Origin of the sequence: uncultured Exiguobacterium sp. (assembly GCF_964277885.1) — a bacterium.
Classification (GTDB): domain Bacteria; phylum Bacillota; class Bacilli; order Exiguobacteriales; family Exiguobacteriaceae; genus Exiguobacterium_A.
In genome coordinates this window covers 57,672-173,014 of the sequence record NZ_CAXYJR010000002.1, presented here as the reverse complement: position 1 = coordinate 173,014, position 115,343 = coordinate 57,672, and the positions used below count along the sequence as shown (strand labels likewise).

Annotated in this window: 115 protein-coding genes, 3 tRNA genes, 1 riboswitch and 1 other annotated feature (2 of these 120 cut by a window edge); of the genes, 45 read left to right on the top strand and 73 right to left on the bottom strand. The window is 44.9% G+C overall.

All coding sequences use genetic code 11. The features are described from left to right. Positions 1-557, top strand: partial view of a GGDEF domain-containing protein gene (locus tag ACHWTJ_RS01080; RefSeq protein WP_294743752.1) — the end only. 1,276 nt of this gene lie to the left of the window's left edge; only the last 557 of its 1,833 coding nucleotides appear in the window; its start codon lies off the left edge, out of view; the stop codon is at positions 555-557. A gap of 10 nt (positions 558-567) precedes the next feature. Continuing rightward, the gene (locus ACHWTJ_RS01075; RefSeq protein WP_294743674.1) at positions 568-2,355 is read left to right on the top strand and encodes a GGDEF domain-containing protein; all 1,788 of its coding nucleotides are present in this window, start codon (positions 568-570) and stop codon (positions 2,353-2,355) included. A gap of 55 nt (positions 2,356-2,410) precedes the next feature. On the opposite strand, the gene ACHWTJ_RS01070 is transcribed toward ACHWTJ_RS01075, so the two are convergent. Genes ACHWTJ_RS01070 through ACHWTJ_RS01060 form a run of 3 tightly spaced genes read right to left on the bottom strand, consistent with a single transcriptional unit; the run spans position 2,411 to position 4,681 of the window. Then, positions 2,411-3,055 (bottom strand): hypothetical protein, encoded by a 645-nt coding sequence (locus ACHWTJ_RS01070; protein WP_394678965.1) that lies wholly within the window; start codon positions 3,053-3,055, stop codon positions 2,411-2,413. Beyond that, positions 3,052-4,224: a DEAD/DEAH box helicase gene (locus tag ACHWTJ_RS01065; protein ID WP_023467266.1), complete on the bottom strand. Its 1,173-nt coding sequence runs from the start codon at positions 4,222-4,224 to the stop codon at positions 3,052-3,054. Before ACHWTJ_RS01065 ends, ACHWTJ_RS01070 begins: the two co-directional genes overlap by 4 nt. 28 nt (positions 4,225-4,252) lie before the next feature. Then, a complete protein-coding gene (locus ACHWTJ_RS01060; RefSeq protein WP_394678964.1) occupies positions 4,253-4,681 on the bottom strand; it encodes a hypothetical protein in 429 nt (142 codons plus the stop codon). Positions 4,682-5,020: 339 nt separating this feature from the next. Between ACHWTJ_RS01060 and pflB the strand changes: the two genes are divergently transcribed. The 3 genes from pflB to abc-f all read left to right on the top strand — a co-directional run bounded on the left by pflB (position 5,021) and on the right by abc-f (position 9,999). Further along, positions 5,021-7,270 (top strand): formate C-acetyltransferase, encoded by a 2,250-nt coding sequence (gene pflB, locus ACHWTJ_RS01055; RefSeq protein ID WP_394678963.1) that lies wholly within the window; start codon positions 5,021-5,023, stop codon positions 7,268-7,270. Positions 7,271-7,304: 34 nt separating this feature from the next. Next, positions 7,305-8,024, top strand: coding sequence for a pyruvate formate-lyase-activating protein (gene pflA, locus ACHWTJ_RS01050; protein WP_023467263.1), 720 nt, complete (start codon positions 7,305-7,307; stop codon positions 8,022-8,024). A gap of 274 nt (positions 8,025-8,298) precedes the next feature. Then, on the top strand, positions 8,299-9,999 hold the full coding sequence (gene abc-f, locus ACHWTJ_RS01045) for a ribosomal protection-like ABC-F family protein (RefSeq protein WP_394678962.1): 1,701 nt from the start codon (positions 8,299-8,301) through the stop codon (positions 9,997-9,999). Between the two features lie 71 nt (positions 10,000-10,070). Here the strand turns inward: abc-f and rsgA are convergent, their stop codons facing one another. Continuing rightward, positions 10,071-11,120, bottom strand: a complete 1,050-nt coding sequence (gene rsgA, locus ACHWTJ_RS01040; RefSeq protein ID WP_294743662.1) for a ribosome small subunit-dependent GTPase A — start codon at positions 11,118-11,120, stop codon at positions 10,071-10,073. A gap of 273 nt (positions 11,121-11,393) precedes the next feature. On the opposite strand from rsgA, the gene ACHWTJ_RS01035 reads away from it, so the two are divergent. From ACHWTJ_RS01035 to ACHWTJ_RS01015, 5 genes are read left to right on the top strand one after another with little or no spacing between them, the layout of a single operon-like run. After that, positions 11,394-11,771, top strand: coding sequence for a hypothetical protein (locus tag ACHWTJ_RS01035; RefSeq protein WP_023467260.1), 378 nt, complete (start codon positions 11,394-11,396; stop codon positions 11,769-11,771). Positions 11,772-11,822: 51 nt separating this feature from the next. Next, on the top strand, positions 11,823-12,440 hold the full coding sequence (locus tag ACHWTJ_RS01030) for a hypothetical protein (protein WP_294743659.1): 618 nt from the start codon (positions 11,823-11,825) through the stop codon (positions 12,438-12,440). 59 nt (positions 12,441-12,499) lie between these two features. After that, positions 12,500-13,219, top strand: a complete 720-nt coding sequence (gene liaF / locus ACHWTJ_RS01025) for a cell wall-active antibiotics response protein LiaF (protein ID WP_029340864.1) — start codon at positions 12,500-12,502, stop codon at positions 13,217-13,219. Further along, the gene (locus tag ACHWTJ_RS01020) at positions 13,216-14,241 is read left to right on the top strand and encodes a sensor histidine kinase (RefSeq protein ID WP_238238916.1); all 1,026 of its coding nucleotides are present in this window, start codon (positions 13,216-13,218) and stop codon (positions 14,239-14,241) included. The genes liaF and ACHWTJ_RS01020 overlap by 4 nt, the downstream gene beginning before the upstream one ends. Beyond that, positions 14,238-14,867 (top strand): response regulator, encoded by a 630-nt coding sequence (locus ACHWTJ_RS01015; RefSeq protein WP_394678961.1) that lies wholly within the window; start codon positions 14,238-14,240, stop codon positions 14,865-14,867. The genes ACHWTJ_RS01020 and ACHWTJ_RS01015 overlap by 4 nt, the downstream gene beginning before the upstream one ends. A 100-nt stretch (positions 14,868-14,967) precedes the next feature. On the opposite strand, the gene ACHWTJ_RS01010 is transcribed toward ACHWTJ_RS01015, so the two are convergent. The 11 genes from ACHWTJ_RS01010 to ACHWTJ_RS00960 form a co-directional block, all read right to left on the bottom strand. Then, positions 14,968-16,659, bottom strand: a complete 1,692-nt coding sequence (locus ACHWTJ_RS01010) for a b(o/a)3-type cytochrome-c oxidase subunit 1 (protein ID WP_394678960.1) — start codon at positions 16,657-16,659, stop codon at positions 14,968-14,970. A 1-nt stretch (position 16,660) separates the two neighbouring features. Then, the gene (locus tag ACHWTJ_RS01005; RefSeq protein ID WP_294744447.1) at positions 16,661-17,131 is read right to left on the bottom strand and encodes a cytochrome c oxidase subunit II; all 471 of its coding nucleotides are present in this window, start codon (positions 17,129-17,131) and stop codon (positions 16,661-16,663) included. A 12-nt stretch (positions 17,132-17,143) separates the two neighbouring features. Next, the gene (locus tag ACHWTJ_RS01000) at positions 17,144-17,257 is read right to left on the bottom strand and encodes a cytochrome C oxidase subunit II (RefSeq protein WP_294743651.1); all 114 of its coding nucleotides are present in this window, start codon (positions 17,255-17,257) and stop codon (positions 17,144-17,146) included. A gap of 232 nt (positions 17,258-17,489) precedes the next feature. Then, positions 17,490-18,203, bottom strand: a complete 714-nt coding sequence (locus ACHWTJ_RS00995; RefSeq protein ID WP_294743649.1) for a Crp/Fnr family transcriptional regulator — start codon at positions 18,201-18,203, stop codon at positions 17,490-17,492. A 157-nt stretch (positions 18,204-18,360) separates the two neighbouring features. Continuing rightward, entirely contained in the window at positions 18,361-19,485 is a 1,125-nt protein-coding gene (locus tag ACHWTJ_RS00990) for a CDP-glycerol glycerophosphotransferase family protein (RefSeq protein ID WP_394678976.1), read from the bottom strand. A gap of 75 nt (positions 19,486-19,560) precedes the next feature. Beyond that, positions 19,561-19,950 carry a glycerol-3-phosphate cytidylyltransferase gene (gene tagD / locus ACHWTJ_RS00985; protein ID WP_023467250.1) on the bottom strand — a complete coding sequence of 130 codons (390 nt, stop codon included), beginning with the start codon at positions 19,948-19,950 and terminating at the stop codon, positions 19,561-19,563. A gap of 17 nt (positions 19,951-19,967) precedes the next feature. Beyond that, the gene (locus ACHWTJ_RS00980) at positions 19,968-21,161 is read right to left on the bottom strand and encodes a CDP-glycerol glycerophosphotransferase family protein (protein WP_394678959.1); all 1,194 of its coding nucleotides are present in this window, start codon (positions 21,159-21,161) and stop codon (positions 19,968-19,970) included. A 40-nt stretch (positions 21,162-21,201) separates the two neighbouring features. Further along, positions 21,202-22,584, bottom strand: coding sequence for an aldehyde dehydrogenase (locus ACHWTJ_RS00975; protein ID WP_394678958.1), 1,383 nt, complete (start codon positions 22,582-22,584; stop codon positions 21,202-21,204). Between the two features lie 100 nt (positions 22,585-22,684). Then, on the bottom strand, positions 22,685-23,392 hold the full coding sequence (deoD, locus tag ACHWTJ_RS00970) for a purine-nucleoside phosphorylase (RefSeq protein WP_023467244.1): 708 nt from the start codon (positions 23,390-23,392) through the stop codon (positions 22,685-22,687). 24 nt (positions 23,393-23,416) lie between these two features. Next, positions 23,417-24,121, bottom strand: coding sequence for a helix-turn-helix domain-containing protein (locus ACHWTJ_RS00965; RefSeq protein WP_294743642.1), 705 nt, complete (start codon positions 24,119-24,121; stop codon positions 23,417-23,419). Next, positions 24,118-25,881: a histidine kinase gene (locus ACHWTJ_RS00960; RefSeq protein ID WP_394678957.1), complete on the bottom strand. Its 1,764-nt coding sequence runs from the start codon at positions 25,879-25,881 to the stop codon at positions 24,118-24,120. Before ACHWTJ_RS00960 ends, ACHWTJ_RS00965 begins: the two co-directional genes overlap by 4 nt. A gap of 197 nt (positions 25,882-26,078) precedes the next feature. Here ACHWTJ_RS00960 and ACHWTJ_RS00955 point away from each other — a divergent pair, with 197 nt between their 5' ends. After that, positions 26,079-27,368, top strand: a complete 1,290-nt coding sequence (locus ACHWTJ_RS00955) for an NCS2 family permease (RefSeq protein WP_294743638.1) — start codon at positions 26,079-26,081, stop codon at positions 27,366-27,368. A gap of 58 nt (positions 27,369-27,426) precedes the next feature. Here ACHWTJ_RS00955 and ACHWTJ_RS00950 read toward each other — a convergent pair whose 3' ends face one another. Next, a complete protein-coding gene (locus tag ACHWTJ_RS00950) occupies positions 27,427-28,707 on the bottom strand; it encodes an ABC transporter substrate-binding protein (protein WP_294743636.1) in 1,281 nt (426 codons plus the stop codon). Between the two features lie 190 nt (positions 28,708-28,897). Between ACHWTJ_RS00950 and ACHWTJ_RS00945 the strand changes: the two genes are divergently transcribed. Further along, positions 28,898-30,358: a potassium/proton antiporter gene (locus tag ACHWTJ_RS00945; protein WP_294743634.1), complete on the top strand. Its 1,461-nt coding sequence runs from the start codon at positions 28,898-28,900 to the stop codon at positions 30,356-30,358. A gap of 55 nt (positions 30,359-30,413) precedes the next feature. Here the strand turns inward: ACHWTJ_RS00945 and ACHWTJ_RS00940 are convergent, their stop codons facing one another. The 5 genes from ACHWTJ_RS00940 to ACHWTJ_RS00920 all read right to left on the bottom strand — a co-directional run bounded on the left by ACHWTJ_RS00940 (position 30,414) and on the right by ACHWTJ_RS00920 (position 34,661). Continuing rightward, on the bottom strand, positions 30,414-31,049 hold the full coding sequence (locus ACHWTJ_RS00940; RefSeq protein ID WP_294743632.1) for a DedA family protein: 636 nt from the start codon (positions 31,047-31,049) through the stop codon (positions 30,414-30,416). A 16-nt stretch (positions 31,050-31,065) separates the two neighbouring features. Beyond that, the gene (locus ACHWTJ_RS00935) at positions 31,066-31,287 is read right to left on the bottom strand and encodes a hypothetical protein (protein ID WP_294743630.1); all 222 of its coding nucleotides are present in this window, start codon (positions 31,285-31,287) and stop codon (positions 31,066-31,068) included. Between the two features lie 169 nt (positions 31,288-31,456). Next, entirely contained in the window at positions 31,457-32,431 is a 975-nt protein-coding gene (gene asnA / locus ACHWTJ_RS00930) for an aspartate--ammonia ligase (protein WP_394678956.1), read from the bottom strand. 66 nt (positions 32,432-32,497) lie between these two features. Continuing rightward, positions 32,498-32,745 (bottom strand) — a binding site (T-box leader). Between the two features lie 144 nt (positions 32,746-32,889). After that, a complete protein-coding gene (locus ACHWTJ_RS00925) occupies positions 32,890-33,777 on the bottom strand; it encodes a carbohydrate ABC transporter permease (RefSeq protein WP_294743627.1) in 888 nt (295 codons plus the stop codon). Continuing rightward, a complete protein-coding gene (locus tag ACHWTJ_RS00920; protein ID WP_294743625.1) occupies positions 33,774-34,661 on the bottom strand; it encodes a carbohydrate ABC transporter permease in 888 nt (295 codons plus the stop codon). Before ACHWTJ_RS00920 ends, ACHWTJ_RS00925 begins: the two co-directional genes overlap by 4 nt. A gap of 166 nt (positions 34,662-34,827) precedes the next feature. Between ACHWTJ_RS00920 and ACHWTJ_RS00915 the strand changes: the two genes are divergently transcribed. Continuing rightward, positions 34,828-36,507 (top strand): formate--tetrahydrofolate ligase, encoded by a 1,680-nt coding sequence (locus ACHWTJ_RS00915; protein ID WP_394678955.1) that lies wholly within the window; start codon positions 34,828-34,830, stop codon positions 36,505-36,507. A gap of 16 nt (positions 36,508-36,523) precedes the next feature. Beyond that, positions 36,524-37,480 carry an alpha/beta fold hydrolase gene (locus ACHWTJ_RS00910; protein ID WP_294743621.1) on the top strand — a complete coding sequence of 319 codons (957 nt, stop codon included), beginning with the start codon at positions 36,524-36,526 and terminating at the stop codon, positions 37,478-37,480. Positions 37,481-37,552: 72 nt separating this feature from the next. Here ACHWTJ_RS00910 and ACHWTJ_RS00905 read toward each other — a convergent pair whose 3' ends face one another. Continuing rightward, entirely contained in the window at positions 37,553-37,972 is a 420-nt protein-coding gene (locus ACHWTJ_RS00905) for a hypothetical protein (RefSeq protein WP_023467229.1), read from the bottom strand. After that, a complete protein-coding gene (locus tag ACHWTJ_RS00900; protein WP_394678954.1) occupies positions 37,969-38,514 on the bottom strand; it encodes a hypothetical protein in 546 nt (181 codons plus the stop codon). The genes ACHWTJ_RS00905 and ACHWTJ_RS00900 overlap by 4 nt, the downstream gene beginning before the upstream one ends. Positions 38,515-38,683: 169 nt before the next feature. On the opposite strand from ACHWTJ_RS00900, the gene ACHWTJ_RS00895 reads away from it, so the two are divergent. Together ACHWTJ_RS00895 and ACHWTJ_RS00890 are read left to right on the top strand one after the other, a co-directional pair. Beyond that, positions 38,684-38,757, top strand: a tRNA-Gly gene (locus ACHWTJ_RS00895). A gap of 153 nt (positions 38,758-38,910) precedes the next feature. After that, a complete protein-coding gene (locus tag ACHWTJ_RS00890; RefSeq protein ID WP_394678953.1) occupies positions 38,911-39,720 on the top strand; it encodes an MBL fold metallo-hydrolase in 810 nt (269 codons plus the stop codon). A gap of 53 nt (positions 39,721-39,773) precedes the next feature. Here the strand turns inward: ACHWTJ_RS00890 and argF are convergent, their stop codons facing one another. From argF to argC, 7 genes are read right to left on the bottom strand one after another with little or no spacing between them, the layout of a single operon-like run. Then, positions 39,774-40,703 carry an ornithine carbamoyltransferase gene (gene argF, locus ACHWTJ_RS00885; RefSeq protein ID WP_394678952.1) on the bottom strand — a complete coding sequence of 310 codons (930 nt, stop codon included), beginning with the start codon at positions 40,701-40,703 and terminating at the stop codon, positions 39,774-39,776. Continuing rightward, positions 40,700-43,732, bottom strand: a complete 3,033-nt coding sequence (gene carB / locus ACHWTJ_RS00880) for a carbamoyl-phosphate synthase (glutamine-hydrolyzing) large subunit (RefSeq protein ID WP_394678951.1) — start codon at positions 43,730-43,732, stop codon at positions 40,700-40,702. The genes argF and carB overlap by 4 nt, the downstream gene beginning before the upstream one ends. Continuing rightward, positions 43,722-44,780, bottom strand: coding sequence for a carbamoyl phosphate synthase small subunit (locus tag ACHWTJ_RS00875; RefSeq protein WP_394678950.1), 1,059 nt, complete (start codon positions 44,778-44,780; stop codon positions 43,722-43,724). Before ACHWTJ_RS00875 ends, carB begins: the two co-directional genes overlap by 11 nt. Continuing rightward, complete coding sequence (locus tag ACHWTJ_RS00870) at positions 44,777-45,922, bottom strand: acetylornithine transaminase (RefSeq protein ID WP_294743609.1); 1,146 nt, start codon at positions 45,920-45,922, stop codon at positions 44,777-44,779. The genes ACHWTJ_RS00875 and ACHWTJ_RS00870 overlap by 4 nt, the downstream gene beginning before the upstream one ends. Further along, positions 45,888-46,661: an acetylglutamate kinase gene (argB, locus tag ACHWTJ_RS00865; protein ID WP_394678949.1), complete on the bottom strand. Its 774-nt coding sequence runs from the start codon at positions 46,659-46,661 to the stop codon at positions 45,888-45,890. Before argB ends, ACHWTJ_RS00870 begins: the two co-directional genes overlap by 35 nt. Next, on the bottom strand, positions 46,658-47,875 hold the full coding sequence (gene argJ, locus ACHWTJ_RS00860; protein ID WP_394678948.1) for a bifunctional glutamate N-acetyltransferase/amino-acid acetyltransferase ArgJ: 1,218 nt from the start codon (positions 47,873-47,875) through the stop codon (positions 46,658-46,660). Before argJ ends, argB begins: the two co-directional genes overlap by 4 nt. 30 nt (positions 47,876-47,905) lie before the next feature. Further along, the gene (gene argC, locus ACHWTJ_RS00855) at positions 47,906-48,937 is read right to left on the bottom strand and encodes an N-acetyl-gamma-glutamyl-phosphate reductase (RefSeq protein ID WP_294744424.1); all 1,032 of its coding nucleotides are present in this window, start codon (positions 48,935-48,937) and stop codon (positions 47,906-47,908) included. A 508-nt stretch (positions 48,938-49,445) separates the two neighbouring features. On the opposite strand from argC, the gene nhaC reads away from it, so the two are divergent. Then, complete coding sequence (gene nhaC / locus ACHWTJ_RS00850; protein WP_294744422.1) at positions 49,446-50,822, top strand: Na+/H+ antiporter NhaC; 1,377 nt, start codon at positions 49,446-49,448, stop codon at positions 50,820-50,822. Positions 50,823-51,080: 258 nt separating this feature from the next. Then, complete coding sequence (locus tag ACHWTJ_RS00845; protein ID WP_023467214.1) at positions 51,081-51,290, top strand: DUF3006 domain-containing protein; 210 nt, start codon at positions 51,081-51,083, stop codon at positions 51,288-51,290. A gap of 90 nt (positions 51,291-51,380) precedes the next feature. On the opposite strand, the gene ACHWTJ_RS00840 is transcribed toward ACHWTJ_RS00845, so the two are convergent. The 5 genes from ACHWTJ_RS00840 to nfsA all read right to left on the bottom strand — a co-directional run bounded on the left by ACHWTJ_RS00840 (position 51,381) and on the right by nfsA (position 55,373). After that, positions 51,381-51,833 carry a hypothetical protein gene (locus ACHWTJ_RS00840; protein ID WP_294749565.1) on the bottom strand — a complete coding sequence of 151 codons (453 nt, stop codon included), beginning with the start codon at positions 51,831-51,833 and terminating at the stop codon, positions 51,381-51,383. 2 nt (positions 51,834-51,835) lie between these two features. Continuing rightward, positions 51,836-52,372: a TlpA disulfide reductase family protein gene (locus ACHWTJ_RS00835; protein ID WP_294749571.1), complete on the bottom strand. Its 537-nt coding sequence runs from the start codon at positions 52,370-52,372 to the stop codon at positions 51,836-51,838. A gap of 150 nt (positions 52,373-52,522) precedes the next feature. Next, entirely contained in the window at positions 52,523-53,233 is a 711-nt protein-coding gene (locus ACHWTJ_RS00830; RefSeq protein WP_294743596.1) for an NAD(P)H-binding protein, read from the bottom strand. 157 nt (positions 53,234-53,390) lie between these two features. Then, positions 53,391-54,611: an LCP family protein gene (locus ACHWTJ_RS00825; protein WP_294749564.1), complete on the bottom strand. Its 1,221-nt coding sequence runs from the start codon at positions 54,609-54,611 to the stop codon at positions 53,391-53,393. Between the two features lie 15 nt (positions 54,612-54,626). Continuing rightward, positions 54,627-55,373, bottom strand: a complete 747-nt coding sequence (nfsA, locus tag ACHWTJ_RS00820; protein ID WP_294749563.1) for an oxygen-insensitive NADPH nitroreductase — start codon at positions 55,371-55,373, stop codon at positions 54,627-54,629. 144 nt (positions 55,374-55,517) lie between these two features. On the opposite strand from nfsA, the gene ACHWTJ_RS00815 reads away from it, so the two are divergent. Next, entirely contained in the window at positions 55,518-56,429 is a 912-nt protein-coding gene (locus ACHWTJ_RS00815; RefSeq protein WP_029340830.1) for a hypothetical protein, read from the top strand. An 88-nt stretch (positions 56,430-56,517) separates the two neighbouring features. Here the strand turns inward: ACHWTJ_RS00815 and ACHWTJ_RS00810 are convergent, their stop codons facing one another. Beyond that, complete coding sequence (locus ACHWTJ_RS00810; RefSeq protein WP_294744416.1) at positions 56,518-56,781, bottom strand: hypothetical protein; 264 nt, start codon at positions 56,779-56,781, stop codon at positions 56,518-56,520. A 160-nt stretch (positions 56,782-56,941) separates the two neighbouring features. On the opposite strand from ACHWTJ_RS00810, the gene ACHWTJ_RS00805 reads away from it, so the two are divergent. Further along, positions 56,942-57,781: a GNAT family N-acetyltransferase gene (locus ACHWTJ_RS00805; protein WP_294743588.1), complete on the top strand. Its 840-nt coding sequence runs from the start codon at positions 56,942-56,944 to the stop codon at positions 57,779-57,781. Here ACHWTJ_RS00805 and ACHWTJ_RS00800 read toward each other — a convergent pair. The 4 genes from ACHWTJ_RS00800 to ACHWTJ_RS00785 all read right to left on the bottom strand — a co-directional run bounded on the left by ACHWTJ_RS00800 (position 57,770) and on the right by ACHWTJ_RS00785 (position 60,223). Beyond that, positions 57,770-58,705 carry a hypothetical protein gene (locus ACHWTJ_RS00800; RefSeq protein ID WP_394678947.1) on the bottom strand — a complete coding sequence of 312 codons (936 nt, stop codon included), beginning with the start codon at positions 58,703-58,705 and terminating at the stop codon, positions 57,770-57,772. The two genes, ACHWTJ_RS00805 and ACHWTJ_RS00800, sit on opposite strands and share 12 nt — an antisense overlap. 112 nt (positions 58,706-58,817) lie before the next feature. Continuing rightward, positions 58,818-59,177, bottom strand: a complete 360-nt coding sequence (locus tag ACHWTJ_RS00795) for a hypothetical protein (protein WP_294743584.1) — start codon at positions 59,175-59,177, stop codon at positions 58,818-58,820. 29 nt (positions 59,178-59,206) lie between these two features. After that, on the bottom strand, positions 59,207-59,692 hold the full coding sequence (locus ACHWTJ_RS00790) for a GNAT family N-acetyltransferase (RefSeq protein WP_051656213.1): 486 nt from the start codon (positions 59,690-59,692) through the stop codon (positions 59,207-59,209). 15 nt (positions 59,693-59,707) lie between these two features. Further along, complete coding sequence (locus ACHWTJ_RS00785) at positions 59,708-60,223, bottom strand: GNAT family N-acetyltransferase (RefSeq protein WP_087682137.1); 516 nt, start codon at positions 60,221-60,223, stop codon at positions 59,708-59,710. Positions 60,224-60,467: 244 nt separating this feature from the next. Here ACHWTJ_RS00785 and murB point away from each other — a divergent pair, with 244 nt between their 5' ends. Continuing rightward, complete coding sequence (gene murB, locus ACHWTJ_RS00780) at positions 60,468-61,382, top strand: UDP-N-acetylmuramate dehydrogenase (protein ID WP_081637435.1); 915 nt, start codon at positions 60,468-60,470, stop codon at positions 61,380-61,382. Positions 61,383-61,437: 55 nt separating this feature from the next. Here the strand turns inward: murB and ACHWTJ_RS00775 are convergent, their stop codons facing one another. Beyond that, positions 61,438-62,661 (bottom strand): aminopeptidase, encoded by a 1,224-nt coding sequence (locus tag ACHWTJ_RS00775; RefSeq protein WP_294743580.1) that lies wholly within the window; start codon positions 62,659-62,661, stop codon positions 61,438-61,440. Positions 62,662-62,759: 98 nt separating this feature from the next. Here ACHWTJ_RS00775 and ACHWTJ_RS00770 point away from each other — a divergent pair, with 98 nt between their 5' ends. Continuing rightward, positions 62,760-63,179, top strand: a complete 420-nt coding sequence (locus ACHWTJ_RS00770; protein WP_023467198.1) for a YkvA family protein — start codon at positions 62,760-62,762, stop codon at positions 63,177-63,179. 36 nt (positions 63,180-63,215) lie between these two features. On the opposite strand, the gene ACHWTJ_RS00765 is transcribed toward ACHWTJ_RS00770, so the two are convergent. Both ACHWTJ_RS00765 and ACHWTJ_RS00760 read right to left on the bottom strand, forming a co-directional pair. Then, entirely contained in the window at positions 63,216-64,052 is an 837-nt protein-coding gene (locus ACHWTJ_RS00765; RefSeq protein WP_394678946.1) for a formate/nitrite transporter family protein, read from the bottom strand. Between the two features lie 183 nt (positions 64,053-64,235). Continuing rightward, positions 64,236-64,838, bottom strand: a complete 603-nt coding sequence (locus ACHWTJ_RS00760) for a hypothetical protein (RefSeq protein WP_294744410.1) — start codon at positions 64,836-64,838, stop codon at positions 64,236-64,238. A gap of 137 nt (positions 64,839-64,975) precedes the next feature. Between ACHWTJ_RS00760 and ACHWTJ_RS00755 the strand changes: the two genes are divergently transcribed. Then, entirely contained in the window at positions 64,976-65,845 is an 870-nt protein-coding gene (locus tag ACHWTJ_RS00755; protein ID WP_294743573.1) for a YitT family protein, read from the top strand. Between the two features lie 201 nt (positions 65,846-66,046). Next, positions 66,047-66,685, top strand: a complete 639-nt coding sequence (locus ACHWTJ_RS00750) for a hypothetical protein (RefSeq protein ID WP_294744408.1) — start codon at positions 66,047-66,049, stop codon at positions 66,683-66,685. A gap of 32 nt (positions 66,686-66,717) precedes the next feature. On the opposite strand, the gene ACHWTJ_RS00745 is transcribed toward ACHWTJ_RS00750, so the two are convergent. The 7 genes from ACHWTJ_RS00745 to ACHWTJ_RS00715 form a co-directional block, all read right to left on the bottom strand. After that, the gene (locus tag ACHWTJ_RS00745) at positions 66,718-67,095 is read right to left on the bottom strand and encodes a metalloregulator ArsR/SmtB family transcription factor (protein WP_294743569.1); all 378 of its coding nucleotides are present in this window, start codon (positions 67,093-67,095) and stop codon (positions 66,718-66,720) included. 55 nt (positions 67,096-67,150) lie between these two features. Beyond that, entirely contained in the window at positions 67,151-67,435 is a 285-nt protein-coding gene (locus ACHWTJ_RS00740; RefSeq protein WP_294744407.1) for a hypothetical protein, read from the bottom strand. Positions 67,436-67,605: 170 nt separating this feature from the next. Further along, entirely contained in the window at positions 67,606-68,244 is a 639-nt protein-coding gene (gene thiE / locus ACHWTJ_RS00735) for a thiamine phosphate synthase (protein ID WP_294744405.1), read from the bottom strand. Then, positions 68,234-69,001: a hydroxyethylthiazole kinase gene (gene thiM / locus ACHWTJ_RS00730; RefSeq protein ID WP_394678945.1), complete on the bottom strand. Its 768-nt coding sequence runs from the start codon at positions 68,999-69,001 to the stop codon at positions 68,234-68,236. Before thiM ends, thiE begins: the two co-directional genes overlap by 11 nt. Beyond that, positions 68,982-69,785, bottom strand: a complete 804-nt coding sequence (thiD, locus tag ACHWTJ_RS00725; protein ID WP_294743561.1) for a bifunctional hydroxymethylpyrimidine kinase/phosphomethylpyrimidine kinase — start codon at positions 69,783-69,785, stop codon at positions 68,982-68,984. Before thiD ends, thiM begins: the two co-directional genes overlap by 20 nt. 114 nt (positions 69,786-69,899) lie before the next feature. Then, a riboswitch (TPP riboswitch) is annotated at positions 69,900-70,010 on the bottom strand. A gap of 65 nt (positions 70,011-70,075) precedes the next feature. Next, on the bottom strand, positions 70,076-71,341 hold the full coding sequence (locus ACHWTJ_RS00720; protein ID WP_294743559.1) for a murein hydrolase activator EnvC: 1,266 nt from the start codon (positions 71,339-71,341) through the stop codon (positions 70,076-70,078). A gap of 200 nt (positions 71,342-71,541) precedes the next feature. Next, a complete protein-coding gene (locus ACHWTJ_RS00715; RefSeq protein ID WP_394678944.1) occupies positions 71,542-72,975 on the bottom strand; it encodes a murein hydrolase activator EnvC family protein in 1,434 nt (477 codons plus the stop codon). Positions 72,976-73,237: 262 nt separating this feature from the next. Here ACHWTJ_RS00715 and ACHWTJ_RS00710 point away from each other — a divergent pair, with 262 nt between their 5' ends. Continuing rightward, positions 73,238-73,648 (top strand): VOC family protein, encoded by a 411-nt coding sequence (locus tag ACHWTJ_RS00710; RefSeq protein WP_294743554.1) that lies wholly within the window; start codon positions 73,238-73,240, stop codon positions 73,646-73,648. 48 nt (positions 73,649-73,696) lie between these two features. Here ACHWTJ_RS00710 and ACHWTJ_RS00705 read toward each other — a convergent pair whose 3' ends face one another. From ACHWTJ_RS00705 to ACHWTJ_RS00680, 6 genes are all read right to left on the bottom strand, one after another. Further along, a complete protein-coding gene (locus ACHWTJ_RS00705; protein WP_029340809.1) occupies positions 73,697-74,209 on the bottom strand; it encodes a type 1 glutamine amidotransferase domain-containing protein in 513 nt (170 codons plus the stop codon). A 26-nt stretch (positions 74,210-74,235) separates the two neighbouring features. Next, on the bottom strand, positions 74,236-74,409 hold the full coding sequence (locus ACHWTJ_RS00700; RefSeq protein WP_294743551.1) for a hypothetical protein: 174 nt from the start codon (positions 74,407-74,409) through the stop codon (positions 74,236-74,238). A 32-nt stretch (positions 74,410-74,441) separates the two neighbouring features. After that, the gene (locus tag ACHWTJ_RS00695; RefSeq protein ID WP_023467178.1) at positions 74,442-74,876 is read right to left on the bottom strand and encodes an organic hydroperoxide resistance protein; all 435 of its coding nucleotides are present in this window, start codon (positions 74,874-74,876) and stop codon (positions 74,442-74,444) included. A 167-nt stretch (positions 74,877-75,043) separates the two neighbouring features. Then, positions 75,044-76,381, bottom strand: coding sequence for a hemolysin family protein (locus ACHWTJ_RS00690; protein ID WP_294743549.1), 1,338 nt, complete (start codon positions 76,379-76,381; stop codon positions 75,044-75,046). 191 nt (positions 76,382-76,572) lie between these two features. Further along, positions 76,573-77,055 (bottom strand): DUF456 domain-containing protein, encoded by a 483-nt coding sequence (locus ACHWTJ_RS00685; protein WP_035412760.1) that lies wholly within the window; start codon positions 77,053-77,055, stop codon positions 76,573-76,575. Between the two features lie 34 nt (positions 77,056-77,089). Next, positions 77,090-78,322, bottom strand: a complete 1,233-nt coding sequence (locus ACHWTJ_RS00680) for a DUF2254 domain-containing protein (protein WP_394678943.1) — start codon at positions 78,320-78,322, stop codon at positions 77,090-77,092. A gap of 182 nt (positions 78,323-78,504) precedes the next feature. Between ACHWTJ_RS00680 and ACHWTJ_RS00675 the strand changes: the two genes are divergently transcribed. Together ACHWTJ_RS00675 and ACHWTJ_RS00670 are read left to right on the top strand one after the other, a co-directional pair. Then, positions 78,505-79,989: an aldehyde dehydrogenase family protein gene (locus ACHWTJ_RS00675; RefSeq protein ID WP_294743544.1), complete on the top strand. Its 1,485-nt coding sequence runs from the start codon at positions 78,505-78,507 to the stop codon at positions 79,987-79,989. 54 nt (positions 79,990-80,043) lie between these two features. Continuing rightward, positions 80,044-80,433: a tautomerase family protein gene (locus tag ACHWTJ_RS00670; RefSeq protein ID WP_087682122.1), complete on the top strand. Its 390-nt coding sequence runs from the start codon at positions 80,044-80,046 to the stop codon at positions 80,431-80,433. A gap of 108 nt (positions 80,434-80,541) precedes the next feature. On the opposite strand, the gene yidD is transcribed toward ACHWTJ_RS00670, so the two are convergent. Then, a complete protein-coding gene (gene yidD, locus ACHWTJ_RS00665) occupies positions 80,542-80,826 on the bottom strand; it encodes a membrane protein insertion efficiency factor YidD (RefSeq protein ID WP_023467166.1) in 285 nt (94 codons plus the stop codon). A 104-nt stretch (positions 80,827-80,930) separates the two neighbouring features. On the opposite strand from yidD, the gene ACHWTJ_RS00660 reads away from it, so the two are divergent. The 3 genes from ACHWTJ_RS00660 (at position 80,931) to ACHWTJ_RS00650 (ending at position 84,905) form a co-directional block, all read left to right on the top strand. Further along, positions 80,931-81,896 (top strand): quinone oxidoreductase family protein, encoded by a 966-nt coding sequence (locus tag ACHWTJ_RS00660; RefSeq protein WP_394678942.1) that lies wholly within the window; start codon positions 80,931-80,933, stop codon positions 81,894-81,896. Positions 81,897-82,045: 149 nt separating this feature from the next. Beyond that, positions 82,046-84,364 (top strand): YhgE/Pip domain-containing protein, encoded by a 2,319-nt coding sequence (locus ACHWTJ_RS00655; protein ID WP_294744393.1) that lies wholly within the window; start codon positions 82,046-82,048, stop codon positions 84,362-84,364. Further along, a complete protein-coding gene (locus tag ACHWTJ_RS00650) occupies positions 84,351-84,905 on the top strand; it encodes a TetR/AcrR family transcriptional regulator (protein ID WP_294743538.1) in 555 nt (184 codons plus the stop codon). Before ACHWTJ_RS00655 ends, ACHWTJ_RS00650 begins: the two co-directional genes overlap by 14 nt. A 17-nt stretch (positions 84,906-84,922) precedes the next feature. Here the strand turns inward: ACHWTJ_RS00650 and ACHWTJ_RS00645 are convergent, their stop codons facing one another. Beyond that, positions 84,923-85,558, bottom strand: a complete 636-nt coding sequence (locus ACHWTJ_RS00645) for a sterol desaturase family protein (protein ID WP_294744391.1) — start codon at positions 85,556-85,558, stop codon at positions 84,923-84,925. A 125-nt stretch (positions 85,559-85,683) separates the two neighbouring features. Between ACHWTJ_RS00645 and ACHWTJ_RS00640 the strand changes: the two genes are divergently transcribed. Then, a complete protein-coding gene (locus tag ACHWTJ_RS00640) occupies positions 85,684-85,962 on the top strand; it encodes a hypothetical protein (RefSeq protein WP_294744389.1) in 279 nt (92 codons plus the stop codon). A gap of 36 nt (positions 85,963-85,998) precedes the next feature. Here ACHWTJ_RS00640 and ACHWTJ_RS00635 read toward each other — a convergent pair whose 3' ends face one another. After that, on the bottom strand, positions 85,999-86,733 hold the full coding sequence (locus ACHWTJ_RS00635) for a metallophosphoesterase family protein (RefSeq protein ID WP_394678941.1): 735 nt from the start codon (positions 86,731-86,733) through the stop codon (positions 85,999-86,001). Positions 86,734-87,096: 363 nt separating this feature from the next. Between ACHWTJ_RS00635 and ACHWTJ_RS00630 the strand changes: the two genes are divergently transcribed. Then, the gene (locus ACHWTJ_RS00630; protein ID WP_294744385.1) at positions 87,097-88,119 is read left to right on the top strand and encodes a PTS transporter subunit IIC; all 1,023 of its coding nucleotides are present in this window, start codon (positions 87,097-87,099) and stop codon (positions 88,117-88,119) included. 98 nt (positions 88,120-88,217) lie between these two features. Here the strand turns inward: ACHWTJ_RS00630 and ACHWTJ_RS00625 are convergent. Then, positions 88,218-88,290, bottom strand: a tRNA-Val gene (locus tag ACHWTJ_RS00625). 186 nt (positions 88,291-88,476) lie between these two features. Between ACHWTJ_RS00625 and ACHWTJ_RS00620 the strand changes: the two genes are divergently transcribed. Continuing rightward, positions 88,477-91,617 carry an efflux RND transporter permease subunit gene (locus ACHWTJ_RS00620; RefSeq protein WP_294744383.1) on the top strand — a complete coding sequence of 1,047 codons (3,141 nt, stop codon included), beginning with the start codon at positions 88,477-88,479 and terminating at the stop codon, positions 91,615-91,617. A gap of 61 nt (positions 91,618-91,678) precedes the next feature. Here ACHWTJ_RS00620 and ACHWTJ_RS00615 read toward each other — a convergent pair whose 3' ends face one another. Then, positions 91,679-92,155, bottom strand: coding sequence for a hypothetical protein (locus tag ACHWTJ_RS00615; RefSeq protein WP_294743529.1), 477 nt, complete (start codon positions 92,153-92,155; stop codon positions 91,679-91,681). Between the two features lie 65 nt (positions 92,156-92,220). Further along, positions 92,221-93,054, bottom strand: coding sequence for a D-alanyl-D-alanine carboxypeptidase family protein (locus tag ACHWTJ_RS00610; protein WP_294744381.1), 834 nt, complete (start codon positions 93,052-93,054; stop codon positions 92,221-92,223). A 213-nt stretch (positions 93,055-93,267) separates the two neighbouring features. On the opposite strand from ACHWTJ_RS00610, the gene ACHWTJ_RS00605 reads away from it, so the two are divergent. After that, the gene (locus ACHWTJ_RS00605; RefSeq protein WP_394678940.1) at positions 93,268-93,813 is read left to right on the top strand and encodes a methyltransferase family protein; all 546 of its coding nucleotides are present in this window, start codon (positions 93,268-93,270) and stop codon (positions 93,811-93,813) included. A gap of 16 nt (positions 93,814-93,829) precedes the next feature. After that, positions 93,830-95,317: an NAD(P)/FAD-dependent oxidoreductase gene (locus ACHWTJ_RS00600; RefSeq protein ID WP_023467150.1), complete on the top strand. Its 1,488-nt coding sequence runs from the start codon at positions 93,830-93,832 to the stop codon at positions 95,315-95,317. 58 nt (positions 95,318-95,375) lie between these two features. Here ACHWTJ_RS00600 and ACHWTJ_RS00595 read toward each other — a convergent pair whose 3' ends face one another. Genes ACHWTJ_RS00595 through ACHWTJ_RS00585 form a run of 3 tightly spaced genes read right to left on the bottom strand, consistent with a single transcriptional unit; the run spans position 95,376 to position 97,960 of the window. After that, complete coding sequence (locus ACHWTJ_RS00595) at positions 95,376-95,942, bottom strand: histidine phosphatase family protein (RefSeq protein ID WP_394678939.1); 567 nt, start codon at positions 95,940-95,942, stop codon at positions 95,376-95,378. 16 nt (positions 95,943-95,958) lie between these two features. After that, on the bottom strand, positions 95,959-96,609 hold the full coding sequence (locus ACHWTJ_RS00590) for a response regulator transcription factor (protein ID WP_023467148.1): 651 nt from the start codon (positions 96,607-96,609) through the stop codon (positions 95,959-95,961). Position 96,610: 1 nt separating this feature from the next. After that, positions 96,611-97,960, bottom strand: coding sequence for an ATP-binding protein (locus ACHWTJ_RS00585; protein ID WP_394678938.1), 1,350 nt, complete (start codon positions 97,958-97,960; stop codon positions 96,611-96,613). A gap of 146 nt (positions 97,961-98,106) precedes the next feature. Between ACHWTJ_RS00585 and ACHWTJ_RS00580 the strand changes: the two genes are divergently transcribed. Continuing rightward, positions 98,107-98,661 (top strand): YdhK family protein, encoded by a 555-nt coding sequence (locus tag ACHWTJ_RS00580; protein ID WP_394678937.1) that lies wholly within the window; start codon positions 98,107-98,109, stop codon positions 98,659-98,661. Positions 98,662-98,706: 45 nt separating this feature from the next. Here ACHWTJ_RS00580 and ACHWTJ_RS00575 read toward each other — a convergent pair. Both ACHWTJ_RS00575 and ACHWTJ_RS00570 read right to left on the bottom strand, forming a co-directional pair. Then, positions 98,707-98,779, bottom strand: a tRNA-Val gene (locus ACHWTJ_RS00575). Positions 98,780-98,920: 141 nt separating this feature from the next. Continuing rightward, positions 98,921-99,547 carry a nitroreductase family protein gene (locus ACHWTJ_RS00570; protein ID WP_294743517.1) on the bottom strand — a complete coding sequence of 209 codons (627 nt, stop codon included), beginning with the start codon at positions 99,545-99,547 and terminating at the stop codon, positions 98,921-98,923. A gap of 184 nt (positions 99,548-99,731) precedes the next feature. Between ACHWTJ_RS00570 and yhfH the strand changes: the two genes are divergently transcribed. From yhfH to ACHWTJ_RS00550, 4 genes are all read left to right on the top strand, one after another. After that, positions 99,732-99,878 carry a protein YhfH gene (gene yhfH, locus ACHWTJ_RS00565; RefSeq protein ID WP_294743515.1) on the top strand — a complete coding sequence of 49 codons (147 nt, stop codon included), beginning with the start codon at positions 99,732-99,734 and terminating at the stop codon, positions 99,876-99,878. Positions 99,879-100,070: 192 nt separating this feature from the next. Beyond that, positions 100,071-100,916, top strand: a complete 846-nt coding sequence (locus tag ACHWTJ_RS00560) for a polysaccharide deacetylase family protein (protein WP_294743514.1) — start codon at positions 100,071-100,073, stop codon at positions 100,914-100,916. A gap of 15 nt (positions 100,917-100,931) precedes the next feature. After that, on the top strand, positions 100,932-101,573 hold the full coding sequence (locus tag ACHWTJ_RS00555) for a YkyA family protein (RefSeq protein ID WP_294744377.1): 642 nt from the start codon (positions 100,932-100,934) through the stop codon (positions 101,571-101,573). 100 nt (positions 101,574-101,673) lie between these two features. Then, entirely contained in the window at positions 101,674-102,576 is a 903-nt protein-coding gene (locus ACHWTJ_RS00550) for a DMT family transporter (protein WP_294743510.1), read from the top strand. A 23-nt stretch (positions 102,577-102,599) separates the two neighbouring features. On the opposite strand, the gene nagE is transcribed toward ACHWTJ_RS00550, so the two are convergent. The 3 genes from nagE to ACHWTJ_RS00535 all read right to left on the bottom strand — a co-directional run bounded on the left by nagE (position 102,600) and on the right by ACHWTJ_RS00535 (position 105,876). Beyond that, entirely contained in the window at positions 102,600-104,108 is a 1,509-nt protein-coding gene (gene nagE / locus ACHWTJ_RS00545) for an N-acetylglucosamine-specific PTS transporter subunit IIBC (protein ID WP_294743508.1), read from the bottom strand. 213 nt (positions 104,109-104,321) lie between these two features. After that, a complete protein-coding gene (locus tag ACHWTJ_RS00540) occupies positions 104,322-104,519 on the bottom strand; it encodes a CsbD family protein (protein WP_294743506.1) in 198 nt (65 codons plus the stop codon). Between the two features lie 154 nt (positions 104,520-104,673). Further along, a complete protein-coding gene (locus ACHWTJ_RS00535; protein ID WP_023467138.1) occupies positions 104,674-105,876 on the bottom strand; it encodes an ornithine--oxo-acid transaminase in 1,203 nt (400 codons plus the stop codon). 187 nt (positions 105,877-106,063) lie between these two features. On the opposite strand from ACHWTJ_RS00535, the gene ACHWTJ_RS00530 reads away from it, so the two are divergent. Next, complete coding sequence (locus tag ACHWTJ_RS00530) at positions 106,064-108,091, top strand: bifunctional diguanylate cyclase/phosphodiesterase (RefSeq protein WP_294747982.1); 2,028 nt, start codon at positions 106,064-106,066, stop codon at positions 108,089-108,091. Positions 108,092-108,150: 59 nt separating this feature from the next. Here ACHWTJ_RS00530 and ACHWTJ_RS00525 read toward each other — a convergent pair whose 3' ends face one another. Further along, a complete protein-coding gene (locus tag ACHWTJ_RS00525; RefSeq protein ID WP_394678975.1) occupies positions 108,151-109,548 on the bottom strand; it encodes a basic amino acid/polyamine antiporter in 1,398 nt (465 codons plus the stop codon). 111 nt (positions 109,549-109,659) lie between these two features. On the opposite strand from ACHWTJ_RS00525, the gene ACHWTJ_RS00520 reads away from it, so the two are divergent. Beyond that, a complete protein-coding gene (locus ACHWTJ_RS00520; RefSeq protein WP_394678936.1) occupies positions 109,660-110,343 on the top strand; it encodes an MgtC/SapB family protein in 684 nt (227 codons plus the stop codon). Positions 110,344-110,452: 109 nt separating this feature from the next. Further along, on the top strand, positions 110,453-112,087 hold the full coding sequence (locus tag ACHWTJ_RS00515) for a peptide ABC transporter substrate-binding protein (RefSeq protein WP_294743500.1): 1,635 nt from the start codon (positions 110,453-110,455) through the stop codon (positions 112,085-112,087). A gap of 133 nt (positions 112,088-112,220) precedes the next feature. Here ACHWTJ_RS00515 and ACHWTJ_RS00510 read toward each other — a convergent pair whose 3' ends face one another. Then, the gene (locus ACHWTJ_RS00510) at positions 112,221-112,478 is read right to left on the bottom strand and encodes a hypothetical protein (RefSeq protein ID WP_053452309.1); all 258 of its coding nucleotides are present in this window, start codon (positions 112,476-112,478) and stop codon (positions 112,221-112,223) included. A 262-nt stretch (positions 112,479-112,740) separates the two neighbouring features. Continuing rightward, on the bottom strand, positions 112,741-114,474 hold the full coding sequence (ade, locus tag ACHWTJ_RS00505) for an adenine deaminase (RefSeq protein WP_394678935.1): 1,734 nt from the start codon (positions 114,472-114,474) through the stop codon (positions 112,741-112,743). 124 nt (positions 114,475-114,598) lie between these two features. Here ade and ACHWTJ_RS00500 point away from each other — a divergent pair, with 124 nt between their 5' ends. Both ACHWTJ_RS00500 and ACHWTJ_RS00495 read left to right on the top strand, forming a co-directional pair. Further along, positions 114,599-115,138 carry a gamma carbonic anhydrase family protein gene (locus ACHWTJ_RS00500; RefSeq protein WP_294743496.1) on the top strand — a complete coding sequence of 180 codons (540 nt, stop codon included), beginning with the start codon at positions 114,599-114,601 and terminating at the stop codon, positions 115,136-115,138. A gap of 111 nt (positions 115,139-115,249) precedes the next feature. Next, on the top strand, positions 115,250-115,343 hold the 5' portion of the coding sequence (locus ACHWTJ_RS00495; RefSeq protein WP_394678934.1) for a hypothetical protein. It continues 92 nt past the right edge of the window; only the first 94 of its 186 coding nucleotides appear in the window; its start codon is at positions 115,250-115,252; its stop codon lies off the right edge, out of view.

The following is a 115,343-nucleotide window of genomic DNA, read 5'->3' as shown; positions in this document are numbered from 1 at the left end:
AACAACGCTATTTCGTCATCTTGGCGGATGTCACGGAAGACTATCAGCAGGAAGTATGGCTAGAACGTATGGGGTACCATGATTCGCTCACTCGTTTACCAAACCGTCGTTACTTCGAGGAACAACTGTACCTGACTCTTCCGACGTTGGAAAATGGCTCCTTACTGTTCATTGATTTGGACGGTTTTAAACACATCAATGACACCTATGGACATGATGTCGGTGATTTACTGCTACAAGAAACGGCAACGCGTCTGCAATCGATGACGACCACAACTGATTTTGTCGCACGCCTTGGCGGAGATGAATTCTTGATCTTCATTCAGGCATCTGCTGCGGAAACTCGGCAGTTTGCCGAACACGTTCTCGAAGTCCTGAATCATCCATTTTATATCAAAACATATACACTTCGTGTCACACCATCTATCGGAATTTCCTTATATCCTGAAGACGGTAAGAGCTCAGAACAATTATTGATTCGGGCAGACGAAGCCATGTACCATATCAAGAAGAACGAGAAAAATAATTATATGTTCGCAGCCCACATTAAACGTTAGGAGGGATTCCATGATTAAATCAAACTACTTCATCCGTTGGTTCCCTGCCATGCTCGTCATCTCTTTTGCTCTAATGATCCTTGCTACATGGACTCCTTCCATCTCTAATCGGATCGTCGAACAGGTACTTCAGTATGTATCACTTGGATTGATTGCTTACTTCATTCTTACGGCTTATCGTAAGGAACAAACATTAGTCGTACCTAGACGAAAGTTTTGGCTTATTGCTTTAGGGTCACTGGTTTTATCCTGTATCGGTTCCGTTCTTGAGACGTTACGTTTCTTCGATCCAGACTTTCCAGTTCCATCTATTTATAGCTTGATTTTATTTTCAATCTCCCATTACGTATTCCTATACGCGATTTTTTACCGAATCATCACAAAACGGACACTCGGACAACATGTACTCGCTTTCGTCGATGCTGCAATCATCGTCGTTTTCATAGCACTTGTCGCATTTCATGTCCTCAATGAACTGACGAATCCTGGCCTCCAGACTGTTCCTTATGCCATCATCGTCATCACGAACACATCACTCGGTTTGTTCGTTTTCTTCTATTTTACGTTCATCCAAGAGACACATTGGGTCTCACGAATGGCATTATTTTTATTATTCTTATCCATTTTCATTCGTGGTATCTATGAAGTCTCTAGTGTCTACTTCCCGGACTTTTCAGCGGATTATCTGTTGTTCTTCCCGATATTGATCCGTTTGGCACAAAGCGCAGCTATTCTATGGCATGTTGATCATATTGAAGAAGGAACTGCACGAACGACTGTCATTCCCCGTTCGTGGCTTCCTTTATTGGCTGTTCCTTTGTTCATCCATTACATGGTGGAACAAGAAGGTGGAAAACTTGACATCTTTATCATCTTATTCTTGCTAATCGTTCGACAAATCTTGATTGCCCGTCAGCATGGATTGATTGTCGCACAATTACACGAACGAAATGAACAACTCGCTTCACGCATCGAACATCGAAAACAACAAATCCAAGATAGTGAACAACAGGTCATTCCACTCTTCCTCGGTCATCCTGATCCGATGATTCGACTTGATCAGTCCGGCACTGCGCTATACGCGAATTTAGCTGCTCAACGTCTGTTTCATTTGCCAGATATGACAATTGAACATGTTCCTCGTACGATGCGTCATTTGTTAGAGACGCTCGAAACGAAAGTTGACGAATATGAGGATGAACAAAGTCGACGCTATGAAATCATTGATATTCCGATTCAAATCGCCGCTACCTCGATGGGACGATTCACGATTTTACATGATGTCACAGAGCGTAAAATTCGTCAAAAGAGAATCGAATATCATGCCTACCATGATGCTTTGACTAGTATCGGCAACCGTCGTTCCTTAGAACGAGATTTCTCAAATCAACTACTCAAGATGAGTTATCTTGCCTTAGTCGACTTAGATGGATTCAAGCAAGTCAATGATACGTATGGTCACGAGGCAGGAGATTATGTATTGATCGAGGTTGCGAAGCGATTGAGCGACCATACGAATTCCTCAGAATCGGTGTATCGCCTCGGTGGAGATGAGTTCGCGATCCTCTTACACGCCGATGATGAACTGTCCTTACGTCGAAAATGCAAGTCCTTCTTGCAATTTTTAAGACGTCCTTACGTCTATAAAGGACAATCCTTATTCGTTTCCGCAAGCATTGGTGTGACCTCGTGTCATAAGGCTGATCTTGAAACATGCTTAAAGCAAGCCGATCTTGCCATGTATCGCGTGAAACATCGGGATAAAAACGATGTCGCCCTATATCGAGCAGATTCATGAAAAAAACCTAGAATACGTTGACCATAATCGGATCATGTATTCTAGGTTTTTTCGATTATTCTTCTGGTCTTGGTGCAATATTGCCTTCTTCGATATCGAGGAGTAAGTCGATCAATTCCGCACAAAATTCAGGATACTGACGAAGCAAAGCGTCTTCTCCCACTTCATCCACGAAGTCCGTCAACAAAGCAAGAACTTCTGGTACTAATGCGCGTGCTACCTTCATGTAGGCAATCGCAAAGCGCCACTTCGCAGAAATATAGAGCAGTTTCCCAATCAACAGATCCCCCGGTTCGACTTCAATCTCCGCCAAATCGGTTTGATACGTCTGTTTTGACATTAAATCAACGACACCATCCGCCTCGACTTGAAATAGCGAAGGCATCGGGTCGGCTAATCCACGCAAGGCGCGATAGAGACTAGGTGATAGCTCTTCTTTTACCTGCTCGAGAAACCGACCGTGTGGTGTTTTTCCTTGATCATCCGTTTCATAAAAGATCGCCCAGTCAACGAACAAGTCTCGGAACAATTCAGCATCTTTTAAATACCAACGTCCTTCCGTCGCAATTTCTTCAATGAAAGCGACCCAATCCGTACTCCGCGCTGTCGCTGCTTCTTGATACATTTTCTTCAAGGCTGCGTTCATTTCCGCTTCAGAAACCGTCGTCGGAAACGGAATTACTTTTCGATCGTTCTTCATTTCGATCGCCCTTTCCGGTGAGGAGTAGCCGGTCTTTTAATCGTCTGAGGTGCTGTGAATTCACGTTTCGGAATGACTTCCCCACGGTAAATTTCCATCGCTTCCATCTCGACTCCCATTTGCTTCGCAAGTGTTTTTAAGTGTTTTAAGTCTTGATCCGTAACAAGAGCAAGTACCATACCGTTTGCGTTTCCACGTCCCGTCCGACCTGAACGGTGTACGAAATCGTCAAGCGACTCCGGCAAATCATAATGGACGACATGCGTGACTGCTTCGATATCTAACCCACGTGCCGCAAGACCTGTCGTGACGAGTAAAGGAAACTCTCCCTTTTTATAAGAACGCAATGTCTCCATCCGCTCTCGTTTGCCTTTTTCAGCGTCTAAAATCCGGTATTTCAATGAGAATTTACTCAACTCGCCATTCAATGGTCCGAGGAAGGAACGGTTATTGATGAATGTCAGTACTTTTGATCCTTGCATGTTCGCCAGACGACGTAACAATTCCGGCTTCTGACGGCGTGAAGTCTCCAAATAACCGAATGTCACTTGTGTGCTGACGGCACGCTCAACTCGAATCGTCTCAGGGTTGTTTGCAAGCGTCCGTCCCCATTCCGCTGTTCGTTCTGGTAATGTCGCTGAGACGAATGCTAACTGACGATCGCGTAGTGCACTGTTTGCGATTCGCGTCGCCGAGTCACTCATACCACTCTCATAGATTTGATCCGCTTCGTCCAAGACGATCAATTTCACCTTATGCATCTTCAGCTTCTTCGAATCGATCAACTCGACAAGGCGCCCCGGTGTTCCGACGATGATTTGCGGTTTTTTCTTCAATCGTTCATATTGTCGTTTTAATTCAACACCACCAATGAATGCACCGGATTTGATACCACTTCCTTGAGCAAACAATTGAATGACTTGATGAATTTGCATGACGAGTTCCCGTGTGGGTGCCGTGATCACGACTTGCACGTGAGGTTCTTCTACTTCAATCTTTTCTAAAGCTGGAATGACATAGGCTAGCGTCTTCCCTGTTCCTGTCGGCGCTTCAGCAAGGACATCTTTTCCTTCGCGCAACAACGGAATCGCTTGTTCTTGAACAGGCATTAACTCGGTAAAGCGCGCCCGTTCCCATGCTTCCTGTAAAAATGGTTTTGTAAAGTTCATATCGATTTCTCCTACTCTCTTAATTCCATCATGCCGTTACGTATTCGACATGATCTCCTGATACATCACGGTATCCCCGTAATGTCTGTGTATATTCATTTCCTGCGTCGAGCAATCGAATATGGAATCGAATCTCGCTTTCACCGGCTTCTTCTTCTAAAATTTCGAATCCTTGGATGACACGATCCTGTAATTCTGCAGCGAGTGCCGGGTACTCCGCAAGACTCGCATACGTCGCTTTTACGTCAACCGGACGACGAACAAGCGCAATCCAATACGATTCATCATAGCCGATAAAGTCTTCATAATCAAAATCATCTTCAAACCGAATCCAGAATCCATCATTTTCGAATTCCGTGATCATTCCCGTTCGCGTTGAACCGTCCGATCCGATTTTCAGCGAGACCCAGTCTCCTGACTGATACTCTCCTTGTTGTGTTAATGATACATACTCCATTTGGCACACCTCCACGTTCTATATTCCCTTTTTCATTGTCAACGATACGTCCTAAAAACACAAGATGCCGTAACGTGACATTCCTCACAGTTTCAACTGTTCTAGTAGACCTTTTTCAAATCAACTCATACAGTTTCTAAAAAACCTTGGATTAGCAGTCTCAAACTGTTTTTCGTGAACTATGTTCATATGAATACAGAAATAAGGAAAGCCCGTCATATCAACGTTTGTTCACTTGTTAAAACATTCACATGAACGTAAAGGGAATCTCTCTTTCCTTTTGTTACACTATTCACATAAGGAACTGATCATTAGCTCAATATTAAAGGAGTGGTATCCATGTTATTAGAAAAAACAAGTGCCTGGACAAGCTTTACGTCCGGTGAATGGGTAAAAGCGATCGATGTCGCAGATTTCATTCGACTCAACCGCACGGAATATACAGGAGATGATCACTTTTTAGTCGGTCCGACGCAAGCGACGGAACGGCTCTGGCAACAAATTCTACAGCTGACGAATGAAGAACGCCAACGTGGTGGTGTGTATGCGGTCGATGCCAAGACACCCTCAACGATCCTATCACATGATGCAGGGTATCTTGATCTCTCCCTTGAAAAAATCGTCGGTTTACAGACAGACGAACCGTTTAAACGTTCGATTCATCCGAACGGTGGGATTCGGATGGTGAATGATGCCTTAGCTGCGTATGGTTTTGAAGCAGACGAGACTGTGACGAAAACCTTCAGCGAATACCGGAAGACACATAACCAAGGGGTTTTTGATGCTTATACCCCTGAGATGCGCGCCGCGCGTAAAGCCGGTATCATCACCGGATTACCAGATGCTTACGGACGCGGACGGATCATCGGTGACTATCGTCGTGTCGCTTTATATGGAACAGCGCGCTTGATTGAAGATCGGAAGCGGGACTTAAAGGCGCGTGGTGGATTCCTCTCTGAATCGATGATCCGCGACCGCGAAGAGATGAATGAACAATTACGTGCGTTGAAGGAGCTAACTGAGCTTGGAACTCGCTATGGTTTTGACCTGTCGCGTCCGGCGGAAACCGCACAGGAAGCATTCCAGTGGGTCTACCTTGCTTATCTCGCTGCCATCAAGGAGCAAAACGGAGCAGCCATGTCACTCGGTCGCGTCTCGACGTTCCTTGATATTTATGTCGAACGTGATCTTGCGACAGGTCGATTGACCGAAGAGACCGCACAAGAACTCGTCGATCATTTCGTCATGAAGCTTCGGATCGTTAAGTTCTTACGGACACCGGACTACAACGATCTGTTCTCAGGTGATCCGACGTGGGTAACGGAATCCATCGGTGGAATGAGTGAAGATGGGCGATCAAACGTCACGAAAAGTTCATTCCGCTTCCTGCACACGCTCTCGACACTCGGTCCGGCGCCGGAACCGAATCTAACCGTTCTCTGGTCTACTCAGCTTCCACGCGGATTCAAGGAATTCTGTGCGAAGATGTCGATCGTATCGAGCTCGATTCAGTATGAAAACGATGATTTGATGTTACCGGTTTATGGAGATGATTACGGCATCGCTTGCTGTGTCTCCGCGATGCGAATCGGGAAACAGATGCAGTTCTTCGGCGCACGGGCAAACCTAGCAAAAGCATTACTCTATACGATCAATGGCGGAATGGACGAGAAGCTCAAAATTCAAGTCGCCCCAGCAAGTCCATTGATGCTTGATGAAGTACTCGATTACGAAACCGTTATGGCGGCTTATGATCGTCAACTCGATTGGCTCGCAGAACTGTACGTCAACACATTGAATGTCATCCACTACATGCATGATAAATACAGCTACGAACGGATTGAAATGGCGTTACACGATCCGGAAATCTTACGAACGATGGCATGCGGTATCGCTGGTTTGTCGGTTGTCGCTGACAGTTTATCTGCCATCCGTTACGCAACAGTTCGTCCAATCCGAGATACGGATGGGATTGCAGTTGATTTCAAGATCGAAGGCGAGTTTCCGAAGTTCGGGAATAACGATGAACGGGTGGATCAGATGGCGGTCGATCTCGTCACACTGTTTATGGAGAAAATTCGTAAACATCCAACGTATCGCAATGCCCTCCCGACACAGTCTGTTCTAACGATTACTTCAAACGTCGTCTATGGTAAAAAGACAGGAAATACGCCAGATGGACGCCGTGCGGGTGAACCATTCGCACCGGGTGCTAATCCGATGCATGGACGTGACACTAGAGGAGCTGTCGCCGCACTGACATCTGTCGGAAAATTACCGTATGAACATGCGCTCGATGGTATTTCGTACACGTTCTCGATCGTTCCAAAAGCACTTGGTAAGGATGAGGCCACACGTATTCGCAATACGGTCGGATTACTTGACGGATATATGGGTGGTACGACTTCAAAGGGACACCATTTGAATGTTAACGTCTTTGACCGTGAGACGTTACTCGATGCCATGGAGCATCCAGAACAATATCCGCAGTTAACGATTCGGGTATCCGGTTATGCCGTCAACTTCATTAAACTGACGCGTGAACAACAGATCGACGTCATCAATCGAACGTTCCACGGTTCTCTCTAAAATGATGTGTAGTATGTGAAAGGAAGTGAGCAGGATGACCTATGGTATGATCCATTCCGTTGAGTCATGTGGAACAGTCGATGGTCCTGGCATTCGATTCATCGTCTTTACGCAAGGATGCCCACTACGGTGTCAATACTGTCATAACGTAGATACATGGGAGTTCGGTTGCGGACGGCGTGTCTCAGCAGACGAAGTCGTAAAAGAAGCGATCAGCTATCGCTCCTTTTTCGAGGCAACGGGTGGCGGAATCACCTTCTCTGGAGGTGAACCACTCGCTCAGCCAGAATTCTTGGAGGCTGCTTTAACAGAAGCGAAGCGGCATGGACTGCATACGGTCATCGATACCGCGGGATCCGTCGTCCCGAAAAACATCGATGCCATTCTCGATGCGACGGATTTGGTACTGCTTGATATTAAACATATCGACGATGCCGCTTGTCGCGTCTTGACTGGACGAAGTAACGCTAATACACTCGCCTTCGCAAAACGCCTAGCCGAGCGAAACATTCCGGTCTGGATTCGCCATGTCCTCGTTCCAGGTATTACGATGTCAGAACATTTCCTACGTCAGACCGGCGAGTTCATCCGGACGCTCGGAAACGTCGAGCGCGTCGAAGTACTCCCGTATCATCAACTCGGTGTCTATAAGTGGGAAAACCTCGGTCTTGCCTATCCGTTAACTGATGTACTTCCCCCTTCATCAGAAGAAACGGATACTGCGCAAACACTACTTGAATCGTACTTGTGTTAACGTTTCCAGTTTGTTACAATAACGCCATAGACTATGAACAGGAGGTACAACACCGAAATGAAGCAATCACTCGTACACGTCGCTTGATGAATGAAATCATCTCTTTCGCAATGCAGTTGCGGATGTCTGACGCTACGAGTCTGCTCTTTTTCGGTGTGACCAGTCTTCGGTCATTGCCTTCTTTGAGTTACACTCCTGCACACCATCCGCTCGCTTCGGATGGTGTGTTTTTCATTTCATCTTATCGGAAATGAACGCTAAAGGAGCTGCTTTTATGCCTACTGAAACACTTACGATTCAACACCTATCGATGGACTACGACGAACGACGTCTTTTTTCAAATGTCTCTTTTCATATTCATGCTGGCGAACATGTCGCTCTGATTGGTCCGAATGGCATCGGAAAAACGACACTGTTACACTTGATTGCTGACCAACTTCAGCCGACTGACGGTTCGATCAAGCGTCATTACAAACAGCTTGGTCTCTTATCCCAACACTTCCTGCCCGGTGATAGAACCGTTCTTGATGTCGTCGAACGAGCAGATGCGGTTCGTTATCAACTTCGCGCTAATGCCATGAATGGTGACTTGACCATCTATCAACAAGCACTCGATCAGGACGCTTTCTCGCTTGAAGCAGATGCAGCACGTGTCTTAAAAGAAGTCAAATTAGAGGAAGTGCTTTGGACACACAAAGTATCGAGTTTAAGCGGTGGTGAACAAACACGCCTCCAACTTGCCTGTCTACTTCTGTCACGACCTGATTTCATCATTCTCGATGAACCGACGAATCATCTGGATCAAGAGACACTCGAGTGGCTCACGGAGTGGGTCAACACGTCACGTACCTCGATTCTCTATGTCTCACACGAACGATTCTTCATCGACGCAACGGCTGATGCCGTCATTGAATTATCCGAATCAGGGGCAACACGATACAGCGGAAACTATCAGTCCTATAAAGAACAAAAAGAGCATCAAGCTTTGTCGCAGCAACGCGCGTACGAAAAACAAGAACGTACCCGCAAAGAGCTGACACGCATGATTCAAGGATACCGGCAATGGCACCAAAAAGCTTCGAATCAAGCCGGCGAACGAGATCCGTACGCAAAAAAGAAAGCTGCTAAACATGCGACGAAAGTCAAAGCAAAGGAACAACAGCTCGAGCGTCTACTCGAGGATCGTGTACAAAAACCACAAGTTGCACCGACTGTTCACGTCGCATTCGAACATGAAGCGATTCGTGCGAAGCGAATGCTTTCGTTCGAACGTGTCTCGTTTAGACACGCGACGAAATCGATCCTAAACGATATTTCGTTTACGGTAGAACGTGGCGATCGAATTGCTGTCATCGGACCGAATGGAAGCGGGAAAACGACCTTACTACGACTCATCGAGGGTGAATATGCCCCTCATCAAGGGAATGTGATCCGCCATCCTCGATTGAAGACCGGTTATTTTTCACAAGCCCTTTCCCATTTACCGGCATCAGGGACGTTGTTAGAGGCACTGCTCGAGCTCGGTACGATGAGTGAAACGGATGCCCGGACATTGCTTGCCTGTTTTTTATTCCGGCGTGATGATGTCTACCGGTCGATTGCCGACGCCAGTATGGGTGAGAAATGCCGGATTGCCTTCTTACGCCTATATTTTTCTGGTGCTCACTTGCTTATCCTCGACGAACCGACCAACTATTTGGATCTTGCGACTCGTGAACAAATCGAAGCCGCACTCGATGTTTTCCCTGGTGAGCTCCTCTTCGTCTCTCACGATCGTTATTTTACTGATCGGCTGTCGAATCGGACGTTTGATTTAACGACTGGATTCAACGATCATCCGGTCGGAACAGCCACGGTACGAAACGCGCGCCGAAGTGACCCTGAAGCGATTCAATCCGACTTACATCGTCTTGATGCTTTAACGGGTAACGTGCCGTTCCATACAGAAACAAATGATTCACTTTCAGAAGAATAACGAGAAAAAGCATCTGCATAGAAAAAGAGACTCCTTTTTCCGTTGCAGATGCTTTTCATATTTCAATCGTATTATCGCTTTTGATACTTCACTTTCGTATGCGCTTGAGCCTGCTTGTGGATTTTTTTCCACTTTTCTTTCTCCGCCGCCTGCAACGCTACGTTTTGCTTGCGTTCCGCATAGGCGATTTCTCGTTTTAGCTTGACGAAGCTGTTCCAGCGCTCAGCAGCTAGTGTGCCATCTTCTAAAGCTATCCGAACGGCACATCCTGGTTCCTTATCATGTTCACAGTCTCGGAAACGACAGTTTTCAGCAAGCTCCTCAATATCGGAAAACGTCGACGATAAACCGTCACTTCCATCCCATAAGGCCAATTCTCGCATTCCCGGTGTATCGACGAGCAATAGACCGTTCGATAGTCGTTTCAGTTCGCGATGCGTCGTCGTGTGACGTCCACGTTCATCATCTTCTCGTACGCCACCCGTCTCCATTAACTGTTCTCCAGCTAAAGCATTGACGAGCGTCGACTTTCCGACGCCGGACGATCCGACTAACACGATCGTCTGCTTGATTTGTAACTGTTCACGCAACTCCTCTAATCCGTCACCCGTCAAAGAATCAACGGCAAGGATCGGTGTTCCGAACGCGATTGCTTCAACAGCCTGCAGTTTCGTTTCAATCGACGGCATCAAACTTTTTTTCGTCAGGACGATGATTGGTGTCACCCCTGCGTCCCAAGCAACCGTTAAATAACGTTCCAGTCGACGGACGTTGAAGTCATGTCCAAAAGCCATGACGAGCAAGGCGACGTCGACATTCGCGCAGATGATTTGTTCCTCGGTCTCCGTTCCTGCCGCTTTTCGGGAAAATTGAGAAGATCGTGGCAAGACACGTTCGATCCGTCCCTTCCCCGGTTCTCGTTCTGTTTGGATGATCCAGTCTCCAACCGCCGGCAATTCAGCTTTCGTTTCCGATTGAAAACGCAACTTACCAGACAGTTCACTTAGCGATTCTCCTGTTTCCGTCATGACTCGATAATGTGTTTGATAGACGGCTGTGATTCGTCCTAATCGTTCTGTTCCTATCGTTTCGTAGACAGGTGGTGTACCCCATTCGTTCAAATGGTTTCCTCCTCTGGTTTAAGGGAGGGAAACCCCTCCCTGGTTTCCGACACATGTTACTTGGTTTACGTTGATTGTTGCACTCATCAACATCACTCCTCTCGATTCGATTCCCTTATAGAGTATCACATGAATCATTAGTCCTGATAGCGCTTCCCTTAAAGTCAGACCTTTTCTCCGCCTTAAGCCCGAGAGCAAATACGGTCCAAAGAGTGTCGTCGGAATAGAAGTACTCCCGTATCATAAAGGTATCAACACAAGGGAGGCTTCCTCATGAAGCAATCGAAAGGAAAACAATTGGTGATGATTCTCGCCGGACTGGCGTTACTTGCCGTCGTCATCGGAACATTACCGCATATGATCGGACTTGGCTTAGGGGCGTTACTCGCGTTCTACTCGATCAGCAAATTCATGCAATCGAACAAATGGCCAGCGAAACTCGGCTTCGGATTTCTAGCAGCCATCGGAATCGGACTTGCCCTCTCGAACATCTGGGCAGTCATTGGAATTGCAGCAGCCATCGCACTGTACGTCGGTTACATGCGTATGAAACTACAACGTGTCAATGTCCAAGATCTCTTTAACCGTCGCCGTACATCAACGACGCATTTCGAAGCAGACTGGAAAGACTTAGACGAAAAACGATTCTAAATTCAAAGGAATAACCCTATACCATTTGCCACTTCCAAGGAGGAACTTTTCATGAAAAACGTATTTGATCAACTCAATGATTTTGCATCACAAATGATGACAGAAGTCAAAAAAGCTGCTGAACAGGGCGAAGTACCTGCTAAGAAACTTGTTCGCCATATCCGATCAACAGAAGCTGATTTAAAAGAGATTGATCGACTACTCGAGCGTCAACGGACATTGCTGCTGGAACTGACACAAAAACAGGAAGAAGCGAAGGATTTAGCCGATAAACGCTTCAAGCAAGTTGAGATTGCAAACGAGGCCGGTGAACAACAACTCGCTGAACGGGCAGCCATTGAGTCGAAGCATTATGGAGAGCAGTACCGATTCTTCGAAGAACTTGTCGCTGAGACGAAGCGGGAGTTGAATGAACTGGAACGTGAAGCCCTCGAGTTGAAGTTAAAGCTCGAAGATCTCCAGAACAAACGGTACGAATGGATGATGCGCGAAAACGTCTCGAACTTAAAAAACAAGATGAACCAGGTGCTAGATCGCGAACCAAATGCTACTATAAAAGAAGAAGCACATCCGTTCACGGCGGAAGAACCTGAAGCAAAACAACCAGCCGTTGATGAAGATGATATCGATGCGCGTATCGCTGAACTTGAGCGCCGCATTCACCAATAAGCAGTCAATGACGAAGGAGGCGTATGCCTCCCTTTGTCATGTTGGAAAGGAGATTGATCGTGCGACGATTAAGTACGAAACAACTGGTCGGTTACGTATCGATCCTGTTCGCCCTTGGTCTATTCTATGACCTATTATCCGGTGCAGGAAATGTATTGTTTGGTGTCTTATTTCCGTTCCTGCTGTACTATGTCGGAATTCATTTCCGACGGCGCAACCATGAAAAATTAGCAATTCTGTTCTATATCGTCGGTACGATCATTCTTGCTGGCGTCGTCCTCAGTTCGGCTGCCATCGGTTTTGTAATTGCCGGGATTTTGCTCTATCTTGGGATCATTCTCGTGACACGGCATTCCGTTCGCGAATTTTTGTTTTCACGGATTGCCCCGCATCAATATGAAGAGGAAGGTATCAAGATTCAACCCGCGTATTCCTTTTCGACTCAAGCCGATGCACCGTATGTCTTACAGGATTTGAGTGAACAGTTCATCGTCAAGGATTTAGAAATTGATTTGACGCACGCCTATGTCCCAGAAGGTGAAACTTTGATCGTCGTCAGCGGTGTCGTCGGGGACGTCCGAATTCTTTTACCATCCGGCTATGACTATACGCTCGACACGTCGATCGGTTTCGGAAGCGTCAAGACGGACATCCGCCGGATTCCGACCTTCTTCAATCGACGCATTCAATTCCGGGCACCGGAATACGGTGAAGCGACACGTAAGGTTCGTATTCATGTCATGCTCGGTATTGGCAACGTGGAGGTGTCTTCGATATGAAGCGTGATCAATTCCCGCTTGGTGTCATCGCTCTGCAAGTCATGACGGGCTTTTTGACAGCCGTCATGACGACGTTGTTGTTCTTAAGTACACGTCAAGTCGATTGGCATGTCTTGTTCGTTCGCCAACAGGACTTTCCTGTTCTTTTGCTCGTCATTGGGCTCTCTTTACTACTACCGCTTGCCATCGGCAGCATGCATTACTTTTTCTTGCGCCGTGACTTCAAACGTGTCACGACTGCCATCATTGAACTAGAACAAGGAAAAGATGTCACGATCGTTCCCGGTCCTTACTTCCATACGTTGACGCGCTTGTCGCGGATTGGAAAACGTATCGACGAACAAGTCGAGACCGTCCAAAAAATCAGTACACGTCCGCAACATGTTGAACAAGTAAGAGTTCAAGCCGTTACGGAAGAACGTAAGCGACTCGCACGTGATTTACACGACTCCGTTTCGCAACAACTTTATGCCATCTCCATGATGACGACCGCAGCCAAACAGACGATTCTGTCTCAACCTGAAGCTGCTGCCAAACAGATTGAGATGGTCGAGACGATGGCGCAAACGGCGCAGTCTGAAATGCGCTCGCTTTTACTTCAACTTCGCCCCGTCGAACTCGAAGGAATGACGTTACAACAAGGACTTTCGCAATTGCTCGAAGAATTGTCTAGAAAGCAGTCCACACAATTGAGTTGGAAGTTAGAAGAGATGACACTCCCACGACAAATCGAAAACGAGTTGTTCCGGATCGTCCAAGAAGGATTAACAAATGCCTTACGTCACGCGAAAGCATCTCATATGGATATCGAACTTCGACAATTCAACGAAACAGTCATCCTGAGCATGAATGATGATGGGGTTGGATTTGTCGTTGATGAAAAAAAACTTGCCTCTTATGGCATTAATTCAATGCGGGAACGAACGGCTGAGATGGGCGGAACGATTCGTCTCGTCAGTGTTCCGGGACAAGGAACCCAAATCGAAGTCAAACTTAGAAAAGATCGGATGGTGCAAGTATGATACGCGTATTATTAGTAGATGATCACGAGATGGTCCGGGCCGGTGTGTCTGCTTTCCTTTCCACACAACCAGACATCGAGGTCGTCGCCGAAGCGTCGGATGGTCAAGCAGGAGCATTGCTTGCGCTTGAACACCGACCGGATGTCATCTTGATGGATTTAGTAATGGAACCAGTCGATGGTGTCGAAGGAACGCGACTGATCCGCAAAGACTGGCCGGAAGCAAAGATTCTCGTCGTGACGAGTTTTCTTGATGATGAGAAAGTATATCCTGTCATTGAAGCTGGTGCGATGAGTTATGTTTTAAAAACGGCTAGCGCCTTTGACATCGCAGAAGCGATCCGCAAGACGGCAAACGGTCAATCCGTCATGGCAGCACAAGTGACTGGTAAAATGATGGAACGTCTTCGTCGTCCTACGACACACTTACATGATGATTTAACGGAACGTGAGCAGGAAGTTCTTCAATTGATGGCTCGTGGTATGGCGAACCAAGAAATTGCGGACGAGTTATTCATTTCTTTAAAAACCGTTAAAACGCACGTCTCGAATATCTTGTCGAAACTCGATGTCGTGGATCGTACGCAAGCGGTCGTCTATGCCTTTAAGCATAAGCTCGTCAAATAAGATTTAGCACTTCATTACTTATTTCTTAGGCACATGCCAAAACCCCCGGACCGTCTCTGATCGAGAGACTGTCCGGGGGTTTTGATATTGTGCGATACGATTACCAAAGCTTCCATCCCGGAGCACCCGGAGGAGCATTTTCGATCATATGCCAAATCGGTACTGTGTACGCAAACGCAATTAAAGCGAACGTTACAAAGATCCATAATTTCCAGTTTTCAAAGAAGAGTGGCGTTGCCATTGCCTCTTCTTCTGTTTCAGCAATCGGAAATTCTTCCGTTCCTTTTGGTGTCCGGAAAGCGAGCTGGAACATCGCATACAAGAACAACAGAATCGAGATGAATAAAATCGTTCCTCCAATCGCCATTGCGACATGATACGGAATCCAGTCGGCGACGAGTGAATCTTTGAAATAGGCGGCCGGTCCGGTCCGTCTTGGATTACCGAGTAGACCTGAAATATGCATTGCCGTCGACATGAAGAGCATTCCGATTGTCCAAGCAGCCGTTTGAACAAGTCCAAGACGATTCATTGCCGACGTCAACGTCCGACCACGTAAGAGCGGGACAAGCCAGTACGCTGTTCCAAAGAACGTCAATGCCACAGCGGCACCGACCGTGATATGAAAGTGTCCCGTGACCCACAATGTGTTGTGAACAATGATATTCAGTTGATGAGACGCATTGATGACCCCACCCGCACCTGCAGGAATGAAGAACAACATCCCGATGAATGGTGCAAGAAAACGGACATCACGGTACGGCATTTTTTTCACCCAGCCAAATATGCCAGTTGCCCCCTTCCGGCGTCCCGCTAGCTCGAATGTCGCAAACATGGAGAAGGCTGTCATCAATGACGGGATGATGACGAGGAATGTCAAGACGACTTGGACATATTTCCAAAATGCTGAGATTCCTGGTTCTAACAATTGATGGTGAAAACCAACCGGGAATGAAAAGAGCAAGAACAATAAAAATGACATACGTGCTAACGCGTCAGAAAAAATCTTTCCTCCAACGATTTTCGGAATGACCGTATACCAGACGATATAAGCGGGTAACAACCAAAAATAGACGAGTGGATGACCAAAGTACCAAAATAGCGTCCGGGATAGCTCGATCCCGACCTTATCCGTCCAACCAAGAGATAAAGGAAGGAGTTGAAAGAGAATCGTTGCTGCCACTCCAAGTGTCGCAACGACCCATAACAAGGCAGTCATAATGCTCATGTATGCTTGAAGTGGTGGATGAACACCTGGATGTTCCCGCTTGTAATCTGCATACATGCGGAACATGGCACCCGAAGCGATCCACGTTCCGACGACGAAGATGACGAGTCCGATATAAAATACAGGATGTGCCTTGAGTGGTGCGTAGAATGTATAAAGGACGGAAGCTTCTCCCGCAAGTACCATCCACGTGACGAGAATGACACCAAGGATCATGAACCAGAATCCGACCCATCCAAGACGCCGTGGAAAGTCTTCGAAGCGTCCGAATGATTGACCTAAAAATGAAAACAGTAATCCAAAAATGAATAACGTCGTAAATACGATCGCAAGCATCAGTCCGTGGGCAGTGAGAAGCTCATAGTAGCCAACTCCAGCAATTTCCGGAATGACACCTGTACGCACCATCGTTTGCAATAATCCACATAAACCACCAATCAATAAAGCAACGAGTGAAAAGCTGACATGTGCGAAAGCGAGCTTCGCTTCCTTGATTCCGATGACGGTAGCAGGCATGCCACGCTCCATTTCGAACTGTCGTAGTTTTTTTGAAATGGCATTCATCTTATTCCACCACCTTGATTTTGGTTGCCATCATATGATGACCCGATCCACAGTATTCATTACAGACGACCAGATACTCGCCAGCTTCCTTGAATGTATATTCAATGGAATTGATGTGACCAGGAACGACCATCATATTAACGTTCGTCTTGACGATTTCAAAGCCATGGACGACATCTTTTGATGTCACCAAAAAATCAACCGTCGCTCCTTTGGGAATGACCATATCCTTTGGTGTAAACTGAAACGCTTGTGCGACGATGATCGCTTCATATCGGTCGTCATCGATTTTTTTTAGTCCTGGCTTGTCGAACGGTTTTGTTTGATCGACTTTCGTCGGATCAATCAATGTCGCATCGGAAGGCGGTTGATTTCCGGAAGCAAAAGCGGATACACCGATGATGGTTAAAAAGACGCCAAGCATCGCTGCCCCAAAGATTAACCAGATTTTTTCTAGACGATGAATATGCATCGTGAGTCCTCCTTACCGTGATAGAAATAATAGAAAGATTGAGCTCCACATCCCAATGATGACACCTGCTACAATCAGGACAGCAACGAAAGTTCCTTTAAGGTTCGATTCTGATTTTTGACTCATGGTGATCACTCCTCTCCTGCTTTGAACTTGTCTTTATTGTAAGAATTCAGCAAGTTTGGAAACTGTGATATATATCACTTCAAATGTGAAGAATCCGCACTTTTCTTTCTAAAAACACACAGAAAGTTCACATCTGAACAAGTGAAGGAAATACTACGCATAAGCAAAAAAACAATCCAAACATAAGGCAGAAAGATTCTGCTTCATGTTCGAATTGTTCGTATACTCGACATTAAATTCGACACACACCTGCTGGGCATCCTTCACAATGGCACAAATCCCGCAGATACTGCGCATCGTGAATGATGATTTCTTTTGCCGTCATCGAGATGACACCTTCTTTTTTCCACTGGGAGAACATCCGATTGACCGTTTCACGAGGTGCACCAATTAATTGACCGAACTCCCCGTCGGATGGACGTTTTGCAAGACGATAGGTTTCTCCCGCCTGCTCACCTTCCATCGCGACAAGACGAAGTAACGTCGAAGCTAGTGCACCCGGTTTTCCGAACAATAATAAGTCGCGCAATTTGGTCTCCGTCTGTTTCCGCATCAATGCTTGCCACCGCATGATCTCGAGCGCAAAAGTACCATCTTTCTTCATGAGTTCCTCTAATTGTGCTTTCGATAAGAAGCCGATGATACTATCTTCCATCGTCTCAATACTGTATGAGCTCGGAAAAGCTTCTCCTACATCAAATTCACCAAACAGATCTCCTTTAAAATATAAAAACATGAGTAATGGACTGCCTTTTTTCGTCAGCTTCGATAGCTTGACGCCTCCTTGTTTCACATAAAACAACTTGTCGTTCATTTCTCCTTCCCAACAGACGATGGAATCCTTTTTGAACGTCGTTTCCGTCATGAAGCTCTCAAGCAATGTTCGCGTTTCGGGTGATAAGACGAACGTATTAGCTTCAGTCGTTCCACAAGTCAGCATATCCATTTCTCCTCTCCTTTTCTTCTGCTTTAAGTATAGAACATCACAGTCGAAAAGAATGGATTTTCAAAAGATTGTCAAACTTTGTTCAATGTTTCACATTTATTTTTAAAAAATATCTGACGACCGCTTTCTAAAATTATAGCAATCGTCAGATATGGTATCACATATCTGTTCCGTAATAATGATGAACAATTCGTTCAACTGCTTGACCAGGTGGATGATCATACCAACTTGTTTGGAATTCCTGCATGTGCTGACGGCACTCTTCAAGTATCGTGTCAGACATGATCCACTGCGTCAATTGTTCCATTCGCTCCGTCTGTCGCACAGGTAATGGTTTCGGATACTGATCGACAAGCCCTGGTAGTTGTCGATATGTGTCGATGTCGGGCGTATATAGGAACGCTGGAATCTTAAGAAGACAGCATTCAAATGGAATCGATGAATAGTCCGTCACTAGAACATCGGTGATGAGCAAATAGTCATTGATCGAATAAGCATCATCCAATAGATGTATATGAGTAGATGTATAAGTTGAAAGTGCACGAATCGTCGGATGTAACTTAACGAGAATCGTCCACCCTGCTTTCGCCAGTTGCTCGAATTGTCGCATCGTCTGATCTTCCGTGCTTTGATACTCCCGATATGTAGGAGCATATAGCAAAATACGACGATCAGACTTTACGTAGTGTTCCTTTAGTTCAGTCGTTCGGCGCTCACGCTGGATTTGATCGAACCAATAATCCGTTCGTGGCATGCCAAACGGTTTAAAATGAGACTGGTCTAAATCGTGCGGTGCCATGAATTGGTCGGCACAACGCATTCCCGGAACAATAAAGTCTCCATACTCTTGATACACTCGTCGAAATCGTTTTTGTGCTCGTGTTGACATCAAATCCGTTTTCGATGATGTCAATCCAAACCGTTTCAATGTTCCTGCGGCGTGCCATAGCTGAATTCGCACCGTATTTTTTCTCGAGGAAGACACACTCAGTTCTCCCACATAATTATCTAAAAATACATGACTTGAAGTAGCTAGATGATACGATATTGACAGTACTCGCATCGGAGTATAGGCAACCTTATGATCGACATTCCAAGAGTGCATATTTTTCATATATCGCTTGTCAAAGATGAGAACCTGCTTTAACTGTTTTTTTTGTTGAATCAGACGTTGATGAATTGGTATTGCATTTTCACCATAACTCATCCAAAACAATGTCTTTTCTTGAACAGGTAATAAACAGAACAGATGATATGCGATTCGAAAGATAAATAGATACATCGAAATGATTATTGAACGCATGTTTAGCGACTCCCTTAAAAAAGAGACCTCACTCCCGCGAGGTCTCTTCATCCATTAATTCGAGCCTAGCTCATTCTTAATTTGGCTAGTTGAAATTCCTTCAGTACGCTCCAAGTAAACGACTTCACAATGGTCTTTTAAGAAGTCAAATTCACCTTTCCAGTCATCTCCCATAACGAATACATCCACATTATGTTTTTGAACGTCTTCTACTTTTTGTTCCCAGTTGTTCTCTGGAATGACTTCATCTACGTAACGAATTGCTTCTAAAATTAATTTACGATTCTCATAGTTATGATATGCTTGTTTATGCTTTAGACGGTTGAATTCATCTGTCGAGATCGCAACAATTAGATAATCTCCCATCTCTTTAGCGCGACGTAAAATATTGATATGTCCCCAATGTAACAAATCAAATGTACCGTACGTAATGACCTTCTTCATCCTAAAACACTCCCCGTTCATTTAATATTTTCTAAGATATCCAGCGCAGCTCTCTTCGCTGCATGACCGTCATCCCATTCGCAATAATGATGACGAAAAGCTTCACTTTTCAAATCGAATCGTCGCTCCCACGACTCGATCTGTCTGATTTCTTCAAAAAGAGTTTGCTCTTCTTGAATCAATGGACCCGGTGCTTCATCCTCAAAAGAAAAATAAAATCCTCTTAGATGATCGCGATAATGCTTAAGATCATAGGTGTAGAATAGCATAGGACGTTTTAAGTGCGCATAATCGAACATCACTGAGGAATAATCCGTTATCAAGATATCTGCCGCTAAGTATAGCTCAGAAATTTCCGGATATCTAGAGGCATTCTTGATAGTGGATACAGTACTCAAATCCAATTGATCACCAACGAGATAATGTAGCCGTACAAGCATCGTATACTCTTCACCAAATTCCTCTTCGAATCGTTCAATGGAAAAGGGTAACTTAAATGAGTAATTCCCTTGTTCAGCGTAATCATCATCACGCCACGTCGGAGCATATAAAATAATTTTTTTGCCCGATGCTATTTGATAGTGCGCCTTCACTTTATCTATGAAATGAAGATGATGTTCGCTTTGGTACAATACATCATTTCTAGGATATCCGATTTCTAACATCCTACCTTTGTATCCGAACGCCCGTTTAAAAATATTACTCGAGTATGAGTTCGGAGAGAGAAGGACATCCCATTTTGCTGATTCTTTTACAAAGTCTTTTTTATATCGATTGGTGGAAGTGTTCGCCATTCGGACATCAACCATATCAAGCGCTAATTTTTTGAGCGGCGTTCCGTGCCATGTTTGATAATATAGAGTGCCTTTTCGTTTCACTAGCCAGGAAGGGAGACGACTATTTGATATCCAAACGCGGGAAGTGGCTAACAAAAAAATCCATTTAATCGTCATCCGATCCACGGATGTGACATGCTCATCCGTTATAGAAACACCGCGTTGCTTACTGATGATCAGTTCCAAGCTGGCGTCCTTCTTTTTCAACTCATCATGAATAGCTTTAGGACTATCATTGTATTGTTTGCCCAAAAAGCTTTCGAACATGACACGATTTTTCCGTACCGGAAATAGAGTGAAGATTCGCATTAGGATCCGAAGACTTCGCTCCACCATACCAGTTTTTTTCATGAGTCGAATTAATTTCTTCTTCACAATCAAAATCCCTCTCATACTATAGATTCAATACAGCTCATCATAACAAAAAGCGCATCCATTTGGAATTGCTATTTGTTCGCATGTAGCGGAACGGCAGATCAAATGCTGTCGTATTTTTGACGATTCCTTTTCGATGGCTGAACGTCTCGAAGCTGTATTTTCCGTGATATCCACCCATCCCACTCGCTCCGACTCCACCAAATGGTAGATGATGCTGTGCGACATGCATCAATGTGTCATTGACGCACCCACCACCGAACGAAATCCGCTCAAGAACACGATGTTCAACGGCTTTATTTTCCGTAAACAGATAAAGTGCAAGCGGTTTATCACGATCGTTGACGAATGTGATAACTTCTTCGATTTCACGGTATGTCAATACCGGTAGAATCGGTCCGAAGATTTCGTCTTGCATCAATGGGGCATCCGTTGCCACACCTGTCATGACGGTCGGCGCCATCTTGCGCGTTTCCGGATCGACTTGTCCACCGAATTCGATCGTTCCTTGCGTCAAATAACTGCTTAAACGATTTAAATGGTCGTCCGATACGATTTTGACGTAGGATGAGACGCCGACGCCATTTCCGTACTGTTTGAAGGCTTCTTCTTCAATCAACTGCAAGAAACGTTCTTTGACGTCTTCATGGATCAATACGTAATCCGGGGCAATACATGTCTGTCCGGCATTCAGCCATTTTCCCCATGCGATCCGCTTCGCTGCCAGACGTAGATCCGCATCCTTGTGAACGATCGTCGGTGATTTCCCACCCAGTTCAAGTGTGACCGGTGTCAAATGCTTCGCTGCAGCTTGATGCACGATTTTTCCGACGCGTGTGGAACCCGTAAAGAAGATATAATCAAAACGTTCGTTTAATAAAGCGCTACTGACTTCAGCATCTCCTTCTATGACGATTCCGAATCGTTCATGGAATGCCGTTTCAAAAACTTCTCGTAATACACGAGAGACGTTCGGTGTCAGCTCGGATGGTTTTAGGACGACCGTATTCCCCGCTGCAATCGCACCAATGACTGGAGCAAGTGCCAGCTGGAAAGGATAGTTCCATGGTGCGATCACGAGCACATTGCCATAAGGTTCGTACTGGATTTCACTTTTTGAGCCGATATGCAAAAGCGGTGTTGCGACACGCTTCGGGCGTGCCAGTCGACGGAGTTGTCGCTCCATCCGTTGAATCTCTCCATAAACGAAACCGATTTCCGTCGTAAAAGCATCATGCTGTCCTTTATTGAGATCTTGTTTTAATGCCGCATAGATCGCCGCTTCATGCGTTTCAATCGCTTGGCGTAAGAACGTCAGCATACTTAAACGGAAGGCTAGACTGCGTGTAGCCCCTGTCCGGAAAAAGTGCCGTTGTATTTGCAGGCGCTCTGAAAGAACTGTCTCTGTCATCGTTGTTTCCATCCGAGAATCTCCCCTTTAACTGATCTATAACACTGTCTTCATCTTACCATATCTCTTTTTCGATATGAAAAAAGACGGAGAGGCTTCTCCGTCTTGCTTCTTACAATTGAATCGCTGTCTCGAGCGCGACTTTCATCATATCGTTGAATGTCGTTTGACGCTCTTCCGAAGTCGTTTCTTCACCTGTCAACAGATGATCTGAAATCGTCAAGATCGTTAATGCGTTTACTTTATGTTTCGCAGCGAGCGTATATAGACCTGCTGCTTCCATTTCGATTGCGAGGCAACCGAAATCTGCCCATTTTTTGAAGTGATGGAAATCATCTTGATAAAACTGATCCGTCGTGAAGATTTGACCGACTTTTGCATCGATACCTTGTTCTTTGGCTGCTGTATACGCTTTATGCAACAGATCAAAAGAAGCTGTCGGCGCGTAGTCTAGTCCGTTAAAACGGACACGGTTCTGTGCCATGTCATGCGAAGCACTCATCGCGATGACGACGTCACGGACTTTAACATCTGGCGTGATCCCACCGGCAGTTCCGACACGGATCAAGTTCTTCGCACCGTATGATTGAACGAGTTCGTTCGCATAAATCGACATCGATGGTACACCCATACCTGTTCCTTGAACCGAAACTTTTTTACCCTTATAAGTACCTGTGAAGCCATACATTCCTCGAACTTCGTTATAAAGAACGACATCCTCTAAAAACGTCTCAGCGATGTATTTAGCACGTAACGGATCTCCTGGAAGTAAGACCGTTTCGGCGATTTGTCCTTCAGCTGCGTTAATGTGTACACTCATGTACGATTCCTCCTCGATAGTCATTTAAATCGACAACAATTCACGAAACTCGTTCGGTGTCATACCGAATTGTTTTTTGAACACTTTCCGAAAATACTTATCGTCCTGATATCCGACTTCAAGTGCGATTTCGTAAATACGCGCTTCCGTCTCGCTCAACAATTCTTTCGCTCGATTCAAACGAATCGTTTGAATGTAATCAGATAAGTTAACAGAAAAACGCTGTTTGAAGCGTCGTGATATATACTCTCGGCTCAAGTAAAACCGTTCGCTCATGAATTGCAGTGTCAATTCTTCCGCATAATGCGTTTCGATGTATTTGGCGATTTGATCAATCGCCTCCCCTGATTCCACTACCGGCTGGATACATTCCATCGCGCGGGACAAGGCATCATTGAGTACATCTGGATCAACCGGCTTCAATAAGTAATCAAAGGATTGATGCAAAATGGCACGCCGCATATACGTATAATCATCATACCCTGTCAGCACGATCGTGACGACCTTTGGATGATGATTTTTTGTCCATTCCAGTAACGTTAATCCGTCGAGTCCTGGCATTTCGACGTCAGTCAGCATTAAATCGATCGTTCCGGTATCCAGTAAACGCTTTGCTTCTTCCCCATGTTCCGCCTCGTAAAGATTTGAGACCTGCCAACTATCCCATTCTCCAAGCAGTTTGACCGCTTCTCGTACATGTCGTTCATCGTCTACGATCAATACGTTCATGCCAAAGCCCCCTTCTCATATGGAATCCGAATCACGATTTTGAATCCTCCCTCTGTCACTGGAGAAGAGAGGGTCATACTTGCTTCCTCCCCGTAAAATATCAAGAGACGTTCGTAGATATTGTGGAGACCGATTCCGCTCGTCTCAAGATCCTCTGGACTACGATGCATGCGCATTTTGCGATCGATTTCTTCAAGTCGTCCTGTTTCGAGGACGGCACCGCTATTCTCGATTTGAATGATGAGACGTCCGCCATCCGTTCGGACTTTGTAGGCAAGATAGTTTTCTGTCGCTGCTAATTGTTGACGGAAGGCGTGTTTAAAATAGTTTTCAGCAAACGGTTGTAAGATCATCTTCGGCACTTCAATGTCATTGAGGTGCCACGGGACGTCTACGATGTAACGGAATCGCTCAGGAAAACGTTGCTGTTGCAGTCGGATGTACGCTTGAAGATGATCGACTTCTTGTTTTAGGGTTACGATCGTCTGTTCATTATTCATCGAGTAGCGCATCATCTGCGATAACCCGGTGATAGAGCGGTATGCAATCTTCCGATCCCCCTGTAACGTCGTCGTTCCGATCGATTGTAAGGCGTTAAATAGAAAGTGAGGATTGAGTTGAGATTGTAAGGCCCGAAGCTCATTCGTCCGATTTTCGAGCGCCAACCGATATTCCCGTTTAATCAAACGATCGATCCGTTGAATCATGCGTTGGAACTGACGATTGAGTAATCCAATCTCGTCATTCGTCGTGGCAATGAACGGTGCCGATAAATCCCCCTGTTCGACTCGCCAGACGTTTGCCGTCAACTGCTTGATGGGTTTCGTGATCTGCATGGCAACGAGACTTGCGGCAATGATCATGACGATAAGAGAAACGAGACCGATCAGTACGAGGATCAATGCCGTCTCGTTTGCCCCTTGGATGACAGATGCATACGGAATCCGTTTGATCAGTGTCAGCGGGATACCATTCGTCATCGTCTTCGAGTAGACGATGAACGATTTTCCGACACGTAGACTTCCACTCTGTCCAGTGAATTGGTCGATAGGTAGATTCATTTTTGCGCCAGTCTGTGCCAGAACACGTTGATCGGTCATCAACCATAATGATTCATCCGGATCATTCTCAAACAATTTTAATTGCTGTTCAAATACCCGAACCGGAATATCCACCGAAAGGAAGCCGAGTGGTTCATCTGTTTCGACACGATCAATTCGATAACGAAAACTAACGACTTGTTTCTCATCAAGAATCATCGTGTGCACATTGTATGGTTCAATCGTGTGCGCTCCGTCAATCAACCAGCCACTTTTTTGTTTCATCAATCGAAAATAATCCGTTTCTTGCATCCAATCAAACGTTCCCCGACTCGTCGTTTTCATGTTGTAGACCGAATACTCCGAATAACCATTTAAGATGACGAAATGCAACTGCTCAATATCTTGTCGAGATAAAAATAGACCTAACATCGCCCGCGAGACGACTCCATCAGATTCGTCTAATTCCTGATCCGCTCCGACTCGCATGATGTTCATCAACGAGCGGTTCGCATATAAACTCGTCGAAAGACGTCGAATGTCCTCTATGTAATGGGTCACCTGTGTATTTCCCCGCGTCAACACATTTAGGCTAGAACGTTCTGCCTGTTCGATGTTTTGGTGCCGCACATACAAGTAGGAAATCGAAGTCGCGAGGGCCGTCGGAATTAAGATCGCCAGGACGACGAGACGAATCAAACGTGTCCGGATACTTTTCATAAAAGGCGCCCCCATCCTTTTTCTTGTAATCAATCGTATCATAACCTTGAATCCGCTTACATCATTTCCTGATATTCTCTTTCGGGATTCGAATAATAAATTCTTTTTTCTTTCGACTTGATTCCGAATGAATTTTACTATAATATCATCAATGTTCGTTTTTTAATCAATTTGTTATGAAGGTGGTCCTTTTATCCATGTTTAAACTTGCCGCACATCAAACAACCGTAAAGCGTGAAATCCAAGCTGGATTCGTTACGTTCATTACGATGGCATATATTCTGCTCGTCAATCCGACGATTTTAGCAGATGCCGGAATTCCTCAAGCCCAAGCTTTTTCTGCGACGATCATCGCGACATTGATCGGTACACTCTTAATGGGGCTTTACGCGAATCTACCAATCGCAGTCGCACCTGGAATGGGGCTCAATGCGTACTTCACATATACACTTGTCGTCGGTGAAAAAATTCCATATCAAACAGCACTTTCAGTCGTGTTCGTCGCTGGTGTCATCTTCTTATTGTTGTCACTCTCACCGATCCGTACGAAACTCATTGAAATCATTCCGATGACTTTAAAGCTTGCTATCACTGGTGGAATCGGTCTCTTCATCGCTTCACTTGGTCTCAAGATGTCAGGGATTCTCGTCGGTAGTGAAGATACACTGGTTACGATTGGTGCCTTGACATCACCAGAAGCGCTGATCACACTCATCGGATTATTAGTTGCCGCGATCTTGACGATTAAACGAGTACCAGGAGCTATCCTTTACGCCATGATTCTCTCTGGGGTGATCGCATTCTTGACAGGTGAATTGAAGTTCTCGGATTCCTTCGTCGCGTTACCGACATTACCAGAAGGATTGATCATCACAAATCCTTTCACCGCTATTCAAGACGTATTTCAATACGGGCTGTTCAGTGGTGTCCTCTCCTTCGTGCTCGTAACGATGTTTGATACGACAGGTACGATGGTCGCTGTCGGTGAACAAGCTGGATTGATTGAAGAAGATGGATCATTGAAAAATAGTGAACGCGCCCTATTATCTGATTCGACTGCGATGGTTGCTGGTTCCTTGTTCGGAACAAGTCCAACAACTGCTTACGTAGAATCTGCAGCAGGTGTTGCTGCAGGTGGCCGAACGGGACTCACGTCCGTGACGGTCGGGATTCTCTTCGCATTATCTGCCATCTTCGGACCGTTCGTTCAATCAATTTCGAGTGTTCCTGCGATTACCGCACCAGCCTTGATTTTAGTCGGTGCCTTCATGATTCAAAACATCAAACAAATTCCATGGGATGATTTCAGTGAAGCCTTCACGGCTTTCCTTGTTATCTTGATCATGCCGTTATCCGGTAGCATCGCAACCGGTATTGCATTTGGCTTCATCGTTTATCCGATCATGAAAGCCATCCAAAAGGAACGCGTCCATCCACTCATTTATGTATTCGCGCTGCTCTTCTTCATCCAATTGTTCTTCTTATAATAAAAACATGCCTGTTCCGTCAATTGATCGGAACAGGCATGTTTTTTTGAATCACTTCTTATTTCTTCATTTTATCCCATGTTTTCGTGAAGTCTTGCAACATCTCGTCAGCTGTTTTTTGCTTACCGACGTATGCCTGCATGATCGCTCCAAACTCGTTGACCGCACCATCCGGATACTTGAACCAGTTCCATGAAATCGTTTTTCCGTCTTTCGAGTACGCTTGAATATCATCCGCAAGCGGTCCTAAATCTTTCGCTTCGATTGATTTGAAGGCTGGAATGAACTTGAATTTGTTGACCATGTAGTCTTTTCCTGTATCAGATGTCGCCATCCACTCGAGGAATTTTTTCGCTTCTGCTTTATTCTTCGAGTTTTTATTAACAACCCAGTTGTTGGGTACACCGACAGGAAGACGATCCATTTTTTCTTTATCATCGTTGATCGGCATCGGGATGAATCCCATATTGATATCCGGATTGACGTCCGTGATCAATTGTTGTGCCCAGTTCCCTTGTTGGATCATCGCTGTTTTCCCTTCAGCGAACTGCGTGACTTGTGTATTATAATCTGTCGTCAACGGATTTTTATTTCCATACTTAATCGTCAAATCAAACAGATTCATGAACTCCTTGAACTGTTTGTTGTCCTCGAACTTCGCTTTTCCAGAGTTGAGATCCGCGATGAACTGATCTGGATCGTCTTGTTGCGCGACTGGAATGTTCAATAAATGGTTCCCAAGAACCCACCACTCTCCATATCCGATCGAGAACGGAGTCACACCATCTGCTTTCAACTTTTTAGAGGCATCCGTTAATTCCGTCAATGTTTTCGGAAGTTCCGTGATACCTGCTTTTTTGAAGATATCCTTGTTATAGATGAAGCCGTATCCTTCAAGGTTCATCGGCATGCCGTATAACTTTCCGTCAATCGTCATCGGCTCTTTCGCAAGATCCGTTAAATCACCGACCCATTTTTCGTCTGATAAGTCTTCTAACTTATCCTGCCATGTTTTTGCTTCTGTAAAGCCACCGTTGTTGAAGACATCCGGTTCATTCCCAGAGGCAAACTGCGACTTCAGGGCAGCACCGTAATCCGATCCACCACCAACCGTTTGTACGACGACTTTCGTCCCCGTTTCTTTCTCATACGCTTTTGCCATCTTTTCCATGTCTTTTGCGATTTCAGCCTTGAATTGGAATACGTTGAGCGTCTTACCATCTTTTGAACCACTATCTTTCGAGTCATCGCTATTCAATGTACCGCCACCACATGCTGCCAAAGCGACGACCATCGCCGTTGTGACGACAGGTAATGCTGCCCATCTTCTTTTACGCATTCGGATTCCCTCCCTGATTTCGTTTCATTTACGTGCTACACCTTCACAATAAATGAAAACGCTTGCAATGAAGAGAGAGAAAGTTGTCCGGTGTGGTGGAAAATATTGAACAATCGTTATCCGAGTCTTTTTATCGGAATTGTTGTATCATGAAACTAGAAGATTCTTTAATGAATAGGAGTTTGATGCCATGTCCTTGCAATTCACGATTTTATTAATCGGTATACTACTGTTCGCTGCTGTGTGGACGACGAAGTTATCAAGTCGTCTGAATATTCCTGCTCTATTGATTTTTATCGCTCTTGGTATGATTGCTGGAAGTGATATTACGGGTTTCATTCGATTTGACGATGCGGAACTTGCCCAACTTCTCGGAACTGTTGCTCTGATCATCATTCTGTTTGAAGGTGGTCTGCAAACAGCCTGGAAAGAAGTACGACACGAACTCGCGCCTTCGCTTTCTCTTGCAACGTTTGGCGTCTTCATTGCTACTTCCATCGTAGCGGTTGCCTCCCATTACATTCTTGGCTTCAGTTGGGCAAACGCTTTTTTACTTGGTGCAATCGTAGGGTCGACGGATGCTGCTGCTATTTTTTCTGTCTTGAGTGGACAACCGATTCGACGTAAGGTGGGGTCGACACTCGAAGTCGAATCTGGCACGAATGACCCCATGGCTGTCTTTTTGACCGTCTTATTCCTTGAGTTCGTGACGAATCCTGAAGAAGCATCACTCTTGATGGGACTCGGTTCACTCGTTTGGGAAATGTCGATGGGGCTTTTAATCGGTCTATTCATTGGATGGACAGCCTCGACCTTGATCAATCGAATCGACCTATCATCCTCGAGTTTTTATCCGATTTTACTCATGTCCTTTGCTTTCTTGTCTTTCGGATTGGCTGATACATTTCATGCTAGTGGATTTCTCGCCGTTTATGTAACAGCAATCTACATTAGCAATCATGAACTCGTCTACCGGCAGACACTCGTCCGCTTTACGATGAGTATGGCGCACCTAGCTCAAATCGGGATGTTCATCGTTCTCGGGTTGCTCGTCTTCCCGAAACAATTGCTTGATGTCCGGGTCATCCTGTCTTCCATTGCCCTTGCGTTGATTTTGATTTTCATTGCTCGACCGCTGTCCGTTTGGGTTAGCTTATTACCGTTTCGTTATTCGTGGCAAGAGAAGGTCTTTATCTCCTTTGCTGGTCTAAAAGGAGCGGTCCCGATCATTCTTGCGACATACCCACTCGTTGCCGATATCGAGAATGCATCGATGATTTTTAATATCGTTTTCTTTACGGTTCTACTATCGACACTGATTCAAGGGAGTATGTTGACGTTTCTTTCTGAACGGTTACGACTGAATGAGACACAGACTTCTGCTATCCATACCGTCATTGAGTTCATGTCGATCGGTAAACCGAACGCAGAAATCATTGAATTGACGTTACCGATGTCCCATCCGTTCATCGGAACGACGATTCAAGAAATCGATCTACCGCAGGAATTTTTGATCACCGCTATCATTCGCGATGACCACATCATTACTCCCCGTGGTGACACTGCTCTTGAAGGCAATGATCAACTGCTCCTGCTGACACCTAAACATCGTATTAAGACACTGAAACGATTCTTGTTTCCTCCTGCTTGAATCTCACACATAAAAATAGAGCAGTGGATTCTCATCCACTGCTCTTTTCATTTTTTCATTTATTCTGTTGCTTCGTCTTTTCGTCTTGTGTCTGTTCCTGTTGTTTAGCTTTAGAGCGACGATACAAGATATACCCGCCGAGGATTACGACGATTCCGCCTAAAATCCACCATAACTCCTGCTCTAGCCCTTTTAGCATCGACTCTGCTCGCTTCACTCCAAATCGTTCCCCGACCCAAATATAAAAGAAAGAGACAGGAAAGAGTCCAATACTTGAAGCAAGTAGATAGCGCTTGAATGAAAGACCGAACAGACCACACGGAATCGAGACGACTGAGCGCACGACGGGGAAGAATCGTCCAAATAACGCGGACCATGTTCCGTACTTTCCAACGATCCGCTCACCCTGCTCAATTTCTTTTTCTTTAATCAGTAACCATTTTCCGTATCGAACAAGGATTGGACGACCTGCATAACGTCCTAACAAATAAAAGACCGTCGCCCCCATCAGACTACCTAAAAAACCGACGAGAACAGCAACTGTCCAACTAACTGTCCCGTTCGATACATATAAACCGAGTAGCGGTAATCCGACTTCTGCTGGAATCAATTCCGTTCCAAGACCAATGATCATGATTCCTAAAAACAGCCAGAGATTCGATTCTCCGGCCGAAAACAACCATTCCAACATACGAGTAACCCTCCGTTCATCCTCTCGCTGGACGGAGGAGATAATAAATAATGACGACTAGAGTCGTCCAGACACCTGTGAAGATTCCAATGATTCCGACAATGAAAAAGCCGAGTGCAACGATTGAACCAGTCTGTTTATAATCCCGCCACATCGTTCGTAACCCTTTAATGTTAAACCAAAGGAACGCTATGAATAAAACAGGGATGAGTATTCCGACGATTAATAGAGCAGACATACTTTCACCTCTTTCTTATTTATTGTTATCCCCATTCTATCAAGAATTGACACACCTTTCCTCCGCCTGAGGTCGTACGAACTCAAAAAAGAAGAACCTACTTTCATCTTGAAAGTAGGTTCTTCGCTTTATAATCGTCATGTTTTGACGCTTTCTTACTATATATATGTCAAAGCAAGTGGATACCTTCCGCTTGAAGACTTTTACGCGTCTCTTCTGACCAAACAGAAGCTTGGACTTCACCGATGTGACATTTCTTCAATAAGAACATCGCCATGCGGGATTGACCGATTCCTCCACCCATCGTTAACGGTAGACGCTCTTCGAGCACCCCTTGATGGAACGGGAATGCCAATTTATCTTCTTCTTGAGCAATCGCCGCCTGTTTCAACAACGCTTCACGATCAACGCGAATACCCATTGAAGACAATTCGAATGCTCCGATTTCTGGATGGTGTACTAAAATGTCACCGTTGAGTGTCCAATCATCGTAGTCTGCCGCTCGACCATCATGCTTCTCACCTGAAGCCAGTGCGCCACCGATTTGCATGAGGAAAACAGCACCATATGCTTTCGTGACTTCTGTTTCACGTTCTTTCGTCGAAAGTGTCGGATACGCATCCTCTAACTCTTGTGTTGTCATGAAATGAATCGTTTCCGGTAAGATTGCTGAAATACCATACTCCGCTTCGACTTCTTGTTCGACTTGGCGAATCGTTGCATAGATCGCTTGTACCGTTTCTTGTAAATAAGCACTCGTCCGTTGTTCTTTCGTAATGATCCGTTCCCAGTCCCACTGATCGACGTGAATGGAGTGTGTCGCATCCAGCATCTCATCGCGACGAATCGCATGCATCAACGTGTATAATCCTTCTCCTGCTTCAAATCCGTACGTATGGAGCGCTTGACGCTTCCACTTCGCAAGGGATTGAACAATTTCAAGGTCTGCCGTGTGGTCTAGTGCATCGAAGCGAATGATTCGCTCTACGCCGTTAAGATGATCGTTGACACCGAGTGTACTTTCTACGAACAATGGTGCTTCGACACGTGTCAATCCGAGTGTTGTCGAAAAGCGTTCTTCAAAGCGTTTCTTTACAAGTGTGATAGCTTCCTGTGTGTGTTTCATCGATACGAGTGTTGTCATGGTGGTGTTCCTCCTCAATTGTGTTTTGAAAAAGAAGCCATAAAAAAGAGCCCTTCTTTCCCAAGAATATGGGACGAAAGACTCGGTTCCGCGGTACCACCCATGTTAGCAACGATGTTGCTCACTCAAAAGACGAATCACTTCATCTTCGGCCTTATGATAACGGACAGGCAACTCCGGCTACGCCTACTGACATTCGGGTTCGGGTAGCGACTCCGGGAGGTTCTTCGCATCTTGCTTCCGACTGGGCTCTCACCATCCCCAGCTCGCTATACGGTCGTACAAGGTGTTACTCTTCCCTTCAACGTCGTTGTTACAATTGAATTGAGAACATCGTACAACAGGTAGCAAGCGTTTGAAAAGTCTTTTTTTCAAAAAAAAATAAAAGTTGTCAGATAAATCTGACGCGCTAAACATAAAAAAACGTTCTCGCAGAAGCGAGAACGCGCTTACAAAAATTATTTGATCGATCCACTCGTAATTCCTTGGATAATCTGTTTTTGCAAGGCGAAGAAGAATAACAGCAACGGAATAATCCCAAGCACGAGTCCAGCAAGAGCCAAGTCCCATTGTTTCGTATATTGCCCGAAGAAATAGAACGTCGCGAGAGGAATCGTCCGTAAATCGACGTCTCGTAACATGAGTGATGGCAACAAGAAATCGTTCCAAATCCACAGCGTATTCAAGATGACGATCGTCACTGTAATCGGCTTAAGCAAAGGGAAGACGATGCGCCAAAATACGCCCCATTGTGAACAACCATCAATGATTGCCGCCTCTTCGATCTCTTCAGGAATCGACTTCATGAATCCATGATACAGGAAGATCGATAGCCCTGAACCAAAACCGAGGTACATCAAAATCAAACCCCAATAACTATTCTGTAATCCAAGATCACCAGACAGCTTCGATAAAGGAATCATGATCGATTGGAATGGAATAATCATCGCTGCAACGAACAAGAAGAAGATGATCGTCGATAATCGTGTTTTTGTCCGGACGAGTTTCCAAGCTGCCATTGAACAAAAGATGACAATGATCGCATTTGCGCCGACAGTAATGATGACGGAATTTAAAAAGACTTTTCCGAAATTCATTGCTTCCCACGCTGCTGAATAGTTAGAAGTCATCCACTCTTTCGGCAGACCTGATGTATTCGTAAAGATGTCCCCTCGCGTTTTGAATGAATTCGAGATGACATAATAAAACGGAATCATGTATAGAAGTCCCATCAATAAGGCGGCTAGTTCCACTGTTCCAAGACGTAAAGAGTAGCGACTTCTTTTCTGTTTAGAACGTTTCGGTTTCTCCTCTTGTGGAGTTGGTAACGGTTGTGCCGTACTCATGCTTCCACCTCCCGTTTTTTCGTCAGATAGACTTGGGTGACGGTGATCGCCGCGACAATCACGAAGAATACGACTGCTTTTGCCGATCCAAGCCCTAAGTTATTGTTCGTAAAGGACTCTTTATAGATGTTCAAGGCAAGCATCTCAGTCGATTTGAATGGTCCACCATTCGTCAGTGATAAGTTTGTATCAAATAACTTGAAAGACCACGAAATCGTCAAGAAGAGACAAATCGTGACGGACGGCATGATGAGTGGCAACGTGATGTTCCGTAACGTAGAGAATCGGTTGGCACCATCGATTTTGGCTGCTTCAATCAACTCTTGTGGTACGTTCTGCAAAGCTGCGATATAGATGACCATGATGTAACCGCCACCTTGCCAAATGGAGACGATAACGATCCCCCAGAACCCTGTCCGTGCATCTCCCAACCACGGAAGTTCAAATAGACTCCACCCTGTCAATTCGCCGATCGATGCGAATCCTTTGACGTAGATGAACTGCCAGACGAATCCAAGGATCAGCCCGCCGATCAAGTTCGGCATAAAGAAAATCGTCCGTAAGAAATTACGTGTCCGAATATTTTGTGTCAGTAAGAATGCCAAAATGAAACCGACGACATTCGTTAAGATGACGGCAACGATCGTATAACGTGTCGTCAGCCAAAATGACTGCTGGAACTGTTCATCACTCGTAAAGAGACGGACATAATTATCAAAGCCGATCCAATTCAATTCTCCCGTCACACCGTTCCAATCCGTGAACGAATACATGACGCCATTGAAAAACGGTACAAGTACGATCACTGCGAATACAAGAAAGACCGGTCCGACGAAGAGCCAAAAATCAAGACCGCGTTTCCACTTCTTTTGTCCAGATGTCATTGTTTCATCCCTCCTCCACTCTACAGTACGTCTTTCTTTTCCAATTGAACACGTCACCATTTGACCCATTGGGTGGAAAATATTGAACGTTTTCCTTTGGCGCGTTCGTACTAGATACGCTACTATTAGAAAAAAGAGAGATTCAATCAAAGAGGGAGTCGATACCATGGAAAAGACCATTCGTTCTGACTTAGAAATCGCACAACAAACCGTTTTACGTCCCATTCGAGAAATTGCGGATCGGATTGGTTTGCAAGAAGAGGATTTTGATACGTACGGAAAGTATAAGGCGAAGTTGACAGACGGGCTGCTGAACCGGTTGGCAACGAAATCCGATGGTAAATTGATTCTCGTCACCGCCATTAACCCGACGGCTGCCGGTGAAGGAAAATCAACCGTTACCGTCGGGCTCGGACAGGCACTGCACCGTGCAAAGCATAAGACGATGATCTGTTTACGGGAACCTTCGCTCGGTCCGACGATGGGATTAAAAGGTGGTGCGTGTGGAGGTGGATATAGCCAAGTGTTGCCGATGGAGGAGATCAATCTCCATTTCACAGGTGATATGCATGCAATCACCTCTGCCCATAATACGATCAGTGCCTTGCTCGACAATCACCTGCATCAAGGGAACATTCTTGGTATTGATCCACGACGTATCGTCTGGAAACGCGTCCTTGATTTGAATGACCGTGCCCTACGCCAAGTCACGATTGGTCTCGGCGGTCCTGCGCATGGCGTACCGCGTCAAGATGGCTTCGATATCACGGTCGCTTCTGAAATCATGGCTGTTCTTTGCCTCGCCGATTCGATCACGGATCTCGAACGACGACTGAGCCGCATTGTCGTTGCGTATACGTACGATCAACAGCCGGTTACGGTCAAGGATATTCAAGCATCAGGAGCTGCGACGTTGCTTCTAAAAGATGCGTTCCGTCCGAACCTCGTTCAAACCGTCGAAGGAACACCGGCATTGATTCATGGCGGACCATTCGCGAACATCGCACACGGCTGTAACTCTTTGATTGCTACACAAACCGCATTGAAGTTAAGTGATTACGTTGTCACGGAAGCGGGATTCGGCGCTGACTTAGGAGCTGAGAAATTCTTTAACATCAAATCACGGATCGGCGGACTTCACCCGGATGCCGTCGTCATCGTCGCTACAGTGCGTGCCTTGAAGATGCATGGTGGTGTAGACAAAACACAACTTAGCGAAGAAAACCTCGCTGCCCTAACGGACGGACTTGCCTTACTTGAAAAACACGTCGAGACGATGAATTTATTTGGTGTACCTGCTGTCGTTGCCTTGAACCGTTTCTTCACCGATACGGAAGCCGAACGGAACATGATCTTGACATGGTGTCAGGAACGGAACATTCGTGTCGCGGAAAGCGAGGTCTTCAGTAAAGGGGGAGCCGGTGGTGAAGCACTCGTCGCGGAAGTCATGCAGGCACTTGAGGAACCAAGCCAGTTCCGTCCGCTGTATCCTGATGAGTTGCCGCTTCGTCAAAAAATCGAGCGAATCGCAAAACGTGTCTACGGTGCAGCCGACGTTCATTTTGAAGACAAAGCCCTCCGCGAACTCGAACGGTGTACGGAGATGGGATTGAATGAGTTACCGATTTGTATGGCGAAAACACCATTTTCTTTAACAGATGATCCTGCTCGGTATGGTCGTGTCGAAGACTTCACGATTACAGTCCGTGAAATCCGTCCATCGATTGGTGCAGGATTCATCGTTGCATTGACTGGGAATGTATTAACGATGCCGGGATTACCCGCAGTTCCTGCTGCCTTCCATATGGGCGTTTCGGAAGACGGACAGGTATTCGGACTTTCTTGATGAGAGGATGAGTTACATGACGATTGATCATTCACATTGGATAGCCTCTGACGGCTATACTACGACATTGCATAGTCTCGAAGCACATGACCCTAAAGGAGTCGTGATCGTCTTTCACGGGATGATGGAGCATGGCGCACGGTATGAAGAATTCGCAGAATTCCTCTATGCGCATCACTACCACACGATCATCGCAGATTTACGCTGTTTCGGAACTCAAGCAGCACAGCGCGGGACACTCGGTCATCTTGAACCGAATCAAGGTTTTAATCAATTGATGCAGGACGCAGAAGAACTCGTCTCTGACATCAAAGAACGTTACCCGACGTTACCGGTATTCATTTTCGGTCACAGTTTTGGTTCGTTGATCGCTCGCCGGATTGGTCAAACACTCGGTCACACGGTAGCAGGAATCATCGCGAGCGGCCCTCCGACGAGTACAGGTTTACTCGGTAACATCAGCGAAAAGCTCGTCGAACGCCAAATCAATCAGCTTTCTTCCACACATCTTGCTGAACGTTTCGGACAGCTGGTCTTCGGACGCTATAATCTACGTTTCTTCCCGGCACTATCGAAAAATGCCTGGCTCTCTTCGGATCCACAATCCGTCATGCGCTATGATGAAGATCCGTTATCCGGTCAAACGGTCACACTCGGGTTCTTCCATGAACTCTTGCACGCAACGAAACTCGTCAACGCACTTGCCTCCATCTATCAGCACCCGCGACATTTACCGCTCTTGTTGATTGCGGGTGGCGATGACGCGGTCGCATTCGACGGAAAAGGTATCCACCACCTGTTCGATATGTACAACCGTGTCCGTGTCGATGCCGTACAACTGACGATTTATAAAGGATTACGCCACGAACTCTTCCATGAGTTCGAACGTATCCGCGTTTTCGCAGATATCGCGAGCTGGTTGAATAAACAAGTCAACCCTGCAACTACACGCTCATCTTCTCATTCTTCTTAAGCCGCACCGATCGATACAAAAAAAGGCAGCGAATCCTTGCGATCCGCTGCCTTTTTATATCTATCGTTTTTCTCATTGAATCCAAGTCAGTGAAGAAATCATTGCTTCGATTTCCTCGATTTCAAGCGTCTCGCGTTCTGCGGAGTACGTCAATAAAACTAACCGTTCCCCATCCGAATACGCGTAGATTCGTAAGAAGATATCTTCTTCTTTCCCATCTACTGCGAGCAACGCTTCTTTTGTTGAATTACGACGGACTTCAAGTGCTCCTGTTAGTTCGATGCCGAACTCTTCCACTAACAGATTGATTTCTTGTTCCGCTGCTTCATACGGTGTCAATTCTTCTGAATCGGACTCATAAATGGACAATTGGAGCGTACCCATTGCATTTTCATCCGTCGAATAAAAACTGACATATGTCTCTTCTTCTTGATATTCGAATACCTTTGGATATTCTAGCGTGATCCAATGATCGACTGTGTACTGTTTCATTTGAATTCCTCCATTCGTTGTATCTCTTCAAAGCGGATACCCGTCACAGCCATACGCTCGAATTGTCGAGCGAGTTGAGCAGAGACGAACATGCGATGCGTGCGTTCATCTCGCATGAGATGATGCGGATAAATCGAATCGCTGATTCGTCGCTCTGTCAAAAAATAGACGCGTCGTCTCGGTACCAGACGGAATACATCCGTCGTATGTAGATGTTCGATTCGACTGACAGATAAGAGATTGAGAAGATAGTACGGAACCACTCCGTTCTTCGTCTCAAGATGTACCTTGAGACATTGTACAGAAAAAGGCGCGTATGCTGCAATGACGCGTTGCACACGTTCCGAGACGAGCGGCAGATCGAATGTGTTTGGAAGGACATCCGGTAGCAAATCCGCATCTTGATTGATGGAAAAAGCAAGTACACCTACGTTATGGAACCACTCTCCTATCAATAAGCGATGACGATCGAATTGGTGGTGGCAAATCGCTTCCCATCCTTTTCCCATCGGCTGTTCGCTCCAAACTCGCACTTCATTCACCAGACACTCTCTCCTCTACCCAACTTTACCCATATTGCAAATCAAGATTACCATTGGAAACGATTAACTAGTATTATTGTACACCGAATCTTAAAAGAAATTGCTTTTTTTCATAAAAGTTATGGAAATGCGCTCTTTGCTATGCTACTATATTTCATGTAGCCAATACGCGGGTGTAGTTTAATGGTAAAACCTCAGCCTTCCAAGCTGATGACGAGAGTTCGATTCTCTTCACCCGCTCCAATTATGACATAACATAGGTCTAGGACCATTTCCCTCTAGAGGGCAGGCGACTCGCGACGTGCGAGTCGTCTTTTTTTATTTTTTCTGCTGATGATTTCAACGAATTTATGGGTATACAACGATATAGATAGAGATTCGTAAAGGAGGATTCGTATGATTCAGATGAAAATGCCTGGCGTGACGATTTATCAAAGTACACTCATGAAAACGACGTCGACATTAATCGAGACGCCTGATTGTCTGATCGTCGTCGACCCTGGCTGGCTCCCCGATGAAATTGCAACGATTCGTCGAGATGTCGAAATCATACGTCGTGAACGACCATTATACGTCGTCTATACGCATGCTCATTTTGATCATATTTTAGGTGCCTATGCCTTTACGGATGCCATCGTCATCGCTTCAAAACCGTTCATCGATGTCGACCGACAGGAATCGCTAAAAGCCGTCCAAGATTTTAATGATGAATTTTACATCGATTCCCCCGTCCTTTTCCCAGACGTGACACATGTCATTCATGAGTCTGAGACGATTTTGACGATTGGTCAGACGAAGCTGATCTTCTTTTTGACACCCGGTCATGAAGCGACCCATCTTTCCTTCATCGTCATGCCACTCCACTTGTTAGTCTGCGGCGACTATGCTTCCGATGTTGAAATTCCCTTGATCGAACACGATTCCTCTGAGTATTTGACGACGCTCGAGTTACTCGAGTCGTTCATTTATGAATATGAAGTCAAACTCTTGATTCCCGGACACGGTCACATTTGTGATGTCCGAACGGAGATGATTGAACGACTTCATCAGAGCTATGATTATATCCTCGCACTCCGTGCTGGAAAAGAATCCGACTGGGCACCATCTTGGCAAACGACGCCGTTCATGAAACGTCTGCACGAAAAAAATAAGCGACAAGTCAAAAAAGAACACGAGGAACGATTAGCCCGCCGTCATTATGATTAACTTTCATCAATTAAAAGACTCGGTCGTCAAATTGGCGACCGAGTCTTTTAGGATTATCCAAGTAATGTAACGAGTAACGCTTTTTGTGCATGGAGACGATTCTCGGCTTGATCGAAGATGACAGATTGCTTGCCATCGATGACGTCTACCGTGACTTCCTCCCCGCGGTGCGCCGGAAGGCAATGTAAGAAAATGGCTTTATCATTTGCTTGATCCATGATATTGGCGTTAACCTGATATCCTTCAAATGCTTGCAGACGCATCGTCGCTTCTTCCTCTTGTCCCATACTCGCGAAGACATCCGTGTACACGACATCTGCACCACTCGCTGCTTCCTCAGGATCCGTCATGACGATGATGTTTCCACCTGTTTCTTTTGCGATGACTTGTGCCTCATGGACGACTTGTGGATCAGGAGCATACGTCGCCGGCGCACAGATGCGGACTTCCATTCCACTGAGCGCTCCACCAATCATCAGCGAATGCGCCATGTTATTTCCATCCCCGATATATGTCAAAATCTTTCCGGATCGTGTTCCAAATGTTTCTTCGATCGTCAGCAAGTCAGCAAGGACTTGGCACGGATGGTGTAGATCCGTCAATCCATTGATGATTGGAATCGTACCATGTGCCGCAAGCGTATCGACGATCTCATGACCGAACGTCCGAATCATCAGGGCATCAACGTAACGGCTCATGACTTGAATCGTATCTGAGAGCGGCTCCCCCCGCCCGATTTGCATATCTGCTCCACTTAGTACGATCGGATGTCCACCGAGCTCGACAACACCCGCCTCAAACGATAGACGTGTTCGCGTCGATGCCTTTTCAAACAATAAGGCCACTTTTTTATTTTTCAATACTTCTTCATACTTAAGCGGTTGTCGTTTGATGTCTTTTGCGAGTATCAATAGCTCCGTCAATGCTTCCGGCGTCAGTTCCGCCATCGTCAAGAAATGCTTTAGTTGTTGCATCGTCTTCATTTTACTTCCTCCTTGATCGGCTCTGTCCATGTATGAAGTGGCTTCACAGCATAAGGGGACTTTTCTGTCGCTTGTAGATGATAATGTGCTAGTTCGGGTTCTGTCAGAACTTGTACCCCGGTAGCAAGCGCTGCTTCGCGACTCGCTTTTTCTTCTGTCACGTGCGAATAGAAAATCGCACATTGTGCCCAGTCAATCGTTTCATCTAACGCTACACCTGTTCCGAAAGCCTCTGTATCTGCTCCAGCAACGATGATGTCTCTTGTCGTCAAATGTCGTTTCGTCGTCTCGTCGAAAATGAAACGCTCCAGCGCCAGTCCGTCTGTCGTCCATTGCAGCGTTTCACCTGTCGAACGCATGACCGGTCCTGTTTTCGGATCGACGCCTTGTAATTTTAGCGTTGAAAAAACAGGGGTTTTGACGGCATGGAAATCAAGTTTCGTCTGTTCCGTTGGTAGTACGACCGCTTGACCGACCGCTGCTTGGACTGCCCACTGCAAGATTGGTTGACCCGTTACTTTGGCGACGATCGGTAATGTCCGGGAGGCACGCGGATTGATTTCTAGCACGTAGACTTGATCGTCATGCAAGACGAATTGGATATTGTACGCTCCTTTATAATCCATTCGTTGCCCGATCATCTGTGCGATTCGCTCGATTTCGCTCTGAACGGTAACACTGAGCGATACAGGTGGCAGAATCATCGTCGAATCTCCAGAGTGAACTCCTGCGCGTTCCAATTGTTCCATCAAAATTGGAACGTATGTTGTCGTGCCATTCGTAATGCAATCGACTTCGATTTCCTTTCCTTGGAGGTAGGCATCTATCAGGACAGGGAATGATAATTCTGAAACGATAGCTTCTAACTGCTGTTGATCCTTTATGATATGCATTCCCTTTCCTCCGATGACATACGAAGGACGAATCATGACCGGGTAACCGATCGTTGTTGCGACTTCTATCATTTGTTCGTCTGTCGCCACTTCTTGTCCCGGAATCCGATCAACGCCGATGTCATCTAAAAATTGATAGAACCGCTCACGGTCTTCCATTTGATCGATGACATCTGCCGTTGTTCCGAGAAGATGATAACCGGCTTTCTCTAAACCAGACGCCAGCCCAATCCCCGTTTGTCCTCCGAACTGGACTAAGACGTCTTGGCAATCCTCTGCTTCTAGCACATGCATGACGTCTTCAAGTGTCAACGGCTCGACATACAGTCGATCTGCGACTTCAAAGTCGGTCGAGACGGTCTCCGGATTATTGTTTATCATGATTGTTTCATAACCGGATGCTTGTAATGCACGTACCGCGTGAACGGAGCAATAATCAAATTCGATTCCTTGACCGATTCGTATGGGTCCCGCACCGATGACAGCGACTTTCTTTTTCGTCGATGCTGTGACTTCCGTTTGACCACTCCAGTTTCCGTAGAAATAAGGCGTCGTACTCTTGAACTCTCCCGCGCATGTATCAATCATGTGATAGACAGGACGGATGCCTTTTTCTTTACGTAAGTGCTCGATCTTTTCAGCACTGACACCCGTCAGAAGGGCAATCTGTTCGTCCGTGAAGCCCATCATTTTGGTTTGCTTTAGAGAACTTTCATCCGTTAAATCGATTTTTTGTTTCTGCTCGACAAGACGTTGAAGTACTTTGACGAATAAGGCTTGTACTTTCGTCTGTTCAACGAGTTCTTCGACGGTCGTCTCCTTGCGATCGAGTAGCGCGAGCATCGCAAGCAAACGACGATCCGTCGGAGCCATCACTTCTTTCCACAGCTCGTCCGCTTCCGCTGTTTTCATCCATGTCGGATAAAGAGGTGATTGCTCGACTCCTGCACCGCGCCACGCTTTTTGTAACGCTTCTTCTAGCGTCTTCCCCATCGCCATGCTCTCACCCGTCGCCTTCATTTGTGTTCCAAGCGTCCGGTTACTGCCGGTAAATAGATCGAATGGGAAACACGGCACTTTTGCCGTAATATAATCCATCGTTGGTTCGAAGCTCGCCATCGTTTCCTTCGTGACAGGATTGATGCAATCGTCGAGTCGCTCACCGAGCGCAAGACGTGTCGCTAATTTTGCGATCGGATATCCCGTCGCCTTGGAAGCAAGTGCCGAAGAACGACTGACACGCGGATTGACTTCAATGACGAAATAGCGTTCTTCCGTCGGATGGATTGCGAATTGAATGTTGCATCCACCGATGACACCGAGATGCGATACGATTTTCCGCGCTTCCGTCCGCAATTGTTGATTCATTCGATCCGAAATCGACTGAATCGGTGCAAAGACGACCGAGTCCCCGGTATGGACGCCGACGGGATCGATGTTTTCCATGTTACAGACGATGATCGTCGTATCTGCACTATCACGCATGACTTCATATTCGACTTCTTTATAACCAGCGATACTCACTTCAACCAAACACTGTGAAATCGGACTCGCTTGTAAGCCGTTCTGCGCTAAAAGACGCGCCTCGTCCTTCGTCACCGCGATGCCGCCACCCGTTCCACCGAGCGTAAAGGCTGGTCGGATGACGAGTGGCACCCCGTGTACTGCTATGAATTCCTCAAGCTCTGCTAACGACTCAATCGTTTGACTTTCCGGAAGCGGTTGCGCGAGTTCGATCATCTTTTGCTTGAATCGTTCACGATCTTCTCCGTCTCGGATCGTCTCAAGCGAAGTTCCGAGAAGTTCGACACCATATTGTTCAAGTACGCCTGCTTCTTCAAGTGACATCGCAAGATTGAGTGCCGTTTGTCCGCCGACCGTCGCTAGGAGATGGGATGGTCGATCTTGTTCGATGATGGCCGTTGCTTTTTCAAGAGTCATCGCCTCAATATAGACATGATCTGCCGTGCTCGGATCCGTCATGATAGTAGCCGGATTCGAATTCATTAAGATGACCTCGCATCCCGCTTCTCGAAGCGCCTGACAGGCTTGTGTGCCGGAATAATCAAATTCTGCTGCTTGCCCGATGACGATCGGACCCGAACCGATGACAAGTACTTTCTGTTTATCCCACATATGCTACCTCCTGATGTAATACGCTATTTACGAATTGATCGAAGACGACCATCGCCTCTGTCGGTCCTGGACTCGCTTCTGGGTGAAATTGGACTGTCATGATCGGTAGTACCGGATGAATCAATCCTTCAACGGATCCATCATTGATGTGTTCGTACGCAAGTTCCATCTCAGACGCTTCGATACTTTTTACATCAACAGCATAACCATGATTCTGAGACGTCATGAACACTTGTCCGGATGCTAGATGACGTACAGGATGATTCGCTCCTCGGTGTCCGTGATGTTGTTTTAATAAGGTACAACCGAAGGCATGAGCGAGAACCTGATGTCCCATACAAATACCAAGTGTCGGATAGCTCGTCGCTAGTTCACGGATTCCTGAAAGAAATGGATCCAGTTGTGTTGGATCACCAGGTCCGTTGGAAAACAGTAGACCATCAGGGACCAGCGCTTGAATCTGTTCCGGTGTCGTATCATATGGCACGACCGTTACACGCATATGGCGTTCAAGCAAAGCGTCGATCATCGATTGTTTTACGCCGTAATCGATACAAACAATGTGTCCCTGTTCGACTTCTGGTACGTATTCGATGTTTGAAGTCGTCGATACGGAAGCGATGTATGCTGTGTCGATTGACTCAGTGACTGCCATATCCTCTTGCATCATGTCTCCAAATTGATCGCCCTCTGTCCGTAATAGATGCACAAGAGAACGCGTATCGACTCCTGACAAAATCGGCACATTCGCTTCACCCAACCAGCTCGCGAGTGATGTTCCTTCCCCGTCCTCTGCTAATGTTTGAACGATGACACCAGCGACTTGAATCTGGTTGCTCTCTGACGCCTCCGCTTGAATACCGTATTGACCAATCAACGGGTATGTGAAGACAAGAATTTGCCCCTGATAAGACGGATCCGTCAAGACTTCCTGATATCCTGTCATTCCAGTGAAAAAGACGACTTCTCCTTTGACTGGAGCTGTTCCGTGCCACGAACCGGTAAACGTCGTTCCGTTCGCAAGCGTTAGTTTTCCGGACTGTTTCATACGATGACCTCCTGTTGACAAACGAGTTGTATTTTTTCGATGGCGTGCATGAGTTCCTGTTCCGTCACGAACAACGATGGTAATAAGCGAATGACATGAGGACCAGCCGATACGACGAGAAGACCATTCTCACGTAAGGCGTCAATCAGCGGTGCAACAGGCATTACACACTCGATACCAATCATCAAGCCACGTCCGCGAACAGAGCGAACGATGGATTTAGGTAGCTTTTGCTCTAATTGCTGTCTCAAAAATTCGCCTTTTCCTTGAACATCTACCATGACAGTGTCACTTAACAAGAGTTCAAGTGTTGCTTCCGCAGCTGTCATCGCGAGTGGATTCCCACCAAAGGTCGAACCATGCGATCCCGGCGTGAACACTTCCGCTGCCTCTTCCGTTGCGAGTAGCGCACCGACCGCGAGGCCACTTCCAAGCCCTTTCGCAAGAGTGATGATATCCGGTACGAGTGGCGTCTGCTCAAACGCAAAACGAGAGCCCGTCCGACCAATGCCAGTCTGCACTTCATCGACGATGATTTTGACATCGTAACGTTGCGCCTGCTTCATTAGAGCCTCAAGCCACGCATCGTCGGCGACGACGACCCCGCCCTCTCCTTGAATGATTTCGAGCCATACGGCAGCCGTTTCCTCCGTAATGGCTGATAGACTCTCCATCTCGTTAAACGGTAGATGTTTGAAGCCATTCACCATCTCCCCGTATCCCACTTTGATTTTCTCCTGTCCTGTTGCGCCCATCATCGCAAATGTCCGACCATGGAACGATTGTTTGAACGTGACGACTTCCGTTTTTCCTGTCCATTTTCGAACAAGTTTGTATGCCGCCTCGTTCGCTTCCGCACCACTGTTACAAAAGAAGGCATGACTGAGATGACTGTCTTCCGTCAAACGCTTTGCGACCCGCTCTTGTCCCGCGATTTGAAACAGATTCGACGTATGCCAAATTTGATTCAATTGTTCTTCTAGCCGTTGCTGAATATATGGATGACGATGCCCTGTATTGCATACAGCGATTCCCATGATGAAATCAAGATACGTTTTTCCTGTCGCATCTTCTACGATCGACCCTTGTCCTTTGACCAATTCCACATCAGTACGTTGATAAGTGGGTAATAGTGCACTCATGTAATTCCTCCTTGATTCGTGTCCCTGCAGCTAACACATTTTTCCCCGATCGAATGACGACCTCTGGAATACCATGCTGAGTGGCCTGCATCATCGCTTCGACCTTTGGAATCATTCCCCCGTAGATTTCTCCCGACGCTATCGCAGCTTCGATGGCTGCAGACGTGATTTCTGATTGATAGTCACCGTTTACTTTTACACCCTCGACATCCGTCAACAATTCAAATCGGTCGACGGACCAAGCCTTCGCGACAGCAATGGCGCACGCGTCTCCGTTACTGTTCAATACACCTTGTTCTCCTGTGATGAGAGAAGTGACGACCGGCACATAACCATTCGTACTCAACACGGTGAACAATCGTGGATGAATGTGCGTGATTTGACCGACTTCCCCGAGTCCTTTGACCTTTTTACCATGGACGCTCGCACCGTCTAACCCGCTCATCCCGACTGCTGAAATTCCTGCCTGATTCAATTGCTGAACGATCCCGGATTGCACTTCACCGGCGAGAATGCGTCTTGCCCCAAGTAAGACACCATCCGTCGTTACACGGACACCATCTCGAAATACAGGTTGGATTCCCTCTTGTTCGCAGTAACTCGATAGAAGTGGACCACCCCCATGAACGATCAATAGTTCATTGCCGGTTTCGACCCATGCTTTCCATTCCTCGAAATACCGCGCATCTAACTGCTCCCATACACTACCACCCAGTTTGATGACTTTTCGTTTCGTCATGTCCGGTAGCTCGCATTGATTTTGACGTAATCGTACGTTAGGTCACAGCCGTAAGCGTGCCCTTGTCCTGTACCGTCATGCAAATCGATATGAATTTGGACGTCCTGCTGTGCCAACTCCTGCGACGCAACTACTTCATCGAATAAGACAGGCATGCTCTGTCGCAACACCCACTGCGAACCGATTTTGATGTCAACGTTTGATACATCGAGCGGCTCTTTGATACTTCCGACAGCAGCGATGATTCGTCCCCAGTTCGCATCTTCCCCAAAGATGGCTGTCTTGACGAGTGACGACCCGACGACTTGTTTGGCGATCATTCGTGCCACTTCATCCGTTTCTGTCCCCGCTACCGTCACCTCGATCAACTTTGTCGCGCCTTCCCCGTCCCGCGCAATCTGTTTCGCTAAATCTTGGCAAACCGTTTCAATCGCTTGCTCAAATGCCAATGCTTCGTCTGTGCCTTCAACGATCGTTGCTCCTCCTGCAGCTCCGCTCGCTAAAATCATGACCATGTCATTTGTCGAACTGTCTCCATCTACGGTAATGCAGTTGAACGTCCGATGAATCGTCCGGCGCAACAGTGTCTGTAAGACATCTGGTTCAATCGTTGCATCGGTCGTCAAGAAACCAAGCATCGTCGCCATGTTCGGATGAATCATCCCTGACCCTTTCGCCACGCCACAGACCGAAATTTGGATATCTCCTTGCATGTATTGTTGACCAACTGTTTTCGTACCGGTATCGGTCGTCAGGATCGCATGCGCAAACGAATCGGCTGACGCGTCATCCTGCCCTGGAGCCAACTGTGGAATGCCCGCTAGTAACGTATCAATCGCTAACGGTTGACCGATGATCCCAGTCGAAGCGATGGCGACTTGTTCAGGAGCGATTCCGAAGTGTGTCGCTAATGCTTGTTGTGATGTGTACGCATGTGATAGACCTAGTTCTCCTGTGCAGGCATTCGCATTTCCACTGTTGACGAGGACGGCATGAATGCGTCCTTGTGACGCCTGTAGTGCTTGCTTCGTCACAGTAATCGGTGCTGCTTGCACTTGGTTCGTCGTATAGACAGCCGCGGCACTTGCCCCTTCCTCACACCAAATCAAACCAAGATCCTTTCGCTTTCGTTTTAGTCCCACATGTACCCCTGATGCTTGAAATCCTTTCGGTGTCGTAATCGTCAATGGGGTCTCTACTTGTACTTGCCACACAGGCGCTCCTCCTCTTTCATCTCAAAGTGTTTAAATATAGATCGGCTGTTGGGTCAAACCAGACATCTCATCAAATCCTGCTAGAATATTGGCATTTTGAACGGCTTGTCCAGCAGCTCCTTTTTGCATGTTATCGATGACCGAGACGATGGTAAGGCGCCCTGTCCGTTCATCCTTATACACGGTCAAATCACAGTGATTACTACCTACGACGGACTTGATTTCCGGATCACTCTGTTGAACACGTACGAACGGTTCCGTTATATACTGTTCCGTCAACCAAAATCGCCACTCCGTTTCCGATAAATCGATCAACGGCTGAACCGTCATGATTGCCATGATGCCTCGATTAATTGGTAATAGTTGCGTCGAGAATGTGATCGGGTAGGATGAACCAGTCCATTCGAGAAGTGCCTGTTCAATTTCTGGAATATGTTGATGTTGATTCACTTTATATAAACGAACGTTTTCACTGGAATGGACATGATGAGTCTGTGTCGTCAATGTTTTGCCTGCTCCCGTCAGACCAGAAGATGCTTGAATGATGATTTGGGAAGGATCGATTTTTTTCTCTTTTACGAATGGTGTCAGTCCCAGAAGTACCGCTGTCGCATAACAACCGGGATTCGCAATCCACTTGCTTGCTGTGATAGCTTGACGATTCCATTCTGGTAAACCATAAGTCGCTTTTTGTTGTAAATGTGCATCTATTGGTTCCTTGTCATACCAAGCTTCATACGATTCAGACGGTAGTCGCAAATCACCACTCAAATCGATGACATAACCGGACCAGTTTTGAAGTTGTTCTAAGTAATGTTTCGAGATTCCACTCGGTGTCGCCAAGAACACCAGATCTGTCTCTGTTTCCGTCAGATGCTCCACCGAAAAGGAAGATAAAAGAGAGTATGTTTTTTTATTCATGAATGGGAATAACTCATTCATCGATTTTCCTGCCATCGAATCACTCATCAAACAGACGATTTCAAATGAGGGATGTGCTTCTAGTAGCCGAACTAGCTCAATTCCGGTATATCCTGTTGCTCCGATGATGGTACATTTCATAGCTGTACGCTCCTCTTCAAAGAATGTTATACCGATTTAAACATATGTATATTTATACTGTCAATTGAATTTTTATTAGTTTTTACACAAAAAAAGAAGCGTTGAAGCGATTGTCTTCTATAAGACAGTCCCTTCAACGCTTCTTTTGTCTTCATCCACTTAACGCTTTTCCGCACGTTGCGCTACGAGATGATCAATCCCAAATACGCCTGCACCCATGATAGCGACGACTACTACGAAAATCAGTGTAAACATATGTATCCTCCTCATCGTTCACAAAAATGTCATTTGATACTTCCTATTGTGCAAGATTCAAACCAAAAAAGAAAGCGTTTACGACAAAAAATCGTCACATTTATGATTTTTTCTGGTTTATTGGAGAATCTCTTATAGTTGACGCCAACGTTATTATTCGTTAAGATTACGTTTGTTCATTGCTTTTGTGCATAAAAGCGTGTTAGTAACAGAGAACTACCATATATCCATATTCATTTAAGGAGGTGGAAGCATGCGCATGTCATTCCGTGAATCCGCAGCTATCCTAGGAATCAGCATCATCATCTTATTGTCCGCGTTATTCGGTGCTAAAGCCGAACCGCATCTTGCCATCTTGTCCAGTCTTATTTTCGTCTCAGGATATGCCGTTTACCGCGGTTTTAAGTTCGAAGACGTTGAACATCATATGATCCAAGGCATTCGGGAAGCGATCAAACCGATCCTCATCATGTTACTCGTCGGTATGACGATTGCGGTATGGATGATGAGTGGCGCAGTGCCGACCCTTCTTCACTTTGGTTTATCTACACTCTCGGCGACTTGGTTCGCACCGAGCGCTCTTCTGATTGCGATGGTCGTTTCGACCTTTACAGGAAGCTCATTTACGACGATCGGTACGGTCGGCGTTGCCTTGATGGGCATCGCGATCGCATTAGGCGTCAATCCGGCACTTGCGGCAGGCGCTATCATTAGCGGTGCATGTTTTGGAGATAAGATGTCACCTTTGTCGGATACGACGAACTTCGCACCGGGAATCGTTAACGTTTCCGTATTTGATCATATTCGTTTCATGATGGGAACGACGATTCCTGCCATCACGATTACGTTCATCTTATTCTTCATCTTTGGACGTAGTAGCGGCACGGTCGATTCAACTGTTGTTCAAACGACGCAACAGGAATTAGCCCGCTTATTCCATCTATCACCATGGACGCTACTTTCTCCTATACTTGTCATGGTTCTAGCGTTGCGTAAGATGCCGGTCATCCCGACACTCGTAGCCGGTGTCTTGAGTGGTCTGTTATTGACAGGTCTCGTCCAAGGAAATTGGGACATTTCAAACTGGATGGCCGTCATTCAAAATGGTTTAAAACTAGAATCTTCTAGTAAAACTGTCGCAGCAATCATCAGTAAGGGTGGCTTGCAATCGATGATGTGGTCCGTTTCACTCGTCATGCTCGCGCTCGCTTTCGGCGGTGTTTTGCGCGGAATCGGCGTCATCGATGTCGTCATTGAGCGGACCGTTTCACGACTCAAACGCGACGGAAGTATCATCTCTGCTGTTGCCCTATCTTCCATCGGTGTCAATGTAATGGCTGGAGAACAATACTTGTCAATTCTCTTGCCAGGTCAAGCGTTCAAACGGATTTTTGAAGAACGTCAGATTGATCCGCGATTCCTCTCTCGATCACTCGAGGATGGAGGAACACTCGTCAATCCACTCATTCCGTGGGGCGTTTCTGGAGCTTTCTTTGCTTCAACACTAGGTGTTCCGGTAACAGAATACGTTCCGTTCGCATTCTTTTTAGTTCTTTCACCGTTCTTTACGTTCTTACTTGCCTTTCTTCGTCCGACAAAAATAGAAACAAAACAGTCTCTCGCTTCTTGAGTCTATTTCATATTAGAGGTCCGATATGACATATCGGATCTTTTTTTCTGACCATTATCTCTTTTATTTCCTGTTAAATACGTCCGAATTACGACGAAAACGGCTTGGAATCACGTTTTTTTAAAGAATCATGTGTAAAGATGAAACGAACTGGGAATATACCAAACATAAGAATAAAAATTACAGAGAATGATAGAGAGAGAGTACGTTCTTGTTCGACCGAGGAACGACTTCGATGTAATTGTGGGAGGAGTTAATATGATCAAACGTGGTACGCTGGAGCGACTTGATGGTAAATATGCCGTTCTGCTGTGGGAAAATGGTTCAAGCTTCATTCCACGACGTTATTTACCACCTGAAGCAAGATTAGGCGATACAATTATTTTTGACGGCACGACTTATACGCTAGATGTCAGCAATTCATCACCCTCTTCCTTTCAAACGTTTTCGTTTCGGCAAATGGGCTGATGATCGATAAAAAGCCATTCGGTATCATGTATTGACTATAGAGAAAAATTTCTCTCATCAGTCCTTCATGAAACGGATGGCTTTTTCGCTTTAACGACGAACATATAAGGAATAGTGACTACACGACGGGCAAGAATACTGATGGATATCAGATATTTCGATGCGTTCTAATATCGTTTGATCGTTTGGACATGCATACTGCGGCTGTACGACATCCGATTGCAAGAATAGAGCGCACCAGAAGCGATTTGAGAATTGATGACAGGTTGGACAATGATATAAGTCCAACTGATACGGTACCCAGTCATCTGATACTTCTGCTTGATGTAGCTGATAGTTCTGGATCAAGCGAAAACGATTCCAGTCGTCTACATACGTTCGCTGTAAGACGGGTTCATGCATCGACGGTACAAACCAAAGCGGAAGGCCTGTCATGAACGCTTCCACTCCTTGCGTCAAAATAGCCGGAAATGTCGGCCATCCATCCAGCTGACCGAGTTGAAATGTTTGTTGAAAGGAGCAGTTGTCGCATAGGAGTTCCATTGTCATCCTCCTGTTCGTTTCACCATCTCTTTTAACATCTTTTCCGTCACAGGACCGACATGTTTTGCAAGAATCGTTCCTTTACGATCTAATACATAGGTTGCTGGCATCGCTACGAGACGATAAGCGTCTTCTGAGTTTCCTATTCGATCATACAAAACGGGATATTCAACAGGTGTCTGCTTCAGAAAATCGGCAACATCTGAAACACGCCGCTCCGATGTTGTGACATTGATGCCATAGACCGGTATATTCGTATGTCGTGCAAAGGAATTTAGTTCTGGAATCTCTTGTTTGCAAGGTGGACACCACGTCGCCCAAAAATTAATGACAAAGACATCATGATTCATTTCGTCTAGATCAATTGTTTTTCCTTCTTGACGCAAGGAAAGATTCGGAGCTTTCATCCCTAATTCTAAACCACCTTGTGCTGCTTGTTTTTGTTGTTGTTCCACTTTCTTTTGCTTCGTATCGTATGTTTGATAACCTTGATAGGCAATGCCGATGATAGCGATCGCTAGGATCAGATAGATCAACATTTTTTTCACATCTAATCCCCTCCTTCTTCGTTAAGTGTAGCAGACTTCCTCTTTTCAACTGTCTTCTTTTATCAACAAAAAAGCGAACTCTTCTGATTTGTATACAGAAAAGAGTTCGCTTCATTTTATTTAGATACGCTCTTTGAATGATTAGTTAAAGCGTGGTAATTGTTTTTTGACCTGGCGGTTATCTTTGACGCTACCGACTGCATCGGTTCCCCCTAAAGCTTCGTTCAAGGATGTCTTCCCTTCCTTGACCTCTAGACGTCGATTGAATACCGATCGATTATCGACAGAAGCAACGAGAATCGATGCGACATCCGTTTCCGAAATCGTCGCGTCCTTCGTGTCTTTCAAATCTTCATCGGCTTCAATTAAGCCACGCCCTTCACCTGTTGTGATCGCAACCGGACAGATGATCGTATACGTCAAACCACTATGTTCAATCTGCTCCTCTGCTGCATTCTTGGCAGCATAGAACGGATAGACATCTTTCTTGAATTGCTCAGGTCGATCTGCACCATACGCACTCAATAGTACGAAATGACGCACACGCGCTTTTTTTGCTGCATCGATCGTTTTTAGGGCGACTGTTCGATCCAGCAGTTCAATTTCCGTTGCTTCGCCATCTACTCCTGCGGTCGCCGCACAAATGACTGCATCCTGTCCCGCGACTCCGTGCTCAATGACTTTTTCGAGTTCTGTTTCGATATCGACGTAATGCGCCTTGACACCGAGTTTTTCGAATCGTTCCACCAGATGTTCGTGACGAACGATGACCGTGACCTGATGACCCTTGGCAAGCGATTTGACGACGCGCGCTCCAATCGTACCGGATGCACCTACGACTAGTACTTTCATATGGGGGGTCCCTCCTCGATAAGTTAGTCACCTTCGTGGAACGCCATCATGTCATGTCCAAAAAATCATCGATTTCGGAGATGACCTAAAACGATCCACCAAAGGAGCAACGTACATCAATTTATACCCGCAATGACCGGAAGGAAACCCCTCCCCTTTAGTTCTTCAAGGTGCCATAAAACGTCGTATCAAGGCGATCACGTAGTTCTTGCAACGCCTTCTCGTTCGGTAAATCATAGAAAATACCATTCAGTCGCTGACTGACCGCCTCGATTTCATAATGTTTTCGTTCTGACATCAAGGCAATCGATAACCCTGCCGTCGCCATTTCACGTACACTTAAATCGAGATTCATCTCTTCTTTCATATACGTGTGCGCTGCTGGAATTTTCGACCATCCAGTCGGCTTCAATAAGTGTGTCGCGACTGCTTGGATGACTTCCGACTGCCGATTCGCGCGCGCTCCGTCATTATCCGTTTTGCGGTGTCTTGAATAGGCAAGTGCCATCGCACCATCCATATGGTATTCCTTCCCTTTTTGGAATGAATACTGATTTGCTTTCCCGCTTGCATCCTGCTCAGAGAACGTTCCTGTCGAGACAAGATCGATTCCGCCGATTTGATCGACTAATCCGATGAAACTATCGAAGGAGATGACGATCTTTCCATCGATTTCTTCATCGAGTAGACCTGAAACGGCATCTTGCGTACACTCTTCTCCACCGAAGGCAAAGGCATGCGTGATCTTATCCTTTTTTCCATTCTCACAAGAAATTGGTGTATACGTATCTCGAGGAATCGATGTCAACTGAATTGTTCGAGAAAGTGGAATGAATTGCATGACCGACAGAGAGTCCGAACGTGATCCACGCAACGACTCTCCAGGTCGTGCATCACTACCGATCAACAAGAACGTAAACGGTTGTGAGGCAAAAAGAACGAATACGATGAGCAATAATAAAAATAGTCCAAGAATCTTTCGTTTAACACGACGTTTTTTCTTGATTTTTTTAGGATGAGCTTCGCGTGAAGAGACATCAGGATTCTGCTGTACCGCTTGCTCTGATCGTCCTGCCTTTCTCGAACGTCTCGAGCGTTCCCGATTAGCAAACAATCTTGATCCGACACCCCCAATCATCTGTGCGATCTGTTTAAGCATGCCGCTCCCAGAACGACGCGATATACTTTTTTGATCTCGTGGTTGATCTTCGACATATCGATGATACGTAGCCGGTACTTGCTGCTTCTCAAAGGATTCTTGAGAAAATGATTCGTCCGGCGCGTATGCTTTCGAAAAAGCTTCTTCTTGCCTAGCTTGCTCTTCTAACTGCATACGTCGTCGCTCCAAGCGAGAGCGGTGTGGTTGATGTTCTGCCATTCAGATACCTCCGTATCAATCTTTTGCGATCTGTTTCTCTTTCAAGAACTCGCGGAGATACGTCCGCTTCGGTTCGTGCATCGAGGCAGCCATCTGTTTGACCCACCCTTCTGTCCGTTGACCACCGGTCCGTTCTCCGTAGTACGATGACGTTGATTCTTCGTATCCTGTCAGTAACTCAAGCATCGTATCGTCATCAGTATACGTATTCCGGTGGAAGACCGCATCCATCGGAAGGCGGGGTTTTTTACCCGGTTGTTGATCCGGAAGACCGACTGCGACTCCGAATAACGGTACGACGTGATCAGGAAGTTGTAAGAGTTCGCTGACACGACGGGCATCATTTCGTAGTGAACCGATGTAGACCGTTCCGTAGCCGAGCGACTCGGCAGCTACGACTAAATTTTGAGCAGCAAGTCCCGCATCGACCGCCCCTACGACAAGTGCTTCCGTAGTCTCGATCGTCCGGCTCACGTCGCCTCCTACTAGTTCTGCCGCCAACGTATGTTTGTGGTAATCCATACAAAAGACGAAGAAGTAACTGTTTTCTGCTACATATTGTTGACCACTTGCAACGTCGACTAGTTGTCGTTTCAATCCTTCGTCTTCGACACCAATGATCGCATAAGCTTGCTGATAAGAGGATGTCGAGGCGGCCTGTGCGGCTTGGACAAGTGTTTCAATCGTCTCTTCGTCTAATTGATGTTGTTTGAATTTCCGGATGGACCGGTGGTTGAGTAAATGTTGAATGGTTTCATTCATGTGTAATCGTCCCCTTCTGTAATGAGTCTTCTTATTTAAGATAGTCGTCTCTGACTAAAAAGCGCAAATGAAGAGGTTCGGTTTATGAAAAAAGCGGGAAATGAATAGTGTTGTACTGTGCTTTTTTAGCGAAGGAGGGCGATCATGAGAATACGGAAACTACGGCTCTTACTAGAACAATATGGCGATACGACCCTTCGCGATATTATCGTCGAAATCTATCGTCAACTCCCGAGACAAGTCATCGAAGAGAAAGAGTTTGACGCCATGTTGACACAGTTCATGAAGTATAAGGATTTGCAAAAAGAACAGGAACAACCGACCGTCGAACAGACGATTGCTCAGACGGAACGGTTTATTCAATTAGCATACGATCTCCAGTACCTTGAGCCGAATCCGATCGTACCGCTTCGCGAACAAAAGAATTGGTATATCACCGCAAAGCGCCTGTTGAAGCATTTACGCCATTACGCTCATCGTAAAAACGGAACCCGGATTGCCTTTGAGGAATTTTTCTTTCTTCTTTCGTCGGCTGCCGGGGAAGAACCTTTATTTTTAAGTAATGATCCGTTTCGATTATTGAAAGTCTCGCAAGTCGATTTTTTTCAAGAATTAGTCGGCTATTATAAAAATGATAGTCATGGCGTCGAGTGGATGGAACGTGCCCTCTATACAGCGTTGAAGGTTCCGATGGACGTCGATACCGAGCGCAGTGATCTTTTGCTTGCCGTACTTGCCCATTGCGAGAAACCCGAACATCAAGAAGCATACATCCATTGCTTGAATGCACATGCTAAAAAATTACAGTCGCATGTTCGGATTGATGCAGACGCTTTATCCACCTATCAAGAAATTCGTTTCGCAGAGCTACATGCTCTCATTTCCTTACGCGCGTTAGAACGAGCGGAGACGATGCTGTTCACTGAATATATCCCGTATTTTTCGCATCGCTCGACTCCGTTTCGCTATTATCTCGATCTCCTCGAACGAGCCGGACTCGAACAAGAACACGAACGAATGGCACGCGTTGGTCGAAAAAAACGAATTCATTTCTAAGAGTAGATTCTTCTTGTTCACACGTAGTAGACAATAAAAGGCAAGTGACGAATCCATCGTCACTTGCCTTTTATTAGTCAGATTCATTTCAATCGGAGGCATTGACGATGCCAAGTCCAACTGTTGCGAGTAATGCAATACAAGCGAATAGGAATGCCATGTCGTTCGGTGAATCGAATCCTTCATAAATCGGTTCTTTTCGATCGACGATGATATGATTTTGTGCTCCATAATCGCCGTATGTCGTAGACATACTGATATCAGGCTCGTCATAATCCTTTGCTTCTCCTACTGTCGCATCGGCGATAAGTAAAAAGAGTGTTAATCCAATCACGCCCAAAAGATATTTCATAATCAATTAACCTCATTTTCTTAAATAATCCATCTACTTTCCGTCCCAAAAATAATATATAAATACCTTTAATTTACTGTAAAATAATATATAAATACCTTTAATTTACTGTAAAATAATAGGTGAATAAACTTCATATAATTAAAGGAGGACTATGATTTTGTCTATCGTACATTATAATCAACTGTCACGGAATCAAAAACGACATGTTCACCAATTATTACAACATAATCAATGGGCACACGACATTCCTTTTTTTCAATTACTTGAAGGTCATCAATTCGTTTACCTCAAACATGATCTAGTCTATGCGACTCTTGGTTATCGTATTTCAAATGAAATGACTTGTCTGATGAACGGTGCCTACTCAAATATTTCCGCATTTCACCTTCTTGCGAAACACTTACATGAGTATCTTGTTCGTCAAGGTGCTCAACAAATTAAAGTACAGGTCGTTCCGCCTCAAGATGGTGCGCTATCATCGGTTTGGAAAACACTCGGATATACACTTTCTGCTGAACAATTTCGCTTAATCGGAATTTCAAATGACCGTGTACCATCTTTACGCTTTCAACCTATACATGCCCGTAATCAAGAGTTATACCTCACTCTTCGAAATCACTCTATTAAAGAATGTGATCATCTTTTCCCATATCATCAAGAGCATTATGAACAATTCAGCCATTCAAACACATCACCTTATTTAATATACGACCAACAATTAGTAATCGGTACACTGCTCTATCAAAAATATGGTCGTACGATTCGTCTTCTTGAAATCACGTGTTTGCCTGAGTTGAAATATCAAGGTTACGGTCGGCGAATTCTAGATACCTTTCAAGCCAAATTGTGTAAAGCAAACATCAAGACGTTCGAAACCATTTTTCATTCCACAAACTTAGATGTGCTGAGACTATACCAAAAAAGTACATTTTGCGATATCCAACTTTTTTCTCATTGGCATACGTTTCAAGTTCAAAATAAATCGTTAATCACGTAACCGTTCAATCACTTCATCGTATTCAGATAACACATACTCCGCATCCATTTTCCGAAAATCAACATGACCCGTTTTACGAAGCACTAGCCCCATCTCGTATAACTGTTCGATATAGGCATCTCCCCATGTCAAGGCAAGTCCGGGTTGGTGGTTATGAAAAGCAAGCAAGGCATCTTCAATCATTTCAGAAGCAATGGATGCTTGTATCACACGATTCAATAAAGATTGGAACAGTACGATTTGTCGTCCGATCAGCGCATAAAACGGGAAATAATGTTTAGCATAAACAAACGTCGGCAAATAGGCATCCGCCTCAATCGTCTTTAGCAACAATGGTGAAGCGGGACGTTGTAATCGTTCTGCAAGTCCAACGGTCGCCTTGCATTCGCACAGCTGATCAAGCACTCGAACCGTCAACTCCTCTTCGATATCGAGCAATAAGACGAGATCAAGCAGATTCAATTCATGCGTCTCCATGAATTGATCACTGCGTTGAAGATGCATTGTATAAGTAAAGTCCAGCTTTTCAGCAACAAGTGCCCATAACTCGGAATGGCGCGCCGCATATAGACCTATCGGAAATTCAAGGGGTTGGCGGACGATCGAGCGATGCCCTTCCAGTGTATAGACTTGATTGACGTCTAGACCGTATGCTAGCAGCATTTCAAGTAACTGCTGACGATTTTGACACGTGACGAGTGTTTGAAACAGACGATCCACCTCGACGAGTGGTTGTTTCATTTCAAGTGCTATTTTCAAATGATCAGGTGAATCCTGCTCTAGTGCACGCTTAATGAATTGTAAGGCCTGTTGTTCCGCATCGTTCAGTTGGGCAACATGTGTCCGAAACATTTCGATGTCAAGTTCCCGAAAAGCTTGTAACGCCGGTGCAATTGATTGATTTTTTATAAAGGGTTTCCACATGATTCCCTCGACCTCCTCATTCCAGTACCTCTTCGTAGTGTACGCAATATCCTATCGTCTTGAAAGCAAAAAATGGAGAATCTTCCGTCGTTTCAGGAAGATCCTCCATTTTTTATTTTTTACCGACTTTTAAATGAGCGTTTCGAAAGACAGCATCTTGTTTTCCTGTCTTTTCAACACTTGTTCCGACAGACCCCAGGTATACGAGTTCATCCTTTGGTTGAATGAACTCGTATGTGATGGCAGGTTCACCCCGAAGTCGAACGTGTATGATTTGTCGATGTCGTAAAGAGAATGATGCGCGCACTTCAAGAAAGGAGGAAGCTGATAAATCATGTTGCCGCTCTAAAATCGTCATCAATTCTTTTTCCGAGTCACGATAATTTCCCTGCAATTGAGCATACGAAATACCCACTCCTAAAGATAGGATACCGATTAGACTAAGAGCGAAAATGACCAGCACTTTCTTCATGACTGATCCACCTCCGAGAAAAGTTCATTCTACTTATTCATCGGTTCATCGATCGTCGACGTGAAGTCTTTTTTCGAATCCTTTACGTGAAACTGCATGTCCACATGTGGAATATCATCTTCTAAATAAGGTTCGGATACGGTTTCGAAACCAAACGACCCGTAAAACCCTTCTAGGTGTGCTTGTGCCTGTAAGTAGATCGCAGCTTCTTTCTGCAAATGCACCATCGCTTTCTCCATCATTTGTCTTGCTAACCCAACCGACCGGTGTGCATGGTGAACGGCTACCCGTCCAATCGCTATTCCTTTTGTCGGATGATCGTATATCCGAAGACATCCGACGATTTGACCGCTCTCACTCCGGACGATTAGGTGTGTCGCTTGTTGATCTTGATCATCTAGCTCCGGATACGCACACTCCTGCTCAACGACGAAGATATCCGTTCGTAATTTTAAAAGTGCATATAAGGTATCAGGTGTCATGTGATGAAAAGACTTGAATTCAAATTCGTACATAAAAAGCTCTCCTCTTTAGTTACGACAAAGTCGTGATAGTTGTCCAGCGTAAATCGTGACAGGAATGCCTCTAAACACCGTATCTTTTTCCCAGTTCAGTCCGTTGGCACGAGCGACGTTTTGCGAAGCATGATTATCGGGATGAATGATCGAGATGATTCGATCATGCCCTCGATTAAACGCCTCCATCATTAATTGTTTTGCTGCTTCACGACCATAACCGACTTTCCAGTGCTTTGGTTCGAGCCAATAACCGACCTCTAACTCTTCTTTCCCATCCACTTCCTGCATCAATAATCCGGCGAAGCCAATCGGTTCATTCGTTTCTTTTATGAACAATAGTAAAAAACCAGTTTGTCGCTCATCCGAGTATCGCTCCAATTGCCGTTCGAACCACTCTCGTGCCTCATCTTCACTCAAGGCAGTGCCTCCATTGATATAACGCATGACTTGCTCATTTTGAACAAGTGACTTATAAAAACTGAAATCCTCTTCTTCAAACGGTCGCATCCATAAACGTTCACTTTCCATCGTCATCGCCTCCTTCTATACTTCTCTTTTCCCGAGTTCTTTTCGCTTCATTCCTCTTCCTGCCCCTGCTTTCCCTGTGACATTTTTCATTACTAATCGATGACATTCACTCCCTACTGCTTGCAATTCCCGACATAAGTCGGTATTTTGGGAACAGTATGTTGAACAATGACTGCACGATTAATGTTAAAATATATTTTGAGCGCATACGCGCTGGTAGGAATTTATGAAAAGGACTGAGACCATGATGACTGAACAAGTAATGACAGGACTATATGAAGGCATTTCAAAAGAATCTGTACTGATCAATGAACCTTTAAAATATCATACTTACACAAAAATGGGAGGGATTGCTGATCTCTTCATAATCCCAACCTCTTATGAAGAAACGGCTTTTGTCGTCCGATATGCTTACGAACAAGGTATTCCCTTGACGTTGCTTGGAAACGGATCGAATCTTGTCGTACGTGATGGCGGCATTCGCGGCATTGTCCTCTCCTTTGAGAAGTTAACCGATATCTCGGTCGAAGGACATGAACTCGTCGCTCAAAGTGGCGCAGCAATCATCGAAGCGTCTCGTGTAGCTTACGCGCATCAGCTGAGTGGTCTTGAATTCGCTTGTGGGATTCCAGGAACGATTGGTGGCGCATTAATCATGAATGCTGGTGCATACGGTGGTGAAGTCAAGGATTGTCTCCATAGCGCTACTGTATTGACACGACAAGGAGAACTATTGAACATTTCGCATGATGAGCTTGAATTGGGATACCGGACAAGTTGCTTCTCGAAGAAAGAATACATCATCCTCGAAGGTCGATTTGCGTTAACAGAGGGTGACCCAGCATTGATCAAGGAAGTCATGGATGATTTAACGCATAAGCGAGAAACGAAACAACCACTCGAGTACCCTTCTTGTGGTAGCGTCTTTAAACGTCCAGAAGGCTATTTTGCAGGGAAGCTGATTCAAGATAGCAACTTACAGGGAACACGCATCGGTGGCGCTGAAGTATCAAAGAAACACGCTGGTTTCATCGTCAACGTCGAGAATGCGTCAGCATCCGACTATATCGCGCTCATTCGTCATGTACAAGAAACCGTTCAAGAAAAATTCGGTATCTTACTTGAGACAGAAGTGAAAATTATCGGTGAAGAAGCATAACAAGAATCTTACAAGAAAAGGTGAGTTCCGTATTCGGACCCACCTTTTTGTTCGTTTAGATTGACCAGTTTCCGTCACGCATAACTGATTCACGCGTTCCGTCTGCAAGTTCTCCTTCAATCGATAGATCCGCTGATCCAATCATGAAGTCGACATGCGTCATCGAGTCATTCGCGCCTTGTGCTTCTAATTCTTCTGCTGAAAGGCTTGGACCATTTTCGAGACACGTCGAGTACGCACGACCAATCGCTAAGTGGCACGAAGCATTTTCATCAAACAATGTATTATAGAATAGGATACCCGAGTCAGAAATCGGCGAACGGTGCGGCACGAGCGCAACTTCTCCGAGATAACGTGCACCTTCATCCAGTGAAATCAAGTCATCTAATGCTTCTTGACCCTGTTTTGCTTCCGCTTTAACGATTTTTCCGTTTTCGAACCAGAGTGTGAACTCATCAATCAAGTTCCCACTGTAGCTAAGTGGTTTTGTGCTCGAGACGTGTCCGTTGACTCCTGTCTTTTTCGGTAACGTGAACACTTCTTCTGTCGGAAGATTCGCGATGAAATCAACACCATCTGCATTCGGACCACCGCCACCTAACCAAACATGACGTTCTGGTAATTCGATTGATAATTCTGTTCCTGGAGCTGTGTAGTGCAATGATTTGTATTTCTTCTCTGTCAGGAATTTTGCTTTTGAACGCAGATTTTGATCATGATCTGCCCATGCAGCGACCGGATCCGCTTGATCGGCACGTGTTGCCTTCAAAATAGCTGACCAGAGCTCTTCAACGGCATTCTCTGAATCAGGGAATACTTTCTTCGCCCAGCTTTCAGAAGGTGCTGCTACGACACACCAGCTGACATTGTCACTCATGACGAATTTCCGCCAATTGGCGAGAGCGACACCGGCTGCTTTATTCGCACGTGCGATTCGGCTCGAGTCAACGCCATTCAATAAATCTGGATCTTCACTGACGACCGATAAGAACGCTGTTTTTTCTTCTGCCAGTTGATCATAACGTGCTTTTAACCAATCCGGGAACGTATCAAACGACTCCTCCGGTGCATCGAAATAACGGATTTTCGTCATCTCATCATCTGACCATTGTACATATACTTGCGTAGCACCTACTTCATAGGCGACACGTGTGATTTCACGAACGAGCGGCAAATTTTCGATTCCTGCACGCACCTCGAGTTGTTGTCCTGGTTGTAGATTAATTCCTGTACGCACGGCTAAAGACGCGTATTGTTTTAATTCTGCTTGTGTCGGCATTATGTAATCCCCTTTCTTGTATCTTTATTTTCACGAAATAGTTGCAATTTTGCAAGAAATAAGGCGAAACTAGAAGGAGAATAGAAGGAGGCATTACCATGGAATTCACACCCGGAGATTTTAAATCGGCCTATACGTATTTCCACCGACAAGCACTCGACCTCGTTGGTGATGAAAAAGCACAGCAAGAGTTATTAGTTCGAGCAGAAATCGGGCTTGCGCACTTGACGCAAGATATCGCGTCTACCGAAAGCTCGGACATCGAACGTGAGGCAGAACTCGTCCTTTATTTTCAATTAAAACAACTGCTCGAAATGCTTCGTGCCCTCTATCAGAAAAAATTCGAGATGCACGCGGAGCAAGAACAATTACTATTGACGGCCGTCCTTTACTTCACGTCTCCTGTTGACGCCTTACCAGACGATAACGTCCTCGGGCTCTTCGATGACGCACAAATCGTCGAGACGATTTACGAAGAACTGGCTGCAGACGTCGATCGCTTTCAACATATGGAATGAATAAAAAAGAGCAGCTGTCGCGACAGCTGCTCTTTTTTATGCATTTTGTTTCGAAGCAATATGAACAGGTGTCGTGGATTGACGTGATTCATCTACTTCTAATTTTTCTTTATTCAGCCACGTATAGATCATTCCCATGAAGACTGCTCCACCAATGATGTTACCGGCTAAAGCTGGCAACAGGTTGTGCATGGCTCCGGCAAATGTGATCGTATCAGGGTGTGGCACGACTAACGCAATGGAGAACAAGGCCATATTGGCGATGACGTGATCAAATCCAGATGCGAAGAAGACTGCGACGAGTACCATCATCATCATGATCTGCGCCAACTCATTCTTCATGTTCTTTGGAATGAAAATCGCTAAACAGACCATCCAGTTACAAAAGATAGCTCGTGTGAAGATTTCCCACGTCGTATGGTGGATCTTCGTTTCTGAGACAGAAAATAACCAGTTGTTCATACCAAGCTCTTGGATGATTCCTGTTTGAGAAAAGAGTAGTGCAAACGCTAATCCTCCAAGTCCATTTCCGATCAGACAGATCAACCAGACCTTCATCGTATCCATCTTCGTCGTATAGCCACGCATCGTTGCCGTCGTAAAATACATCGTATTTCCTGTAAACAGTTCTGCACCGCCATAAACGATCAAAACGAGCGCCACTCCGAACGTCAGTCCACCAACAAGTGTCGCGACAGGTGATTCTGCCATATACAGCCCGTTAATTGCTTTTAAGGTAAAAATGATTGCAAATCCAATGAATATCCCCGCTAACATGGCACGAACTAAGTACTCGAGAGGACGCAGTTGTAGCATACGCGTCGACTTGATTGCTTTATTCCGTAATCCTTCTAATGCTTCTACCTCGTTCATCGTAGAAACCTCTCTTTCTTTTGTTCAACATTTCACAATGTTTGTTCATTTATTATGATACTTCCATCTTAAGAGATGTTCAAGCCTTGAATAGACCTGTTTTATCGTTTTCATAAAAGAACGAGATGTAAACGATATCATTGTGTCGAGATTGTGAAAAATGCCTTTTCTTGCTTTATACAACTAATTAGTTTGAATCAAAAGTCCGGATGCGAATCGTTTAAAAAACGTTTGTCGCCTTGATGCATCAAGTACATATCCATCAATGACGACACGATTAAAACGTTTAGAAGATGAAGTAGCTCGTTCGATATCGTTCGATGTATACGCATCGAATGCTTTCCGATCTATTTTAAAATCTGCACGTGAATACGGATCAGTATAGTGAATTTCAAGATCTGATAAATCAGGAATCGTTGAGAATAATACGAGTGTATGATGCATGAGAACTTTCGATAATCGAGCGTTAAAAAAATCCTGACCCACTCGTAACATACCAGTATCGGTTCCGATCCAAATACGTCGTTCCTTACCTGTGACATCATAGGCAAGTCGCAACGACTCCCCTTCGACCTCTACTTCTTTTAACTCCGATGAGAACGGGAGCTGTTCCGCTAATTGACGAACTGCTACCGTATTCATCATCGAAGCACCTACTTGTCTCGCTACGAGGTCTCCGTCATGCCAAACAGAAGGTCGATTTTCTTCATCTGATTGTTGGAAAAGACGACTTGCAAGCAGTATTCCTAAACATATACAACCAAGAATCAAGAATGTTTTCTTCATTTTCATCACCTTCCCAAAAAAACTCACCCTTTTTCATCTTTTTTTCATAAGAAGGGTTGAAATTTTATGCATATGAGCGTACTCTTGCAGGCAGATACTCACAGAAGGAGGAGCATGAGGTTACTCATCATATTGCCATGACTACTACGAAACACCCACAGAAAAAGAGAATTGAAAAAGTCAGTTTTTTAATCATCGGTACGTTACTCTATTCCCTTTATATCAGCTTATTGCTATCTCCAAACGATATCGGATCAGGTGGCATCATGGGAATTACGCTTGTCATCCAAGAACTCTTTCACACGCCAATTGGATTAACGCAATTGCTTTTAAACATTCCTCTCTTCCTTTTAGGTTTCCGTTTCCTGCGTAAACGATTTATGTTCTTATCTGGCATCATCGTCGTTGCCTCTTCTTTTTTAATCGATTGGATACCGACTCAAATCGTTCCAGAGTCTCTGAACGATCCACTTGTCGCTTCCATCTTTGCCGGTCTAGTCTCTGGTCTTGCGATGGCATTGATTTTCTTTGGTGGCGCTTCGACCGGTGGACTCGATATTCTTGGAAAGTTTTTCTTCGCCCGTTTTCATAATTGGCCATTGCCTCGTATATTCCTGATGCAAGATCTTGTCATCTATATTCTTGTCTGGTGGGTCTTTGATCTGAAACACGTTATGTATGCACTCATCATGAGCTTTGTTCGTGCTAAAGCCTTACAAACGGTCTACAGTTTCTATTCCGCTTCTAAACAATGTATCATCATTTGTGAGAAAGCAGATGAAATCAACGAAGTCATCACAAAAGAACTCGGTCGTGGTGTAACGATTCTTGATGCACGGGGAGGATACTCCAACCGAACGAAGAAAATGGTCTATGTCGTCGTTCAAAATAACGAAATCGTCCGTTTGCAAGAAATCGTCTCTTCTGTCGAACCGAATGCATTCGTTACTTTTTCCGAAATTCATACAGTTTTTGGAAATTACAAAGAACATTCGTATTCGTTTTGACATTAAGCGCAGCCAAGCTGTGCTTTTTCTTTTTTTATCTATATTATGACTGCTTCTCGTATGAGGTCATCTTTCCTGCTTTTTTAATTGAAGTAGATACTTTTTTATTCTTGATCCCTATTCAAAAAATAGATAGGCTTCACTTTTTTTACGATAGTAGTTAAGCTTATGACATGTCTATTTATCTAAAGGAATGATTGCATGCACTCACTATGGCGTCAGCGTGTTCTGCTGGTTCTCCTGATTAGTTTATTCGCCTCTATCCCGATCATTTACGCCTTGTCCGGTTACCGGACGATTGCTACGATGACCGCGCAAATGAAGAATCACGATATACCATTAATCAATCAAGTGGACCAATTGGTCGAACATAATCGAGATCGGGCGAATGCAGTTCGTGGTCTTTTATTATATGAAGATAATCGTTACATTGAACAGTATTATTATTCCACTTCCAAAATTCACGACTTACGCAATAGTCTGAATCAATCTTCAACCACCCCAGGAGCAATTAAAGATCTTCTTCGTCGCAACAATGTCTGGGAGTCTGAAATTGAACGCGTTTTTGTCGTCTATGAACGACAAAGTCCTGCAGCAGCAAAACGACTAGCAAGGCAATCAACACAGACGACTCAAACGATTCTTGAAGACTTATCTCGTGTCAAAGATGATTTGTATAAGACACTTCAATCTAAGTTACAACAATCAGATGCTTTAATCGCTACATATAAGTGGATGTGTCTCGGTCTCTCCATCCTATCCTTTTTATTAATTAGTGCAACTGTCTTTTTCTTCCATCGATTTGCTCCTATCCTAACGAACGAAGCAAAATCAGAATAAGCAAAAAACGCAGCTTTAGCTGCGTTTTTTGCTTATTCTGATTCATTCAAATAGTGCTTTCCTTCTTGCACATGTTCCATTGCCATGTGAACTAGTGACGACACGTGATGATCGTCTAAAGAATAATACACGACTTTTCCATCTTTACGGAATTTGACAAGTCCGTGTTTCAACAAAGATCGAAGATGATGTGAGGCTGTTGCGATTGAACAGTCGACAGAGGCCGAGACATCACAGACGCATAGCTCTTCTTCGATCGTCAGTGCATAAACGATACGTAATCGTGTCGCGTCCGAAAGAATCTTAAATAGTTTTCCAATTTCAAACGTCGGAATCGTATCAACGACTTGTCCAATCTCAGACGCACGATGTTCGTCAATCGCAATCGTTTCACAACGGGGAATGTTCATGTCCGTCACCTCGTTTCTATGTATATTGCACCATGAGAAACAAGACAATGCAAGTTCAGCGCATTCGTCTACGAATGAGCCAAAATACGAACCATCCTCCGATATAATCACCGATATCCCAGACGATTCGATTTTGGTCGACTGCACGTACACCAATATCGATAATCTTCGTACTTTCTAATCGATTCCTATACCGCTTGCGTAATCGAGCAGGAATCGGGAGACGAAGAAGTAACCGATAGTAAATATCTAAATGAGTATGTCCCCAGATTTCTGTAGCGATCGAACTCGTCTTGATATACAGTGGACGCTTATAGCGTCGCTCGTACTTCTCTTTCAACAAAAGAGCCATTTCATAAGATATACGATTAGGACGCGGAAATAAAACTTTACCTAAATGGTAGATTCCCTGATTATCAACCCGAATGATTTGTGGTTCCAATCGATACCGGATCCAGTAGCCCCGAAAACGGATCTTCTGCCATTTCAATACAATCACCTCTGAACGAATTATACCCTGTTCTGAAGAGATTGATGCCACTCTCGCACGGCTTCTGTCATTCGCTCTGCAGCGAGTTGTCGATCTTCTTTAGCAAAAATATCCGAAATGACAGCATACCCTTCAAGTGGGATGGGCAGAGAAGAGACATTCGTTGCTGTAATTCCTCCAATACCGATCAACGGTAAACGAACAGCTTCGCGAATCGATTGAAGCATCGCGTGTGACATCGAGTCAGCATCTGCTTTCGATGATGTCGCAAATAAAGAACCCACGCCTAAATAGGAGGCTCCGTCTTGTTCTGCTTCAATCGCTTGTGCAACAGTGGCTACTGATACGCCGATCACAGCATCCGGTAAGAGGCGTCGCGCTGCGGTTAGGGGAATGTCTTCTTGTCCAATATGCAAACCAGCTCCCACGAGTAAAGCGATATCGATCCGGTCATTGATGATTAAAGGGATGTCGTAGCGATCCGTAATCGTTCTCAATCGAATTGCTTGATCGAAGAATTCCTTTCCTTGTGCGGTTTTTTCCCGTAGCTGAATAACCGTCGCACCACCTAAAATGGCTTCTTCAACGACCGTTTCTATCGCAACTCCCGGATGGTAACGACGATCCGTCACTGCATAAATGGAATAATCAATTGACATGTGCTTTCGCCTCCGTCAGGTCTTGCTCTGTCATCAGGCTGATCGCATTGAACAACTCTCGTTTGAAATCACCTAGACCATTTTCTGATGCTGCCTGTTCTCCCGCTCTGCCCATGATGAATGTTCCGTGGACTGCCGCCTCAAACGCAGAATATCCGGCACCGAGAAAACTCGCAATCAAAGAGGCCGTCATGCAACCCGTACCTGTGACGTCTCCGAGACGCGGCGTTCCTACATGGAGTTCCACTTCGCGCATCCCATCCGTGATGTAGTCGATTGGACCTGTGACGACAATAACGGACTTTTTTTTGCGAGCGAATGCACGAATGGTCTCTCGATCCATGATTGCATCTCCTGCAGCATCGACTCCTTTTGTTCGTCCATTCTCCCCAAGCAATGTCTTGATTTCTGAAGCGTTTCCTTTAATGACCGTACATCCGAGTTCACTCAATTCTTTTGAAAAGGATGTACGCAATGATGTTGCTCCCGCTCCAACAGGGTCAAGAACGATCGGAATATTCAAGCGACCCGCTTCGCGTGCCGCAAGTCGTTGAGCTGCCTGCATGTCTGCATCGATCGTACCGATGTTCAAGACAAGAGCTTGTGCGAGACGAACCATCTCTTCCACTTCACGAATATCTTCCGCCATGACGGGTGATGCGCCAACAGCGAGTGTGACATTCGCGCAATCATTAATCGTGACTGTATTCGTCAAATGGTGAATGAGTGGTTTGTGTTCAAGAATGGTCGTAAACATGTGAATCCCTCCAAAGTGAATGAAAATGATGTGTCGGTCCAATACCTTGTCCGAGGGCAAATCCATGACGAATTGCCTCTGTGACATAGCTCTTTGCCTGTCGTACACTATTTGTTAAATCTTCTCCAAGCGCCATCCGCGAAGCAATCGCCGCAGATAAGGTACAACCAGTTCCATGAGTATGATGGTTGTCTAATCGTTCCGATGTGAAGCGGTGTTCCACTTCCCCATCAAACAACAAATCCGTCGCAGCTCCTGAGAGATGTCCGCCTTTTAGTAATACTGCCCCTGTCTGTGTAGCCAATTGATGCATCGCCAATCGCATTTCCTCTAGATTGGTGACCGATCGTCCTGTTAAACGCTCCGCTTCCGGTAAATTCGGCGTGACGAGTGTCGCGAGCGGTAGAAGTTCTGAAATCAATGCTTGTTCAGCTTCCGTTCGCAATAGGGCATGACCGCCTTTAGCGACCATGACGGGATCTAATATGACCGGAACTGTCTGTTTACGGAGATGTGTAGCAATGACACGAATCGTCTGCGCATTCGAGACCATTCCTATTTTGATTGCATCGACACGAATATCTGAAAAAATCGACATTAACTGGGCATCTACGATTTCTGGGGATAACTCTTCCACCGCTTGAACACCCAGCGTATTTTGCGCCGTGACGGCTGTCAGGACGCTCATTCCATAAACGCCTAAAGCCGAAAATGTTTTTAAATCCGCTTGAATCCCAGCTCCACCACCGGAGTCGGATCCCGCAATCGTCAGTACGTGTTTCATGTTCTTTTCACCTTCCCATCGAGCAATGGCAGGGAGTCGTGACCGACAAAAAAGCGTCGACCGCTGTAAAAAAGCAGTCGACGCTATACGAAAGCGTTATACACGCATTCCGGTATCCGTTCGGCTCAACTTTCCTACGCTGGTATTATCCAGTTCAGGTAATAGGGTCGAAAACAGACTGGTTTTCCTCTCAGCCGGATTCCTCCAGCTCCCCTAGTTGCTCAAGTATTCGTTTCGCCTTAACTGTAGCATAGAGAAGAAAAAAAAACGAGCCGAAGCTCGTTTTTTGATTACAGATATGCCAATGGATTCACTGCATTCAGAGGAGAAGAAGCACTATATTGATAGCCTCCGACATGTAGTTCGAAATGCAAGTGTGGTCCTGTTGAATTTCCTGTACTACCCAGTGTTCCGACTTGCTGACCTTGAGAGACCGTTTGTCCTGCATGAACAGATAATGAGCTCATATGAGCATAAACCGTCGTATAGACTTTTCCATCCAAGAAATGCGAAATCATAACGTGGTTTCCGTAAGGTCCACCACCCGATGCTGTAATGACAGTTCCGGCTGCTGCTGCAACGATCGGCGATCCGACCGCACCCTTGAAATCAACACCATTGTGGAATGTATAGCCGTTTGCTCCGCTAGCTGGGCCAAATCCTTGTGATACAGATCCTGAAGATGGTCGAACGAATTGACCACCTCCCGAACTGATTGGTGTTGAACTTGAACCTGTTGATTTTGTATTCTTATTTGCTTGTTTGGCTGCTTGAGCTGCTTTTTCAGCTGCCGCTTTCTCAGCTGCTGCTTTTTCAGCCGCTGCTTTAGCTGCCGCTTTTGCTGCAGCAATCGCACGTTCTTGAGCTTCTAGCGTCGCTTGAAGTTCTTTTGCATCCAATAGTTCTGTCGTGAACTTCGTCTTGCCTTTTCGTAATTTTTTAAGTGTAGCACTCCGTTTTTTCATCTGTTCTTTCAACGCTTTTTTCTGTTCAATTAATGTTTTCTTCTCTTCGACCTGCTCCGTCTTTTTTTCAACGAGCGCTTGCTTTGCTTCTGCTAGTTTTTGTTGTGTCGCGATGTAATCTGAGATCATTTTATCATCTTGCTCCGCGATTTTTTTCCCTGCCATGACACGACTAAATAAATCACCTAAATCTTTAGATCCAAAAATGACTTCTTCCCATTTGATTGAATTCCCGTCGTTTTCTTGGAAGACACGTAGACGATCGCCTAATAGTTCTTCTTGTTTTTTCAACATCTCTTCATAGCGAACGATGTCTGCTTTTAATTCATCGATTCGCAAATTCAACTTCTCAATTTGTTTATTTTTTTCAGAAACCTGAAAAATCTTTTCGTTGATTGCTGCATCAATTCGGTTGATCTGACGTTGTTCTTTCGAAATTTTCGACTCTTGTTTTTTAATTGCTTTTTCTAATTTACGTTGTTCTGCAGCATTTTCAGCCTTTTTTTCTTTGATCGTCGCTGCCGCAATTGGTTGTGTTCCTGTTATCAGTAATGCTCCTAAAACAATGGTAGAAATTAGTTTTTTTAGCATATATCGTTTTCCTCACTTATGTATTTTCATTTTTTTATTATAGTATTCAAGTTTCTCTCATATCTGAAATAGATTATAGCACCCTAATCGTTTCAAAAAAATTTCATTTACATTTCAAGTGAAAACGTTTTTTTGTAATATATATTTTTCTTATCAAATATAAAAAAAGAATCGTTGCACGAGCAACGATTCTTCACTATTTAAAACATAGTCATTGGGTTTACTGAGTTAGCCGGACCAGTTGCACTGTAGCTATATCCACCGACGTGAATTTCAAAGTGTAAGTGTGGACCCGTCGAATTTCCTGTACTTCCACGTAGACCGATTTGTTGACCTTGGCTGACACGCTGTCCCGCGTGAGCATTGAGCGCGCTCATGTGTGCATAAAGTGTCGTATATGTCTTACCATTTAATTGATGCGCAATCATGATGTGATTTCCGTAAGGACCACTACTTGATGCTGTAATAACTGTTCCTGTGGCAGCTGCAACAATTGGAGTCCCAACCGGACCGCCGAAGTCGATCCCGTTATGGAACGTATAACCGTTTTCTCCACCTGCTGAGCCATATCCTTGTGTGACAGCCCCAACGGTAGGATGAATGAACAAACCACCTGAAGATGGCGCTGGTTTAGGTGTCGCAGGAGCTGGCGGTGCTGGGGTAGCTGGTGTAGATGCTTTTGGAGTCGATTGTTTCATCGAACCAGAAGATTTCGCTGCTTGCGATGCCTTCTCTTGTGCTGCCTGCTGAGCCGCTGCGTCTTTAGCCGCTTGTTGTTCGGCTTCTTTTTGAGCCGCTGCTTGAGCCGCTTCAGCTTCCGCTCGCGCTTTCGCTTCACGTGCTGCTTGGGCTTGACGCTCTTTTTCGATCCGTGCTTCACGTTCACGTGCTGCCTTTTCAGCTGCAATCGCTTTTTCTTGAGCAATCAGAATTTGCTGGACTTCTTTTGCATCCATTAATTGGGTTTCGAATTTTTCTTTTTTCTTTCGTAATTCTTTTAAACGTTTGTTTCGCGTTTTCAATTGTGATTCAAGTTCTGCTTGTTGGCGTTTCAATTCTTGCTTTTCAACGACCAATTGTGCCTTCTTGTCTTTCACTTTTTGTTGTGCATTCGCTAATTTCTTTTGCGTATTTTGATAATCCGTGATCATTTTATCATCTTGTTTTGAAATCGATTTTCCAGCCATGACACGGCTAACGAGGTCACCGACGTTTTTTGCCCCAAAGATGACTTCTTCCCATTTGATCGAATTTCCGTCATTTTCTTGCATGACACGAAGACGATCACCGAGTAATTTTTCTTGGCGTTTCAATTTCGCTTTATACTTGTCGATTTCTTTTCCAAGTTGAACGATTTCTCGTTCCGTCGCCTTGATTTGACGATCTTTCGTTTCGACAGCAAAGATCTTTTCATTTAAGGCCTCGTCTAATCGATTGACTTCTTGTTGCGTCTTAGAGATTTTTTGGCCCTCCTGATTAACGGAAGACTCTAAGTTTTTTTGTTTTTTAGCATTGTCTTGTTGCTGTTGTTCGTTTTTGGCTTTCTGCTCACTTAAATCGTCAGCTGCTGCAAAATGAGGTGCTGATGAAAGAACCAGTGCGGAAACGATGAGCGACGCGAACGTTTTTTTCATGTAGTATTCCCTCTTTTTCTCTAGTATGTCGATGCATTATTTGGAATAACAGTTACGTTAAAATTAAATTCTATAATAGTTTTTCTTATTTATAGGAACGTTTTTGATTATAGCATTCATTCCTCTTCCATAATATTTCAGTGATATTTCATTTTAAATAAATCGTTTTTCTTCTATGTAATAGAAAATGATGGAAAACAGCTTTGCATTGCAACTTTGATTCATTTTTGGGAAACTGAAGCGAATAGGAGGGAAATATCAAATGAAACTAGATCATACCGGTATTGCCGTTCGCGATATGCAAGAAGCCATTTCATTTTATACGAATATACTTGGGGGGACATTAACGCGAGAGTACTCGAATCCCGCGCCTGGTGTCGCCTCCAACATTGCCGTCATCGAGTTCGATGATGCGCATATCGAACTGTTGACGCCAACGAGCCCGGATAGTCCGATTGCACGGTTTTTAAAACAACGTGGAAAAGGCGTCCATCACATTGCTTATCGTGTAGAGGATTTGGATCAAGCAATCGCCGAAGCAAAACAACAAGGCTTAACATTTTTAGAAGATACGTATCGAACGACGCCGTTCGGACGACGATTGATTTATATGAATCCTAGGCATTCACACGGCGTCATTACGGAACTCTGTGATTATCCAGAGAACCCCTAAAAAAAATCAGCACTGCGTTATCGCAGTGCTGATTTTTGTTCTATACCATTAGCCAAGTTTTGCAACGATTTCCCGATTGAATGCAGGAATATCATCTGGTTGACGACTTGAGACGAAATTATCGTCAACGACGACTTCTTCATCTGCAAAGTCCACACCAGCATTTTCTAAATCAATTCGAATTGATTTATAACCTGTCATTTTTCTTCCTTTGACGATTTTTGCGTTAATCATCAGTTGAGGTCCGTGACAGATCGAGAAAATTGGTTTTTTCGACATATCAAATTCTTCGACGAATGAGACAAAACGCTCATCTTCTCGTAGTAAATCTGGTGAAAATCCACCCGGAATCAGGAGAGCGTCATAGTCTGCTGCTGAAGTCTCATCAATTGAGAGATCAACATTTACTTTTGCCTCTTCTTGTTTTCCGACGAGTTCAGCACCTTTTTTTGCACCAATGACAGTGATCTCGTGTCCAGCTTCTTTTAATGCATCAACTGGTCCTGTGAATTCTACATCTTCAAAATGATCGGCTAGTACGACTGCTACTTTTTTAGACATGTGATTCATCCCCCAAGTTGTTTGATTTAAATCGGATCTTCTCCGCGATCTCGTGGAGAGACCGTATCATCTGGCATTTCGTCTTTTCCTTTTAGGATTTCCTTTTGTTGCTCCTCTGCCAGTTTTCGTTCTTTATCCGACAGACGATCCCGTTCATCTTCAAACTCTTCATTTGGACGATCGGTTTCTTTCGGTGCCATCGAAAACCCTCCTTATGATTCGTCGATTATGCTTATAGTGAATCGACGACTTTAACAGAAAGATCGACATCAATGTTGCCACGTGTCGCTTTCGAGTACGGGCAGAAATTGTGTGTCTTCTCTAGTAAGTCTTCAGCTTCTTCTTGCGATACGCCAACGACTTCGACGACAAGTTTTGCCGCGATTTTCACACCATTATCCGCTTCGTCTTGTAAGAGGCTGACTTCTGAATTCGTCCGCGTCTCGACTCGTTTTTTTGCTTGGCGCGCCATTAAATTATAGGCACCATCAAAACAAGCGGCATATCCTGCTGCGAATAACTGTTCCGGGTTTGATGTCGGAATGTCTTCTTTGCCTTTTGTTCCTGGCATGACTAAATCAAGATTGATGACGTTATCGTCTGAAGCGACTTTCCCGTCGCGACCACCGACTGCAGATGCACGTGAAGTAAGAATGACGTTTGACATGATAGAAAACCCCTTTTCCTGTTGAATTAAAAAATGCTTTTTTTGCCACATAGACAGTAATACCCGTCACTGACGGAGATAAACACAAGGAGTGTTCATCGCTTCACTCTTTGTGATAGATAAAAAAGACGACGGACTTGAAGTCCATCGTCTTTTAATGCTGTTTCTTATCCGATATCTTCTGTTGCGATTACTTCCTGTTCAGGCAATTGAAGATAAATCGACTTCACTTGGTGGTTATCGACTTCCATGACTTTGATCGTATACGCCTGATAGCGGAATTCCTGACCACTCGATACTTCTGTATCCTGTGCCATGACCCAGCCACCAATCGTATCAATATCTTCTTCTTCGATACCCAGGTTAAAGCGTTCATTTAAGTCATCAATTAAGACACGACCTGAAATCCGGTATAACCGTTCATGAATCTGTTCGATGTCGGCTTTCTCATCCTTATCGAATTCATCACGGATTTCTCCGACGATTTCTTCCAGTATGTCTTCCATCGTGATGACACCAGCTGTACCACCGTACTCATCAATGACGAGTGCCATCGGCGTCCGTTCGACCTGCATTTTTAGCATGGCATCTTGGAGCGGTGAATACTCGGATACGATCGGCAAGTTGTGGATGTAATAACTTAAAGCTTTTCCCTTGTTTGCCATATGATCCGTAAACAATTGTTTCGCATTGATGAAGCCAAGAATCTTATCCTTATCTCCTTCTTCTGCTATCGGATAACGTGTGAACTGATACTCTTCAACGAGGCGAATGATGTCCTCCATCGATGCATCGTTCGAAATGGTAATTAAGTCCGTCCGCGGTAACATGATGTCTTTCGCGATTCGCTCATCGAACGAGAAGATATTTTGCATGTAGGAAAGTTCAGTCTGGTTGATTTCTCCACTCTTATAACTCTGTGTCATGATGATTTTAATTTCTTCTTCCGAGTGTACTTCTTCGTGACCAGCAGGTTCGACACCGAATAAACGGAGAATCACACGAGCTGAACCATTCAAAGTCCAGATAAAAGGTTTCATGACCTTACCGAACCAATAAAGCGGTGGTGCGAGTAACATCGTGATGGCTTCCGTTTTTTGAATAGCCAAGGACTTTGGAGCAAGTTCTCCAAGCACTACATGAAGAAACGTTACAATCGAGAAAGCAAGGACGAACGAAATGATCGTCGAAACGGAGTTCGGGATGTCGATTTCTTCGAACAACATACTGAGAATCGCACCTACCGTTGATTCTCCTAACCACCCGAGACCAAGCGCTGTCACGGTAATTCCAAGTTGACAGGCCGATAAATAATAATCCAAATTCTCAAGTAGCCTTTTCGCTACTTTCGCAGTCTTGCTTCCTTCTGTAATCAACTGATCGATTCGAGACATTCGCATTTTGACGACCGAAAATTCGGCGGCAACAAAAAAAGCAGTTAAGACGATGAGTAACGCAATGACGAGTAGTCGAATGATGATCGTCGTCGTGTCGAATGTCTCCATTGAGTGTGTACTGTCCAATCGTTTCCCCGAAGAAAGGGGATTCACCTCCATTAATATAAAGCCAGATGCGAAGGCACCTGGTCGTTTACAGCAAAAAGAAGCTTTCAACTTTCAAAGCTTCCTTACTTTTCATATTCATACTATAACGGAACTTTCACAAAATGTGTACTTGAAGACATGATTTCAATCGGTCAGACCACGTATAGGATGAAGATTACAATCATGAGCAACATCGCGATTCCCTTTAACAATGCACTTGATAAAATACCAAGAACCGTACCGATTCCTACTGAAACAGCTGTTTGCCATGTCTTTTTACTAATGATTTTTTCTGTCAAAATGGCAAAGACAAATGGAAAGATCAACAATCCGATTCCTGGTAAAATAAATGGTCCAGCAATCAATCCCACTGTCGTCGCGATTTTTGCCGCTTGAGATCCTCCCCGTCGATCAACAGTGTAGGCGCTGACGAGGTAATCCAGTGTAAACAAGAGAATGATGAAAATTGCTTGAATCACCCAAAAGCTAATCGATAATTCGGAGAATCCGAATCCAAATCCATAAATCAAAAAACCTACAACTAAAATCGGTGCACTGGGGATGATCGGATATACGAGGCCCGCAAAAGCAACTAGAAAACAGACGACGATCAGACTCCATAACAAGATTGTCACTTTTTATCCCTCCCTTCTGATAAATCTCTTTCTCTTAGTACGGACATGACGTCTCAAAGGTTTCATCGAGCGCTCGCTTCAGTCGTCCTTCTAAAAAGGAACGATCCCACTCGTTCATTTTATCGAACTGCACTTCAGAACAGATGTACGGAATGAAGCGTTGGATGGTCTCATGATGCGCAGGTAAAGCTTGTCGTTTCATTGTTCCAAGCGATTCGAGCATCGTCGCGAGAACCGAGACATCCGCCTCCCCGTAATGTCTCAATTGATAAAATGATTTGTATAATAGCTCTTCGAAGGTAATCCGTTCTGTCGCGTGCCGGTGATGTTCACCAGCTAACAATGTACCATCAGGAAAAATAGCATAACTCCGCATCAAGTCACCGATAATTCGAATCGCATGACGCGCCGTATTCGGATCGTTAATACCAGGTGAAATGGCACGTAACGCCACTTCGCTGAGTTTTTCGATGACGAATGAAAAGTCCTGTTCCGATGACTTCGTCGGTCCAATCAGGATGCATCGCCCCATATCCTTCCCTGTCGACCATCCCACTACTTGTCCTTCCGTGACGAACGATCCAATATATACTGAAATGTGTACAGATTTTTCATTCTCAATCTCGTCGTAATCAATTGCTTGAATGTAGCCCGTACAAGATGCTCGCATCACGTTCGGATACGTCTGTGCGGACAGCTCTATTGAAAAAACGTGTTCACCGGATTCGATATGATTGATTTGCCGTTTTACCAATTCGTTGCCTTCCTCGTGTAATCGATCGAGTAATGTCGTTACGCGAATCGACTGACTGACGATATGAATGAACACAACGAATGCCACGATCGAAAGCAATACGACAAGAACGGCTACTGCTGAAGCGACAACGCTCGTCTTTAAAGCCGGACGAAGGAAAAAGAGCATCGTCATCGAATAACTGACCGCTCCGATGAATATTCCAAAGATATGTTGCACCTGTCGATTTTCGATGAAGTTAGGCAATGTCCGTGGTGAGAATTGTGATGAATAGGTCGTCAATACAACTAGGATGGTCGAGAACGTAAATGTCATCATGGCAAGGAGTCCGGTAAAAACTGAACTATGAATTGTCTGTGCTAATCCAAGTGTCGTTTGCCACGTTTTTGGAAACCAATCTGATATATAGACATCCAACCATATCACGATACCTGTCAATCCGATTCCAATGAGACCATATAACAATGGCCACCACCAATTGATTTCTCGTGATAGGACTTTCAGCTTCTTCAAATAAAATCCCTCCTTTTTTTATAGCACTATATTGACGGTTTTCCTGATTCAAAGTGCTTTAAAACCCGCTTTCCATACTGATTGTGAGCAATATGTTTGGTAGAAGTGTACGGATGTGTTTTACTTCTTTTCATAACGTGAATAACTTAATTGTTATGAAAACGAATGGGAGATGAAATGATATGGCTCAACAAAACGAAACCACATTGCATACAGATTTCACGAAGATTTACATTGACGGTCAGTGGCGCACAGGCGCAAGTGACAGCAACATGACGAACACGAATCCATTCACAGGTGAAGAACTCTTTACGATTTCTGCCGCGAACCAACAAGATTTAGATGATGCTTATGAAGCCGCTCGAGTCGCTCAAAAAGATTGGGCGAAAGTTCCGGCTTTAAAACGCCAAGGTCTCATCGAAAACTTCTTGAAAGTCTTATACGAAGAAAAAGAAACAATCATCGATTGGCTAATTAAAGAGTCAGGAAGTACACGTATCAAAGCAGAAGGTGAATTCCTCGCTTCAGTCTTGATCGTCAAGGAAGCTGCCACATTCCCATTGCGGATGCATGGCGAAATTCGTCCATCGGTTGTACCAGGCAAAGAAAACCGGATCTACCGTAAAGCACTTGGCGTCATCGGCGTCATCAGCCCATGGAACTTCCCTTTCCACTTAGCTGTACGGTCGATCGCTACTGCCATTGCCATCGGGAACGCAGTCGTTGTTAAACCGGCTACGGACACACCTGTCTCAGGCGGATTGATTTTCGCAAGCCTATTTGAAAAAGCCGGATTGCCAAAAGGTGTCTTGAATGTCATCGTCGGTCGTGGTTCAGAAATTGGTGATGCCATCGTCGAACATCCTGTACCACGCTTGATTTCATTCACAGGATCAACTGAAGTCGGTCGCCATATCGGTGAACTTGCTGGTAAACACCTGAAGAAAACAGCGCTTGAACTTGGCGGAAACAACGTTTTCGTCGTACTTGATGATGCTGATCTCGATCGTGCGGTCGAATCTGCCGTCTACAGCAAGTTCTATCACCAAGGTCAAATTTGTATGTCGACGAACCGGATTCTCGTCGCTTCTTCAATTCATGATGAATTTGTTGAAAAATACGTGGCTCGTGTAAAAGAGCTACAATACGGTGATCCATCACATGATCGGACACAAGTCGGACCGCTCATCAATCAATCACAAGTTGAACGGATTCTTGAAGATCTTGAGAAAACAAAAGCTGCTGGTGCGACTGTTCGTGTTGGTGGAGAAGCAAAAGACAACGTCATCGCGCCAACTGTCGTTACAGGTGTTACAAACGACATGCCACTTGCTAAAAATGAAATCTTTGGACCAGTCGCTGTCATCATCCCGTTCGATACGGATGAAGAGGCACTCGAAATCGCAAACTCACTTCCATACGGATTGAGTGGCGCTGTCCATGGTTCTTCTATTGAACGTGCGACTGCCTTTGCGCTTGAAGTCGAGACAGGTATGATTCACATCAACGACCAATCGGTCAACGATGAGCCACATATGCCATTTGGTGGTGAAAAAGATTCAGGGCTCGGTCGCTTTAATGGCGAGTGGGTACTTGAAGAATTCTCGACTGTCCAATGGCTGTCTGTCATGCACGATCGTCGTCAATACAAACCATTCTTCGAGTAATACAAGGGTAGGGTTTCCCCTACTCTACATAAATTTATTAAGGAGTGATTTCACATGCCGTTATTACGATTCGACGTCATTGAAGGACGTTCAGAAGAAGAGTTAAAAACGTTACTCGACACCGCGCATGATGCGATGGTCGAAGCATTTGATGTGCCGGAGCGCGATCGTTATCAAATCGTGCATACGCATAAAGCGCATGAGATGGTCATTCAAGATACGGGACTCGGATTTGAACGGAGTAAAGATATCGTTCTTATCAGTGTGACGAGTAAAACGCGGACGCAAGAGAAGAAACAACGTCTCTACCAATTACTCGCCGAACGATTAGAAGCAAACTGCGGACTTGCTCCGACTGATTTGATGGTGTCGATCGTCGAAAATGATGCTGCGGACTGGAGTTTTGGTCTCGGTGAGGCACAGTTTTTGACGGGTAAATTATGATCGTCTGTAAATAGAACAAAAAGGGAAGTATGTTATCGGTAATTTCCGGTAACACACTTCCCTTTTTTTATTCTTACTTCATTAAACAAGAGAGAACCTTCACATGATTTACTCCTTCGTCTCTTCCGCCTTCTCCCGCGGATTTTCCCGTTGCAGCGGTGCTTTCCAACTAAATTGATCAGGTTCTGGAACGAAATCGAGACCACCTGGATGAAACGGTTGGCACCGTAACAATCGACGCGTCGTCAAATAACTCCCTTTTACTGCACCATGACGTTCAATCGCCTCCATCCCGTAATGGGAGCATGTTGGATAGAATCGACATGTGGCTGGCTTCATGGGAGAGATGACTTTCTGATAAAAACGAATTCCTCCCATTAAGACACGTTTCATAACGTCCCTTCTTTCCTCTTTTTTTCTAGTGTAACGCATCTGTCCATCATTTTCAGATGTTCTGCCTTATACTAAAAGCAGATTTAAAAGAAGGATGTGTTGAGATGAAGGCATTAACTTTCCACGAATTCGGAGGTTCTGATGTATTACGCTTCGAAGACGTACCAACGCCAACAATCACTGAACAGGAAGTTCTGATTGAAATGAAAGCGATCGGTCTGAATTTTGCAGACATCTATCGCCGAAAAGGAAACTATCATTTAGAAGGACAGCCTCCCTATATTTTAGGTTACGAAGGTTCAGGCATCATCACTGCGGTCGGTACAGCTGTTTCAACGTTCCACGTAGGTCAACGAGTTGCTTTTGCGGATGTCCCGCTTGCGAATGCTGAGTACGTCGCAGCACCCGTCGATAAATTGATTCCGCTTCCTGATGGTATCTCATACGAAACAGCAGCTTCTGTCTTATTGCAAGGATTAACAGCGCATTATTTAACACGAGATAGCTATCATGTCCAACCGGGAGATGTCGTCTTAGTGCATGCAGCTGCCGGTGGCGTTGGGCAGTTGTTGACACAGCTCATTCGCTTACTTGGGGCAACTCCGATTGGATTGACATCTTCTCCTGAGAAAGCACAGATCGCTAAAACTGCGGGCTGTGAATCTGTCTATTTATATTCTGAGAACTGGATCGAGCACGTGCTCGCGCAAACTTCTGGTAAAGGAGTTGATGTGGTCTACGAATCCATTGGTTCTACCTTAATGGATAGTTTCCATGTCACGAAAGTTCATGGAACCGTCGTTTTCTACGGTATGGCGGGCGGCGATCCCGTATCTGTCGACCCTCGCTTCTTGATGGATACATCCAAAACATTGACGGGTGGTGACCTTTGGAACGTATTAACATCTTCTGAAGAACGAATCCGTAGATCGGGTGAGCTGTTTGATTGGATTCTATCCGGTCGCCTTACCCTATCCTCTCCGACGACTTTTGCTTTATCTGATGGAAAAGCTGCGCATGATTTCTTAGAAAGCCGGCGCAGTACAGGAAAGTTACTGTTAATTCCATAATCATTTTCTAGAGACGACTCTTCGTGAGTCGTTTTTTTATGTGAAATCAGTATTATGGATTGCTTTTTTATAATGAAGAGAGTAAAGTAAATTTCATCAAAACCTAAAACTTAAATTAGTTTTGAGTTTTAGAAAGGGGATTTGTATTTATGTTTCGCTCAGAATGGAAGAAATTGAAGAGTCCGATGATGATCGTCGTCATTCTCGCCCTCATCCTCGTACCGTTTCTTTACAACTCCATCTTCTTATCTGCATTCTGGGACCCATACGGTCGTACAGAAGATATCAAGGTCGCTATCGTCAACGAAGATCAGGCGACGAAGTTCAAGGGAGAGAAAGTCGACATCGGGAATCAGTTCGTCGATAAACTCAAAAAAAATGATGATTTTGATTGGCAATTCTTATCTCAGGACAAAGCCGAAAAAGAATTACGAGACGGTAAAGTCTATATGACGGTCGTTATTCCAAAGAATTTTTCTAAAAATGCAACGACATTACTCGATGATCACCCGAAGAAGATCGAGTTGGAGTATTACTTGAATCCAGCTAAAAACTACTCGGGTACACAAATTTCGAGTACGGCTGCAAAACAATTAAACGAAAAGATTCGTAAATCCGTTACGAAACAATACAGTAGTGCTATCTTCGGTGCGTTAAAGAAAATCGCAAATGGAATGGAAAAAGCATCGGATGGCTCCTCTAAACTCGAGGACGGCAACCATAAGACAGCCGATGGTGCCAAAACACTGGCTACGAACCTCGGAAAACTCGCGGATGGCAGTCTGACACTATCTGAAAAGCTCGGGGAAGCAAATCAAGGTTCAAAAAAACTCAGTGACGGTGTCACGACACTTGACGAAAAAACTGCTCTCTTCGCTCAAAAAACGGGTGAGTTGTCTTCTGGGTTGAACACGCTAGACGAAAATGGTGGCAAATTGCAAGCCGGTGCCGCGCAACTAGAAGACGGAGCAACAAAACTCAGCGGTGGATCGACACAAGTCCGTCAAGGGGCAGAGCAACTGGCTGCGGGTACGGCTCAGCTCAACGAAAAAATTCCTCAGCTGACGGACGGATTAAATCAACTGGACGAGAAAGCTCAGGCAGCTAATGCATTATTAAATCAATTGAATCAAGATGCTGCACAATCTAAACAAGATCTACGTGCGCGTCGAGAAGCGCTTGAAGCAAATGCCGCTCAACTAAAACAAGTTATTTCCGCTTCTGATCAATTATCAGATGAGGAAAAACAAACGTTACTTGGAACAATTGGAACATTAGAAGAAAATATTAAAAGCCTCGCTGCGCAAGAAGGGGCAATCGATCAAAGTCTTGCTCAAGCAACCGAAGCGACGAAAAAAATCGGTCAACTTGCTGCAGGCGGTAAACAAGTCGAGTCCGCCGTATCGCAACTGAACGCAGGTCAAGTAAAACTTGTCGACGGTGCGAAACAAGTCGAATCTGGCGCACAACAATTAGCAAGCGGACAACAGACATTCAATGAAAAACTCGGTCAGTATACTGCGGGCGTGCATAAAGCGGCAACAGGTGGCGCACAACTAGCTGACGGTGCGAACCAGTTGTCTGATGGCACACACCAACTCCAAACAGGAGCTAGCGCGTTAACTAACGGATTAGGTCAATTGGCATCTGGTTCAACTACGATTACAGACGGTATCGGCAAAACGACCGATGGTGCTTCGAAAATCGCGGATGCCAACACGAAACTTGAAGATGGCGCCAAAACACTGAAGGATGAGCTCAGCAAAGGAGCTAAAGACGCAACAGTCAAGCCGACAAAAGAACGAGATAACATGCTCGCGGAACCTGTCGTCTTAAAAGAACACGACTATTCGACAGTCAACAATTATGGTTCTGGTTTATCAGCTTATATCCTAAGCATTGCCTTATTCGCTGGGGCTTTGATGTTCTCTTCGGTCTATCAGATTCGTCCCGAACATGGCGAGAGTCTGAACTGGCGCTTCCTTGTCGGTAAATTATCGCTCATCTTACCGATCGGCGCATTACAAGGTGTCGCAGCAGCCACAGCAATCGTCTATGTTCTCGATTCTGATGTCGCAAGTGTCCCTGCGCTCTATGGTTTCGCTGCCTTGACAGGTATGACGTTCATCACCATTCTGTTCACGCTTGCGATGCTACTCGGTCGTGTTGGACAGTTCCTTGCCTTCTTACTACTGCTTCTTCAAATCGGTGGTAGTGGTGGAACATTCCCTGTTGAAATGACACCAGAATTCTTCCAAGCGATTCACGCCTTCTTACCAATGACGTATTCAGTCGGTGGATTCCGTGAAGCTCTTGGGCTTGGTGTGACAGATACCCTCGTATCTAACAGCCAAGTCCTCGCGACCATCCTAGTCGTCGCGTTGCTCATCAGCTTCGTTGGAGGGCTTGGAGCCAAGCGGATTCTACTCTCAACGAAAGCGAGACGAAAACAACATGACACAATCTGATAAAGAAACTTTGATACTCGACTCAGCGATGGCTTGCTTTTCTGAACTCGGTTATAAAGGAACGACGATCGAGCGTGTCGCCCGACGTGCGCATGTCGGGAAACCAACTGTCTATCAGCTATTTGAAAGTAAGCTCAATCTGTTTGAGTCACTTGTGACACGTGTGTTGCAAGAAATGAAAGAAGAAGCAGAACGCGCTTATGTCGAACATGCGACGGTAGAAGAAAATAAACAAGCAATGATCGACGCTATCGTTTACCATCAACAACAACATTTGTTCATTCTTCAAATCATCGAGGAAACACGTAATCTCAAATTACAAGAAATGCAGGAATTACGGACACGTATCGAACGACATGTCGTCGAATATCTGAAGACATTACTTGAGACTCGTCTTGGACAAGATGATCGCGACGTACCAGTCGATGTCACGGCCTTCCTGATCTTCCGGACGTATATCGCGTTGATCGCCGAATGGCCATCGATTGCGCGTCCACTTGAGCTCGATACGATTCGTCATGCGATGTTACGCATTTTATGAATCAATAAAACCGCCGGTCAACTGATCGGCGGTTTTTCATATTCTCGATTCTTTTCTAAATCTCGTGCTGTTTGACTAGAAGTAACTGTTTTTTCATCCTTTAAAGTGCCAAACAACCAATCTCCTACCGGATTCGATACACCAAACCAATAGTGTTCATTTTTGAAGTGATGCAACAGATGCGTTTTTTTCATCCATTTCCCAAAGCGTGTTCTCGGTTTCAGCGGAACGTGCGCCACGTAATGTTTCCATTCATAAACAAGTAACATGACGATCAATCCACTCGCGGCTGCAGCTGTCGAGACGACAGATTGTGTTAGAAGATAGGTCAGAGCCACAAAGAAACTAAGGTTCGGCAAGGAATACCAGATCGGTAAAAATAACAGATGCAGTTCGTTCGGATGAGCATGATGATCGTAATGGAGTCGTTTCAACAATTTTCGTCCAAGCACATTTTTAGGTGGTGGTAAATGGAACAAAAAGCGATGTGTCAAATATTCACTAAAGCTGAACACGATCAATCCGATGCAAAAGAACAGCAAAATGGACCACCTGAACGGTTGTGCAATGATGTATCCACTTATTCCGATCAGTAATACGAACATGATTAAAATATCTGGAAACAGAAAAAAGCGGCGATACATATCTGACATGAATGTCCTCTCCTTTTCCTTCATTTCAGCGTTTAGTCATACGTTCATCGATTCGTCACGTTTTTTTATTGCAAGACATATAGTCAACCGTGTTCTTTCCCTTATACTGAAAAAGGAATGGAGTGATGATCGTTTTGAATTTATCGACCGGAATCATCTTTGTGTTACTCGCTTATACACTTATGTCGCTTTACGACATGTGGCAGGTTTACCGGAAAACGAGCAAGCTCTGGATATTTATTTTATTTCTTGCAACACTGATCAGTCTTGTCCTTGCCTTTTTCGTGGCCCCTATCCTTGCGCTATTCTTCTACTGGTCACGTCACTCATTGAAACGAAATATCGGCATCCTGTTACTGATCATCGTCTGTCTCGTCTCCATCACGACGAAACTATCTACTTGAACGACTTCCTTCATGAAATACTCATGAAGGTTTTTTTCATGTCCTACTACCGAAGAAAAGTCGGCGCATCAACTCACGTTCCGGCATCTCCGTCGTATTGAGAACGTCTAAAAATGGTCGATCATCATATGAAAGTTTCACGATTTCTGAACGGACTTGGTCCTTCTCCCAATCGATGATTGCTACTGGGGCGATGGCTGTTTCTTGACATCCAAGTGCACCTGGATTAATAAAGAGTGTTTGCTCTGTCTCAACTTGTTGCGCTGGATGATGGTGACCAAAACCAATGATTCGCGCCTCATTTCCAGCAAACAAGACGGATAAGTTTTTTTTCGTTCCATTCACTGCTTGCTTTAAGGGTTCTTCACCAATCTTCTTCGTCTGGTCGGCATAAGCATAATGTGTCAAGTACATCGTTTGTTTCTGATGCGTGACATTTAAGATACGCGGTAAATGCTCCAAATACTTTTGATTCTCTTGTGTCAATGTATCCGCAATCCATTGGTGGTGTTCTTTCGCATGGCGATAACTAGCTGGATAGTTATCCCCACGGATTAAAGCAAGGACACACTCATCATGATTCCCAGAAATCGTCTGGATATCAGACCGTTGTCTTAATAAATCGATGACCTCATTATGCTCTGGTCCAATACCGACAAGATCACCTAGACAATAGATGGCATCGATATCTGATTGTTGATCAAGATAGGACAAAACCGCACGCAAAGCGGATGCATTGCCGTGAATATCTGTAAAAAGTATGACTTTCATGTAAACGCCTCCATTGTTGATACGTTAGGATTTCCCGATGATACCGTGAATTCCTTTCAGATTTCAGGAAAAAATAAATTGTCAGAAAATATTGATTATTAATCAAGAGCATGTTAGTCTTAGAAAAATTCACAGAGAGGGGCACGATCGAATGATTCCGACGCAACAGCCATTTAACCAAGCCGGACGACTGATTATTCTATGCATGAGGGACTGAAAATTTTTCCGATGATGAAACGGAAATGATTTTTGGGCCCTTCTTTCGATGCATCGAATGAGGCGCCCGCACAGAATGAGTGGCGCCTATCCCAAAAACGGATAGGCTTTTTTCATGGCAAAAAAATAGAGATAGATAGAGAGAGGATGACAACGTTGAAAGAATATGCGATGGATCGAATGGTAAAAGTATCAGCTGGAATGGCAAATGCCGTTCTTGTAACACTCGGTGTCGGACTCCTGATTGAGACACTCGGAAATCTTCTACATATCCAAATGCTACTGACGATTGGCGGCGTCGCAAAAGTATTACTTGCTCCAGCACTTGGTGCCGGTATTGCTTTTCAGCTCGGAGGAAACACACTTGTCCTATTCAGTGCGATGATCGCAGCGACGATCGGCGGTGCTGCGCTTCAATCAACCGCTTCTGGACTCGTTCTTGTACCCGGTCAGCCGATCAGTGCGTTACTCGCAGCTGCTGTCGCCGTATACGTCGGAAAACGCATGACTGGAAAAACGAAATTCGACATGATGGTTATCCCGATGAGTGCTGTCCTTGCTGGCGGTGTGACCGGAATCGGTGCTGCTGCCGTCACGACACCACTCCTTACAAAATTCAGTGCCATGATCACAGCTTCAGTCGAGTCTTCTCCTATCGCAACTTCTCTTGTCATCGCACTTATTTTTAGCGTCTTATTAATGTCTCCTGCCTCGTCCGCTGCACTCGCTATCGCTTTACAACTCGATCCCGTCGCAAGTGCCGCCGCACTGATTGGCTGTTCCGCTCAATTCGTCGGCTTCACATTGATGGCATATCGTCAGACGGATCCAGGTGGTTTGATTGCTTCATTCTTTGTAACACCTAAAGTACAATTTCCGAATATCGTTAAAAATCCGCGTCTTGTCGTTGCACCTTTCCTTGCAGCCATGATTTCGGCACCTATTGCGACGCTACTTCTATCGTTGAAAGTACCGTATGAACTTGCAGGACTCGGACTAAATTCGATGATCGCGCCACTTAATATCTTCGTCAACCAAGGTCCTCAGGCGTTCCTCGTCTTCTTCTTGACTGGTGTCGTTCTACCTGGCGTCTTGACACTCGTCTTCTATCGTTTGACGACTGTCGCAGGGTGGACGAAGCGCGGTGATCTTCATCTCGAAATTCAATAAAACAATTTACCTCCCTTCCAACTATTCCTGATTGATTTCGGGAATAGTTTTTTTAACGCAAAAAAAAATCGCTCCTTCTAAAAGGAACGATTTCGGTATGATTCTGACTGGGCTCGAACCAGCGACCTCTACCCTGTCAAGGTAGCGCTCTCCCAGCTGAGCTACAGAATCATGCTGTATTGTTACTGGGCATGTTTTTATTATAGCAGCATATCGAAAAGTGTAAAGCCTTTTTAACAAAAAAATTTATCTTTTTTCAAAAAGATCATTTTTATTAAAAACAGTTTTAAAGTTGCGGGTTCTATGAGTGTCCTCTACTATGTAAATAAGCACATATAAAATGAAAGGAGTGTTCATATGAACTTTTTAACCCGATTTAGTTTGAAGAACTCGGTTGCTGTCTTCATCATTGCCATTCTTTTAGTTTTAGGAGGCGTCTATTCCTTCTCAAAATTAAAAGTCGATCAATTTCCTGAAATCGAATTTCCTCAAATCTCTATTGAAGCAGTCTATCCTGGTGCTTCGCCTGACGACGTTGACAAACAAGTCGTCTCAAAGCTTGAAACTGCCTTGAAAGGAATCGAAGGTGCTACCAAGCTGACAAGCTCTTCTTACGAAAGTATTGGTATCTTAAACATCGAATTCCCATTCGATACCGATATGGATAAGGTTGAACAACAAATTGATGCTGCTATTCAGGATGCGAATCTCCCTGAGGAAGCAACGACGAAATTGAATCGTCTATCGTTCGGTTCATTCCCGATCTATAACATCTCCTTCTTCAGTAAGGACGGTAAAGACATCGAGAAAATCCTCAAAGAGGATATCGAGCCTGAATTAAATAAGATTCCAGGTATCAACAGCGTTTCGGTTGGCGGCTACAAGGATGATCTCGTTCAAATCACCGTCGATAAAAAGAAAGCGACAGAAGCAGGACTCTCACTCTCGAGTATCAAGGAACAGATCAATGGAAAGTATGTTTCCTTCCCGTCCGGTCAATTATCGGAAAACGATTCGAAGATTCCGATTCGTGTCGAGGAAAAATTAGAAAATCTAGATAAATTAAAAAATCTTCAATTAACACCTGCTGCTGGTGCGACAGGTTCAGCTAGTAGTGGTCAAACAGGCGGTTCGTCCGCTGGCGGTCCACCACAAGGGGCAACACAAGGAGCACCAAGCACAACAGGTGGAACGGCTACGAATCAAACATCGCAACCTGCAGAACCGATTCGCCTAGCAGATATCGCGAAAATCGAAGCGGTCTCGCAACAAAGTGAAAAAACACGTTACGATTTAAAAGACTCCTTATCGATGGCAATCACGAAGAAACAAGATGCCAACACGGTCGAAATCGCAGATGAAGTCACAAAGGTCCTCAATAAATATGATGATCAAGTCGACTACACGATCGGGATCGATTCAGCGAAGGATATTGAGGAGTCCGTCGCGACACTTGTCAAAGAAGGATTACTCGGTGCGCTCTTCGCATCGCTCGCTGTTCTATTATTCTTACGGAACATCCGCGCGACGATTATTGCCATCGTGTCGATTCCATTGTCATTACTCATCGCCGCTATCTTCTTGAACTGGCAGGACATTTCACTAAACATCATGACACTAGGTGGGATGGCTGTCGCAGTCGGTCGTGTCGTTGATGATAGTATCGTCGTCATCGAGAACATCTTCCGGCGCGTCCGAAAATCAGAATCCGGCATGACGGATGAGATCATCGAACAATCGACAAAAGAAATTCTAAAAGCAATCACATCATCAACGCTGACGACCGTCGTTGTCTTCCTGCCGATCGGATTTGTCGGTGGGATTACTGGTAAGTTCTTCTTACCGTTCGCTTTGACGATTATTTTCTCATTACTCGCTTCACTACTTGTGGCGATCACGATCGTACCGATTCTTGCGAAATTTGCATTCAAGAAGGTACCAGCGGAAGAAAAAGAAGGCGCTCTCCAACGCTGGTACGGCAAGCTGATTGAAAAATCACTTTCGCATAAGGCGATCATCTTGGTCGTATCGTTCGTCCTTCTCGGTGGTTCCCTAGCGATCGTACCGCGTCTTGGCTTTACGTTTATTCCGAACGAAGCCTCAAAGACATTAACCGCATCACTTGAACTTCCGGCTGCTACATCTCTTGAAAAAACAAGTGACGTCTCGTTTGAGATGGAAAAGATGTTCGACAAAGAAAAAGCCATTGCTGACGTGACGACTTCTGTCGGAGCACGTGACTTCACGACAGGTTTACGTCTCGATAATAAAGCAAGTTATTTCTTGAATCTAAAGGATGGCGTGAACGTCGAGAAAACGATCAAATCACTTGAGACACAGATGGAAGACATCGCTCAAGACGAAAACGTCGATGTCAAAATCAGTGTGGCTGAACTATCGACAGGTGGTCCTCCGTCGAACAATAACGTCGATGTCGACCTGTTCTCGAATGATCTCGAAGCGCTCCAGAAAGCTGCGAAATTAGTCGAGGATAACATGTCCAAAAATAACGATTTGAAATATATCACGAACAACTTCAGCGAAAAACAAAAGCAATTCCTCGTTGAAATCGATCCTGAAAAAGCAAGTGATCGTGGACTATCCGGCTTCCAGATCCTCGGTACCGTCAATGATCAAACGAAACCAGTCACTGTTGGCACGTTGAATCTTGATAATAAAGATCAAGATGTACAATTATCTTATGAAAAAGGACTCGTTTCGAAGAAAGATCTCGAAGAAGTACAACTGTTCTCAGCAAACGGTCCTGTCGCTCTAAAAGATGTCGCGAGCGTCAAAGAAGTCGAGACCTTCACATCGATTCAGAAGCTCGATGGAAAAGTATACGCTCGCGTTTCTGGACAAGTCAAAGGAGACGACGTACAGAACGTTTCCAATGCAGTAAAAGCTGACGTCGAAAAAATTGATTTACCAGACGGTGTCTCGTTGACAAGCGGTGGTGGAAATGATGATACGATTGAAATCTTCCAGTCTCTCGGAATCGCGATCGTCGTTGCAATCGGGCTTGTTTACCTGACGATGCTGATCACGTTCGGCAAAGCACGAATTCCGTTCATCATCTTGTCTTCACTGATTTTTGTTCCGATCGGTTCACTCGTCACGCTCTTCTTAGCGAAAGAACCGTTATCGGTCAGTGTCATGATCGGCTTCTTGATGTTGATTGGTATCGTCACCACGAACGCAATCGTTCTCGTCGACCGCATTGGTCAAAACGTTGGTCGTGGTATGCCAATTCGTGAATCATTGATTGAAGCAGGTAAAACACGCTTGCGTCCAATCCTGATGACCGCATTCGCAACAATCATGGCATTGGTACCACTCGCATTAACGACCTCTTCAGGAACATTGATCTCAAAAGGCCTTGCCTTAACTGTCATCGGTGGTTTAACGACCTCTACGTTGTTAACACTCATCATCGTTCCTGTCGTCTATGAACTGTTCTTCTTCAAAAAAGCAAAAAAAGAACGTACGATTAAGTAAATGCACATGAAAAGGAGCCTATCGCGATCTAAGCGATAGGCTCCTTTCATTCTATAAGACCTTACGACTCTAACTGTTCATCCGTTCGTTCCAATGTACCATCATGTTGCGCCACTAATCCGTCGAGAACGGATGGTTCAAACTCTTCACCGATCGCAATAACTCCCGTTTGTCCTGGAGGTATGACACCGAGTGTTCGTTTAAACGTCTCTTGGATTTCTTGATTTTCCTTCATGTCTTTCGATCCACCAATCAGCATACCCGTCATCGAACCAAGCAAGATGCCAAATGGTCCACCTAAGATACCAACGGCCATTCCAATCAATGAGCCTTTGACGGCGCGATTCGATCCGCTTAAGTCGACTGCATCTTCAAATGAAAAAGCACCATTCTCGTTTCGCTTGATGACAGCGATTTGTTCAAAATCAACTTGTCCTCGAGCATGATACTTTTTCAGCTCACTGAACACTTGATACGATGTCGCGTCTTCTTTAAATGTAAATGTCATGATGTGATGTTTCTCATCTTTTTTTGCCATTCGTTCCACCTCTTTCATCCGAGACGAATAACCGACGAATCCAACACCCTCTATTTACCATATTTTTAAGATGTCGAAACCTTTACTGGTTTCCAAGGAGCAAGATGAAAATATTCTTCCATCGTCAACCCACTAAGTTTCAGGCGAGCGGCAAGCGTCGCCCCTACATAACGGTAGTGCCAGCTTTCATACGTATAACCCGTCCATGATTCCTTACCGGATGGATAACGAAGATGGAAGCCGTACCGGTGTGCATTCGCAAACAGCCACTTCGCTTCTTTCGTCTTCGCAAAACTGAACATCGCGTATTTTGTTGAATCTGCTCCTCCGATATCAAAAGCAAGACCTGTCTGATGTTCACTTTTCCCTGGCTCCGCACTATACGTACTCGCTTGTTCATATCCATCTCGCGCGACATATTTATCAAACAACGCCTTTTGATAAGCGTACGAACGATATGTACTAAATGCTACCAACGTAATCCCCTCTCTTTTAGCCGCTACACGCATTTTCTCAAATGCTGCTCTTGCTTGTTGATTCTCACCAGGAGCGTAGGTCGAGCGGAGCGCTAAGTTCTTATTCGCGATAAGGGTCTTACCGATCCGTTTTCCACCGATTTGTTCATCCGTCAGTAGGTACTTCGTACTCGCATAGCCAATCTTCGTGCCATATTGTACTTTTGACCATGTACCGACTTTCGATAGTTCCGTCACATAGATTCCTGTTGGAATAACCGTAAGACTCGGTTGCTCGAGTGATGCCCCTTGACGTAAATGAAGGGATGTCTTGGCTTGACGATAAGAAGATGTTGATGCATCGACTGCTGGTATGTAAGTCGTCGCGGACGTAACCGTAGCTATCACTGCCAATGTCATGATGAATATCTGTTTTCTCTTCATTTTCAATTTTCACTCCATCTAATAATATTTACATTCCATATTTTAGATTAGAATACCATTCTTTTTTTCAAACATGTTTCTTTCGGAGTGCTTGTCATGAAAATGAAGTATTTCTGAAGTTTTCTAAATGTAGCTTAAGGACGAATTACAATGGGTAAATAACGATGTATGCGTTTTCGAAACATGATTCTGATGTAGAAAGGAGTAGCGTACGTGTCACTTTGGGAATGGATTTTCAGCATTGGTAGCATCTGCTGGATTGGCGAGATGATTCGTTTCCGGAATCGCTCCGAGTCTAAGTCAGGCGCAGCAGAACAAGTTAGTTTTTATTTGATTTTCCTTGTCCTAAGCGGAACGATCGTCTGCGCTTTCCTCTTTGCGAATGAAACCGTTTCTTCTGTCATGCGCATCTCTTCATGCATTTTATTATGGTGTGGTGTTTCCTTGCGCCTATGGGGGATTCTCCACTTAAAACAACAGTTCACTCGTCATGTCGTCGTGGCATCTGGTGATCGGCTCGTCAGTAGCGGTCCCTATCGCTTTTTACGTCACCCGTTATACAGTGGGTTGTTGTTGATTACGATGAGCTTCCCCCTTTTCACCGGTCAGTCCGGACTTTTCATTCTCTCTGGACTTCTGATGTTCATTTTTTTGCTCTACCGGATTCGAATCGAGGAAGCGATGTTAACGAAAGGTTTTGGACCCGCCTATACGACATGGGCTGCAAAACGAAAACGATTGATCCCATTCATCTACTAAAGGAGAAGTGATCCATTTGAAGAAACGTGCAATCGTCATTGGAGCTGGTCTTGCCGGTATGTCTGCTGCTATTCGTTTGGCTGGAGACGGTTATGCAGTCACGATGCTTGAAAAGAATGCGAATGTCGGAGGCAAACTGAATCAACGTAGTGGAAAGGGATTTACTTTCGATACCGGTCCATCCATCTTAACGATGCCTTGGGTACTCGAACAACTCTTCTCAAGCGTTCATCGTAACTTAGATGATTACTTAGAAATCGAGCGGATTGAACCGCAATGGCGTACATTCTTTGAGGATGGAACAAAAATCGATGTCAAAGGTGACTTACCTGGAATGCTCGAAGAAGTCGAACACGTCTCGTCACGAGCGGATTTCGTTGAATTGTTCCGGTACTCCAAACAAATGTACGACTTGTGCCTCGACAGTTTTTATAAATACAGCCTTGAAGATTTAAAGGACTTAAAAAAATACCATACGATGTCTGATTTATTAAAGATGGACCCGATGAATACCGTTGCGACCGGAACAAAGAAACATCTCAATGATCCGTATCTCGAACAGCTATTTAACTACATGGTCATGTATGTCGGTTCCAACCCATATCAGGCACCTGCTGTCTTCAATCAGATGATTTATGTTCAAATGGGACTCGGCATCTATTATGTCAAAGGCGGGATGTACCAAATCGCGCGGGCTATGAAACGATTACTTGATGAGCTCCGTGTCACGGTTCATCTCAACTCACCTGTTGAACAAATCGTCCTTGAAAATAAAAAAGCGGTTGGCGTCCTATCGAACGGAACATTTCATGCGGCTGACATCGTCGTCTCAAACCTTGAGGTCATCCCGACTTATGAACGGATCGTACCGGAGAAAAAAGCCCGGAAGCAGGCTAAAAAATTACAGGCGTCGTTCGCCCCTTCCGTTTCAGGTCTTGTCCTACTGCTCGGTGTAAATCGTGAGTATCGCGGGCTAGCGCATCATAATTTCTTTTTCTCTGAAAATCCAGAGCGTGAATTCGCCCAAATGTTCAAAGAAGGTACTCCTCCAGAGGATCCAACAATTTATGTCGGTGTCTCTTCAAAATCCGACGCTTCCCAAGCTCCTGAAGGGAAGGATAACTTATTCGTCTTGACACACGTTCCACCGCTAACACTTCAAAAAGGTGAAGTCGACTGGGATGCGTACCGCGAAGTCGTTCTCGATAAACTGGAGCGGATGGGACTTCATGGGCTTCGGGAATCGATCGAGTTTGAATATCGCTTTACCCCAGAAGATTTGAAAGAATTATACGGTCCAAACGGTGGATCGATTTATGGTGTCGCAGCCGATCGGAAGAAAAATGGTGGATTCAAGATTCCATCGAAGAGCGACTTGTACGAAGGACTTTATTTCGTTGGTGGCTCGACACATCCAGGCGGCGGTGTACCAATGGTCACCTTGTCCGGTCAATTAACAGCGGACTTAATCCGAAAACATGAAGGTGCTGTTCCTACGCCTTAAGATTTCTCTAATTAAAAAAGAGACGGAAACTGATTCACGCATCAGTTCCGTCTCTTTTTTACTTTGTATTTGTCAAAAGTGGTACGACGTGAATGTCCGCCCTTTCTCCTGATTTCACATCCATTCGACATACGGCTGGCATCGGTAAGGATTTCCAAAATGCGTAATCAAACGTCGGATCAAATGTTTCTAAGAGTAACACCATGATGTTTCCGTGTGTTCCAAGAACGACTGTATCGTCAGGATGCTTCTCCACTAGTTCGTCGATGAATAGCCGAATGCGTTGCGACGCTTCGTTGTTCGTTTCACCTCCATACGGATTTTCATTCGGATGTTGCCATACATACGTGACCGCTCCTTGAAAATCGTCAAGCTCTCCCGGTGCTAGTAATCGCTCTCGTAGTTCCTCTACCTCAATGATTGGCTGTTGACGTGCCTCCGCGAGCGGTGCAATCGTCTCGATCGCCCGTTGATACGGGCTACTGTAGAACCTGTCGATTGGAATTTCTTGAAACGTTTCAAGTAAACGTATCGCATCTGCCTGTCCTGTATCGGAAAGTGGACGTGCTCGCTCATCTGGTGAGTATGTCGAATGTGCGTGTCGTACGAAATAAAATGTCGTCATGTTTTGATTTTCCCCTTTATTGGTGTGTCCAGCGGTATCCGATTCCGCGAACTGTTTCGAGATGCTGTTCAATCGGAAAACCGCAAACACGTAGTTTTTCTCTTAAATGTCTGATATGCGAGTCGATCGTCCGCTCGTCTACAGACGCTTCCGCTCCCCATAACATCGTCGTTAGTTGATCGCGTGTCCAAACACGTCGTGGAGAATCTAAAAATACACCTAACAACTCAAACTCCGTCTTCGTTAACGAAATCTTTTGTTGGAGGTAACTACAACGATAGCTTTCCCGGTCATAGGATAGACCATCATACTGTTGCTGTAATAAAACTTCCATTCGCCCGATCAGTTCCCCTTCTTGAATCGGTTTTGATATGTAATCATTCGCTCCTACTTCTCGTGTCCGAATGATGTCTTCCCGCTGATTCCGAGCCGTAACCATCAAGATTGGGATGTTAGAGTGTTCTCGAATGAGACGACAACATGTCCAGCCATCCATATCCGGCATCATGACATCTAGTAAAATCAGGTCGAATACGTGCTGACGGCAGAGATCAAGAGCTTGTTGCGCAGAATCCACAAGCTGACACGTGTACCCATACGGCTGAATATACAGTTTGAGCAGTTCAAGCATTCTTGGTTCATCATCTACGATCAATACATGCGGCATTTTATTTCTCCTTCCACTGCAGTGTCACTTGTGTTCCATGTCCAAGCTGACTCTTGATGTTCAATTCTGCTCCATGTGTCTGAGCAATTGCTTCAACGATGGAGAGTCCGATTCCAGTTCCTCCATGTTTTCGAGAACGAGATGCTTCCGTTCGGTAGAGCCGTTTCGTTACATGAGGTAAAGATTCTGCAGCGATCCCTTCTCCTGTATCTTCGATTTGAATGAAAGCCCCTACTGCGTTGACACCATAACGAACGATAATTTTTCCCGACGTCGTATGTCGTCGTGCATTTTCAATGATATTCACGATCATCTGACGGAGCTGCTGAGCGTCACCCATCACTTCTAATCGCTCACCTTCTATCTCGAACGAAACATTTTCTTGTTCGATGTCCAGGCGCATCAATCGTATCACTTGATGAATCAAGTCTTCGACATCGACAGGTTTTCGTTCCATCATAAAAGCATTCGCATCAATGCGTGCTAGCCAAAATAATTGCTCAATCCATTCATTCATTTGCTGACTTTCTTCTCGAATGATCGTAATGTAGCGTTGTTGCTCATCCGGCGTCAACGTTTGACGTTCGAGAATGTCCGCGTATCCCTTTATATATGTCAATGGTGTTCGTAGTTCATGAGATACGCTTGCTAAAAATTCGGATCGTTCCCGATTCAAAAAATCGAGATCCTGTTTTAATTGCTGAATCGAACGTGCCAATTGTCCCAGTTCGTCTTGTCGATCAATCGGCAACTCTCCACCTTCTCCATCTAATAGGCGTGCCGTCGCTTTTTCCATCTGAATCAACGGACGAGAGATGAGTCGGGTCGTCCAAATACTTGCCGCACCTGCTAATAATAGTGCGAGCAGACCCACTTGGAAAAACTGCTGTTTCAACGGATTAAGTACGTGATCTACGATTGCTTTAGAAGCGAACATGAAGACATGACCCTGATGTTCTCCGTCGATGGTGATGGGACTGTCCGTCATTAAAAAGTCACGCATCGTCACGATTTTTCCTTGTTGACGGTAATCGAAATCCGTATGCTCTAGCACACTTTTCATCTCATTCGACAAAGGTCGCGACGCTTCGAGTTGTTTTCCATCTGCATCAGTAATCACCACAGTAAACGATGAATCTGCTTCCATCATGCTGACATGGCGCATCGTCGTTTGGTCATAGGAATCGACAAGGACATCACGATGGGTATTTCCTCGGTTCAGTAAACCGTCCACTACTTCCTGCGTTCGTGTTTGAGACAACTGATAATACAACGTCCCAAACAACACACTGCCACAAATTAAAAATGCCGCAAGCACGATTCCTCCGACCGAGTATGAAATACGACGCATGACATTTCCTCCCTTTCTCTTCACTTTAGTATAGCGAAAAAAAACACGATCGACGCTGACAAACGAAACTGTCACCTCATCTGCACACGATTTGCACATACGCTGGGTATAGTAAAAAAGACTAGTAAATTCAGGAGGGTTTTAATATGAAAAAATCATTGACGTTAACCGCTCTGGCTCTTAGTTCTACGCTTTGGCTCGGTGCGTGTGGATCCGATTCAAATAACGATGGAAGTAATAGTGACTCACACGACATGTCCCATGGAGACATGATGCATTCGAGTGATGGAAAGTTACCATCCGGTTTAAAGGAAGCCAGTAATCCAACTTACCCAAAAGGAAGTAACGTCACCTTGACGACAAATCATATGGATGGAATGAATGGAGCAAACGCCACTATTGCTGGAGCTTATGATACCGTTGTCTATGCGATTAGTTACAAACCGACCAATGGTGGAAAGATGGTGAAAAATCATAAATGGGTCATCCAAGAAGAACTCGACCCAGTGCCGACTAAACCTTTACAAGTTGGTGATGAAACAACTGTAAAAGCGGATCATATGAAAGGTATGGATGGAGCTAAAGCGACGATTGATGAAGTAAAAGAAACTACTGTCTATATGGTGAACTATAAACCGACAGACGGTGGAGAGATGGTGAAAAATCATAAATGGGTCACAGAGGATGAGATAAAGAAATAATAAAAAAGCCCGCTTTTCCTCTAAAGGAGAAGCGGGCTTTCGGTATGATTCTGACTGGGCTCGAACCAGCGACCTCTACCCTGTCAAGGTAGCGCTCTCCCAGCTGAGCTACAGAATCATGTTTGCAGTACGTTATGTACTTGCTAGGACATGTATTAATATATCAAGAAACTAAAAGGCTGACAAGTCTTTTTCCGAAAAAAAAATAAAAAAATTTAAAATGGAGGAATCAAACCCCGCTTCCCCCATTTTGAATGACTTACAGGAATGTCGAAACTTGATTGATCGGTAAACGTAGTGCCGGACGTTTTTTTGCATCTTCAACCGCTTTTCCGACAGCAATCAACATGACTGGTACATACCGTGACTCGGTGATGAACGTTTCCGCAAAACGTTGATGATCGAATCCACCCATTGCGAGTGTTGATAATCCACGCGCTTCTGCCGCAAGCATTAATTGCATCGCAGCAAGGCTCGCATTCGACATCGCTGCGTCGCGACCGTACGCCTCACTTTGATAAGCGCCTTCTACCTGTGCCTTGATCGAATCAAACAGATCCTCTGTCATGCCACCTGCTTCTACTGCTGGACCATATACCGGATTGTAGTTTCGATTAGCTTGAACATCACCTAAGATCGCAATGACTGCTGAAGCCGAAGTGATAGCCGGCTGATTGTATGCGATCGGTGCAAGCTGTTGCTTCGCTTCTTCCGAATGAAAGACCGTGAAATGCCAGTGTTGTAAATTCCAAGCGCTTGGTGCCGCTGTTGTCCATTCTAGCAGTTCTTCCACTTCCTGTTTTGAAAGTTTGAACGTTTCGTCATAATGACGAACAGATCGTCTTTCTGTTAAAACTCGCATCGTATCCAGTGTTGCTTGTGTCATGTATGAATCCCCCTTATCATTATCAGGTTACTTAGGTATCGTAGCACGTCCATTTTTTATTGTCCTCTGTCAATACTCGATATTCAGAATCTGTTATAAAACAATAGTTGACATTAAACAACTGTACTAATACAATAAAACTAATAAAACTCATTGTATTTTATTTTGAAGGAGGAATACACATATGGAACAACCCCTTTATCAAGAAGCATCTGCTGAATTTTATCGTGAACTTCCCGTTAAGACGTGTGCCCATTGTGGAAAAGAAATGGATGAACAATGTGAATCCTATCAAACGGAATGCGATGAGTGTGCTGTAACGGAACACTAATAACACAAAAAACAATCACTTAATCAGTGGTTGTTTTTTTATTTTGCACATTCTTTTTCTAATTAAACTAATATTTTTTAGAAAAATCGATTTTCCGTCATCTTTTTGTCATCTGTTTGTTACAAAAGAAACAGTCAGAATGTTACATTATCTGTATATGATATTTTTTGACAAAAGGAGCGACAGACAACGATGGATCCATTTACCTCAAGCCACGCTAGCGAACTCGGTCCACGACCGCGGACAAAAAAAAGAAAGTTTTTCCCTCGACTCTTCTTACTTCTTACACTCGTTTTTCTCGGAGTCGGAGGATACGTTGCTTATCGATACGTCTTCACGCCTGAACAACAGGCAATTACTGCCGGTAAGTCCATTACCGAAGTTCCTGTCGTCAACATGGAGAAAGCACGTGTCGAAAAATGGAATGGCGTGACGAAAAAAGTCGCTTATTTAACATTTGAGGACGGTCCATCCGCATTAACACCGGATTTACTTCGGACATTGGATCAACTTCATACACGCGCTACCTTCTTTTATCTCGGACCACAGATAGATGCTTTCCCGAAAGAAGTTAAAGCTGCCGCAAAAGCTGGTCATTATATCGGATTACACGGGGAAACACACGATTACGATACATTGTACGAAAAAGGAAAGTATGTCTCAGAGATGCAAAGTGTTCAGAAGAAAATCCATGAGTTGACGAAGCTAACACCACATTTGACACGACCACCTTATGGCTCTGATCCAGGCATCACGAAAAAAATGGCATCTGCCATTCATTCAGCAGACTTCCGTGTGTGGGACTGGTCGATCGATTCAATGGACTGGTATTACAAAGATAGTGCAAAAGAAGTCGCAAATACGGTCATTCGGCGAGCAGAGCGTCCGTTTGAAATCATTCTTTTACATGAACAACCACAAGCCATCAAAGCTCTTCCCGCCATCGTTGACGGACTTCAGAAAAAGGGCTATCAATTCGCAATTTATGATGAGGACTTCCATACTCCATATAACTTCGCGAATCATTCAAATCTATAAGGAGTTAACGTTCAGATGAAAAAAAAACTCATAATGATGCTGCTCCTATCAAGTTTCGGACTGGCAGCTTGTTCCAACGATTCACCAGCCTCTCTTCATGAACAGCTAGAGCAACAAGTCAAAGGTGAGGAGAAAGCATTCACGCTAGCTGATCAGCGTGCTCGAAAAGATGAAATTTCAGTTAATACGTACCAAGCGGTTCTTGATGCAGGTGCTGAAGAAATTAAACGTTCTCAAAATGAACGAGAGGAATTAGAAGCCTTAAATGACGAGCGTCTTTCCTTATTGAAACAAGAAGAAACATTACGTAAGGAAACGTACGCTGCACTCGATCTTGAAGAATTAAAGAATGCTGTCAATAAACTTGAGGGTAAATCAAAAACAGAAGGAACTTCCTTATTGGCAATCATTAAGGAACGCCAGCAGACGTTTCAAACGTTTTCAAAAATGTATCGACAAGCGATGGACGCTGAAAAGAAAGTGCTTTCACGCTTGACGAAAAAACCGGATTTCGTTAAGATTGATGAGTCAACAGCGGATTTAAATCGTTTAACACGGAAAGCTACCGCGTCATTAAAGAAGTGGAATGCGCTGACCGTTCAGTATAATCAAACGAAAACCCGGCTGTATCATTTGCTCGACACATCAACTCAATAAATCACACAGGTTGCAACCAAACCCTGTCCAAAAAACCTGGACAAGGCCCTGTTGTAACCTTTTTTGTGTGGTTTTTATTAAAAATGGAGGGAAATTATTCATGCATCGCTCAAAAGCCACTTTATTCGTTCTCATCGGCGCTATCAGTTATGGTGTCCTCTCAACGATCGTTAAACTCGCATATGCCGCTGGATTCAACTCAGCAGCCGTTTCAGGTAGTCAATTTTTCTTCGGCTGGCTGATGATTTTCGGACTTGCCTTATTTACGAAAAATCTTCGTCTCGATCTCAAAACAGCTAGTCTTCTCATGCTGATCGGTATCTCAAGTGGTACAACTGGTTATCTGTACTATCAAAGTCTTCAAACCGTATCCGCGTCCGTTGCAATCATTCTCTTATTTCAATTTACTTGGATTGGCGTCATCATCGATGCGCTCGCATTCAGACGCTTACCTAGTCGTGCGCATTTCCTGTCCGCGATTCTGCTCATTGGTGGAGCCATTCTTGCGAGTGCGGCTTACTCGAGCCCACTCGACCTACGTGGAACATTATTCGGTCTTGGAGCGGCTGTCAGCTTCTCCATTTTCTTACTCGCCAGTGGACGCATCGCCAATCATTTACCCGTCATTAAGAAAAGTTTTTACATGATGACAGGTGGTCTTGCTTTCGTCATGACGATGTATCCACCGACGACGTTCTTGTCCTCTGCGAACTTCGAAAATGGACTTTTGTTATACGCGATTCCGCTCGGTCTGTTCGCGTTGATTTTACCACCGCTCTTATTTGCTGCTGGCGCGCCTCATCTCTCCCCAGCAAGCGTTTCTTTACTTGGAGCGGCTGAACTACCGACAGCAGTCATCTGTTCCGTCTTAATTTTAGGAGAACATCTGATGAGTTCCCAATGGATCGGGATCGTCATCATCTTGATCGGAATCTTTTATCCAATCTATCGCTCAAGCAAAACAGCACCTGTTGCGAACGTACAGCAAAACGACCTTTCCTGAGCTCAGGAAAGGTCGTTTTTTCTTTACTTCTGTCGCTTCATCGCATCCGCAACGAATTCAACATCTGTGCCAATGATGATTTGAACACTTGTCGCACCCATCTTCATGACACCTTTTGCTCCAGCCGCTTTAATCGCTGCTTCGTCAATGATGCTTGGATCTTTGACTTGAAGACGTAAGCGTGTCGCACAGTTATCAATCGACGTGACGTTGTCTGTTCCTTTTAGCCCCGCGAAGATGCGTGCTGCTTGTTGCTCATATTTATCGTCTGAATCTGTTAAAACGACTCCCGTGTCTGTGACGAGCGATTCATCTTCACGACCTGGTGTCTTCAAATCGAATTTCGTGATCATGAAGTAGAACAGGAAGTAGTAGACGACCGCGAACGCGAGACCAACCGGGATGAGAAGTAATGGTTTTGTTGCAATACCGAAGTTCAAGGCATAATCAATGAAACCAGCCGAGAAAGAGAAGCCATGTAAGATACCGAGTAAGTTAACGATGGCCATTGATAGACCTGTTAAAACTGCATGAATGACATATAAAACAGGTGATAAGAACATGAACGAGAACTCAATTGGTTCCGTGATCCCTGTCAAGAAGGACGTCAATCCAAGACCAATCATCGCTCCAGCAACTGCTTTTCGATTTTCTTTACGCGCAGCCATGACGATCGCAAAAGCTGCAGCCGGTAAGGCAAACATCATAATTGGGAAGAAGCCAGCTTGATAGATTCCTGCTGTCGGATCTCCAGCGAAGAAACGCGCGATATCCCCATTTGCGACTGTACCATCTGCTTTTTCATACGAACCAAAGACGAACCAGAAAATATTATTTAAGACGTGATGCAAGCCGACAGGAATCAAGAGACGGTTAAAGAATCCAAACAGAGCAGCGCCTCCTGCACCGAGACCAACCATCCATTCACCAGCACCATTGATGCCTTGCTCGATGAACGGCCACACATAACCAAAGATGAAAGCAAGTACGAGCATGACCGCTGATGTAATGATTGGAACGAAACGGCGACCACCGAAGAATGCTAACCAATCCGGCAACTTAATATTATAGAACCGATTGTATAGAAGTCCGGCGACGATACCCGCGATGATTCCCCCGAATACTGCCATATTAACGGTTGAACCGAGCGTCGCCTGATTCGCGATCGAACCAAGTGTCGCGCCGTCGACCTTAGTCGAGGAATCATTGACGATTGCGGCGATCGCATCATATTTTGCTTGAATCTGTGCGCTAGAATAATCCTTGTTCATCGAGTCGACGCCGTTCTTTAAGACGAGATACCCGATGGCTCCGGCAAGACCCGCTGCCCCGCTCGCATCGATCGATAGACCGATTGCGACACCGATGGCAAATATCAATGGAAGGTTATCAAAAATAGCCCCTCCTGCTGCTACCATCAACGGAATATCTAACATATCCGCTGAACCTAATCGGAGTACGATTCCGGCAGCTGGTAATACTGCGATTGGTAACATCAAGGCTTTACCAATGCGTTGTAGAAACTGCAACATACCTTTCACCCTTTCCTAAATAAAACGATAATGACAGAACAATGTAAACGCTTTTACGTTTTTAATTATTCCATATAAATATCTAAATGACTAGACCTTTATACAAATTATTCATTATCTTTTTTTAGTGATATAAAAATTCATTATAGCAGACACTAAAAACCGGACTAGAGTCATCATCCAGTCCGGTTTTTCTATTAAGTTGCAACCGTCTTAGCGACGATTCGTATCTTCGAAATTTTGTTGGACGTTTCCGACCGTTTTCTTCGCATCACCTTTTAATTGATCTTTTTTACCTTCGCGCTCTGTCGATTTATCACCTGTTGCTTTACCGAGTGCTTCTTTTGCTTTACCTGCTACTTTATCGACGAGACCATCCACTTTTTTATTGAGACCACTGTTGTTTGACATATCCATTACCCCCATTTAAAAGTTTTTTTTGCGATAGTTGTATGTTCCCTTGTCACTGATTTTCAAACGTTTCCTGTATCAAAACCGACACTTACCTAAACAAAAACAACAGTGAACGTCCTGTCCACTGTTGTTTAATCTAAAGCTATTCTTTTTATTGAGCGACGGAAACGCCTAATACTTGTTCAATCCGTTCGAACGCCCAATCCAACTCTTCTTTTGTGATGACGAGCGGTGGTGCAAAGCGAATGACGGTCTCATGTGTTTCTTTACAGAGCAAGCCTTTTTCCTTCAACGCTTCACAATATGGTCGAGCTGCTTCTGTTAATTCAACACCAATGAATAATCCACGTCCACGTACTTCTTTAATCATCGGGTTGTTGATTTGTTTTAATTTCTCCATGAAGTACGTACCGAGTTCGAGTGAACGTTCCGGTAACTTTTCGTCTTCTAATACTTCAAGTGAAGCAATCGAGACGGCGCAAGCGAGTGGATTTCCACCGAACGTCGAGCCGTGTGAGCCTGGATTGAAGACGGAAAGGACATCTTTATTCGCAGCCACACATGAGATCGGGAATACACCACCACCCAGTGCTTTACCGAGGATATACATGTCTGGCGTCACTTCATCCCAATCAGAAGCAAACCATTTACCAGAACGACCAAGTCCAGATTGAATCTCATCGGATACGAGTAGAACATTCTGAGCACGACACACTTCTTGTGCATCTTTTAGGAAACCATCGTACGGAATTAAAATTCCTGCTTCGCCTTGGATTGGTTCCAAGATGAATGCTGCCGTATTTTCTGTGATTGCTTGTTTTAACGCCTCAAGATCGCCGTATGGAATCGTCTTGATTCCAGGAAGGAGCGGTCCGAATCCACGTTGGTATTCTGCTTCCGTCGACATCGAGACGGCCGTCATCGTCCGACCGTGAAAGTTTCCTTCACAAACGATGATTTCAGCATCACCTGGAATCTGTTTCACTTCATATGCCCAACGACGTGCTGCTTTTACCGCTGTCTCGACAGCTTCCGCACCCGTGTTCATTGGTAACACCATGTCTTTCCCCGTCAATTGCGCTACTTTTTCATAGAAAAAGCCCAGTTGATCATTGTGGAAGGCACGTGACGTCAACGTGATCTTATCTGCTTGTCGTTTTAGAGCCTCGATGATTTTTGGATGACGATGCCCTTGGTTGACGGCTGAGTATGCACTCAACATATCCATATAACGACGTCCTTCCGGATCCGTGACGAAAACACCCTCCGCTTCTGAAATAACGATCGGAAGTGGATGGTAGTTATGTGCTCCGAACTGTTCTGTCTGTTGAATGATTTTCTCTGTTTGATTCATCGAGATTCCCCCTTATAGCTCTTTAGAAAACGCTTTCAAAATCATTATAGCAGATTTTCTTGTATAATCTTCATCTAAAAAATGTATAACCTAAGAGGATTCCGATGCGTAAGAATTGAATATATTGGGAAAAGACAAGACAAGTGAACCGTCATCTCTTTTCATCATAAAGGAGCGTGCGCACGTAATGGATCGTTCGACCATTGATTCCTATGAAGTCGTCATTCAAGAATTCCCTTTACCTGCTTTCATCCTGAATACTGATTTGACCATCCGCTCTTGGAATGAACTAGCCGAAAGCCAGTGGGGCTGGACACAACAAGAAGTCGTGGGTCAGACTGTTCCACTTCTTGAACAGGAAGACATGGCATTCAGTCATCAGATTTGGCGTGCCTTTCTGGAACGCCGTCAATCGGTCCAACTACCGAATGCCTCCTTATTGCATAAGACGGGCACTTCTGTAACATCAACTCTCCTTCTGTCTCCTTTATTTGATGATACAGGAACCGTTATTGCCGCTTTTGCTTGCTGCATCCCTTCAGCTGAGCAACAAACGAACATGAAACCACTCTTCCAAGGATTGATGGATTTGCGCTATGCATTCGATCAAATCGCATCTGTCGCTGTCTTCGATGCACGAGGAACGATCACATACGCGAATGATCAACTCATCGATGTGACAGGATATTGTTCTGAGATGCTTCTCAACCAAGCATGGTCACTCATCTTAGACCCATCCAGTCCCGTCGTTTCGGAGATTCGTGCACAGCTTCGTGAACGAAAAGCCTGGTCTGGTCGTCTTAGCCTCACTTCGCAAACGGGCGAACGAAAACATCTCCAAGCGACATTGATTCCGATTTATGATGCGAACGGCGTTCGTTTTCAGCACCTGTTCATCGGCAACGACATCACGGAAACAACTGCGCTTGAAGAAGAACTTGATTTTTTAGTGCATCATCATGAGATGACGCATTTATTAAATAAACGAGGATTTTTACGTGAAGGGGAAGTATTGTTCCAGTCTGCTGGATCACATGATCCCATTGCACTCATTTTGCTCGATATCGATCGTTTCAAAGTCATCAACGATTCGTTTGGAACACATGTCGGCGATCAACTTCTTCAAGCAATGGCAACGCGTCTTTTGCAACATACGACAGATGTACTTGCTTTTCATCCGACGAGTGATTTGTTTGGTGTCTTGTTACCTGCACCGTCGAGCAATCTGCTTTTTCAGTATGCTCGAAAGTTACAACAAGCACTGCAGCGTCCTTATTACATTAACGGTCATTCACTCATCGTTTCTTGTACATTCGGGATCACCGTCTATCCGTCGGAAGCCAAAACACTAGAAGATTTATATCGCCGCTCCGAAACAGCTCTATACGCAGGAAAATCAATTGGTACCGGAACGATTCAGTACTTAACACACGAGATGGATACACAATTCACACGTAAAATCCAACTCGAGCGCTCCCTCTTCACGGCACTCGAAGATCAATCCCTGTATCTTGCTTATCAGCCAATCATTGAACTTCAGACACAAGCCGTTAAAGGCTTCGAAGCGTTATTACGCTGGAATCACATGGCACTCGGGAGTATTCCACCAGATGAATTCATTCCACTCGCCGAAGAGGCTTCACTGATCACACCAATCAACAACTGGGTCATCATCGAAGCATGTGAACAGCTCGCGAAGTGGCAACAGACGATTGATCCTAAACTGACGATGGCGATCAACATCTCACCACATCAGTTCCAAAGCGACTCTTTTATTCGAACGTTGCAACATATCGTAACGGAGCGACTCGTTTCGCCATCTTCCGTCACACTGGAGTTGACAGAAAACATTGCGATTTTACAGACACAACGAACGGTCGAACGGATGCATCTCATTAAGTCACTCGGTTTCCGCTTATCGATCGATGATTTCGGTACCGGTTATTCTTCTTTACAGTATCTCAGTGCTTTTCCGATTGATGAGTTAAAAATCGATAAAGTCTTCATTGATGGTTTGGCGTCAAACGATCATGCATTGCTGGATTCCATCATTCAACTCGGTCGCAATCTAGAGTTGAATCTTGTCGCTGAAGGCGTTGAAACAGAACACGCGTTAGATTATCTAAAAACAACATCGTGTCAGCACATGCAAGGGTTTATTTTCTCTGAACCTCTATCTGTACAGGATGTCGAAAAACGATTTTTTACACCTTAATCACAAAAAGAAGTCACGGTGGATTTAAAAATCACCGTGACTTCTTTTCATATCGTTTCTTACAATTGAATTTCTCCTACAACCATTCCGTAAACAGCCACTCCTGCTAGAACAACAAGAATCATGCTAGCAATCCACTCATAACGTGACATGCCCGTCCGTTGCTGTTCTCGCTCTGCTAACGCGTACGCGAGAATTCCTGGAGCATAGACTAATGCCGCAATGACGATATACCAGATGCCCGACGCATAGACGAGCCAGATCGAGTACGCCGATGCGATGACCGAGAAGAACAACATTTTTTGATTCCGCTCTTCCCGTGAAGTCCGGATGCTGTACAAAGCTGATAACAGATACGGTAACAAGGCACAAATCCCGGCAATACTCGATAGAACGAGATACGTTTGTGCGGAGAAGAGCGCAATCCCGGCAACGATTTGTGTGGCGATCTGTGTAATCAACAGCGCACCGACTGGAGCACCCTTCCGGTTTGTTTTAGCGAACGCTTTCGGGAACGCTCCATCTTTGGCAACCAGATATGAAATCTCAGAAGCTAAAATCGTCCATCCAAGAAGTGCTCCGGATAGTGAGATGATTAAACCAATCATGATGATCGTCGCTCCGACTGGTCCGATTGCTGCCTCTAGTACATACGCCATCGTCGGTTCCTTCAGTCCAGCTAACTTCTCCTGACTGAGGACGCCAAGTGATAAGACGGAAATTAAGATATAGATGACTAACACACCAACGAGTCCTGTTACTGTCGCTTTTCCGACATCGCTTCGGTTTTTAGCACGACTCGACAAGACGACTGCCCCTTCAATACCAACGAACGCCCAAAGCGTGACGAGCATCGTTCCTTTTACCTGTTCAAAGATTGAACCGAGTTCTGTTCCTTTTCCCCAAATATCCAAGTTAAACGTTTTGATATTAAAGGCGATTCCTACTAGAAGAATAAAAATCAAGATCGGAACGAGCTTTGCGATCGTCGTAATCAAATTGACGAGTGTCGCTTCCTTGATCCCGCTTGAGACGAGCCAGAATAATCCCCAGATGACGACCATACTCATGAAGAGAAGGAATATCCGATTTTCTGCCGCGAAAATCGGGAAGAAATAACTAATCGCATTAAACACGAGGGTGATGTTCGCAACTGTTCCAATCCAGGCCGATACCCAGTATCCCCATGCACTGTTAAAGCCGACAAAACGTCCGAACCCTTCACGAGCGTAAGCATAAATGCCACCTTCAAGTTCTGGTTTACTATTAGCGAGATGCTGGAAAACAAGCGCCAGCATGATCATTCCGATCCCCGTGATACTCCATCCGATGAGGATAGGTCCTGCGCTTGCACTTTGGGCCATTGCACCAGGAAGATTAAAAGCTCCTCCACCGACCATGGACCCGATGACCATTGCCGCGAGCGCAAAGAAGCCGATTTTTTGCTGATTCATGATGAGACACTTCCTTTTTCCGTATATCTATTACATCTTACGTATATTCATTCGAAAGACACAAAAGTCATTATAACAAATCACCTTCTAAAGTAAAGAAAGGATTTGAGACGAATGAACTGGATTCATGTATTTCAGCTCGAAGACCTTCTAAAACTCCTATTGGCTGCTACACTTGGAATTTTCATCGGATTCGAGCGTGAAATTAAAAATAAACCGGTCGGTATACGCACTAGCCTCGTAATTACCCTCATCAGCTGTCTTTTAACCATCGTCTCCATTAAATCCGTCCTGCTCTATCACGATATGGCGACTCATGTCCAGATGGATCCGATGCGCCTTGTCGCGCAAATCATTACCGGAATCGGCTTCATCGGAGCTGGTGTCATATTACGACGACCACATGATATCGTCAGCGGACTAACAACTGCCGCCATTATATGGAGTGCAAGTGGGATTGGGATTGCTGTCGGTGCCGGATTCATTTGGGAATCGATTTTTCTCGTTCTCTTTCTCTTTCTCTTATTAGAAGGTCTGACTTGGGTAATGCGACACATCAACAATAGTCGATTTGAAGCGAACGTCCTCGTCGCACATTTACTTCTTCCCGCTGATCTGGATCCATCCGACATCATCTTCGCCCTTGAACAAAAAGGTGTTCGGATTACGAATATACGCATGCGAGGAACTCCAATTCGATTAACATTACGGATGTATTCCCCTCATTCGCTGATCCTATTCCTACTTTATGACTATTTAAAATCACTTGAAATTGAGGATATAGACCTTGATCAGTAAGAATTATCTGAAAATTTATGTTGCATTTTTAATCACTTTCACTTAAATTAACAATATGTTCACATTTTTCTGAAATATTTAAAACTAACTCTCGGGGGGTCATCGTTCCATGAATAAGCCATCGAAAATTGCTTTTGCTGGACTATCCAGCATTGCACTACTTGCTGTCGCTGCATGCGGGCAAGGAAATGATGAGAATGCAAGCGGCTCGGATTCGAAAAATAAGAAAAAGGAAGTCACGCTCGTTTCGACGACAGATGTACCTCAGCTCGATCCGACGAAAACGACGGACTCGACTTCCATCATAGTTACGAACAACGTCTTTGAAGGACTCTATCGTCTTGACGGCGATAACAAGCCAACACCTGGAATCGCAGAAAGTGTCGAAGTATCAGACGATAAAAAAACATACACGTTTAAATTGCGTAAAGATGCGAAATGGTCAGATGGATCAGCCGTCACAGCAGATGATTTCATTTATGCTTGGAAACGCGCTCTTGATCCAAAGACAGCAGCAGAATACGCGTACATTTTACAAGATTTGAAAAACGCTAATAAAATCATGGCTGGAGACGCTGAACTCGATGAACTCGGTGTCAAGAAAGTCGATGACCAAACACTTGAAGTACAACTCGAAGCTCCTGCTCCTTACTTCCTTGGCTTAACGAGTTTCCCGACGTACTTACCATTAAAGCAATCATTCGTCGAAGATAAAGGCGATAAGTTCGCGACAAGTGTTGATACAATGGTCTTCAACGGACCTTTTGTACTCGATAAGTGGCAAGCGAACGCTGGGTGGACATATAAGAAAAATCCGGATTACTGGGATAAAGCAAGCGTCAAGATGGATCAAATTAACGTTAAAGTCGTCAAAGAGATTTCGACTGGCGTCAACCTCTTTGAATCAAAAGAAGTCGATTTTGCACCGATTACATCGGAGTTCGTCTCACAGTACGAAAAATCAGAAGATTACAAGACACGTCCAGATGCTCGGATCAACTTCCTTCGCTTTAACCAAAAGAATAAAGCATTGAAAAACAAAAATATTCGTAAAGCACTTGCACTCGGTTTTGAGAAGCAAGGGATTACGGATGTCATCTTAAACGATGGATCAAAACCAGCGAACTTTATCGTTGCGAAGGATTTCACATTTACACCAGATGGCGAAGACTTCCGTGCGAAGTATCCGGATCTTCAAAGCTACGATGCAGATGCAGCGAAAAAAGCTTGGGATGCTGGTTTGAAGGAACTTGGTGTCAAAACAGTCGAACTCAGCATGCTCTCACGGGATGAAGATGCCTTCAAGAAAGTCTCTGAGTACTTAAAAGGTGACCTAGAGAAACATCTCCCTGGTTTGACGATCAATATCAAACAACAACCATTCAAAAACTTCCTCGATCTCGAATCGAAGGGCGATTATGACATCTCTGCAGCTGGATGGGGACCTGACTATCAGGATCCAATGACGTTCCTCGACATGTGGTTGACAGGCGGAAGCTTCAACCGGATGGAATACTCAAACAAAAAGTTCGATGATCTCATCAAAGGGGCGAAACAACAAGCCGATGAAGCGAAGCGTTGGTCTGATATGCAAGAAGCTGAAAAAATCTTGCTAACAGATGACTACGCGATCGCACCGATCTACCAAAAAGGTGAAGCGTACTTGCAACGGACAAACATTGATAAATTATACCGTCACCCATTCGGTGCCGATATGAGCTTCAAATGGATGGAAATCAAGTAAGACAGAAACTGACGGTTACGTCGGATTTCTCAATCGACAAGTAGTGGACCTCGTCCGCTACTTGTTTTTTGATTTCCAGACGCGGTTCTTAGAAAACAACAAAGACCCCTTCTGACGGAGCCATCGGGGGTCTTTACTGTGCGATTTGTTTATAAAAAGCAATCTCTTCATCCTGTCCTTCCTCAACTGCTCGGAAGAATTCAGCGAAGTAAGCATAAAGAACAGTGCGTTCCTCATACGTTGGTCGAGCTTGACGAATGACGGAGAATGCAAGATTTCGCAATTGCCGTTTCGTTCGTCGATGTGTCGGTAACGCATGGAATTGACGCGTGAATGAACGATAGACGTCCGCAATTAAAGCTTCATGCCCTTCAAAGTATGATTTATCCATTAATATAGTCTCCTTTCCACTTTAGTGATTCTATTCTTTTCTACGGTTCTTTTAGATAAAAGTTTCATAGAAAGTGATATTTCTCACAAATGATATAGACTTTACTATAACAAGCTTTCCAAAATGATTCAACATCCAAACTATTAAGTTTCATTAAGGATTTCTAGTCGTTTTGTAAAGTATCTTTCTTTGATTTTAGATTATCTGTTCCTAATAAAAAACGGTCTGAGTCCCGGAAAGAGACTCAGACTCGCGACGGACATCAGTCTGCTTGTACTGAAATGTGCTGGAAGTGTTTCACATCAAATAACCCGCTGTCGGTCAATTTCAATTCCGGAATAACCGGTAAGCATAGGAACGACATCGTTAAATAGGGATTAAAGGACCGATCCGCTTCTAACACATCGAGCGCATCGTTTAATGCTTCGAGTGTATCCCCAACTTCTTGGAAGGGACGATTCGTCATCAGTCCGGCGATTTCCAGCGGTAACTCAGCAAGCACTTCTTGTCCATTCACAGCAATGACACCCCCACCTGCTTGAACAAGACGTTCAGCAGCGAGTTGCATCTCTTCGTCTGATGCGCCAACGATGACGAGGTTGTGCGAATCATGAGCAACAGTCGCAGCAATCGCTCCACGCTTCATCTTAAATCCTTTGACGATCCCAACTGCTGAGAAGGATGTCCCGTGATGACGTTCAATGACAGCAATCTTTAAGAGATCCTCTTCTGGCACAGGCACGAAATATCCATTTTGAAGCGGAACGTCTAGAATCAAGTGCTCGGTGACGATGCTTTTCGGAATGACTCCAATGACATGCGCATGTGCTGATTCAAGTGGAAGGGCGAATACTTCTGGTGTAATCGGTTTTGTATTCAAGGTTCCACGTAATGACTTCGGTACATGCGCACGGCGAACAGGTCGAATCGTTTTACCAGCACGCGCGACACAATCACCTTGAATATAAACCTCATCAATCACGACGTTATCGGCATCCGATAACAAGACGAAGTCCGCCCGACGTCCTGGTACGATGGCTCCCCGATCGTCTAAACGATACGCGTTCGTCGCGTGCAACGATGCCATCGCATACGCTGTCTCACGTTTAATCCCATGACGAATCGCATAGCGGATATTATAGTCAATCGTACCTTCGCGTAATGTATCATCCAAATGTTTATCGTCCGTACAGAAGAGAAAACGGCTCGCGTTGCTTTCCGTCACGGCATCAAGTACTTCCTTCAAGTTTCGGGCTGCTGAACCTTCGCGTACTTCGACATATAGACCACGACGTGCTCGCGCAATCGCATCTTCCTTACTGACCGATTCATGATCCGTCCGAATCCCAGCGACACCATAAATGTTGATTTCACGTGGTCCGAGTCCCGCAGCATGTCCATCGACGAGTTTCCCTGCCTCTTCAATCTGTTTAATTTTTTGGAGCATATCGCGATCGGCTCGTTCGACCGCTGGATAATCCATGACTTCACCTAAACCATGAACACCTGGATGATCGACGAATGGTGCAAGTGCCGCTGCGTCGAGTGATGCTCCTGCATGCTCAAACGAAGTAGCCGGTACGCAGCTCGGTAACATCATACGCACATCAAGGGCAAGACCTTCAGCATCGTCTAGCATGAAGGACAGACCTTCCGCTCCTTTGACGTTCGCGATCTCATGCGGATCGGCGATGATCGTCGTGACGCCTAACGGTAGAATCGCCTGTTCATACTCGCTCGGTGGTACCATCGATGATTCAATATGCACATGGGCATCGACGAAACTTGGTGCGATAAAGAGTCCCTCTCCCGGACGATTCTCGATTCCCTCATACCCGTCTCCGACAGCAGCGATATAACCTGAATCAATCACTACATCTGCCGTATAGGTCTCACGTGTCATGACATCGATGACTGAGATGTTCTGATAGACGACGGCTGCCTTCTCTTTTTTTGCAGCAATCGCGATCAAACGTTCACGCACTGTTTGTTCCATCCTGTCTCCTCCTGTTGTAAGCGTATTTTTACCATCTTACAATTAGTTTGGAAGCTGTTGCAATTTATTTTTTGTAACGTCAAGATGAAAGAGTATTGATTTAATGCTTGAGGGGGGAAAACGCATGAAATATCGTGTCGGTTCACTTATTCCAAACATCGATCCATCTGTTTATTTAGCGGATGGATCCAAGGTCATTGGAGAGGTCACGATCGGAAAAGACTCATCCGTCTGGTTCAATACGGTCATCCGGGGAGATGAAGGTCCGATCCACATCGGAGAACGCGTCAACATTCAAGATGGTTCGATGATTCATCAGTATGAAGGGTTTCCGACTATCATTGAAGATGAAGTGACGATTGGTCATATGGCAATGATTCATGGAGGTATCATTCGAAAAGGGGCGTTGATTGGAATGTCGGCGACGATTCTTGACGAAGCTGAAATCGGAGAAGGGGCATTCGTTGCTGCCGGAAGTCTTGTTCCGCCAAAAATGAAGGTGCCTGCAGGAGCGATGGTCATGGGGGTTCCCGCAAAAATCGTCCGAGACATCAGTGACCATGATCGATTCATCATGGAACGGACAGTTCGAAAATATGTGAAGCGAGGACAGCAATATGCCGACAGTTGTGAAGTTATTACAGAGGATTTGACAAGTTTGTGATAACGTTTACAAAGTTCACAGGTTCTTAATACCTCCCCTCTTCCGTCTTTACAATTCTTTCGTACACTAGAGGTGTAAGAGATGAATCAAGACACAGAGAGGGGATTTTATATGATTCCAGTATACGAAGAACGCATCATGTCTGATTTATTTTCATCTACGAATAACCCAAGCTATGGATTGCCGACGTTACCTGAATTCGAAA

Coding starts and splice junctions, on each gene's coding strand:
- ACHWTJ_RS00965 (WP_294743642.1), bottom strand. CDS start 24,121: ATGAACGTATTGATCGTAGACGATGAACGACATGTACGAGAAGCGGTC.
- ACHWTJ_RS00905 (WP_023467229.1), bottom strand. CDS start 37,972: ATGAAACAGTACACAGTCGATCATTGGATCACGCTAGAATATCCAAAG.
- yhfH (WP_294743515.1), top strand. CDS start 99,732: ATGGAACAACCCCTTTATCAAGAAGCATCTGCTGAATTTTATCGTGAA.
- ACHWTJ_RS00535 (WP_023467138.1), bottom strand. CDS start 105,876: ATGAATCAAACAGAGAAAATCATTCAACAGACAGAACAGTTCGGAGCA.
- abc-f (WP_394678962.1), top strand. CDS start 8,299: ATGCCTACTGAAACACTTACGATTCAACACCTATCGATGGACTACGAC.
- argF (WP_394678952.1), bottom strand. CDS start 40,703: ATGAAGACGATGCAACAACTAAAGCATTTCTTGACGATGGCGGAACTG.
- ACHWTJ_RS01075 (WP_294743674.1), top strand. CDS start 568: ATGATTAAATCAAACTACTTCATCCGTTGGTTCCCTGCCATGCTCGTC.
- ade (WP_394678935.1), bottom strand. CDS start 114,474: ATGGAACAAACAGTGCGTGAACGTTTGATCGCGATTGCTGCAAAAAAA.
- ACHWTJ_RS00710 (WP_294743554.1), top strand. CDS start 73,238: ATGAAACTAGATCATACCGGTATTGCCGTTCGCGATATGCAAGAAGCC.
- ACHWTJ_RS00830 (WP_294743596.1), bottom strand. CDS start 53,233: ATGAAAGTACTAGTCGTAGGTGCATCCGGTACGATTGGAGCGCGCGTC.
- ACHWTJ_RS00585 (WP_394678938.1), bottom strand. CDS start 97,960: ATGCGTCGTATTTCATACTCGGTCGGAGGAATCGTGCTTGCGGCATTT.
- nagE (WP_294743508.1), bottom strand. CDS start 104,108: ATGTTGCAGTTTCTACAACGCATTGGTAAAGCCTTGATGTTACCAATC.
- ACHWTJ_RS01015 (WP_394678961.1), top strand. CDS start 14,238: ATGATACGCGTATTATTAGTAGATGATCACGAGATGGTCCGGGCCGGT.
- ACHWTJ_RS00645 (WP_294744391.1), bottom strand. CDS start 85,558: ATGTCAGATATGTATCGCCGCTTTTTTCTGTTTCCAGATATTTTAATC.
- ACHWTJ_RS00615 (WP_294743529.1), bottom strand. CDS start 92,155: ATGGCAAAAAAAGATGAGAAACATCACATCATGACATTTACATTTAAA.
- ACHWTJ_RS00510 (WP_053452309.1), bottom strand. CDS start 112,478: ATGGATAAATCATACTTTGAAGGGCATGAAGCTTTAATTGCGGACGTC.
- ACHWTJ_RS00995 (WP_294743649.1), bottom strand. CDS start 18,203: ATGGATATGCTGACTTGTGGAACGACTGAAGCTAATACGTTCGTCTTA.
- ACHWTJ_RS00655 (WP_294744393.1), top strand. CDS start 82,046: ATGTTTCGCTCAGAATGGAAGAAATTGAAGAGTCCGATGATGATCGTC.
- ACHWTJ_RS00540 (WP_294743506.1), bottom strand. CDS start 104,519: ATGTCAAACAACAGTGGTCTCAATAAAAAAGTGGATGGTCTCGTCGAT.
- ACHWTJ_RS01065 (WP_023467266.1), bottom strand. CDS start 4,224: ATGAACTTTACAAAACCATTTTTACAGGAAGCATGGGAACGGGCGCGC.
- ACHWTJ_RS00695 (WP_023467178.1), bottom strand. CDS start 74,876: ATGTCAAACGTCATTCTTACTTCACGTGCATCTGCAGTCGGTGGTCGC.
- ACHWTJ_RS00755 (WP_294743573.1), top strand. CDS start 64,976: ATGACTACTACGAAACACCCACAGAAAAAGAGAATTGAAAAAGTCAGT.
- ACHWTJ_RS00705 (WP_029340809.1), bottom strand. CDS start 74,209: ATGTCTAAAAAAGTAGCAGTCGTACTAGCCGATCATTTTGAAGATGTA.
- ACHWTJ_RS00990 (WP_394678976.1), bottom strand. CDS start 19,485: ATGTATCTATTTATCTTTCGAATCGCATATCATCTGTTCTGTTTATTA.
- ACHWTJ_RS00945 (WP_294743634.1), top strand. CDS start 28,898: ATGTCCTTGCAATTCACGATTTTATTAATCGGTATACTACTGTTCGCT.
- ACHWTJ_RS00795 (WP_294743584.1), bottom strand. CDS start 59,177: ATGAAGAAAGTGCTGGTCATTTTCGCTCTTAGTCTAATCGGTATCCTA.
- asnA (WP_394678956.1), bottom strand. CDS start 32,431: ATGACAACACTCGTATCGATGAAACACACACAGGAAGCTATCACACTT.
- ACHWTJ_RS00715 (WP_394678944.1), bottom strand. CDS start 72,975: ATGAAAAAAACGTTCGCGTCGCTCATCGTTTCCGCACTGGTTCTTTCA.
- ACHWTJ_RS00635 (WP_394678941.1), bottom strand. CDS start 86,733: ATGAAAGTCATACTTTTTACAGATATTCACGGCAATGCATCCGCTTTG.
- ACHWTJ_RS00515 (WP_294743500.1), top strand. CDS start 110,453: ATGAATAAGCCATCGAAAATTGCTTTTGCTGGACTATCCAGCATTGCA.
- pflA (WP_023467263.1), top strand. CDS start 7,305: ATGACCTATGGTATGATCCATTCCGTTGAGTCATGTGGAACAGTCGAT.
- ACHWTJ_RS00580 (WP_394678937.1), top strand. CDS start 98,107: ATGAAAAAATCATTGACGTTAACCGCTCTGGCTCTTAGTTCTACGCTT.
- ACHWTJ_RS00825 (WP_294749564.1), bottom strand. CDS start 54,611: ATGGCAGAACATCAACCACACCGCTCTCGCTTGGAGCGACGACGTATG.
- ACHWTJ_RS00770 (WP_023467198.1), top strand. CDS start 62,760: ATGGAATTCACACCCGGAGATTTTAAATCGGCCTATACGTATTTCCAC.
- ACHWTJ_RS00775 (WP_294743580.1), bottom strand. CDS start 62,661: ATGCCGACACAAGCAGAATTAAAACAATACGCGTCTTTAGCCGTGCGT.
- ACHWTJ_RS00840 (WP_294749565.1), bottom strand. CDS start 51,833: ATGGAACTCCTATGCGACAACTGCTCCTTTCAACAAACATTTCAACTC.
- ACHWTJ_RS00670 (WP_087682122.1), top strand. CDS start 80,044: ATGCCGTTATTACGATTCGACGTCATTGAAGGACGTTCAGAAGAAGAG.
- ACHWTJ_RS00620 (WP_294744383.1), top strand. CDS start 88,477: ATGAACTTTTTAACCCGATTTAGTTTGAAGAACTCGGTTGCTGTCTTC.
- ACHWTJ_RS00790 (WP_051656213.1), bottom strand. CDS start 59,692: ATGTACGAATTTGAATTCAAGTCTTTTCATCACATGACACCTGATACC.
- ACHWTJ_RS00530 (WP_294747982.1), top strand. CDS start 106,064: ATGGATCGTTCGACCATTGATTCCTATGAAGTCGTCATTCAAGAATTC.
- ACHWTJ_RS01060 (WP_394678964.1), bottom strand. CDS start 4,681: ATGGAGTATGTATCATTAACACAACAAGGAGAGTATCAGTCAGGAGAC.
- nfsA (WP_294749563.1), bottom strand. CDS start 55,373: ATGAATGAAACCATTCAACATTTACTCAACCACCGGTCCATCCGGAAA.
- ACHWTJ_RS00975 (WP_394678958.1), bottom strand. CDS start 22,584: ATGGAAACAACGATGACAGAGACAGTTCTTTCAGAGCGCCTGCAAATA.
- ACHWTJ_RS01010 (WP_394678960.1), bottom strand. CDS start 16,659: ATGAATGCCATTTCAAAAAAACTACGACAGTTCGAAATGGAGCGTGGC.
- ACHWTJ_RS00650 (WP_294743538.1), top strand. CDS start 84,351: ATGACACAATCTGATAAAGAAACTTTGATACTCGACTCAGCGATGGCT.
- ACHWTJ_RS00815 (WP_029340830.1), top strand. CDS start 55,518: ATGAGAATACGGAAACTACGGCTCTTACTAGAACAATATGGCGATACG.
- deoD (WP_023467244.1), bottom strand. CDS start 23,392: ATGAGTGTACACATTAACGCAGCTGAAGGACAAATCGCCGAAACGGTC.
- ACHWTJ_RS00675 (WP_294743544.1), top strand. CDS start 78,505: ATGGCTCAACAAAACGAAACCACATTGCATACAGATTTCACGAAGATT.
- ACHWTJ_RS00835 (WP_294749571.1), bottom strand. CDS start 52,372: ATGTTGATCTATCTGATCCTAGCGATCGCTATCATCGGCATTGCCTAT.
- ACHWTJ_RS00890 (WP_394678953.1), top strand. CDS start 38,911: ATGATTCAGATGAAAATGCCTGGCGTGACGATTTATCAAAGTACACTC.
- ACHWTJ_RS01030 (WP_294743659.1), top strand. CDS start 11,823: ATGAAAAACGTATTTGATCAACTCAATGATTTTGCATCACAAATGATG.
- argC (WP_294744424.1), bottom strand. CDS start 48,937: ATGAAATGTACCATCATCGGAGCAACAGGATATACCGGAATTGAGCTA.
- pflB (WP_394678963.1), top strand. CDS start 5,021: ATGTTATTAGAAAAAACAAGTGCCTGGACAAGCTTTACGTCCGGTGAA.
- argB (WP_394678949.1), bottom strand. CDS start 46,661: ATGACGAAACGAAAAGTCATCAAACTGGGTGGTAGTGTATGGGAGCAG.
- ACHWTJ_RS01070 (WP_394678965.1), bottom strand. CDS start 3,055: ATGAAGAACGATCGAAAAGTAATTCCGTTTCCGACGACGGTTTCTGAA.
- ACHWTJ_RS00700 (WP_294743551.1), bottom strand. CDS start 74,409: ATGGCACCGAAAGAAACCGATCGTCCAAATGAAGAGTTTGAAGATGAA.
- ACHWTJ_RS00800 (WP_394678947.1), bottom strand. CDS start 58,705: ATGTGGAAACCCTTTATAAAAAATCAATCAATTGCACCGGCGTTACAA.
- ACHWTJ_RS00925 (WP_294743627.1), bottom strand. CDS start 33,777: ATGAGTACGGCACAACCGTTACCAACTCCACAAGAGGAGAAACCGAAA.
- ACHWTJ_RS00765 (WP_394678946.1), bottom strand. CDS start 64,052: ATGAACGAGGTAGAAGCATTAGAAGGATTACGGAATAAAGCAATCAAG.
- ACHWTJ_RS00745 (WP_294743569.1), bottom strand. CDS start 67,095: ATGAACATTCCCCGTTGTGAAACGATTGCGATTGACGAACATCGTGCG.
- ACHWTJ_RS00935 (WP_294743630.1), bottom strand. CDS start 31,287: ATGTCTGCTCTATTAATCGTCGGAATACTCATCCCTGTTTTATTCATA.
- thiM (WP_394678945.1), bottom strand. CDS start 69,001: ATGTTTACGACCATTCTTGAACACAAACCACTCATTCACCATTTGACG.
- ACHWTJ_RS01005 (WP_294744447.1), bottom strand. CDS start 17,131: ATGCATATTCATCGTCTAGAAAAAATCTGGTTAATCTTTGGGGCAGCG.
- ACHWTJ_RS00950 (WP_294743636.1), bottom strand. CDS start 28,707: ATGCGTAAAAGAAGATGGGCAGCATTACCTGTCGTCACAACGGCGATG.
- ACHWTJ_RS00590 (WP_023467148.1), bottom strand. CDS start 96,609: ATGCCGCATGTATTGATCGTAGATGATGAACCAAGAATGCTTGAACTG.
- ACHWTJ_RS00570 (WP_294743517.1), bottom strand. CDS start 99,547: ATGACACAAGCAACACTGGATACGATGCGAGTTTTAACAGAAAGACGA.
- ACHWTJ_RS00690 (WP_294743549.1), bottom strand. CDS start 76,381: ATGGAGACATTCGACACGACGACGATCATCATTCGACTACTCGTCATT.
- yidD (WP_023467166.1), bottom strand. CDS start 80,826: ATGAAACGTGTCTTAATGGGAGGAATTCGTTTTTATCAGAAAGTCATC.
- ACHWTJ_RS00940 (WP_294743632.1), bottom strand. CDS start 31,049: ATGTTGGAATGGTTGTTTTCGGCCGGAGAATCGAATCTCTGGCTGTTT.
- ACHWTJ_RS00550 (WP_294743510.1), top strand. CDS start 101,674: ATGCATCGCTCAAAAGCCACTTTATTCGTTCTCATCGGCGCTATCAGT.
- nhaC (WP_294744422.1), top strand. CDS start 49,446: ATGCGCATGTCATTCCGTGAATCCGCAGCTATCCTAGGAATCAGCATC.
- ACHWTJ_RS00810 (WP_294744416.1), bottom strand. CDS start 56,781: ATGAAATATCTTTTGGGCGTGATTGGATTAACACTCTTTTTACTTATC.
- thiE (WP_294744405.1), bottom strand. CDS start 68,244: ATGTCAATTGATTATTCCATTTATGCAGTGACGGATCGTCGTTACCAT.
- ACHWTJ_RS00560 (WP_294743514.1), top strand. CDS start 100,071: ATGGATCCATTTACCTCAAGCCACGCTAGCGAACTCGGTCCACGACCG.
- ACHWTJ_RS01035 (WP_023467260.1), top strand. CDS start 11,394: ATGAAGCAATCGAAAGGAAAACAATTGGTGATGATTCTCGCCGGACTG.
- ACHWTJ_RS00915 (WP_394678955.1), top strand. CDS start 34,828: ATGGAAAAGACCATTCGTTCTGACTTAGAAATCGCACAACAAACCGTT.
- thiD (WP_294743561.1), bottom strand. CDS start 69,785: ATGAAACACGTACTGACGATTGCGGGATCCGACTCCGGTGGTGGAGCT.
- ACHWTJ_RS00610 (WP_294744381.1), bottom strand. CDS start 93,054: ATGAAGAGAAAACAGATATTCATCATGACATTGGCAGTGATAGCTACG.
- ACHWTJ_RS00910 (WP_294743621.1), top strand. CDS start 36,524: ATGACGATTGATCATTCACATTGGATAGCCTCTGACGGCTATACTACG.
- ACHWTJ_RS00955 (WP_294743638.1), top strand. CDS start 26,079: ATGTTTAAACTTGCCGCACATCAAACAACCGTAAAGCGTGAAATCCAA.
- ACHWTJ_RS00720 (WP_294743559.1), bottom strand. CDS start 71,341: ATGCTAAAAAAACTAATTTCTACCATTGTTTTAGGAGCATTACTGATA.
- carB (WP_394678951.1), bottom strand. CDS start 43,732: ATGTGGGATAAACAGAAAGTACTTGTCATCGGTTCGGGTCCGATCGTC.
- ACHWTJ_RS00760 (WP_294744410.1), bottom strand. CDS start 64,838: ATGAAGAAAACATTCTTGATTCTTGGTTGTATATGTTTAGGAATACTG.
- tagD (WP_023467250.1), bottom strand. CDS start 19,950: ATGAAGAAGGTCATTACGTACGGTACATTTGATTTGTTACATTGGGGA.
- ACHWTJ_RS00870 (WP_294743609.1), bottom strand. CDS start 45,922: ATGAGTGCACTATTACCCACTTATCAACGTACTGATGTGGAATTGGTC.
- ACHWTJ_RS00500 (WP_294743496.1), top strand. CDS start 114,599: ATGAAATATCGTGTCGGTTCACTTATTCCAAACATCGATCCATCTGTT.
- ACHWTJ_RS00875 (WP_394678950.1), bottom strand. CDS start 44,780: ATGAAACAGTCCGGAAAACTAACGCTTGCGAACGGAACGACGTTTACC.
- ACHWTJ_RS00750 (WP_294744408.1), top strand. CDS start 66,047: ATGCACTCACTATGGCGTCAGCGTGTTCTGCTGGTTCTCCTGATTAGT.
- ACHWTJ_RS00920 (WP_294743625.1), bottom strand. CDS start 34,661: ATGACATCTGGACAAAAGAAGTGGAAACGCGGTCTTGATTTTTGGCTC.
- ACHWTJ_RS00960 (WP_394678957.1), bottom strand. CDS start 25,881: ATGAAAAGTATCCGGACACGTTTGATTCGTCTCGTCGTCCTGGCGATC.
- ACHWTJ_RS01000 (WP_294743651.1), bottom strand. CDS start 17,257: ATGAGTCAAAAATCAGAATCGAACCTTAAAGGAACTTTCGTTGCTGTC.
- ACHWTJ_RS01020 (WP_238238916.1), top strand. CDS start 13,216: ATGAAGCGTGATCAATTCCCGCTTGGTGTCATCGCTCTGCAAGTCATG.
- ACHWTJ_RS00845 (WP_023467214.1), top strand. CDS start 51,081: ATGATCAAACGTGGTACGCTGGAGCGACTTGATGGTAAATATGCCGTT.
- ACHWTJ_RS00640 (WP_294744389.1), top strand. CDS start 85,684: ATGATCGTTTTGAATTTATCGACCGGAATCATCTTTGTGTTACTCGCT.
- ACHWTJ_RS00595 (WP_394678939.1), bottom strand. CDS start 95,942: ATGACGACATTTTATTTCGTACGACACGCACATTCGACATACTCACCA.
- ACHWTJ_RS00660 (WP_394678942.1), top strand. CDS start 80,931: ATGAAGGCATTAACTTTCCACGAATTCGGAGGTTCTGATGTATTACGC.
- ACHWTJ_RS00785 (WP_087682137.1), bottom strand. CDS start 60,223: ATGGAAAGTGAACGTTTATGGATGCGACCGTTTGAAGAAGAGGATTTC.
- ACHWTJ_RS00555 (WP_294744377.1), top strand. CDS start 100,932: ATGAAAAAAAAACTCATAATGATGCTGCTCCTATCAAGTTTCGGACTG.
- ACHWTJ_RS00520 (WP_394678936.1), top strand. CDS start 109,660: ATGAACTGGATTCATGTATTTCAGCTCGAAGACCTTCTAAAACTCCTA.
- murB (WP_081637435.1), top strand. CDS start 60,468: ATGATGACTGAACAAGTAATGACAGGACTATATGAAGGCATTTCAAAA.
- ACHWTJ_RS00630 (WP_294744385.1), top strand. CDS start 87,097: ATGACAACGTTGAAAGAATATGCGATGGATCGAATGGTAAAAGTATCA.